The organism is uncultured Thermosynechococcus sp., assembly GCF_937958135.1.
GTDB lineage: Bacteria > Cyanobacteriota > Cyanobacteriia > Thermosynechococcales > Thermosynechococcaceae > Thermosynechococcus.
The window spans coordinates 1-87463 of record NZ_CALGOG010000014.1 but is presented as its reverse complement, the minus strand read 5'-3'; the positions used below and the strand labels follow the sequence as shown (position 1 = coordinate 87463).

Below are 87463 nucleotides of genomic sequence, written 5' to 3'. Positions count from 1 at the left end.
CAAGCGGGACGGGAGGAAGGATTGCAGCAAGGGTTACAGGAAGGATTACAGCAAGGATTACAACGAGGGTTGCAGCAAGGAGAAGCAGCGGTTGTCCTGCGGCAGTTGAGGCGGCGGTTTGGCAGTCTGCCCAATGAGCTTGAAGAGCGCATCCGCCAACTCTCTCCTGAACGAATTGAAGCGTTGGCAGAAGCCCTCCTGGACTTCACTGACTTAGGAGAACTGGTTTCATGGCTAGGGCGCTCCTCCTAGCCCATGCGTCGTGATTCCCTCTTTTATCAACTCTTTGCCCAGTTGCCCCAAACCTTCTTTGACCTGCTGGGCGTGGAGAGTGCTGAGGGCTACCGCTTTGACTCGATTGAACTCAAGGAAACCACCTTTCGCATTGATGGCGTCTTTGTCCCCCCTGACCCCGCAGGGGTGGTGTATTTCTGCGAAGTCCAGTTTCAGCGGGACAACACCTTCTATGAGCGCTTCTTTGCGGAGATTTTTCTGTATCTACGCCTGAAGCGCGATACGTTTTCTGACTGGCAGGCGGTGGTGATTTACCCTGACCCACAGACGGAGCAAAAAGAGATTACCCCTTATGTTCCTCTCATCCAAAGCGATCGCCTACGGCGGGTGTATCTGAATGAGCTGCCCTCCCCAGAGGAGCTGCCGCTGAGTCTAGGGCTGATGAAGCTGATGACGCTCTCCAGAGCAGAAATGCCAAAAGCCGCGAGATTCCTTGCGCACAGCACGCAGGAAAAGACTGTTCAGAAGCGGGAGGTGATAATAGAGTTAATCACGCGGATAATGCTGTATCGGTTCACCGAGCTAAATCGCGAGGAGGTGCTGCACATGCTGGGGCTGACGACGGAGGAACTGAAGCGGACACGGTTTTATCAGGAAGTCTATGCAGAAGGGCGACAGGAAGGATTACAAGAGGGAGAAGCAGTAGTTGTTCTGCGTCTGCTAAAGCGGCGGTTTGGGGAGATGCCCCCTGCACTGGAAGAGCGCATTCGGCAGCTATCTGTGGCTCAAATTGAAGCCCTTGCAGAAGCTCTCCTTGACTTCACTGACTTGGGAGAACTAGCAGCTTGGCTTGAGCAGTTTCTCTAGCCTATGTAGTGGAGCTTATATTTCTACCAGCACTGAATTTGAGTCAGAGAGGGAGGTGGCATTCTCGCCTACTCCCAGGAACTTTTGCCTTGGCAGCACCCCAAGTCATTTCTGCCTGTAGGTTTCGGTTTAAGCAGCAACATCTTGCCCCTTCCCTACATTTACCAATTGGGCAACTTCAGGACTTACAGGTGCAGTTGTGCCTTGCCCAGCAGGTCTTATATCTACCCCGATATGCAGAAGTCTTTTCTGGCGGGCAATAGTGCTATACTATACTTGACTATAAAAAAATTATATTATCCATATCACATCCGCCGCTAACGAGCAAATGACCCTGCGCGTCTATTTGTAGGATGTGGGGCGGTGTTGCTGAAGAAAATAAGAGACAGGCAGTTGTGGTGAAACACATCCCTAGTTTGTATGCAGTGACCCGGTGCGTGGCAGGCTCCGCCGTACCGCTGCGCGGGCGCAAGCTAACAGACCGGGGAGGATGTCAAGCGCCTTGCTGCCCCTAACATGAGGGGTAAAAGTTGTTGTGGTTTTAACACTCTATTTCTTGCGCCACGGGCAAACTAGCTTTAGTCGCGCCAATGCCTACTGTGGAGAACTGGATCCACCCTTGACGGAGGCCGGTCTAGCGATGGCCGAGGCCTTTGCTGATCACTATGCCCAGTTACCGTGGCAAGCAGTCTTTGTCAGCCCAATGTTGCGAACTCGAACCACGGCACAACCTCTGTGCGATCGCGTGGGTCTGCAGATGCAGATCCGCGACGGTCTGCGGGAAATTTACTATGGACAGTGGGAAGGCCTCTCGCCCGAAGAGGTGAATACCAAGTTCCATGATGACTATGTGCGCTGGCTTGCTGATCCGGGCTGGAATGCCCCCACGGGAGGTGAACGGGGGATTGATATTTACCGTCGTAGTAATGCCGTGCTCTTGGAAATTGAACAGGAGTATCCCGACGGCAATATCTTGATCGTCTCCCACAAGGCCACAATTCGGATGATGCTTTGTGGTCTTCTCGGCATTGATGTGGGACGATTTCGCGATCGCATTGCTGCCCCAGTAGCCAGTGTCAGTATTGTCGAATACACCTCCCGTGGGCCATTGCTCCTTGCCCTTGCGGAGCGATCGCACCTGAGTTTAGAGTTGCGACACTTGCCGGGGACTTAGCCTATACCGTCATAATGTCTTTTTCTTTTTCGGCAAAGAGAGCCTCAATTTTGCCGATGTATTTGTCGGTGAGTTTTTGCACCTTCTCCTGCAAATCCTTGACTTCGTCTTCAGTGAGTTCTCCCGCTTTTCCCGCCTTTTTGATGTGATCAATGGCATCGCGGCGGATGTTGCGAATGGCAACTTTGCCCCCTTCGGCAATTTTGGCGGCGGTTTTCACCAGTTCTTTGCGTCGCTCTGTGGTCAAGGGTGGAATATTGAGGCGGACGCAAGAACCGTCATTGTTGGGCGTCAGTCCTAAGTCAGAGAGTTGAATTGCTTTTTCAATGCTTGCCAACGTCGAGCGATCGTAGGGCTGAATTAAGATGGTCGCTGCGTCGGGCGTAGAGATATTGGCCAAGGAGCGCAGCGGGGTTTCTGTACCGTAGTAGTCCACCATCACCCGATCTAGCAAAGCCGCGTTGGCGCGACCCGTACGAATACTGTTAAAGTCATGCTGGGTGGCTTCAACCGATTTTTGCATCCGCTCTTCGACATCAGCTAATTTCACAGGACCCTCCAACCATCGTACCAATGGGTTCCCCAGTCAAGGCGCGGTAGATGTTACCGGCGGTTTCTAAACTAAACACAATGATGGGGATATCATTATCTTTACACAGGGCGATCGCGGTACTGTCCATCACGGCCAAGTTATGGGTGAGGGCATGGGTGTAGGTGAGACTGCGGTAGCGGCGCGCATTAGGATGTTTGTGGGGATCAGCGTCATAGACCCCATCTACTTTAGTGGCTTTGAAGATCACTTCGGCGTCAATTTCAGCAGCGCGCAATGCAGCCGTGGTGTCGGTGGTGAAAAAGGGGTTCCCAGATCCCCCGCCAAAGATAACAACGCGACCTTTTTCTAGATGACGAATAGCACGGCGACGAATATAGGGTTCGGCCACCTCCTGCATGGCGATCGCTGTCTGTACTCGTGTGGGAACATTTATTTGTTCGAGGGCATCTTGCAGAGTCATTGCATTCATGACGGTGGCAATCATACCGATGTAGTCTGCGGTCGCCCGGTCCATACCGGCAGCCGCCCCTTTCACCCCACGAAAGATATTGCCACCCCCCACAACAATAGCGATTTGCACTCCCGCTTCCACCACTTGGGCAATCTCACTGGCAAAGGATTGCACCACTTTCGGATCAATACCATAGTTCAGGTTGCCCATGAGGGCTTCACCGCTCAATTTGAGCAACACGCGGCGATATTTAGGACTCATTGCGAGGATTCTTGCACTCCAATACGCTCCCCATCAACGATAGCAGGTTAAACGCGCCCGGTTGGACTCGAACCAACGACCAATCGCTTAGAAGGCGAGTGCTCTATTCCGCTGAGCTACGGGCGCATTTTTGAATATTTTCCCATAGGGCATAAGCTGAAAGTAAGATCTCCAGAGTAAGGAGAATCGACATGGAATTAACTTCTTTTCCTTCACGTTTACTCCTAGTCTGTGCTGACAACCACTTGTCGCAACGTATGGGCCAAGACCTACAGGCAGCGGGGTATGATCCCGTGATTGCGACAACAGATAAGGAATGTCGTTTGGCTTGTGCAGAATGGCAGCCTGCCCTAATCATCATGGATCGCCACTTGGGGCGTCTCAACAGCACGGAGTTATGCCAGCAGTTGCGCCAACAGGGGATAAGTTTGCCGATTCTACTGATGCTCGAGAGCGATCGCCTAGAGGATCGGGTCGCGGTGTTGGAGTCGGGTGCGGATGACTACCTACTGCTGCCCTATGATCCCAAGACCTTTTTGCAAATGATTCAGCTGTATCTGAAGCCGCCGGCCACCCAAAACGAGGTGTTGCAATTTGATAATTTGACCCTCAATCTATTGACGCGGCGAGCGGAGCGCAATGGACGTACAATCGACCTGACGATGAAGGAGTATGAACTACTGAAATTTCTCATGGAGCACCCCCGCGAAGTCCTCAGCCGTGAGCAAATTTTGGAAAATGTCTGGGGCTATGACTTTTTGGGAGAATCTAACGTCATTGAAGTGTATATTCGCTATCTGCGGCTAAAGATTGAACCCGATGGCGAAAAACGGTTGATTCACACAGTGCGAGGAGTAGGGTATGTTCTCCGCGAAGCCTAAATTACGCTGGCTAGTGCTGGGATTGATCACCTTGGGGGTACTGCTGGGCTGTCAAAGTCTTAGCCGAGGAGATCTAGCAGCCCCCCCTCAAGTCGTTCGCGGCATTCCCCAATATCTGCCCATCACGGCCAAGGCGCGCATTCACAACACATGGATTCAGTTGGAAGTGGCGCGCACGCCAGCACAGCAGCAGTTGGGCTTGATGTTTCGCTCTCATTTGCCAAAGAATCGAGGCATGCTCTTCCCAATGTCTCCCCCACAGGTGGCCAGCTTCTGGATGAAGAACTGCCTCATTCCCCTCGACTTGATTTTTCTCAGGGACGGGAAAGTGGTGGCGATCGCCCCTGAAGCCCCACCCTGCCCAACACTTCCTTGCCCTACCTATGAGTCCGGCGTTCCAGTGGATGCCGTTTTAGAACTCGTGGGTGGCCGTGCTGCCGAACTGGGACTAAACGTGGGAGATACAGTAAAGATCGTTGAGCTTTAACCAAAGGATTTGGTTACCTCCATGAGGGCTTTCGCTTAGAAGTCGCAAATCAATCCCATCAATCTTCCTTTGGCTTGAGGATTCATATCTCAAGTAATGATCAAGACCCGCTTGCACCGCCGGCGAAAGTCAGCAGCTATGTTGACGATGACAGTCGTATGTTGACGATGACAGTCGTTTTTCCTGCATCACCCTTGTGGTGATCAAGGGTAATGAGTTTCACACCGTAGAACGGGAAGTGTCAATTCTTGCCTGTCGAGGGCGTTAGTGAGGTGATGGTGGCGCGATCGCCAGTACCCGCAGGGTTTGCAGCGCCAAAGGTCAACTCACCCTCGACTAAATCCACCAAAATTGTATCTCCAGGGGCAAAGACCTCTTCCAGAAGTTTCACGGCAAGCGGATTCTCTAATTCCCGTTGAATGGCGCGCTTGAGAGGACGGGCACCATAGACTGGATCAAAGCCCACCGTCACCAAATAATCTAGGGCTGCTGGCGTAAGGTGCAGGCGAATTTTTTGATCTGCAAGAAGTTTTTCCACTCGTCGCAGTTGAATTTGGGCAATCTGTGCCAATTCGGCCCGCCCTAACCCATGGAACAGAATGACATCATCAATGCGGTTGAGGAACTCCGGGCGAAAATACTTTTGGGCACTCTGGAGTACCCGTTGGCGCATTTCCTCATAGCGGCTGTCATCACCGGCCAACTCTAAAATATGCTCGCTGCCCAAGTTGCTGGTCATGATGATTACCGTGTTGCGGAAGTCCACCGTGCGCCCTTGGGAATCCGTGATCCGTCCATCATCGAGTACCTGCAAGAGCACATTAAAGACTTCGGGGTGGGCTTTTTCCACCTCATCAAAAAGAACCACCGCATAGGGACGACGGCGAATCGCCTCCGTCAGTTGCCCGCCACTATCAAAGCCCACATAGCCCGGTGGGGCGCCAATCATGCGGGAGATGGCATGCTTTTCCATGTACTCGGACATGTCAAGGCGCACGAGGGCATTTTCATCGTCAAAGAGAGCTTCGGCAAGGGCACGAGCCAGTTCGGTTTTGCCGACGCCGGTAGGTCCCATAAAGAGAAAGGAACCAATGGGACGGGCAGGATCTTTCATGCCGGCTCGCGCTCGGCGGATGGCTGCGGCTACGGCGGCCACGGCCTCTGTTTGACCAATCACCCGCTGGTGTAGAACCTGTTCGAGTTGCAGGAGTTTTTGCCGCTCTGAGGCCATTAGTTTTTGCAGGGGAATGCCTGTCCACTTGGCAACAATTTCGGCAATGTCAGCTTCGGTAACTTGATCCCGCAAAAAGGTGCCCCCTTCAGCCTGCAATTCCAGTAACTTGGCCTCGGTGCTCTCCAGTTCCCGTTGCAAGGTTTCGAGGCGACCGTATTTGAGTTGCGCAGCTTTGTTGAGGTTGTAGTCGCGCTCTGCTTGCTCGATTTGCAGCTTTACTTGGTCTTCCTCCTCCTTGAGGCTGTTGATGCGCTCAAGAAGTTCTTTTTCTGCTTGCCAGCGGGCTTGCATGGCCTGTTGGCGCGGTTGCAGTTGGGCAATTTCTGCTTCGATGCGCTGCAGGCGATCGCGCAGCGTTTGTTCGCGGGTGGCTTGCAATGGAGCTTGACTCAGGGGAAGGCTTTCCTCCTGTTGCAGGGAGAGTTTTTCCATCTCCAGTTGCCGCAGGCGCCGCTCAAGGGCTTCTAGCTCAGCGGGTTTAGTAGTGATTTCCATTTTCAGTTTGGCCGCCGCTTCATCCACTAGGTCAATGGCCTTGTCGGGCAAAAAGCGATCGCTAATGTAGCGATCGGAGAGCACTGCCGCCGCCACTAGGGCCGAATCCGTGATTTTCACATTGTGGTGAATTTCGTAGCGATCCTTTAGCCCTCGCAAAATCGAGATCGTATCTTCAACGCTGGGCTGGCCAACGTACACCGGCTGAAAGCGACGCTCAAGGGCGGCATCCTTCTCTATGTATTTGCGGTACTCGTCTAGGGTAGTGGCACCAATACAGCGCAGTTCTCCCCGCGCCAGCATTGGCTTCAGAAGGTTGCTGGCATCCATGGTAGAGTTTTGATTGGCGCCGGCGCCGACTACCGTATGCAGTTCATCAATAAAAAGCACAATTTGGCCGTCGGAGTGAGTGACTTCCTGAAGAACTGCCTTGAGGCGATCCTCAAAGTCACCGCGGAATTTTGCGCCAGCAACAAGACTGCCGAGGTCTAGGGAAATGAGCCGCCGGTTTTTCAGCGATTCCGGCACATCCCCATTGATAATCCGCTGTGCCAGCCCTTCGGCAATGGCAGTTTTACCCACCCCCGGTTCACCAATGAGGACGGGGTTATTTTTGGTACGGCGCGAGAGGACTTGAATGACACGGCGAATCTCTTCATCGCGGCCAATGACGGGATCTAATTTGCCTTGGCGAGCTGCTTCCGTGAGATCGCGGCCATACTTTTCTAGGGCAGCATACTTGTTTTCTGGGTTTTGATCGACTACGCGCTGGCTGCCGCGAATGGCCTTAACAGCAGCAGCTAACCGGGCGCGATCGCAATTCAAGGTGCGGAAAAGACGTTGGCCGATCCGGCGATCGCCCACAAAGGCAAGCAAAAGATGCTCAACGGAAATGTACTGATCTCCCTGCTCTTGGCGCAGACGATTGGCCTCATCGAGGAGGGCATCCAAACTGCGGCCACAGTACAGTTCACTCCCTGCGGGAACGCGGGGCTGTTGCTTGGCAAAGTCCAGCAGCCGCCTTAAGACCCAGTCGGTGTCAATCTCTGCCCGTTCCAAGATGAGCTGCCCCAGTCCCTCTTCTTGCAGGAGGGCAATCATCACGTGCTCTGTTTCCAGATATTGGCTGCGATATTCCCGTGCTACATCTTGGGACTTAACAATCGCTTCCCAAGCCTTATCAGTAAACTTTGTTGGATCCGTTGGTTGCATGGCGGTAATTGCGGGCAGTAGCTTACTGACTGTGACTGCATTATGCCACTTTCAGTTTATTAAAGAGCCAGCCTTCACACCCACAGGATAATTCACAGAGGCCCTAGATTCAGGAATTGACGCAAAAGATTAGCTAATTTTTTCTTGTTGTTATAGCCGCTGCTATAGTAGTTCCGCAGGGGAACTTTCTCGCCAGAGGTTAGGTGAACTACAATGCGATGGGTATTGCCATCGGAATCCTTATGACTTTCAATCGCAATATCCCTAATCTCGCGCAAGAGCAATTCCTTCTGAGTTCGGCGGAAAAAATTTGCATGCTGAATCGTGAAGGTGCCTCTCCGTTTATCCAAATCCAAGTTTAAGACCGATGCAAGAGAAATGGCAGCCATCCCTGGCAAAAAGTGTACTCCTGCAAATATCCCAATCAGCCAGCGATCGTCCAAGCGGGCAGAGAGTTGCGTTTGGTTGGGATTAGCGCGGAACTGGTTAATTTGCTCCACGATTGCCGCGCGATTGCCTACATCTGAGGAAGCATTGCCCAACCTAATTGACTGACCTGCCACTTCAAGAACGACCCGATACATGCGATCGCCATCACTGTCAATGTAGTTCTCCAACTTCGCCTGGTACAGCAAAGTGAGGGGAATTTTTACCCGCTCTTGACTCACAAGGGACGTGTGGGTAATGATGCACTCATAGGGGACAGTTTGGCGTTGGCAGTGAATCTCCCCAACTTGCAAGAAGCCGAGCATCAATATAGGTATAAAACTGAAAAATCCGCCCACAAACCAAGTCAACCAAGGGCGTTCCCGCACGCGCAAGCGATACGATGTTTGCTCCAGTACTTTCATTCCTGTTGCCCTCCCTCAGGACGCAAAAACGCTGCCACACTGGCTGCTAACTGCTGAAAATTAGGTTCGATGCGTTGACCGAGATACTCCTCCACAGCGCGGGCAATCTTGCCGGCCAAGAATGAGTGTACCCCCGACATCCGTTTTGGATCAATGCGCAGATGACCTCGGCTAATGATAATCGTTGAATCCCCCACAGCAATGAATTGATTTTCCCCTTGACAGTCAATGGCTTCAGTAAAGGCATGGGGGGCAATGCGCCAGCGGGTGAGATAGTGGCGATCGCTCCAATGGGTGTAGTCTGTCCACGAAAGCATTGCTTCACTCAGGAGTGCCCGTGCCGCTGCGGGAATTTCACCTCCGCCATGCCAGACCAAGACCATCTCCAGAGCCTGGGGAGACTCCTTGCGCGCTTGCACTTCAATTGCGCGCACATTGGGCATCCGGTTCACTAGTTCTGGCAGGCGATCGCGATAGGTGCGATAGACGTGCTCGCGGGGAAAAGGCAACTGTACTTGGGAGAAAATTTCCACTATCCTATTCCCACCGTGGACACTGCCGTGCAATCACTACCACGTAATCCCCCACTTGCAACTTGTAGTCCATTGGTGGATTAACATACGTCTGGCGACGCCCCTCAATGCGACGTTCCACAGCAACTAGAAGGGCATCGTACTGCTCCTTGAGGTATCTTTGCGCATCCCAAAAGGTTTTGCCGGCCAGCACAGCGCACAAAGGAAGCCGATAAAATTGGTTCCCCACCTGTACCGTCAGGAGTTCGGCGAAGACACCCATGGCCCCTTTATTGCGTACTGCATTGCTAATGAGGTGACCCGCCATTTCATCGGCCACCACTACATCCTCCACCCCTGCCGCCTGAAGTTGGACATTGTTGTTGCGATCCAACAGCTGCGCACAGGTGTAAATCGTCGGATTGAGTTTTTCGATGGTCAAGGCGGCAAGGACAGTGCGGGCATCGCGGTCTTGGTCACTGCGGGGCTGGCTAGTATCCGCCAAGAGAATGGCGCGGGAAGCGTGGTAAATTTGCACCTTCTCCAAAACATCAATGCGGGTGTAGTCTCCGGAATAAAAGTAAAGGCGGTTTTGATCCACCGCCCGTAACTCATTCACAGGTAACTGCTCGAGTTCGGCAACAATGACAATCGGTGCATAGCGGGTTTGCGAATCTGTTTGCAGCTCCTGGAGTACAAGAGGAGCACTGCGGTTCCAACCGCACAGAATAATGTGGTTGCGCAACTCATCCAGGTCAAAGTTCTTAACACTCATGGCCGACTGCAATCGCTGCACCATGAAGGCAGACACTACCCCTGTAAAGACCGCAAACAAGGTCAAACCCGCCAAAACGACCACAAGGGTAATGATCCGCCCGCCATGGGTTTGGGGATAAGCCCCAATGGGTTCGGCAGACACTAAGGAAAAGAAGCTGTACCACAGGGCATCCCCAAGGGTCTGAATGTCTGGGTTGGAGGTTCCTTCGATAATATAGAAAGCTAGCCCCCCAAAGAGCATGATCAACACAATGATTAACAGTGCTGAAATCTGGGCACCATAAAGAACAGCAATGCGGGGGGCAACATAGTGCAGGTTGCGATTAATCAAAACAGAGGCACGGGGCAGACGCAGCAACGGCAGCAAACGAAACAAAGGCCACCGGGGCGGCATCGGTAAAATGGCGATTAAATCCAGCCAGTAGTGGCGGAAAAATCGTTGCTTTTTGCGGGCGATCGCAAACCGCAGCAGCAGCTCAGCCGCAAAGCACAAGCGCAGGGGGACTTCCGCCAGCACTACTAGGAGGTGGGGATGAGACGGCTGCCCCGTCAAAAAATCAGCCACCACCAGTATTGTCCAAGTCAAAATTAGGACAACTAACCCCATCTCCACAGCCGGCGAGTGGAGAAAAAGATCAAGCTGCTGCTGTAGCCGACGACGCCCCATAACCCTTCTTGGCGGAGAACAGAAAAAATATAAAGCCTAAGGAGTGGGGGCGATCGCCGGTTACCGAGAAGCGAGTACAGAACCTAGGTGGGAATCAGTTCTCCTGGCCGCAGTTTTGCCCACCGTCCCTGCTCCTCCACAAAGCTCTTACACCCAACCACATCCCACTCCATTAGGATTTCTTCCCCTTGAGTGCGGATGTTGATGTTGATTGTAGGCTCAGTGGGATCAAAGTCTGGCGTGGGGGTCAGATGGGGCTGCTGGTGCTGTTCCTCAACGGCATAGTATGTGGTGCAGCGATCCACAAGGGCACAGTTTACGCAAATACACATGGCGGACTCTCCCAATGCCACATGCTCCTACTCTAGCGCATCCCCTAGGGGCGCCAAGGAAACTGCTGAAAGTTGGGGGGGCGTTTTTCTAAAAAGGCTTGCTTACCCTCAGCACTCTCTTGGGTGAGGTAGTAGAGAAGGGTGGCGTTTCCCGCTAATTCCTGAAGACCCGCTTGGCCGTCACAGTCGGCGTTAAAGGCTGCCTTCAAGCAGCGAATGGCCAAAGGACTGTGGTTGAGGATTTCCCGCGCCCAGCGGATACCCTCTGCTTCTAGTTCCTCAACGGGAACCACCGTATTGACCAAGCCCATCGCCAGGGCTTCTTGGGCGCTATATTGCCGACAGAGAAACCAAATTTCCCGTGCTTTTTTCTGCCCCACAACGCGGGCAAGATAACTAGCCCCAAACCCCGCATCAAAACTGCCCACCCGTGGCCCTGTTTGCCCAAAAACGGCATTCTCAGCCGCAATGGTGAGGTCACAGACCAAGTGCAGCACATGACCCCCGCCGATGGCATAGCCGGCCACCAGGGCAATCACCACCTTCGGTAGGGAGCGAATTTGCCGCTGTAAGTCCAGCACATTTAGCCGTGCCACCCCCTGATCATCTAGATAGCCCGCCTCACCGCGCACACTCTGGTCACCGCCGGCACAAAAGGCATACTTGCCATCGCTGTGGGGACCGGCACCGGTGAGCAAAACGACGCCGATTGTGGGATCGTTGCGGGCGTCCTCAAAGGCTTGACTCATCTCCACAATAGTTTGGGGGCGGAAGGCATTGCGCTTGTGGGGACGATTGATGGTAATTTTGGCAATGCCCGTTGTTTTGTGATAGAGGATGTCGTTGAAGTTGTGAACTTGGTGCCACTGGACGCTGTCCATAGAGTCAATAGAGGGTGGAGAATGAGATGGCTTTTTATTGTATCGCGAGCGTTCCTGTCCTACACCGCAAGCAGACGGCGATCGCCCCTTGAGCTGCGGAGTGTCGAACCTAAGCTGCGCTCCTTTGATACTGCGCCGGTACAAACCTCACTGCCCAAGGCCGTTTCCCCACCTTTGAGATTGTGTTCCCTTAGCGCAGGTAAATCCATGTTCATCAATTGCCTAGAACAGCAGGGGCGCGATCGCCAAAAGCTTCCACTAAAAAAAACAGACCCAAGTCACAGCGAAATGCTGTATTTTCTTTCCTCGTAGATTCTTGATAGCGATGCAACAAGAGCCGCAGTACTGGCGGGGGGGTGCGCCAACCTGTGAGCCGGTTATCGCAGGTATCATAAAACTTTAGGCGCATGGGCATGGTAGTAAATGAGCAGTGATTTTCTCGCAGGACTCAATCCCGCGCAGCGGCAGGCGGTGGAGCACTATTCTGGCCCGCTGCTAGTTGTAGCAGGGGCCGGTTCCGGCAAGACACGGACACTGACCCACCGAATTGCTCACCTAATTCGCCATCATCAGGTGGCACCAGAAAACATTTTGGCGGTGACGTTTACGAATAAGGCCGCCGGCGAAATGAAGGAGCGGCTTGCAGTCCTTCTTGGTCAAGAGATAGCAAAGCAGCTCTATCAACGGGACTGGCTGGATCTCTCTCCCCTCGAACAACAGCGGGTGCGATCGCGGGTTTATCAAACGTACACAAAACCCCTTTGGATGGGTACCTTCCACAGCCTATGCGCTCGGCTCCTGCGCTTAGAAATTGAGGCCTATGAACATCCCCAAGGGTATCGCTGGACGCGGCACTTTACGATTTTTGATGAGTCGGATGTGCAAAGCCTCATTAAAGAGATTGCCACAGAGGAACTCAATCTCGACGAACGCAGGCATGATCCGCGCAGTCTTCGCTACAGAATTAGCCATGCCAAAAACCGAGGACTCAGTCCCGATCAATTGGAGCAGGAACAGCGATCGCCCACTGACCGTATAGCCGCAGAGGTTTATCGCCGTTACGAGGCGGCCCTTGCCAAGAATAACGCCCTTGACTTTGATGATTTGATTTTGCGAACAGTACATCTATTTCGACAGCACCCCGAACGCCTGGCACACTGGCATCGGCAGTTCCAGCACATTCTAGTGGATGAATATCAAGATACCAACCGCACCCAATACGATCTCCTGCGGTTGCTGGCAACCAATGGCATGCCACCCCAGCAATTTCAGGATTGGCGCGATCGCTCCATCTTTGTGGTGGGGGATGTGGATCAGTCCATTTATTCATTCCGCTGTGCTGATTTCACCATCTTGATGGACTTCCAGAAAGATTTTGGCGATCGCCTACCCGATAACAATCATCGCACCCTGATCAAGCTAGAGGAAAACTATCGCTCCGCTGCCAACATCTTGCAGGCCGCCAACTATCTTATTGAGCACAACACAGAACGGATTCCCAAGGTGCTGCGTCCCACCAAGGGGGAAGGTGCTCCCATTCACTGTGAGCGTTGCGCCACTGAGACCGAGGAAGCCTATTTCGTTGCCCAAAAGATCAAAGCCTTGGGCAGCCAATCCCTTGAACCCCAGTGGGGACGGTTTGCAATTCTCTATCGCACCAATGCCCAATCTCGCCCCTTTGAGGAGGCCTTAGTTCGCGCCAATATTCCCTACACCGTGGTCGGCGGCCTCAAGTTCTATGAGCGCAAGGAAGTCAAGGATATTCTCGCCTATCTACGGCTGTTGCAAAATCCCTACGACACCGTGAGTCTGCGGCGCATCATCAATGTCCCCCGCCGTGGCATTGGCAAAACCAGCTTGGAGCGCCTCAGTGAGGCTGCCCAAACCCTCGGCATTTCCCTGTGGGACTTGATTGCCGATACCGAGTCCATGACGCCCTTGGCCGGGCGAGCCAGTCGTGCCGTGCAGCAGTTTGTTGCCTGTATAACCCACCTGCGATCGCTTGTGGACGATATTGGCCTGCCCGAATTGGTGAAAACCGTGATTGAAGAGACAGGCTACCGCCGCGAACTAGAAAACGAGGGCACCGCTGAAAGCCTAGAGCGGCTGCAAAACCTCATGGAATTGGTCAATGCTGCCCAGCAATTTAGTGAAGAAAACGAGGGGGCAAGCCTCAGTGATTTTCTCAACAGTTCTGCCCTTGCCTCGGATTTGGAGCCATTGCAAGGGGAAGAGGGCGTCGTTTCCCTGATGACATTGCATGCCGCCAAAGGGCTAGAATTTCCCGTTGTCTTTTTAGTCGGCATGGAGCAGGGACTCTTTCCCAGCTTCCGCAGCCTTAACGACCCCATGGCGCTAGAAGAAGAACGCCGCCTGTGCTACGTCGGTATTACCCGTGCCCAAGAACAACTGTTTCTCACCTTTGCCGAAAGTCGTCGCCTCTACGGCAGAAGTGAAGATACGATTCCTTCGCAATTTTTAGCGGAGCTACCCGCCGAACTCCTGACGGGCAATGGGCAGCAATACCGCAAAAGAACCTCCCTCAAGAAAACATCCCCCTTGCGCTTGAACCAGTCCACTGCCTCTCCTTGGCGGGTGGGCGATCGCATTCTCCATCCTACCTATGGCGAAGGGGAAATTACCCATGTTTTTGATACTGGTCCAAAGCTCTCCTTGGCCATTCGTTTCCCGCGACGCGGGCAAAAAGTAGTCGATCCTCAGATGACCCCCCTTGAACGGCTGTAAATCGCGCCAGTCCGGCGGGGATTGAGACAGGGCTGATTATAGAATGCATCTATTTGGGCACAATTCACGCTTTTGAAGCATCATAATCAGCACGAACGGATAGGGATTTCCCCTGAGCAGCATTATTGCAGCAGCCCTACTTGCTCCAGCACTGAGAGCAAACACCGATACGATTCCCCTTCAAGTCCTTGTAAGAGTGGCTCAGCAAGTACGACCCGCAGAAAGTATCTTCTCCGCCGACAGGGGCGAGGGGCTATTTTGCATCAGGGGTCGTTCGGGGTATCAATTGGATGGTCAGCCCTTTGTGCTCACGTTCAGAGGCAAGATGAAATGTTGACAGAACTCCGTTAAGCCCAAGATAATAAAAGATCGCTGAACAAAGCAGATTAAAAGCGGAACTGGCGGAATTGGTAGACGCGCTAGATTCAGGTTCTAGTGTCCGCAAGGACTTCGGGGTTCAAGTCCCCGGTTCCGCATCCTAGCCAGTCTTCAAAGTGCGTTACGATAGAAGCATTGGCTTCTATGCGCTGTCATTATGGCTTTTTCGTCCATTGCTGTTCGCGAACTCCCCATTTTTCCCCTACCCGATGTCGTACTCTTTCCGGGACGACCGCTGCCACTCCATATTTTTGAATTTCGCTACCGCATCATGATGAATACGATTCTCGAGAGCGATCGCCGGTTTGGCATCGTGATGTGGGATCCCCAAACCGGGCGGCCGGCCAAAGTCGGCTGTTGTGCGGAAGTGCGTCGCTACGAACGGCTTCCCGATGACCGCATGCTCATTGATTCCCTCGGTCAGCAGCGGTTTCGCATCCTTGACTACGTGCGCGAAAAACCCTACCGCGTTGGACTGGTGGAGTGGATTGAGGATGAACCCACGAGCCTTGATCTGCGCCCCTTAGCCGAGGAAGTGCGACAACTTCTTGAGGATGTGGTGCGCCTCTCGGCAAAACTGACGGAGCAACCCATGGAACTCCCCCCGGATGTGCCCACAACTGCCCTTGAACTGTCCTACTGGATTGCCAGTAATTTTCGCGGTGTCGCTCAGGAGCAGCAACGCCTCTTAGAGCTACAATCCACCTACGATCGCCTATTGCGGGAGGCAGAAATTTTAACGACTACCCGCAATCACTTGGCAGCCCGCACCGTCCTCAAGGAAACCTTCAAATAAGCCGCGTCCTCTGCGGTAGAATATGATACGCTAGAAATCTTGGTTACTTTGCCTCACATTGCCTTGCAGGGGAGAAAACCCATGAGCCGCGTTTGTCAACTGACCGGAAAAAAAGCCAATAACGCCTACGCGATTTCCCACTCCCACCGCCGCACTAAACGACTGCAGGAAGTCAATTTGCAATGGAAACGGGTGTGGTGGCCAGAGGGCAAACGTTGGGTACGACTGCGCCTCTCTGCCAAAGCCATTAAAACCCTTGAGCGCAAAGGCTTGAGTGCATTTGCCAAAGAGGCCGGCCTGGATCTCAATAAGCTCTAGGGGATTAGATAGCCTCAAAGAGCAATTCGGCCATAGCGAGCACTGATGTTCTGCTGGCCGGTTTGTTGCCGAATTTGCCAAGCCCACAACTGATCTCCAAGGGAAAAGTGCCACCACTCGTTGGGATGGCGCTGAAATCCTGCACTGCTCATTGCTTGATAGAGAATCTGGCGGCGCCGGGCAAAGCAGGCAGCGTTGGTCTGCTTAGGATGGCGATCGTAAAAATCGGGAAAAGAGCGCTCAGAAATCTCATCAATGGCTCCTCCCATGTCCAAGGGACAACCCTCTGCATCGGCAAGGGTGAGATCAACGGCAGCTCCTGTGCTGTGGGGGGGTGGTTTTTGTGGATCTAAGCTGGGAACAGCCCAAAACTGATAAACCTGTTGCCAAATCTGATTGGCGATCGCCGGCTCCAGTTGTTGAGGATCGTGTCCCCCTTCCCGACAGAGGGTCGCAAAGGTATGCGCTACCATAAACTGCTGCACCGCAATGGGGCGGTAGGCATCAAAAATTGCCAGTTGCCAACCGTAAGGCTTTAGGAATGCTTGGGCACGTTCAAGGGCAGCAATCACACCTGCTCGCAAGTAAAAAGGTGAAGCGGTGCCATAGGGGGCACCCAGGCTTTGATAGGGATGGGGTTCCAGCCGCAGAAACGTAGGAGGAATAGGCGCTAGGGGTTCTCCACACTCTTCAATGGGAATGCTTGTATAGGGCTTATCCCCCATTGGCCCTAGGACTTGGCTTCGCGATCAAGGGCAAGTTCCACTTGCTTAAATTCCTGTTCGAGGCGAGCTTTGAGCTTCTCAGGCAGAGGACGATTGGGGTAGGAGCTGTAGTGCCCCGCAAGGGAATTGAGGGCAGTTTGCATCGTCATAAAAGAAGAGAGCGATCGCAGGGACTCATCGCGACGATAGAGAGCAAAGAAATCATTAAGCTTTTTGCGAGCCTCTGCTTGAGCCGCCTTTTTGTTGGGGTCGTCATCGGGTAGGGCGATCGCTTGCCGCAGGCTACTAATCAGGGCAAGGGTATCTTCACGGAAATTTCCTGTTAGCCCGGTGGGCACATTGGCACAACTCGTCAGAAGTAGTGACACACTCAGAAAAAGTGCACAAACCATCGCCCAGAATCGTTTCATATCAAACCCCAAAACAAAATTAGGTTTTAAGACAGCCACGAGGCTGATCTTAGCAAGAATTGGCTATCGTAACCTAGTTCTGTCCCTGCGAAAAGGGCTGTATTTGGGGCATGATGATCTCAGTCATCACCAATGCTCAGATGATCAAGGGGTACGGGAACGCGGCTGGCAATGACAATCTACTTTTATCGCGTCAAGGATGCCTACGGCAGTTTTTCCAATTTCTCTCCCCACGGGTTTACCCTCGAGGGCTATTATTGGCCAACAGCGGAGCACTACTACCAAGCCCACAAATTCTTTGGCACCGCCCATGAGGCCTTTGGTCATGTCATTCGCATGGCGCCAACCCCTGAAGCGGCTGCTCAACTCGGTCGCAGTGGTCGCTACCCCGTTCATCCCCAGTGGGAGCAACTGAAACAGCGGGTCATGTGGCGTGCCCTTGTTGCCAAATTTACCACCCATCCCGATCTCCAAGAATTGCTCCTGTCAACAGGCGATGAAGAATTGGTGGAGGATTCCCCTGTAGATAGCTATTGGGGCTGTGGAAGCGATCGCCAAGGCTCGAATTATCTAGGACGACTGCTGATGCAGCTGCGGCACTGTCTGCGCCAAGGGGCAGATCTCCACGCCTTTACCCCTCTGCAAGATTGCCCATTGGGCTAGATGCCATGACTTTTGCCCACCACCCAGTGGCGGCGGAAAAACCGAGCAAGGCTGGATTCCCGCAGTTGCAAACAAATGGGGCGACCGTGGGGGCAAGTGTGGGGTTGACGGCAGCGATACCACTCCTCCACCAGGGTTTGCATTTCTGCAAGGGTGAGGGGCGTACCGTTACGAATGGCACTGCGACAGGCAACGGCCACCTTGGCAGCGGTTAAATCCGTCACTTGGCTGAGTTCAATGAGAGCGGCTGCCACATCGGGGCGATCGCGCAGCAGAGCAGGAACACTGCGCACGGCCCACACCTGCACCCCAAAGGGGGCGATCGCCAGTCCCCACTCCTGTAGGCGTTGCCCTTGGGCGTCGGTCAGGGACTCCAGCAGAACCGGCTTGTCCAGCTCCACCACCTGCCAGTCGGCTTCAATTTGTTCGTAGAGCACCCGCTCATGGGCAATGTGCTGCTCGATTAACCAAATCTCCTCAGGCTGCTCAACAATGATGTAAGTATTGTGTAACTGGCCAATCACCTTAAGGGGAGGTAAGCTGGGTTGCGATAGGTTTGGCTTCTGCGATAACAGCGTTCGATAGCGAGCGGCAGGTTCAGCCGCCCTTAACACTTGATAGCTGCCGGCATAACTCAGAGGGGTTGCTGGACGAGCCAGGAGTTGGCCAATGCGTTCCACCAACAGCGATTGCCATTGCTCTGGTTCCCGTAGATAGATCCTGCGCTTTTGCGGTTCTGCTGACCAGTCAATTGCCGCTGGGGGCAAACGCAGATGGGCAATGCAGAGGGGAAAGCGCTGCCGCGGTAACCCGCGCCCAAAGGCTTCCAGAATCACCTCCTGCCACGAGGGATCGCTGTGCAGCTCTACCCACCGCCCATTGACTGCTACCCCTAACCAATCGGGGCGGGGACGATGGTGACGATCCGGCGGTGCCAAGACCAATTCGATCTGGGCATCGCTGATTTGGCGTAAATCTTGGGGATAGAGTTGCGGGATTAGCTGCAGGAGGCGATCGCCCAAAGATGCCACCTTCGGCCAGTGACACCACAGTTTGCCATCCTTGAGGAGATGCCAAGCCACCTGCGGGAAACAGAGGGCAATTTCCTGAAGGCGTCGCTGGAGCTGTTTTGGGTTGACCCCCTGCTGGCGTTGCGGCCAGTCCTGAAAAATTTGCTCAGCAATAACGCGCGTCCCCACTGCCATGCCCAGAGGCCGTTGGCTGGACACTTCACCATGGGCATCATACCTAACCTGCCAGCCCGTCTCTGCCTCGCGATGCCGACTGCAAATGGTCAGCTGCGCCATTTGGGCTAAACTGTGCAGGGCTTGACCGCGAAAGCCGAGGGTGGTGATGTCGGCTAATTCCCCCGTGGCGGGTAACTTGCTGCTGGTGTAGGGGAGGGCCACTTGGCTTAAATCGGCTGGGCGAATCCCTTCGCCATTGTCAGTAACTTCCAAGCGCCAAGCCGCAGTGTTCCAATGAACATGAATACGACTTGCTCCGGCATCGAGGGCATTTTCCACCAATTCCTGGGCAATCGTTGCTAAGGAGTCAAGGGTTTCAGCGGCAGCGATCGCCCGCTGCATTTCTATGGGCAAGGGGACTACCGTCAAGCCATCGCTCATGAGAGCCATTCTTGGGCAAGGTCAAAAATTTGGTGTGCCAGAATTAACTTCGGTACCTTGGCCAAGGAGCGCGATCGCCCCCGACGATCCAGCACTACAGCGGCATTCTCAACAGTACCAAAGCCACAATCCCCTTGATCCACCGCATTCGCCACGATCAAATCCAAGCCCTTACGTTCTAGCTTTTCGCGGGCAGGGGTGACAATCTCTCCGGTTTGAGCGGCAAAACCAATCAGACGTTGGTGAGGCCGGCGCATTTGAGCCGCCATTTGCAAAATATCGGGCACCGGGCATAGGGGTAAGGCCGTAGGCAGCTCAGATTTGGGGAGCTTTGCCGACCACTGTTGTGCCGGGCGGACATCACCAACGGCGGCAGCCATGACCAGCCAATCCGCCTCTGGCCAAGCTTTCTTGACGGCCTGCAGCATACTTTCACTGTCAATTGCCTCAATGGCTGTGATCTGGGGAGGAATGGGATCGGCGATCGCCCCATGAATCAATGTCACCCTTGCGCCGCGATGAAGGGCTGCCCTTGCCAGCGCAATCCCCATTTTTCCCGTTGCCGGATTGCCGATGAAGCGCACCGCATCCCAATACTCACGGGTGCCGCCGGCCGTAATCAGCAGATGCTTCCCGGCTAGATCCCGCCTGCCCTGGGTATAGGCCAAAGAGTCCAGATAGGCAATGATCTCCGCCGGCTCGGCCATCCGCCCCACCCCCACGGTATCACAGGCCAAGCGGCCATAGAGGGGAGGCAGACAGTGGTAGCGCGACTGCTGTTGTAGTTGCTGCCAATGGGCCTGTACCGTCGGTTGCTCCCACATGGTGGTATTCATCGCCGGGGCAACTAGAATCGGCATTCTTGAGGCCAACACCGTACTCGTGAGAAGCGTGTCCGCCAGTCCTAGGGCCAGTTTTGCCAGCGTGTTTGCCGTTAGCGGAGCAATCAGCAGTAGGGTTGCCCATTCCCCCAGGTCAATATGGAGAGGACGGGGGGCTTGGGAATGCCAAAAGTCCTGATCGGTATAGACCGAACGGCGGCAGAGGGTAGAAATCGTCAAAGGGGTAATAAACTGCGCTGCTGTCTTGGAAAGAATTGCTGCAACTTCCCACCCCGCTTTCACTTGGTGGGAAATGACCTCACAGATTTTATAGGCGGCAATGCCACCCCCCACCCCCACCAGGAGACGGGGCACACCTGTAGGACTAGGACTCGTCAAAGGCCTCTAAATCCAATAGATACAGGTAAGGTTCTGCCAGTTCAGGCCGCTGGAAGGCGATCGCCCGCAGCAGGTGCCAATCCTCCAAAGCGGCAAAGGGGGTGTCATAATCATCTTCCTCCAGTCGCCGTGCCAAGGCTGCCACATCCTGTGGCGTGAGGTGGTTGATATACTCTGGTGAATAGTGGCGTGTAACCGCCATACCCCCTCCTTAGGCTTGACCCAGCTTTTTCTTTTCCTATTCCTCTATTGTAGCCAGCGCACCCCCCTCTTTTGCACCTTGCCATGACCGGCGCTAAACAACAGGCTTCCGCTGCCCCTTAAGAGCTTGCGGGTGACTGAGCCTTGAGGTACTCACCTATTTTTTTGTCAATTTTCATAATATGGCTAACAAGCCAGTTGGCAAGGCTTTCATGGAGGCGAGTAGGGAGAGACTCATCGTCGGGCGATTGGCGATAGGCACTTTGAAAGTCTTTCAGAAGCGTCAAAAACTGGCGATGGGCTTGACAGTTGGTCTCGGCCAAGGGGCATTGCGCTTGGTGAGCACAGCTTTCTTCCTTTTCAAAGTGCCATTCGGCGTAGTACTTCAGGAAGGCAAGCAGTCGCTGAATTGCCCCTCGCCCCTCGCCGCGATTAATGGCACCGGCGAGATCGTTGACCGCCTCCACCAGTTCGCGGTGGTGAGCATCGATCATGGCCACACCGGTCTTCAATTCATCCGTCCATTCAAAGTAGGTAAGCGCCATGTCTCTCTCCTAGACACAATGCTGACTTTAACAGGCAACTGCGGCCTTGGCCTTCTCTGCTGTTACAGCGCTGACGTACTCGCCAATTTGCTTATCCACAACTGCAATGTGGTTAAGCATCCAGTCTACCAAGTGCCTGTGAAAGGTTACTGCTAAAGCTTCCAGTGCCTCTGGACTCCCTTGGCCCGTCAGTGCTGCTGCCCGTGCAGCTTTATATTCCTGCTCAAACTTGGCAATCAGCTGACGAAAAGCCTCATGCTCTCGAAGATTGCGTTCAGCAATCGGACATTGATATTTGGCAGCCAGCTCCTCTTCATAGCGAAAGTGCCAATCGGCATAGGAAAGCAGACAGGCAAAGAGCCTTTTCATTGTCGCCGCTCCCTCTCCCTGCTGAACGGCCTCTCCTAGCTCATTGACCATGGTCAGCAGTTCCTTGTGCTGGTTGTCAAGGCCGGCATGGCTCGTTTTCAACTTTTCTGTCCATTCAATACGCGTCACTTCCGTCATGGTCAACCTCCTTTCATGCCATTGGCTGAGCTTTAAGTTTCAAGAATGACAGCACGCCCGTGAGAAATGATTGACTAAGGGAGCCGCTGCTCTCGTCTGAGGAGCGGGGCGGCGGTGTTGGTGAGGAAGGTGTGGGTTCGGTACCGATATTGATGATCTCCTCCACAAGACCGGCCACCATCAGCCGAAGACAGATTTTTTGCACCTCTAGAACGGGTAAATCGAGGGCTTGGGCAATTCCCTCTAGGGTGACGGTTTTGTCCACATATTCCCAGACCCGCCATTCCACGGGGTTTAGGCGGCAGGGAGGTTGCCCTTCACTCAAACTAATCATTGTTGAATCGGGCAAGGGCAACTTGTCCATCAGAGGCGTCCAATCTCGCAGGAGCCGCAAACCCGCTAAGGCCACATCTCGCGGCGATGCGCTCAAGCCTGTCATTTCCGCCAACGGCAAGGGGTGATTGGCATCAAACTTGAACCATCCTTCAGCGAGACTAAACAACTCTGGAATCGGTGTGAGCACTTGCTGCTTAAAGAGCAACTGCAACTGTTGGCTATCCAAGGCGCCTTGGGTTTTCAGCAGCAGACCAAGGGGCTGGTTGAGGGGATACAGCTTTAAGAGCCGCTGAATCGTTGTCACATGCATGAACCCGCGTTGCTCAATGAGCTGTTGTAGGCCTTGATGATCCAGTTCGTAGGTGGCTGCCACAATCTGACCTAAGCGAAAGAAGATGTAGTGGTGCCGGCGTGGGGAAACAGAGAGGGTCTCTGTTTCAACGGGTTTGATTGAAAGACACCCTGTTTTTTGCCCCTGTTCTAGAAAGCGGAAGATTTCCCCTAGGGAAAATTCAGATAAATACCCGGTGATTTTCATTTAGCTTTCCCCCTTCCTATGAAGTATGAATTTCAGTCCCTGCCCCCTTGAAAATCAACTAGTGCTTAACCGCATCCCAGTTCAGTTGTTCTGCTTGGTGTTTGGCATAGGTTTCAATGAGCCTCATCATGGCCGCGGCAACAGAACCTTGGTCAAGGGCATTCACCTGTACCATGGGTGGGCGATTGTGGGGGCTGAGATAGCCCAGGGCGATCGCAATATCCTCCGGCGGCCAAGCATTTGGGTTATCGGCATGACTCAGCCCAATCACCATCGGAATCTTGGCACGGTGGCGCATAAAGGCCAGAATGCGACGGGCGGCTCGAAAGTCTTGGGGACGGTGGGAACTGACCAAGAGAATAAAGGCATGAGCCTTGCGAATCAAAATTTCCCACATGAAATCAAACCGTTCTTGCCCCGGCGTGCCGTAGAGGTGCAAAGCTATATTGGGACCAAATTGCAGTCGGCCAAAATCCATTGCCACTGTGGTTTTCTCTTTCCAACTCCCCACCTCATCCGTAGCTTTACGATCCGTATCCACCGGTTCAATTTCGCTAATGGTGCGAATAAATGTAGATTTCCCCGCCCCCACTGGCCCGGTAATGACAATCCGCATGATTTCCATGGCACTACTTTCCTCCTTTGGCAAGGACAGGGACGGTTAAACACCCACTGATTGCAATCCCCCTGTTAACTGCGGTTGCAGTTCAGCAATGACATTCTTAATTTCCAGGTTGATAATGCCCTGTTTGGCGGCTGCATCTGCCAATACCAGCAATACTGCCTCCTCAGTACAGCTAGTAAGAATGCCATAGCCACTCGTCCCCTCCACAAGAATCCGCTCAATTTGACCCCGACTCAGTTCTCGACCAATCCGTTCACCTAAGGACAGCATCGCTGCTGACATCGCCGCCACTCGCTCATCATCCATTCCTGCCGGCAGCGCTGCCGCCAAGGTCAAGCCATCGGGGGAAACCAGTGCCGCCCCTTGCACATTGCTGACATCGGCAACAAATTTTTGCAATGTTGCTTGTAGTTTTGCTGCGTTAATTGCCATAAAGCACCTCTGCTAGAAAATTAGCTCAATAAATGTTGGTAAGGCCTCCTGTTGCTGACGCCCTCTATTCCACCTCTTCCGCTATTTCAAGATCTCAGCAATAGTCAGACCCTACCTATCTCAATGGTAGGTTGCCCCCAATGAATCCGAGGGTTGCGTGGCAAACAGTTTAAGCAAACTTAACAAAATATCTAAAATGTTAACAGGTGCTGTTATTATTCTTATGGTGAAACGAAATCTTTTTCCCACTCATTCAGTAAAATGATTGAGTAATGTGCGCTTGGGAAGCCGGAGTATGGGAAGCAGCCGCTGGCAATGGGCAGTTAGACCAAGAATGGCTACGCTAGGCGGAATCTTGCTTATGAGCGCCGTTTTTGTGCCTATTGCTGGCACCCTAGCCCAAGGAATCAGCTCTGAAGTGGCTAGTATTGCTGAGTTAGTTCGTGCTCGAAACTATGCTCGCCAGGCCGCAGAACGAGTCAATGGGGGGCTAACTCGCTATCGCGCTGACGCCTCGATGCACGGACCTGTGCGCCAAGCACCCTACGTCCGTAACGCAGATGGCTCCTATACGTTTCGTATTTTAGGCTACAGGGTCAAGAACGGAGTTCCGCAGCCGCTGCCCAGCATTGAAACAGTGGTTACCGTGGCGCCTGACGGACGCACCACTGTTAACTACAATGGGGTGATTCGCAACTAGAGGCTCAACTCCCTTGGGAGAGACATTAGTTCACCAAGCCATCGCCTTTGGCTAAGAACTCTTTGAGGAACCAGCGATGTTTTTGGTGAGTTTGCACTAGGCGGGTGTAGAGATCGGCGGTACCAATATCACCGGCCTCAGTGGCGATTTCGGCATCTTGGTGCATCTCGGTAATGATCAGCTCATGGTTAGCGATCGCCTCCTCGATCATTTGCTTAACCGTGAGTTGGTCACTGGAGGGGGTGACCGTTGCCACCTTTAGGTAGTCTGCTGGATTTACCACGGGTTGGCCATCGAGCATCAGGCTACGCTCGGCCAGTTCATCAATCATGGCAAAAACCTCTGACCCCTGTTCTTCAAAAAGCAGGTGTAAATCCCGAAACAAAGGGCCATAGGTCAACCAATGGTACTTTTTGTAGTTCAAATACATGACCACTGCATTGGCCTGTTCCCGTTTCAGCGTGGTCAGCACTTGCTCTTTCAGGGTTGTTGTTGCACTCATGGCGGTCTCCTTTGACAGTCATTGCACTGTCCTATCTTACTCAATCATACTCATAACGAGTACGTTTTAGCAACCCGCAGGGGGACTGCTGCCATTCTATTGGCATTAAGATGAAAGTAGTTCCTTGCTGCTCAACAGCGTTAGGATAAGCGGCATACTAATCAACTCAATTTAGTGTTTTCTTTAGCTGCTCCTATGGATGCTTCGGCCAACCACCCCGGTACCTACGTTCCCCACCTACAATCGCCGACTCGCTCTGATGAACAGCAGCGGGGGTTCATGCGTCCCAGTGAGCTAATTCTAGCGGCACCAACCCCCCGCTTGTTATTACATTCAATTTACATGCAACGTTCTATTGTGTTGGAGCAGTTACCGGTTTGGCAAATTGGTCGAAGTAAAGATTGTGATGTTGTCCTGCCCGATCGCTGGTGTTCGCGGCATCACGTTCGCATTGAACGTCAAGCGGATCATCGCTACCTCTTGACCGATCTCGGCAGCATGAATGGCACGTTTATTGGCAATCATCGCCTCTGTGAACCCTATCTCCTCAAACATGGGGATTGTATTGCTATTGGGGAGTCAGAACTGGAATACATTGACCTGCGGGATGTACCGAGTCCTCACCCCTACACGAACCCCTCCCCTGAGAGCAAGGGTCAAGTCACGGTACTGATGACCCACTCTTCGCGTACCCAAGGGGAAATGTGGCGGGAAGTATTGAACTCCCAAGGGATTTCGACGATTTGGGCAACTTCCCACTTTGAGTTAGAAAAAATCATTGCCCATGTGGAATCCCTCAACTGCAAAATCAGCCTACTGCTCTTGGATTTGGGGATGCCAAAAACCAATCCCTATGAGTTTTGTCGCCAGTATCGCCAGCACTATCCAGGAATAAATGTCATTCTCCTCAGTGGCATGCGCACCCGTGTCCACGAATCGGAGTGTAAGTGGGCGGTCAGTCAAGGGGCAATAGCACTCTTTGCGGGTTTACCCCGCGAAAATATGTTCTCCGAACTCACGAGCATTACAGAGCGATTACAAACGATCGCCCAAGCCATCGGGTGGCCCTATCTCAATTCTGAAACGCTCACCAGTACCCTCCTGAAACTACAAGACGCAGTGGACATGGAGATGTCAGGGACTGTCCTCTAGAACGGCTGCACGGAGGGGTAAGCAGTGCTACAGTCAGTGAGAGGAGTGTTTTCAGCAGATGGCGAACATTGGTTGTTACAGCGTCACAAATTAGTGCATTCGATAAATCCCTAGGGCGGCTGGAGTGGCCGCGTCTGTGTCAGCAGTTGGCAACGTTTGCTTCCACAAAGCGGGGAATGCGTCAGCTGCAGTCGGGCGAAATTTTGGCTGGCACTCCGGCAGCCAGTCAAGTGCTGTTGGCGCAGACCGCGGAAGTCATTGCCTTGGAGACGGTGCACCAAGTGCGCTTAGATTTCAGCCAAGTGACGGATCTTGAACCTGCTCTTGAGCGGTTGGATCATCGGGGCTGCTTGCAGGGCAGCGAACTCCTAGCGATCGCCCACCTGTTGAGTGCTGGGCGACAACAGCGGCGGCAAATTGAGGAACACGGGCAACTGCAGGAACTGCAACGACTAGTGGCCGGCGTCCGCACCTACCCGGAGGTCGCCCAGGAGATCTACCGCTGTATTACGGATCAAGGGCAAGTGAGCGATCGCGCCAGTCCCGAATTGGCGCAGATCCGCCAACAGCAACGGCAGTGCCGCGCCCAGATCCAGCAGCACCTGCAGCAGATTTTGCAGCAGCGCACCAGTGCCATTCAGGAGGCAGTGGTTACCCAACGGCGCGATCGCTATGTGTTGGCAGTCAAAGCCACCCACAAAGACCAAATTCCCGGCATTGTCCACGATCTTTCCGCCAGTGGTGCCACCCTCTACATTGAGCCTCAGGAAACCGTTGAGCTGCAAAACCGCCTGCAACAGCTTGTCCATCAGGAAGCCGAGGCCGAGCGTGCCATCTGCCAAGCCCTCTCGGATCAATTGGCCACCATCAGTGACGATCTGTGGTATCTGCTCGATGTACTGACAAGCCTCGATATGGCAGTTGCCCGTGCCCGCTACAGTCTCTGGTTGCAGGGCAATCCACCCCAGTTTGTCAGCGAGACACGGCTGCACTTGAAAGCCCTGCGCCATCCCCTCTTGGTCTGGCAAGAGCAGCATGAACAGGGGCAGAGGGTGGTGCCAATTGATCTTGAATTGCAGCCCCCCACAAAGGTGGTCACGATTACCGGCCCCAATACCGGCGGGAAAACAGCGACGCTGAAAACACTGGGATTGGCAGCCCTCATGGCCAGGGCGGGGCTGTATGTGCCGGCGGCTGCCCCCGCAGAGTTGCCTTGGTTTACGGGCATTTGGGCAGACATTGGCGATGAGCAGTCCCTCACCCAAAACCTGTCCACCTTTTCCAGTCATATCTGCAATATCCGCGATATTTTGGCAGAGCTAGAGGTCACAGGGGGCAAGACTCTGGTGCTGCTGGATGAAATTGGCGCGGGCACAGACCCCAGCGAAGGAACGGCACTGGCGATCGCCCTGTTGCGCTATCTGGCAGATCACGCCAGTCTTACGTTTGCCACCACCCACTATGGCGAACTCAAGGCCCTCAAGTATCAGGACAGCCGCTTTGAAAATGCCGCCGTGGAGTTTGACGAGCAGACCCTAGCCCCCACCTACCGGCTGCTGTGGGGCATTCCGGGCCAATCCAATGCCCTGGCGATCGCCCAGCGGTTGGGGCTGTACCCCAGCATTATTGAAGAGGCCAAGGCCTGTCTCAGTAGCGAGAGCAACAGTGTCAATGAGATGATTCTGGGACTGGTGAGCCAACGCCAAGCTCAGGAGGCCAAAACCACAGCGGCGGCAGCGCTGCTGCGCGACACGGAAGCCCTCTACCAAGAAATTGCCGGCCAAGCCCAGCAACTGCGCCAGCGGCAACAGCAACTGCGCCAGCAACAGGAGGAGCAAGTGCGCACTGCCCTCCATGAGGCTCAACGGGAAATTGCCAAAGTGATTGCCCGACTGCAACGGGCGAACAGTCCCGAACAGGTTCAAGCCGCCCAAGCGGCGCTGCATCAAATTGAGAAAACTTATTTACCGCCACCCCCGCCCGTTGGCTTTATTCCCCAGCCGGGCGATCGCGTGCGCCTGCCCCAATGGCAACAGGTGGGCGAGGTTCTCAGTGTCAGCCGGCAGGGGGATCTGGTTATCCAAGTGGGGAACGTGAAATTTACAGTGCCGCCCCATGCTGTTGAATCCCTGCAGGGAGAACCGGTGCACCTGCCCTCTAAACCAAGTCAGCAGAAGCCTTGCCCCGATTCCTCGCCGCGGCCGGCAACCCCGCAAGTGCCGGCCATTCGCACTGAAAGCCGTACCCTCGACCTGCGGGGCAAGCGCACCCACGAGGCAGAACCCCTCCTAGAGGAATTTCTCAACCGCCAAGAGGGAACCGTCTGGATTATCCATGGCCATGGCAGTGGTGCCCTCCGCCGCTTTGTGCATCAATTTTTAGATCAGCACCCCAGCGTTCAGAACTATACCCTTGCCCCTCCCGAAGAGGGGGGTCGGGGAGTAACCATTGTGCAGTTATAGGGAATCAGCAAATGCAACCGCGGATTAAAGACATTCTCCATCGAGGTCAAGTGGGCGATCGCGTGACCGTCCGAGGCTGGGTGCGCACCAAACGCGAACTCAAGGAATGTACCTTTGTGAACCTCAACGATGGCTCAACCCTCGCCGGGCTACAGGTGGTTATTCCCAATACCCTCGCAGAGGCCACGCCAGCCGTCAAAGAGCTAACCACAGGGGCTGCCGCAGAATTCAGCGGCGAACTGGTGCCCTCCCCCGGCAAGGGGCAAGCCCTAGAACTCCATGCCCAACGGATTCACCTTTGGGGGGCTGCCGACCCAGAAACCTATCCGCTGCAAAAGAAACGCCACAGCTTTGAATTTCTGCGCACAATTGCCCATTTGCGACCGCGAACCAATACCCTCGGCGCTGTGATGCGCGTGCGCAATGCCTGTGCCATGGCCATTCACCAATTTTTTCAAGAGCGGGGCTTCCTCTGGGTGCACACGCCGATCATTACTGCCAGTGACTGCGAAGGGGCAGGGGAACTCTTTACGGTGACCACCTTAGACTTGAGCCAACCACCGGCAACCCCCCAAGGGACAATTGACTTTAGTCAAGACTTTTTTGGCCGCCGCGCCTACCTCACCGTCAGTGGCCAACTGGAAGCAGAAATTATGGCCACCGCTTTCACCAATGTCTATACCTTTGGTCCCACATTCCGCGCGGAAAACTCGAATACCTCGCGCCACTTGGCGGAGTTTTGGATGGTGGAGCCGGAGATGGCCTTTTGTGATTTAGCGGGGGATATGGAGCTGGCGGAAGCCTTTTTGCAGTTTGTCTTTCGCTCTGTGCTCGACCACTGCGCGGAGGACTTGGCCTTCTTTCAGGAGCGCATTGACAATAGCGTCATGGCCACCGCCGAGCAGATGGCCAGCCAATCCTTTGCCCGTTTAAGTTACACAGAGGCCATCCAAATCCTTGAAAGGAGTGGCCGTCCCTTTGAGTTTCCGGTGGCCTGGGGTCTGGACTTGCAGTCAGAGCATGAGCGCTACTTAGCGGAGGAATACTGCCGGCGCCCCGTGATTGTCTATGACTATCCGGCTGAACTCAAGGCCTTCTATATGCGCCTTAATGAGGATGGCAAAACCGTTGCGGCCATGGACGTCCTAGCGCCCAAAATTGGGGAGATTATCGGCGGCTCACAGCGGGAGGAGCGGCTGGAAGTGTTGCAGCAGCGGCTGGCCAGCCAAGGGCTAGACCCTGCCCCCTACTGGTGGTACTTGGATTTGCGTCGCTATGGCAGTGTGCCCCATGCCGGCTTTGGCTTGGGTTTTGAGCGCCTAGTGCAGTTTATGACGGGCATGGACAATATCCGAGATGTCATTCCCTTTCCGCGGACGCCGGGCAATGCCGAGTTTTAACTGAGGCGGTGGGGTTCGCCAAAAAGGATAATCGAGGTCTGCAATTGCTGAATCACTTGAGTCGTAATGTCACTCACCGTCAGCCCGCCGGCAGTACCTCGCCGAATTGAGCGCATTAACACCAAGTCGCATGCTTGGGCTTCTTGGAGGATTGCAGCGGCAATGTTGTTACTGGCAACGGTTTTAATGTCAACGCCGCCAACTCCGCCAGTCTCCCGTAAAATCTCTCGCAAGTCCTCTTCAAACTGGGCAATTTGTTCAGAGGGGGTGTTGGTTAAAACCACGTGGAGCAGCACAACTCTTGCTTGACTGGCGGTGGCAAGGGCTTGGGCAAAACTGACAATCCGCAGTGTACTGGGGGTGAGGTCGCGGGTGGGCACCAAAATCGAGCCAATGTGTTCTGGGGCATCCAAGAGGCGGGTAATCGCCACCGGACAGGGACTAGACCAGAGCACCTGCTCAATGAGGTTGCCAAAGAGCCGTGCTCGCAAACTACTGGTTTCTGACCAGCCTAGGACAATTAAACTGGCGTTTTGTTCACGGCTAAAGCGACTAATTCCAAAGGCAACATCGTCATCAATGCGAATGGCAGCAGTGGCTTCAACGCCGTAGGGGACTGCCAATTCCACGGCGCGGCGCACAAGTTTGCGACTGCGATCGAGGGCGGCATCGAGCTGGGGGTCATCCATGTGCACTTGGCCACGGACAATCGCCACCGCCACCACCCGTCCCGCTTCATGGCGAGCCAGCAGGGCGGCCAATTCCACCAGCGATCGCTGGGTTTGGGGATTCTGAACCGGCACGACAACGGTGAAGGGATAGGGCTGGGGGTCTTCACTGCTATCCCACCAAGGGGTCAGTTCTTCGATCGCCTCCTGTTCGGGCTGGGGAATTGGAATGCGCGTGGCCGTTTGCGCGGTGATCATTGGCCCTAGAATCGAGGTCACCACCATGAGCACCAGGACACTGTTGAGAATGTCCTGAGTGAGAATCCCCTCCTGAAACCCCACTAAAGTAGCCGCTAGGGTGGCTGCCACTTGGGGCAAAGAGAGCGACCACATGGTGAGCATTTCCATGGCGGTGTAGCGATACCACAGGGCAGAAAGCCAGGCGGCAATGAACTTGCTGCCTATGAGACCCACCACAATCGCCACCGTAATGCCAATGGAGGACAGTGTCTTGACAAAAGCAGGAATATCAATCAACAGGCCCATATCCACAAAAAAACAGGGGATAAAGAGCACCCCCCCGATAAATTCCACCTTTTCCTTGACGGGACTATCGCCTAAAACGTCATTGACCGCTAAACCGGCTAAAAAAGCTCCAACAATCTGCTCAACGCCGATCAGTTGTGCACTAACGGAAGCAACAAACAATGTCAAGAGAATAAACAGAAACTGGTTTCCTTGGTCATCGCGCGATCGCTGGAAAAATTCCTTGCCGGCACGGTCAAAGCCCCAGAGTACCAAAAAGCAGTAGAGACTCAGCGTCACCAGTTGATTAATGAGCGTCAGCGCCGTAAATTCTCCCCTGTTGATGCCCACACAGATGGCCAAGACCACAAGGGCGGCTGTATCGGTAAAAATCGTTGCCCCAATCGTAACGGTGACCGCTTCATTTTGGACAACCCCTAGGCGCCGCACAATTGGATAGGCAAGCAGCGTGTGGGAGGCCAACAGCGACCCAATCAGCAGCGACCCATTCCAACCAAAGCCAAACCAGCGGCCAATGATAATGCCAGTTAAAATGGGCACGATGAAGGTGCAAAAGCCGAAGACTAGCGAGCGATGCCGCGTTTTGCGAAACTGACTCAAGTCAATCTCCAGTCCGGCCACAAACATTAAATAAACCTTGCCAATGCCGGAGAGCAGTTTGATGGTTTCGCTCTCATGGTCAAGAAACTGTAATCCATTTGGGCCGAGGATCACACCGGCAAGCAGCAGCCCCACCAGCCCCGGCAGGCGCAATCGCTCAAAGGCCGGGGGAACCAGCAGGATTACGGCCAACAGAACCGTAAAAACAAAAATGGGGTTCGCTCCATCCATGGCCGCGATCGCTCTTCCCTCAGGGTAGGCTAGGCTTGCGGGGCTTCAAAGTAGCGGCCAATGGTTTCCACATCCTTATCGCCCCGTCCTGAACAGTTAATGACAATGCGCGGCTGTCCTGTTAGTTGGGGGCAAAGGGTTTCCAGATAGGCCAGGGCATGGGCAGTCTCCAGGGCTGGCAAAATCCCCTCCAACTGGGCAAGGCGCACACAGGCCGCCACAGCCTCGGCATCGGTGACACTGTAGTATTCTGCCCGCCCAATGTCCTTGAGATAGCTGTGCTCTGGCCCGACCCCCGGATAGTCTAAGCCGGCACTAATGGAGTGGGCCTCCACCACCTGCCCCTCTTCATCCTGCAGCAAGTAGCTCATGGCGCCGTGGAGCACCCCCACTTCTCCCTTGGTGAGGGTGGCGGCATGGTGACCTGTGTCTAGCCCTTGGCCAGCCGCTTCAACCCCAATCAAGCGCACGTGGGGTTCTTCGACAAATTCATGAAAGAGTCCCATGGCATTGGAGCCACCGCCAACGCAGGCCAGCAGAATATCGGGCAGCCCGCCCCATTTCTCAAGGCACTGCCGCCGTGTTTCTGCCCCAATGACCGCCTGAAAGTCCCGCACAATCATGGGGTAGGGATGGGGACCGGCCACCGACCCCAAAATGTAGTGGGTTGTCTCCACATTGGTCACCCAGTCGCGAATGGCTTCGGAGGTGGCATCCTTGAGGGTTCCTGTACCTGCGCTGACAGGTCTTACCTCTGCCCCCAGGAGGCGCATCCGCAGCACGTTGAGGCGCTGCCGCTCCATGTCCTGCACCCCCATGTAGATGACGCATTGCAAACCCAAGCGGGCACAGACTGTTGCGGTGGCGACTCCATGCTGGCCGGCGCCGGTTTCGGCGATAACGCGCCGTTTGCCCATGCGTTGAGCCAGGAGGGCTTGACCGAGGGCGTTGTTAATTTTGTGGGCACCGGTGTGATTGAGGTCTTCCCGTTTGAGATAAATGTGCGGCTGGGCATGGGCATGGGCATAGTGGGCGCTGAGGCGTTCGGCAAAGTAAAGGGGACTAGGACGACCCACGTAGTCTTGCAGGAGTTGCTGCAATTCGGCTTGAAAGGCAGGGTCTTGGCGGTAGTGGGCAAAGGCCTCCTCTAATTCACTGAGGGCAGGCATGAGGGTTTCGGGTACGTACTTGCCCCCAAAGCGACCAAAGTAACCACGGGAATCGGGGCGAGCAGCGGCACTGAGGGCACGGGAGGAGGCAACAGTCACAGGCAACTTCCTTTCTTGCTCAAGGGGTCTTTATGCGATTGTGCCACGTTACGGGCGGCAACGGGGGGCAGTCCCCAAGGGATTTAGCCACTCTACTAGGCACGCCTCCAGAACCTGCATTTCCGGAAAGAGGCTTTGCTGGAGCCACTGGCCAACGGCATCGAGGGGTGAAAACTCTGGGCCGACTTGCCACCTGAGTCCTTGGCTGAGGGGGGTGAGGTGATTGCCGGGCAGTTTCAAGGCGGTGACCATATCGCCAAATTTTGCCCTGAGGAGACGGCGCAGGCGGGGGGTTTGATCAATGTCGTCCTCTTGGAAGCGGATGAGCAGGTTGCGGCGCACAGGATAGCGCTGCTGGATGAGTGCTTCGGTTTCGGCGGGGGTGGGGCTAAACTCGACGCCTACGGGGGGCAGGTTGTCTAAGCCAGGAATGGACTGGGCAGCGGCGTAGTTGTTGAACGCCAAGAAAATGTTGCCGGCGCGATCGCCATCGTAAAGGCTATTGATGAGCAAATGGAGCTTGCAGCCCATACTGTGGCCAAGGCCGTAAATGGGCAGCGCCGGTGGATAGCCGCCACGGTGCACTAGCCAATCGAGGGCATAGTCCAGTTTGTTGAGCACCTCAAGGGCGATCGCCCCATGGTCAAAAGTATTCACAAAGGGGGTGGCAATGATGCCATAGCCCGCTTCTGCCAAGTACTCCAACAGGCGCCGATAGGTCACTTGCGGTGCTGCTGCCACAAAGGCGCCGCCCAAAAAGTGGATCCACCCCAGCGGGCGCTGGGGCAAGCACAGCCAGTTGCCGCGGATCTCTTGCCACTCCAACAATCCAGTCCCTCCAAAAATGCCCAACTGCTAGTAATCTAGCGAATACGGGAAATGCAATGGTACAAGACACGGGATGATCGCAACAGTTGTCGGAATTGGTGCAGCAGCCTTCGGAACCCTCGCTGCTCTGGTCGCCGCGGGTTTGGAATGGCGGTATCGCCGCCGGCCGGCGCATCCCCTAGAGATCATTCGTGCCAGTTGGAATCTCGAAATCTATGAACCAACCCACTATCGGTTTGTGGGGCTACTGGGGCTGAGTAATCCCCACCGTGGAATTGAGGTCATGGTGCCGGAGCTGCGGGCAGAGGTGGTGCTATTGTCCGATGGCAGTGTGGAGACGATTGAAACTAAGGTGCAGGTCATACCGCGCCATCCAGAGCCAGAGTTTCCTCCCCGTGCCGATGGCTATTGGTTTGCCTACATCGTCAAGTCCACAAAGCAAACGAATGTTGAAATCTGTGTGGATTTGCAGGGGATTGGGGTGAGCCAAGTCAAGGCGGCTTGGGTCAAGATTCACTACGTTGCCTATGGCCCCCACGGTCGTTTTGCTAAAACCCACCATGAGTTTATTCCCCTTAAGTTTCCTGCGCGGGGAGAAGTGGGCGTGTGGCGCCAAGCGGAAGGGTGTCAAGTACTGCCCATTCGCACCCATTTGCTCACGCCTTTGGATATCCCCCTGGAGGTGCTGAATCGCTACGTTATGCCCCATGCTCAGGCGGGCGATATTGTGGCCATTGGGGAAACGCCCCTTGCCATTATTCAAGGCCGCCTTAAGGATCCGGCTCAGCTTCGCCCCGGCTGGGTAGCCACACGGGTATGTCAGTTCTTTCTGCCCACCTCCAGTTTGGCCACGGCCTGTGGTATGCAAGCCCTTGTAGAGGAAGTGGGAGCGCTGCGGGTGCTCTTGGCCTTTGTGGGGGGGGCGATCGCCAAAGTCTTTGGCCACAAGGGGGGCTTTTATCAACTGGCCGGTGAACAAGCCCGCCTCATTGATGACGTGACAGGTACCCTCCCTCCCTACGATCAATTCATTGTCATGGGACCGGTCAACCCCCAAGCCATCGCAGAGGACCTTGCCGCCAAAACAGGTTTGGGCATTGCCATTGTGGATGTCAATGACTTAGGCGCAGTTAAAGTTCTTGCCGCCAGCCCAGGGGTCTCGCCTCAACTCCTCACCGCTGCCCTTAAGAAAAATCCCGCCGGCAACGCCGATGAGCAAACCCCCATTGTGCTCATCCGTCCCTAAACCGTTCTTTCGTTTCCTTTCCGTTGAGGTTTCCATTCATTCGGCTGGGAAAGGGTTCCAGCAGTGCACCCGTCTGAAACGTGCTCTAGAAGCACAAGAGCACAGGTCATCTGCAAGCATCTAGGGGAAATGATTTTCGTAAAAATTTTAGATCGGGGACAGCAAGAGTGGCAAAAACCTCTCCAGAAGCCCGTTTTGGGAACTTGCAATCACCTCTAAATCTGCTAAGAATTCAGCCACACCTTGCGGCAACTGGGTTTGATAAAATCTCGATGCCGAGAGAATATTTTACTCCGAAGGTGCCTTGAACGCTTACAGCCGAGTGGCTAGGGCAAAGACGCCAAAGGCAATTAGCAGCACGCCGCTTAGAGTTGGGATCCAACTTGACCACTGCCGCAGTGCCAGCAGCTTTGGCAATGCCCCACTGAATGCTCCCACCAAGATCAAGGGCACCACATAGCCGCTGGTGTAGGCCAAAAGCAGCCCTGCCCCCACCCCTAGCTTTTGGGTTTTGGCCACCCAGGCCAGCAGGGTTGCCAGGACGGGGGTACTACAGGGGGCTGCCACCAAGCCAAAGGTTGCCCCTAGGGTATAGGCCTGCAGAGCGGCAGGAACGCGATCGGGCAACTCTTCCAGGAAGCGGCTGCGGGGCAAGGTCAGCGGTAGGGCATTGAGCAGGTTCAATCCCATGAGAATCGCCACCACACTGACAAAGAGGGTCAATCCCCATCCCACTTGGCCATAGATGCGACCGGCAACGGCAGCTACCATCCCCAACACCGTCAGGGTGGTTGCCAGCCCCAACGCAAACCAGAGGGATTGACGAATTACAGAGCCATTGTGTTTTGTGGCATAGCCGGCAATGTAGCCAACTGTGATCGGCAGCATTGAGAGGGTGCAGGGGGTAAGGCTGGTGAGGAGTCCTGCAAGAAAGACAATCCCTATACTGATTGGCGTGAGGTGACTCAGTTGACCGGCCACCCATCGGTTGGCCCACTGTTCCAGTTGGTAGAGGCTAAGGCTGAGGTTGAGCATGATCTTAGGGGTTAAAGGACACCGCAGGACCCGCGGTCACAATCACAAGGTGGTCGGGATCAATCAGCTCTTGGAGCGTCTGATTGACCTCTTCTAGGGTCACTGCCTGCAGGCGATCGCCAAACTTTTGTAACTCCTCTGGGGGTAAGTCCACACTGGCATTGCTCAACAGCGTCCGCGCCAGCACATCCACATTGGCTAACTCCACAAGGTAAGTATTGCTGAGGCTGCGCTTGGCGGCTTCCAGTTCCGTTGCGGTCAGTCCTTGGCGGCGCGCCTCCCGCAGAAGCTCTAAGGTTGCTTGAATGGCCTTGGGGGTGTCCTCAGGTGCCGTTTGCAGTTGGATGATAAAAGGCCCTGCCTGCCGACCGGCAGTAAAGAAACTGTGGATGCCGTAGGTCAGTCCCTGGCGATCGCGAATCTCCGTGCCCAAGCGACTGGCCAGCGTATCTCCCCCCAAGATGTGGTTCATGAGCATTGCGGCGTAAAAGCGGGGATCTCGCCGATCAATTCCCGGCGTCCCCAAATAGGTAATCGCTTGGCTTTTGCCGGGGATGACGGCGTTCTTAAACAGGGGGCGTGGGGGAAGGGAGGGGGCAGGAAAGGTGAGGGAGAGGGGATCGCCTTGGGGTTGCCAGGCGCCAAAGATGTCCTTGAGGCGCGATCGCACCGCTGCGGGGTCAAAATCTCCCACCAGTGTCAAAATCGTGTGCTCAGGAGTATAGGCCGCGCGGTAAAAATCCACCACATCTTGGCGGCGAATGGCCTGGACGGATTCAGGAGTCGCAAAGGGATGGAGGGGATGGTGGGCAGGATAGAGGGTTTCTTGGAGGACTCGGCGTCCCCAGCGCACCGGATCGTCCGCCTCCAGACTCAGGGCAGTGAGATGGCGCTGTTGGCTGAGTTTGAATTCCGATTCTGGAAAGGTGGCCTCCTGAAGCACTTCCCCCAGGATTTCCAAGAGGGTGGGTAGCTCACTGGCCAAGGCATAGCCCTCAATGTCCACCCCGTCGCGGAAGGCGGTAAATTCTAGGCTAATGCCGCGGTCTTCAAGGGTTTGTGCCAAAGCAAGCGCGGTTTTCCTGCCGGTGCCGTTGAGGAGATTGGCTGCCGTCAGGTGAGCCACCCCTGGCCGAGTCAGCAGGTCATAGGCAGTGCCAGCCTCAATGCGTCCCGCCAGGGTCACCGTCGGTGTACTGCGATCCACCAGTAAGAGCACCCGCAGGCCGTTTTTCAGGGTGAACGTTTCCACCGCATTGTTTTTGACCTCAGGCGCAGTCTGCCCACTGGCTTGGGGTAAATAGGCCGCAATGGTTTGGGGATCCACCGGCTCACCGACCAAATGAGGCGCCGTGGTTTGGGCAGCAGGACGGCCTGGGAGTTCACCCTCCACCACTTCACTGGGAATAAATTCGCCCACTATCCAGCGATCGCGCCCAAAGTAGGTTTGCACCACCCGTTGCACATCCGCAGCAGTGACCTGTTCAACGGCGGCAAGGTGGCGATCGCTAAAGCGATAATCCCCGGTGAGGGTTTCATCGTTAGCCAGTTGACTGGCTTGCGCATCAATATCGCGATTGCGCAACACAAAGTTGGCCTTAAGCTGCTGTTTTGCCCGTTGCAATTCGGCGGGGGTGAGGGGTTGCTGAGCAAGGCGCTCAAGAATCTTGCCGACGGTCTGCTCAATGGTCTCAAGGGATTGCTGCGGGGCAGCGATCGCCCCCACTTCAAACCAGCCCCCCACCTGTAAGGCTGCTCCATAGGAGTAGGCGGAACTGGCTTGTCCCGTCTCCACAAGCTCCTGATACAGATACGAGCTGCGCCCGCCACTGAGGAGCATATCGAGCACATCCAAGGCCGCTTGATCGGGATGGGTTATCCCCGGAATCGGTACCAGCAGTTGCCATAGCGGGGCACTCCCCGGTTCTGTGAGGCGAATGCGCTGCGATTGACCCGCCACCGGGGGCAGCAACGGGGGAGACTTCAGGGGGGCAGTTGGCCGTGGAATTTGCCCAAAGGTTTTCTTGACCAGTTCCAGCGCCCTTGGGGCACGCACATCCCCCGCAATTACCAGAACTGCATTATCGGGGCGGTAGTACCGCTGGTAAAAAGCTTTCACCGCCGGCAGTGTAAATTGCTCCACCTCCGTTGCTGTACCCCCCACCGGCAACCCATAGGGATGATGGGGATACAGCGCCGCCATTAGGGCGCGATTGAGACGATATTCGGGACTGTTCTCATAGCCCTGCAGCTCCGAGATTACCACCCGCTTTTCACTCTCAAGGGCAGCGGCGTTCATCAGGAGATTCTGCAGGCGATCGGCCTCAAGAACAAGCAGAGCTTCCAGTTGATCGGCGCGCACCGTGTGGTGGTAAGCCGTCATATCGTAGCTGGTAAAGGCATTGGAAGAACTGCCTAGGGCATAAAATAACCGGCCAAACTGGATGGGGCGGCTTTTGGTGCCCTTAAACATCAAATGCTCCAGTTGGTGGGCAATGCCGTTTTCCCCCTTGGGTTCATGGCGGGAGCCGACGCGATACCAGACCTGTAAACTCACGACTGGCGCTGTGGCAATCTCCTTAATTAGAACCGTGAGACCATTGTCTAAAACGGTTTTGGTGACACCACCGCCTAGGGCTTCTAGCGGGTTCAGGGGAAAAATCACAGCCAAACTCGTACTCAGGAGTATCCAGCCAATGAACAAGAAAATTTTAACGAATTTTGGAGCTATCCCTAGCGTCACTATTTAGTCTCTTAGTCTCTAATTTCTCCTGTTCACTCATTGGCCTTCTCCCCTGAGCCTTCCCTTTCTATTCTGATTTTGAACGAATTTTGACAGCACCCCTAGGGCACAAAGCGTAGGAATTTTTTCTTACCCACTTGCAGCACTTGGTTGACATAGGGTTCTGGGGCAGTGAGGGTAAAGTCCACATCGGTAATTTTTTCGCCGTTAAGCCGTACCCCTCCCCCTTGGATTTGCCGCCGCGCTTCGCTACTACTGGGGCAGAGTTTGGTGTGACTGAGGATGTAGGTCAGCTTCACTGGAAATTGAAACACTCCTAGGGAATACTCTGGAATTGACCCTGCTTGGCTGGTTTGCCCTTGGGTGACGATCGCCGCCAGTTCTGCTTGCGTCTGTAGGGCAAGCTCGCGTCCGTGGTATTGACTGACAACTTCTAGAGCGAGCAGTTTCTGGCGATCGCGGGGATTGCTGGGCAAACTGTCTAAAGGCAAGTCTGTGAGCAACTCAAGGTACTGATTGACCAACGCATCGGGGATCTTCTCTAACTTGGAGTACATACTGGCTGCCGACTCCGTGAGCGCCACATAGTTGCCCAAGGACTTGGACATTTTCTGAATCCCGTCTGTCCCCACAAGGATCGGCATGAGCAGACCAAATTGCCGCGTCGGCAAGCCAAAGTGGCGCTGTAAATCGCGACCCACGGCAATATTAAACTTCTGATCGGTTCCCCCCAGTTCCACATCCGCTGCCACTGCCACCGAATCGTAACCCTGCATCAGGGGGTAAAGAAACTCATGGAGAAAAATCGGTGCTTCCTTAGCGTAGCGTTCGGCAAACCCCTCCTTGGCCAGCATTTGACCCACCGTCATGGTTCCCAAAAGCTCCAGCACTTGCCGCAGGTTCAACTTTGCCAACCACTCTGAGTTGTAGCGAATTTCTAAGCGGCCGGGCGTCTCAAAATCTAAGATGGGCTTCACCTGGTCAAGATAGGTTTGTACATTGGCGGCCACCTCCTCAGGGGTCAGTTGCTTGCGCACCTCAGATTTTCCCGTGGGGTCACCAATTTGAGCTGTAAAGTCGCCAATAATCAGCACTGCACAGTGACCGGCATCCTGAAACTGCCGTAGCTTGCGCAGGACAATGCTATGGCCAAGGTGGATTTCCCTGCCTGTGGGATCAATGCCAAACTTAATCCGCAATGGGCGCTGGGTTTGCCGCAGATAGACCCAGAGGTTTTCCTCGGGTTTGGTGGAATCGGGCACATGGGGAAATGTTTCGACAACACCGCGCTGCAGCCGCGCAATGGTGGCCTCAAGGTTTGGGGACATGGCAATTGTTGGGCTAAGACATGATTGTGGTCTAGGATGGCTATGATAGCAATCAATCGCGATCGCGCGGCCATTTTGGCATCCTAATACTTTTATCCAGATAAAAATCATATACAAAGCAAAAATCATTGGCCTTGAGGAAGCAACCGTCGTGTCCACCACTACCCTTGGCAAACACCTCTCCCAAACTCGCCCCCAAGACGAAAACTTTTGGCGTGGGGTACTGCGGATTGCCAATCGCACTTTTTTAGTGGGGATGACCTTAAGCTGTGCTGCTATCGGGGGTGGTCTGCTGGGCTTGGCCCTGAGCTTTCGCAATCTGCCGGACGTGCGATCGCTGCGCGGCTATATCCCCAGTGAAACAACGCACATTTACGATGCCAAGGGCACATTGCTCGTGAGCCTGCACGATGAGGAAAACCGCGAAGTTGTCCCCTTGGCGGAAATTTCGCCCAATCTGAAACTGGCTGTGATGGCGATCGAAGACAGTAGCTTCTACCAGCATCGCGGTATTAATCCCATTGGCATTTCCCGTGCCTTCATCGTCAATCTCACCTCAGGGCGTACCATTCAGGGTGGCTCTACCCTAACCATGCAATTGGTGAAAAATCTCTTTTTGTCCCAAGACCGCTCCATTAGCCGCAAAGTTGCCGAAGCGGTGCTGGCGATGCGCCTTGAGCAGATCTTCAGCAAAGACGAGATTTTGGAGATGTACCTCAATCAAGTCTATTGGGGACACAACACCTACGGCGTGCAAACGGCCGCCCAAAGCTACTTCAAAAAAAATGCTGCCGACCTTAGCCTTGCCGAAGCAGCAATGATGGCGGGAATTATTCAAGCGCCGGAGGCCTACAGTCCCTTTGTGGATTTTCAGTTGGCCAAAGAACGACAGAAATTGGTACTAGATCGGATGGTAGAGTTGGGTTGGATTACCCCCCAAGAGGCTGCCGCTGCTGCCCAAGAGCCAATCCAGCTGGGGGAGATTACCTCCTTCCAACGCAGTCGCAGCCCGTGGATTACCGATGCCGTTTTGCAGGAGTTGACCCGCCAATTTGGCCGTGAAGCGGTCATGCGGGGGGGGATGCGGGTACAAAGCAGCCTTGACCTAAAATTGCAAAAAATAGCCGAGGACACCATCCAGCGCGGCTATGAAAGCTTGCAAGCCAGTGGTGTGCGGGCAGATCAGTTGGCCTTGGCAGCTGTGGATCCCCGAACTCACTATGTCAAAGCCCTTGTCGGCGGTGTGGATTACAACCGCAGTCAGTTTAATCGCGCCACCCAAGCCATGCGTCAGCCGGGGTCTGCCTTTAAGCCCTTTGTTTTCTACGCCGCCTATGCCAGCGGCAAATATACCCCCGATTCAGGAATTAGTGACTCCCCGGTGCGTTACCGCGATGGCGATGGCTGGTATGTGCCGCGCAATTACGATGGTTCGTTTATGGGCGGGATGTCGATGCGCATGGCTTTGGCTCTGTCCCGCAATATTCCCGCCATTGTCCTCGGCCAAGAGGTGGGCATTGAGCGCGTAATTGAAGTTTGCCGTACCCTTGGCATTACCAGTCCAATGTTGCCGGTGGTGTCCCTGCCTTTGGGAGCTGTGGATCTCACTCCTTTAGAAATGGCAGCGGCCTATGCCACGTTTGCCAATAACGGCTGGCAATCCCCCACCACAACCATTATTCAAGTTACCGATAACGATGGTCATTTGCTCTTGGATCACACACCGCGCCCGAAACTCGTACTTGACCCTTGGGCAGCGGCAGCCGTGAACGATACACTGCGGAGTGTGATCACCAGTGGCACAGGAACAGCAGCCAATCTTGGCCGCCCCGCCGCAGGAAAAACCGGCACAACTTCCTCTGAGCGAGATATTTGGTTTGTGGGTTATGTCCCGCAGTTGGCGGCGGCCGTTTGGGCAGGAAATGACAACTATGCCCCCTTAGGTCAAGGGGCAACGGGGGGTGGCTTTATGGCACCCATTTGGCGGGAGTTCATGACTCAGGCGCTCAAGGATGTGCCCGTTGAGGACTTTGTGCCCATGTCGAAATTCCCGCGACCGAAGCCGCAACGCCAAGCCAATTAAATCTTCCGCGCCACTCCTCATCCGTCTAAGGGGTGAGGTAGCCCATGGAGGAGCTTGAATTCAGCCGGGGAGTACGCCGTTGGCGACCTCTGGGTTGTGGTTGGGCATTGCAACCAATTTGCAGAAAACTCAGTAGGATTGTTGTAACCATTCTCAATAAGCTGCGATTGTTGCAAATGACACCTGTTGTCGGCTATCATGCAAGCCAATAGCAGCAGATTAAGCGAATCTCCTATGCCACCTTACACAGCAGCAGCCTTAAAGGCAGAACTTAACGAAAAAGGTTGGCGGTTGACACCACAGCGGGAAACGATTCTTAAGATTTTCCAGAATCTACCCAAGGGCAACCACCTCAGCGCTGAAGACCTCCACCATGAGCTGCGCAAGCAGGGACATTCCATTAGTTTATCTACCGTTTATCGCACTGTGAAGTTGATGTCCCGGATGGGCATTCTGCGGGAGTTAGAACTTGCTGAGGGGCACAAGCACTATGAACTAAATACGATGTCGCCGCACCACCATCACCACATGGTGTGTGTTCAATGCAACCTCACAATAGAGTTCGATAATGATACGGTGTTCAAACAGGCTCTCAAGCAAACGGAGAAGTATGGCTTGCAGTTAATTGATTGTCAATTGACGATCTATACCATTTGTCCAGAGGCGCTGCGGCGGGGCTACCCTGGACTCCCGGAAAACTGGGTCTGTAATAAAGCAATTGCTCAGGGGGCAGACCTCCCCTCCCGCGATAAATGAGACTGGAGGCGCTGGCGATCGCCCTTGTGGGAATAGCAGGTTTGAGGCCCCAAAGCCTAGGGGTGGAGTTTCCCGATGGTCGGGTGGCTTTTGACCACCCCCCTGCTTTTGTTGCAGCGAATACCCACTCTCCCCCAGTGGGGCTTACCCATACCACCTACAATTTTATTGTGCAAATACCGACTACTGCAGGCGAACCCCTTGCCCCTCTGGATATTCAGCAGCTTTCTAGCATAGAGACGATTTACTTTTTGCCCCAACGCACCCGTGCCTTTGTTGGGGAACGCTCCCGCCGGCCGATTCCCTTGGGGGAGGTGAAATTTGATGGCACCTCAGCCCGCCTAAGCGTGACATTTGATCCCCCTGTCTCAGCGGGGTCGTACCTGCGGCTTGAGGTTGCGCCTCTACGCAATCCCTACTGGGATGGGACGTATCTTTTTGCCGTGACAGCCTTTCCGCGGGGAGGCGATCGCGCCCTGGGTCAAAATCTCGGCACGGGTCGGCTGCAGTTCTACCGCAATTCTCATTTTTTCTAAGGTGACGGCACTGGCAGCCTTACCGCCCCCCCTCCAGCCGGGCGATCGCCTAGCCGTTGCGTTTCCCAGTGGCGCCCTCAGAGAGCCAGAGCGCTTTTGGCAGGGAGTGGCTTGTTGGCGCGCCCAGGGCTATGAGGTTGTTGTGGACGAGGCTGCCTTTGCGGCCTGGGGCTACCTAGCTGGTTCCGATCAACAGCGGCGCGATCGCCTGTGGCGCTTATTGCAAGATGATTCTATTAAAGGCATCCTCTGCGGGCGGGGCGGGTTTGGTGCCACTCGGCTTCTGGAACGGTGGCAGTGGCCTATGGGATCACCGAAATGGTTGATTGGCTTTTCGGATATTACGGCTCTCCTGTGGAGCTATGCTGCTCAGGGGGTGGCAGGGGTTCATGGCCCTGTACTGACGACGCTTGCCGAGGAACCCCTTTGGAGTCAGCAGCGCCTTTTTGATCTTGTGCAGGGTAAACCCTTAGAGCCGCTATTCGGAAGGGGCTGGGGAGGCGGTACGGTTCAAGGTCGCCTGTTAGTAGGGAATTTAACGGTTGCCACTCACCTACTGGCGACACCCGATTGTCCACCGCTTGAGAATGTAATCTTGGCCTTAGAGGATGTGGGTGAAGCCCCCTATCGCATTGACCGCATGCTGACGCAGTGGCGGCGTAGTGGTGCGTTGAATCAGGTTAAGGGAATTGCCCTTGGCCGTTTTAGTGGCTGTGAAGACCCAACTACCCAACCCAATTTTCGCGTGGTTGAGGTTTTGGGCGATCGGCTGGGGGACTTAGGAATTCCCATTGTGAGTGACTTGCCCTTTGGCCATGCAGGAGTCAATGCCGCCTTACCGGTGGGGGTGGCCACTGAGCTAGATGGCGATCGCGGATCTTTACACGTACTGCTATGAGAACCAATCAAAACCCGATCTTCAAGTCGCCGCGATTGGTAAAAACTAATCCCATTCATAAGCAGAAGCCGATCTCGCGCCAACAGTGAAATGAAAATCTGGGTGATAAGATATGGGGGATTCCATCAAGGTGCGGAAAGAGTTATGGATTTGGTGACACTGGCTGGACAGCTCAATGCAGGCACCATTTTGCCGGAAACCCTCGTGATCATAACGCTACTTGTTGTCCTCCTAGCGGATTTGATTCAGGGACGGCAGGCGGATCGCTGGACTCCCTACTTAGCCATTGTGGGTTTAGGGGGGGCGATCGCCACAATGATTCCCCTCTGGACACAGTCCGACACCGTCAGTTTCTTCGGCAGTTTTATTAGCGATCGCCTCAGCCTGTTTTTCCGCGGACTGATTGCCCTTTCCGCCTTGGGCACCATTCTCATGTCCATTCGCTATGTGGAACAAACCGGCAGCTCCCTTGGCGAATTTATGACCATCCTACTGACGGCCACGGTGGGTGGCATGTTTATTGCCGGTGCCCAAGAACTGGTGTTTATCTTTGTAGCCCTAGAAACTCTGAGTATTGCCTCCTATCTCCTCGCCGGCTACACCAAGCGAGACAGTCGCTCCAACGAAGCTGCCTTAAAATATCTCCTAATTGGGGCCGCCAGTTCTGCCATTTTTCTCTACGGCTCATCCCTGTTGTACGGTCTTTCCGGTGGATACACCCAGTTGCCGGCAATTGCCCAAGCCCTGTCCGCGGAATCCCTCGGTTTGGTGGTCGCCTTGGTCTTTGTTATTGCCGGGATTAGTTTCAAAATTTCTGCTGTCCCCTTTCACCAATGGACGCCCGATGTCTATGAAGGCGCCCCTACACCCGTGGTGGCTTTTCTTTCCGTAGGCTCCAAGGCTGCCGGTTTTGCCCTTGCCATTCGCTTTTTAACCTTGGCTTTCCCCAGTGTGACCGATCAATGGCAACTTATCTTTACAGTGCTGGCAATTCTCAGCATGATTCTCGGCAATGTGGTTGCCCTTGCCCAAACCAGCATGAAACGGATGCTGGCCTACTCTTCCATTGGTCAAGCCGGGTTTGTGATGATTGGTTTTGTGGTTGGCACTGAGGCAGGTTACGCCAGTATGCTCTTTTATCTGCTGGTGTACCTCTTCATGAACCTAGGTGCCTTTACCTGTGTCATTCTCTTCTCCCTGCGCACGGGCACCGATCAAATTAGTGAGTATGCGGGTCTCTATCAAAAAGATCCCCTCCTCACCCTTGGTCTGAGTCTATGTCTGCTTTCTCTGGGGGGGATTCCGCCCTTGGCCGGCTTCTTTGGCAAGATCTATCTCTTCTGGGCGGGCTGGCAAGCGGGAGCCTATGGTCTAGTGCTATTGGGTCTTTTGACGAGCGTCATCTCTATTTACTACTACATCCGCGTCGTCAAAATGATGGTGGTCAAGGAACCCCACGAAATGTCGCTAGCAGTGCAAAACTACCCAGAGGTGTCTTGGTCGAGTTTTGGCATGCGTCCTTTGCAGGTGGGTTTGGTGGTGACGGTCATTGCCACTTCCTTAGCGGGTATCTTGGCCAATCCCCTCTTTAACTTGGTGAATACGGCCGTGCTGGATGTGCCCCAACTGGCCAATCAACCGACAGTGACGACGGTGGCCTACCAGTCCCTTCCCCCCGCGGGCGAATCTTAAGGATGATTTCACGACGATCTCCGCTCTATCCTCCTAGAATCGAGGGGAAGTTATGCTCGGACAAATCACAGTGGTGGAATTGGCGCAGCGCCTAGCCACGGAGGCGGAGACCTTGCAACTCATTGATGTGCGAGAACCAGAGGAATGGGCGATCGCCCACCTGCCTCACTTCACCCTTTTGCCCTTGAGTGCGTTTCCCCAATGGTCACCCCAAATTTGTCAGCTCTTTGATCCAGGTCGGGAAACCTTGGTCCTCTGCCACCACGGTGTGCGCTCGGCACAAATGGGTCACTGGCTGATTCAGCAGGGATTCCGCGATGTGAAGAACATTGTCGGTGGCATTGATGCCTATGCTGCGGCAGTGGATCCAACCCTACCCCGTTACTAGTTGATTGCCTTGGGAGAGTTCTCATGACCTTGAAAGTCGGCATTAATGGCTTTGGCCGCATTGGCCGCTTGGTGCTGCGGGCGGGTCTCGCCTACGACAATATCGAGTTTGTCGGCATTAACGATCTGGTGCCGGCGGATAACTTGGCCTATCTCTTCAAGTATGATTCCACCCACGGCATCTATCCGGGTACCGTCAAAGCCACAGCGGAGGGCATTGAAGTGGATGGCAAGTTTATTCCCTGTACGGCCATTCGCAATCCCGCCGAACTGCCTTGGGGGTCGGTTGGTGCCGACTACGTGGTTGAGTCCACGGGGTTATTTACTGGCTATGAGGGCGCAGCTCAGCATTTACAAGCGGGTGCTAAACGCGTGGTAATTTCAGCCCCCACCAAGGATGCCGATAAGGTGAAAACGATTGTCGTTGGGGTCAATGAGGCAGCCTTTGATCCAGCGGTGGATGTGATTGTCTCTAATGCCAGTTGCACCACGAATTGCTTGGCACCGGTGGCTAAGGTTTTACATCAGACGTTTGGGTTAGCCGAGGGTCTAATGACAACGGTGCACTCGGTCACAGCAACCCAACCCACCGTGGACGGCCCCAGTAAGAAGGATTGGCGTGGCGGCCGGGGAGCGGGTCAAAATATTATCCCGGCTTCTACGGGAGCTGCTAAGGCAGTAACACTGGTCTTGCCAGAACTGAAGGGCAAACTGACAGGGATGGCCTTTCGCGTCCCCACCCCTGATGTCTCGGTGGTGGATTTAACATTCAAAACGGAGAAGGCAACCAGCTATGCCGAAATTTGCGCTGCCATGAAGGCGGCCGCCGAGGGGGAACTCAAGGGTATTTTGGGCTATACCGAAGAGGCAGTGGTCTCCAGTGATTTTATTGGCGATGGCCGCTCCAGTATCTTCGATGCCACGGCGGGGATTGAACTCAACCCCCACTTCTTCAAGGTGGTTGCTTGGTATGACAATGAGTGGGGGTACTCCTGCCGGGTGGTGGATCTACTGAAAATAATGGCTGCTAAAGAGGGACTGCTCTAGCGCCCTAAGTCGTGGAGATGGTGGATAACGTCGCAGCAGTGCTGGGTCACCGCCTCTAGGAGGGCGCGATCGCCCGTAGGCGGTGGCGGAATGGGCGCGCCAATGCGGACGGTAATGGGAGCTGGGCGGGGGAAAGGGCTGTTTTTGAGAATCTCCTGCGTTCCCCAGAGGCAGACGGGCAACAGCGGCGCTTGGGCTTTGGCCGCAATCAGTGCTGCCCCCAGTTTCGGGTCATGGATGCGACCATCGGGGGTGCGTGTGCCCTCAAGAAAAACCCCCACCGCCCATCCCTGCTCTAGGGCGTTGAGGGCAGCCTGCAGGGCGCGGCGATCGCCGGCTCCCCGCTTTACGGGATAGGCACCGTACCAAGTAATCAAGGTGCGAAAAATAGGAATCTGGAACAATTCCTCCTTGGCCATCCAAGCCACAGGGCGGCGCACACAGTTGGAGATCAAGGGAGGATCAAAGTAGCTGGCGTGATTGGCCACCACCACCAAGGGACCCCGCAGCGGTACGTGATCGGCACCATAAATGCGCCCGCGGAAATAGGTGTGCAGCAGTGGACTCACCACCGACCATTTGAAGAGATGATAGAGGAGGAGGCTAATCAGCGGCTCGCGATCGCGACTCACCCAAGGCTCTCCAAACTGGCAATTGTGGCAACGCTAGTAACCGCAATCTCTGGGGTGGTGCGTTTAACCAACCCCGCCAGGACATTGCCGGGGCCAATTTCTAAGGCTTGGCTCACCCCCGCCGCCGCAAGGGCATGACAGGTTTCTACCCAGCGCACAGCACCGGTCATCTGGGATTGTAACCGTGCCTTGATCACCGCTGCATCCCTGGTGGGTTGGGGGTCAACATTGTTCAAGACGGGAAAGATTGCCTCTTGGAATGTACACTCATCCAGTAGGGTGGCAAACGTGGCCGCAGCCTCCGCCATAAAGGGGGAATGAAATGCCCCACTCACATTCAGGGGCACCGCTCGTTTCACGTTAATTTTCCCTAGCAGAGCGTCCACCGCTTGCGGCAGCCCCGAAATCACCACCTGCTCCGGATGGTTATCATTGGCGAGAACGACATGGGGGGTGCTAGCGATCGCCCCTTGTAACTGCTCGCGGTCAAACCCCAGCAAGGCCACCATCTTGCCCCCCCCGGCGGCATCCATTAGTTCGGCTCGCCGCTGCACCAACTTCAGCCCCGTTTCAAAATCAAAGACCTCCGCGGCATAGAGGGCAGCGTATTCTCCAAGACTGTGACCCGCCACAAAATCCGCTTTTGCCCCCCGCTCTTTGAGGGCATCCACCAACAGGCTCTCCAGCACAAACAAACTCGGCTGGGTGTAAAGGGTTTGATGCAAATTGCCGATGCGGCCTGCACAGCAGTCTGGAACCGACCACCCCAGGATTGCCGCTGCCTCTTCGCACCGCTTCTTGGCTGGGGGATAGGCCGTCAGCAAATCCGCCATCATCTCTGGATGTTGCGACCCTTGGCCGGGAAATAACCATGCTGTCTTCGTCATCGGCAGTGCTCAACTCGAACCGCAATCTACTTTACCCGATTTGGCATGTCCGTTATACTGGAAAATTGTCGAGAAAAAGCTGCCCCTTCTATCTCCATAGGCTGACATGATTAAACTGCGTCTTAAGCGCTACGGCAAAAAACGGAACGCCACCTACCGAATTGTGGCCATGAATAATAGCGATCGCCGCGATGGGCGTGCCCTTGAGGAATTGGGCTTCTACGATCCGATCCGGGATGAAGTGCGCCTCAACGAAGAGGCGATTAAGCGGCGTTTGGCGCAGGGCGCACAGCCCACAGATACCGTGCGGCGGCTCTTTGTCAAAGCTAATCTTCTCCCCGAAACTGCCAAAAAATAGGCAATGACCGAGTCGGCTGCTCCCAACTACGCTGCCCTCATTCGTTTCCTGCTTGAGCCGTTTATGGAGGCTCCAGAAACTCTGAGGCTGCATGCAGAGTTTTCCCCTGCCAATTCTCGCATTTGGGTACGCCTTGCCTTTGCCGGTGAAGACAAGGGGCGGGTCTATGGCCGTGGCGGTCGTAATCTCCATGCCGTTCGAGCAGTTCTCCAGGCTGCCGCTCAAGCTGCCGGTCAGCAGGTTTACCTAGATGTTTACGACGATGCCAAAAGTACGCCTAAAATAGATCATCAAGGGGGCGATCGCCCGCGGCGATCCCGTCGTCGTTCCTATCCATCATCAAGGAGGCAAAGTTAGCGCGTGACTGAAGTGCGTTTAGGTGAAAACGAATCCATTGAGTCCGCCCTACGGCGATTCAAGAAAAAAATCCAAAAGGCGGGCATTCTTTCGGAAGTCAAACGGCGTGAACGTTACGAAAAACCCAGCCTACGCCGTAAGCGCAAACAGGAGGCCGCCCGCAAGCGCAACCGCTAAGTTTGAGGTATGACCACGAGGGAAAGCCTCACGATTGATCTTCATAGCCCGGAGAGCGCGATCGCCCTTGTCGGTGAGCAAGAAGCCAATTTACGCATCTTTGCCGCTCAAACAGGGGCGACCCTCGTGTTAAGGGGGCGCGATCTGTGCATCACGGGCACCCCTGCACAAATCCAACTCTGCCAACAACTCATTCAAGACCTCGGTACCCTCTGGCGTGAGGGACGGCCAGTGTCGGGGGTAGATATTCTCACCGTCCGCCAGGCCTACGATACCCAACAGCGGGAAGCCCTCCAAGAGCTGCAACAGGATATTCTGGCTCGCACCCGTCGCGGTGATATTATTCGCGCCAAAACCTTTCGCCAGCGCCAGTATGTGCAAGCGATTCGCAGTCATACGCTGACCTTTGGCATTGGGCCGGCGGGAACCGGCAAAACATTCTTGGCCACCGTCTTGGCGGTTCAGGCGTTGCTCGCGGGTACCTATGAGCGGTTAATCTTGACGCGGCCTGCAGTGGAAGCAGGGGAGCGACTGGGCTTTTTGCCGGGGGATCTGCAGCAAAAAATTGATCCCTATTTGCGCCCTCTCTACGATGCCCTTTACGAACTGGTGGAGCCGGAGAAAATTAGTAACCTGATGCAGCGAGGGGTGATTGAAGTGGCGCCCTTGGCCTACATGCGGGGGCGTACCCTGAATAATGCCTTTGTCATTCTTGATGAGGCACAGAACACCACCCCTGCCCAAATGAAAATGGTATTGACCCGCATTGGTTTTAACTCCTGCTTGGTGGTGACCGGAGACCTGACGCAAACGGATTTACCAGACCATCAAACCTCCGGCCTCAGTGTGGCCACAAAAGTTCTCAAGGACGTAGAAGGGGTTGCCTTTTGCTATTTAACCAAGGGGGATGTGATTCGCCATCCCCTTGTGGAGCGGATTATTGATGCCTACGATCGCCATGAGCAGGCCTTGCTCACGAAGCCAAAAGAGCGCGCATCTGGGCGTAGCGATCGCTCAACCAAGGCCAATTAACCACCTGCCACCAAGCCTCTAGGTATTGATCGCGGCGGTTGCGATACGTTAGGTAGTAGGCATGTTCCCACAGATCATTGCCCAAGATGGGCAGTTGCCCCTGCATCAGCGGAGAATCTTGGTTCAGCGTGGTGGTAATTTCTAGATTCCCTTGGGGCGTGAGCACAAGCCAGACCCAGCCACTGCCGAAGTGCCGCAGACCCGCCTCCTGAAACTGAGTTTGAAACTCCGAGAAAGAACCAAATGTGGCCGCAATTGCTGTGGCCAAGTCCCCGGTGGGTTCACCGCCACCCTGCGGCGCCATACTTTGCCAAAAGAGGGAATGGTTGGCATGGCCACCCCCATGGTTGCGTACGGCTTGTTGGATGGCAGTGGGTAGTTGGCGAATGCGGCGTAGGAGGTCTTCAATAGCTAGCCCGTGCCATTGGCGGTAGGGTGTCAGGACCTTGTTCAGTGTCTTCACATAGGCCGCATGGTGTTTATCGTGGTGCAGGTGCATCGTCTCCGCATCAATGACCGGCTCCAGGGCGTCGTAGGCATAGGGCAAGGGGGGCAGCCCATAAATTTCTAACGGCTCACCTTGAGCCACGGCGGGACGCGATCGCAACCAGAGGGTAGCAGCACTGCCGACAAGGAGGCCGAGGGTTTGACGACGGGTTAGGGGCATAATGAGTACGTGAGATGTTCCCGCTAATAGTTTAAGCCCCTCAGAATTATCTTTGGCACAGCAGCAGTTGTTGGGCTTGACGGGGGGGTAGTCCCTCCAGGAGCGATCGCAAATCATTCCCTTGGAAACCTTGGGTCAAAAGCTGCAAGCTGTATCGTCTCAGATGACGGCGGCGAGGATGGCTCTTTGACAGTGTGGTCACTCATTACAAAGCCTTTATTAGCCCTATCTTCAAATTGAATTGGTATAGGTATTAGCACTTAGCCAGGTGATGGTTTCCCGCAGCCATGCCTCTGGATCACTACTGTTGGCGAGAGTACCCATTTGACCGACGGCGGTGAGGGCAGCTTCAATTTCGCGATCGCTATAGCCCAGAGCCAAAAGAGTCAACTCCAGTTCTTCACGCAGCGCTGCGGTGGGCACGCCAGCGGGAGCGGTTGTTAACCCTGTTTCCTCTCGCCAAGCACTCAATGCAGCTTTGAGTTCAAGGGCAATCCGTTCAGCGGTTTTATTGCCCACCCCTGGCGCGCGGCTTAGACGACGGGCATTACCACTCACGATTGCCTGCACTAGTTCCGGCAGAGGCAGGGTATCCAGCAACGATAGCGCCATCTGCGGCCCAACCCCATTGACACGGATTAAACGCCCAAAGAGATCCCGCTCCGCTGCCGAGGCAAAGCCATAGAGGAGCATCTGGTCTTCACGGACACTGAGATGGGTAAAAATCTGCACCACCTCAGCACTTGGTGGGTATTGCCGCAAAAGATGGGAGGTGACTAGCAAGCGATACCCCACCCCATTTACCTCTAGGATGAGGGCAGAGCGATGACCACCCTCGGATTGATGGGCAACAACAGTTCCTTTGAGGTAGGCAAACACAGTCGGTTTCTGCTCGCGGATTCTTGGCAATAGAGTAGCCAAGCCGATGATGAGATTCGAACTCATGACCGCTCGATTACGAATCGAGTGCTCTACCGCTGAGCTACATCGGCATTCAAGGCATTACTTATGCTAGCACGATCGCCCCGAGAACGGGCAGGGCAGTGGAAAAATTTTTGCGATTGCGCGCTTGTGTCCATCTGCCCCAAGGGTTACAATAGACGATTGTGTTAATTAACGAGTTAAGAAAATCACTTGGCAAACGTCGTCGTTGTTGGTGCCCAGTGGGGCGATGAAGGTAAGGGCAAAATCACCGATCTCCTGAGCAAGTCTGCCGATGTGGTAGTTCGCTATCAGGGCGGTGTTAACGCAGGTCACACGATTGTCGTCAAGGACCAAACCCTGAAATTGCACCTGATTCCGTCGGGGATTCTCTACCCCGATACCCAGTGCATCATTGGGGCGGGAACAGTGGTAGATCCCAAGGTACTCCTTGAGGAACTGGAGCAACTGGAACAGTTGGGGGTGAGCACGGAGAATCTGCTGATTGCAGAAACCGCCCATGTGACGATGCCCTACCACCGCCAGTTGGATATTGCCGCTGAGGAGCGGCGGGGCGCCCACCGCATTGGTACGACGGGACGGGGAATTGGCCCCACCTATGCCGATAAATCGGAGCGCGTGGGCATCCGTATGCTGGATTTGCTGGATGCAGAGCAGTTGGCTGCCAAGCTGGAGTGGGCGATCGCCCAAAAGAATTTGATCCTCGAAAAACTTTATGGACTTGCTCCCCTCGAACCCCAGCCGATCATTGAAGAATACTGTGCCTACGGTGAGCGCCTGCGATCGCACATCGTGGATGGTTCCCTCGTGCTCGATGATGCCATCCGTCGGCGGCGCAACATTCTCTTTGAAGGTGCCCAAGGTACCCTCTTAGACCTCGATCACGGCACCTATCCCTACGTCACCTCCTCAAACCCTGTGGCCGGGGGTGCCTGTGTCGGAGCCGGCATTGGGCCGACGATGATTGACCGCGTCATTGGTGTGGCCAAAGCCTATACCACTCGGGTTGGCGAAGGGCCTTTTCCAACAGAACTCTTGGATGAGGTGGGCGAACTCTTGGGCAATCGCGGTGCTGAATTTGGCACCACGACTGGGCGACGCCGTCGCTGTGGCTGGTTTGATGCAGTAATCGGCCGCTACGCTGTGCGCATCAATGGTCTGGATTGCTTGGCCATTACAAAGCTGGATGTTTTGGATGAATTGCCAGAAATCAAGGTGTGCGTTGCCTACGATATTGACGGTGAGCGGTGCGAACACTTTCCCAGCAATGCCCTCAAGTTTGCCCGCTGTCGTCCCATCTATGAAACCCTGCCGGGGTGGCAGCAATCCACCCGTCATTGCCGCTCCCTCGATGATCTGCCCAAGGCGGCATTGAACTATCTGAAGTTTTTGGCTGAAATTATGTCTGTTCCCATTGCAATTGTCTCCTTGGGAGCAGAGCGCAGCCAAACCATCATTGTTGAGGATCCGATTCACGGCCCCAAACGGGCACTCCTCAAAGATGATGGCACCCAAGTCCATCCCGTTTTATCTTAGTAATCCTAGTTGGAGTTGCAGCAATGTCTCGTTCCTTAACCATCGAGGGGCAACTACGCCCTGCCAATGCTAAGCCCAATGCCCTGCGGCGTGAGGGCAAAACCCCTGCTGTCCTCTATGGCCCTGCCATTGCATCCTCCGTTGCCTTGGTGGTGGATAGCCATGCCGCCGAACTTTTGGTGCGGGATGCTCGTCCTCAGAAAACCCCCATTCAGCTTTCCGTGCCCGAGCTGCCGTGGCAGGGAACAGTGGTGCTTCAGGAGGTGCAAACCCACCCCGCCAGGGATACCCTCTACCACCTCTCCTTTTTAGCCAAAGCTGAAAACTAGTCTCTGAGGGGGAATTTGCTATAGTGGGGATATGTTAAGTGATTGTTAACAATGCCAGCCACGCTACTTCGTTCTGCGGATTTTGCCCATCTTAACTATTCCCCCCAAGGCGATCGCTTTGATGGCTCTTGGGAATCTCTCCTAGCCACTCTCTTGGGACTGGGACGGGCGGCTGGCGCTGATTTTGTTGAGATTTTCTTAGAGCGCAACCACTACCTCAGTACCCTTGTGGAGGACGATCGCCTCACGAGTGTCTCGCCTCGCCTGAGTTTAGGGGCAGGGATTCGCGTTTTTCGGGGTACCAGCGATTGCTATGTGAGCACCAATGACCTGAGCTTCCAAGGGCTGCGGGCGGCTCTCGAGAAAGCCCTTGGCCTAATGGGCTTGCTCTTACCCAGTCCCCAAGCCTATGTGCCTGAAGTTCACCTTGAACCACTGCGGGACTATGCCCAAGGCCGCAAGGAAGGCTGGCTGGCCACCTGTAGTTCGATTGCTGAAGTGGCAGATATTCTCCTGGCGGGGAGCGATCGCCTGCGCCAGAAAACTCAGCATCTGCAATCCCGTCGTCTCAGTTATTTTCGCGATTGGCAAGAGGTGATGGTGGCCGCCAGCGATGGCACGTTTGGGCGCGATATTCGCCTCACCCAGTCGGCAGTGGCCTCGGTTCTCTGTGCCGACGGGGAACACCGCGCCTCCATTGGTGAGCGCCATGGCGATACCAGTAACCCCGACTTTTTGCGCCAGTGGGACTACACTGCCTTGACTGACACTGTTGCTGAAGCAGCCGGCAAAATGCTCTATGCCGACTACGTGGAATCGGGTACCTATCCCGTAATCATGGCCAACCAATTTGGCGGTGTGATCTTCCATGAAGCCTGTGGTCACCTCTTGGAAACCACCCAAATTGAGCGGGGCACCACCCCCTTTGCCGACAAAAAAGGGGAAAAAATTGCCCATGAAAACTTGACGGCCTGGGATGAGGGCATGACCCCCGGCGCCTTTGGCAGCATTGACATGGACGATGAGGGGATGCCGGCACAGCGCACATTGCTGATTGAAAATGGCGTCCTCAAGAATTTCTTGAGCGATCGCGCCGGTTCGATGCGTACAGGGCACCCGCGCACGGGCAGTGGCCGCCGCCAAAGTTATAGCTATGCGGCCGCTTCGCGGATGCGCAATACCTATATTGCTCCCGGCGAGTACACAGTTGAGGACTTAATTGCTTCTGTGGATCGCGGCATTTACTGCAAACGCATGGGAGGTGGCAGCGTCGGCGCCACAGGTCAATTTAACTTTGCCGTTGAGGAGGCCTACTGGATTGAAAATGGCCAACTCAAACACCCCCTCAAAGGAGCCACACTGATTGGCGAAGCCAAAGAAATTCTGCAGCGAATTTCTATGTCTGCTAACGATCTCGCCCTTGCCCCCGGCTTCTGTGGCTCGATTAGTGGTAGCATTTACGTCACTGTCGGTCAGCCCCATATCAAAGTGGACGCTATTACCGTGGGTGGCCGCTAAACTGATTACCTGCGGTTATGGGTTTGAGTAGAAATACCTAAAGATTTTATATGTGAATTTTTGTGACTTTGGCTACATTATCATAGAAAAAGAAGGGAAGGAAAGGCAGTGCAGCTTTTTAATCGCCCTCACCGCCTGGTGGGTGCCTTAACTTCTCTTCGGAGACAAAACATTGGACTGAATGACCAGTGCTTACTGGTCTTTTTTTTGCTTTTTTAAGCCGCCCTCGCCTAGGCGGCGGCTGGAGTTTTCACTTGAGCAAGAAGTTCCTGGAGTTCTTCACCCTCAATTACTTCTTTCTCTAGGAGTTTTTGGGCGATCGCTTCGAGAAGGTCACGGTTTTCCTTGAGAATGCTGAGCGCCTGCTGGTGGGCTGACTCGACAATTTCCTTGACCTCGCGATCAATGGCTTGAGCGGTTTCTTCACTCACTGCCCGCAACATCATGCCATTGGTCGTTAAAAAGCTGGACTGTTTTTGCTCAAAGGCAAGGGGACCCAGGACTTTGCTCATACCGTAACTGCGCACCATCCGCTCCGCCAAATCCGTTGCCCGTTGCAGATCATTGGCTGCCCCAGTGGTGATGGTGCCAAAGACAATCTCCTCTGCCGATCGCCCCCCCAGCAATGTGGCAATTTGAGCACGCAACTCCTGCTCATCAAGAAGGAAGCGATCCTCTGTTGGCAACTGCAACGTATAACCAAGGGCGGCCATGCCACGGGGCACAATCGAGATTTTCTCCACACGACCGCTCCCCGGCAGGGCACAGCCAACAAGGGCATGCCCCACTTCGTGGTAGGCGACAATTTTCTTCTCCTTCTCGTTGAGGACGCGGCTTTTCTTCTCAAGACCGGCCACAATGCGTTCAATTGCTTCGGCAAAGTCCTGTTGGGTCACCACTTCCCGTTGATTGCGAGCCGCGAGTAGGGCGGCCTCATTGACCAAGTTGGCCAAATCTGCGCCGGCAAACCCCGGTGTACGGGCGGCGATCGCGTGCAGATCCACTTCAGGGGCTAGTTTTACCTTTTTGGCATGGATTTTCAAAATTGCCTCCCGCCCACTCAAATCGGGGCGATCCACCAACACTTGGCGGTCAAACCGTCCAGGTCGCAGTAGGGCTGGATCAAGGGTTTCCGGTCGGTTGGTTGCTGCTAAAACAATGACCGTTGCCCCTGTGGCATCAAAGCCATCCATTTCCGTCAGCAGTTGGTTCAGAGTTTGTTCCCGCTCATCATTTCCGCCATAGAAGCCAGCGCTGGAACGCGATTTACCAATGGCATCCAACTCATCAATAAAGACAATACAGGGGGCTTGCTTTTTCGCCTGCTCAAAGAGATCCCGCACACGGGCAGACCCTACACCCACAAATAGCTCCACAAATTCCGATCCGGAAATTGAGAAAAAGGGCACATTGGCTTCGCCGGCAACCGCTTTAGCCAGTAGGGTTTTCCCTGTTCCCGGTGGCCCGACGAGCAGCACGCCTTTGGGAATGCGAGCACCAATTTGAATATAACGCTGGGGATTTTTTAGGAAATCAACAATCTCGACGAGTTCAGCCTTGGCTTCCTCAACCCCGGCGACATCGTCGAAGCGAATTCCTGTGTTTGCACCTTCAACGTAAACCTTGGCACGGCTTTTACTGATGGAGAGAACGCCCTGTGGCCCGCCCGCTTGGCGACTGGCAAAGAATTGAAAGATTAACACAAACACAATCGGGGGAATTACCCAGCCGAGGATGTTCGACACCCAACTATTGCGGGGTGGGGGTGCCGCTGCAAATTCCACTCCCTGAGCTTCCAGTCGCTTGGGTAGCTCTAAGTCAAAGATGGGGGTGGTGGCCAACACTTGGGCAGGGCGATCGCCTTTGGGTTTGAGTTGGTAAAGAATCTCGTCTTGACTGATATAGACGCGGTTCACCTCCCCTTCTTCCACTTGGTGGATAAACACACTATAGGGAACTTGAGGTGGGCGCGGTGAGAACAACTGCGGGAAGAACAGATTCAGTAGAAGATTCAGTAGAAGAAAGCCTACCCCCAGCAATAGTAAAAAATTACCAATTTGACGGCTCCGCGGTGCTTGCGGTGAGTCTTTAATGGCCATAACAAACGCTCCCCAGCGGGTACTTACTGTCCATAGTGACACTTGGGAGGAATGGAGGGCAAGGGTCAGAACTTTAAGATTAATTCACCTCCGCCGTTGGCGAGTTGAGCAAGGCCCAGTAACCTCGGAAAGATGGTTAAGCTTTTGCTATACTAGAGTATTGTCCTTTGATCTAACCTTTTTGCATCGTAGCATGGTTGACCTAAGTAGCCTCAGACGCGATTTTTCCCTCTTGCGCGATCGCCTGGGTCATGCCCAGGACTATCTTTGACCCGGCTGCATTGAGGGCAAAAATTCATGACCTTGAGCACACGGCGGCTCAACCCGACTTCTGGAATCATCCGGCAACCGCCCAAGCTACGCTACAGCAGCTCACTGAAACTAAGGACACCCTCAGCCAACTCCAGGATTGGCAAAAAAAACTTGAGCACGTGGAAACTGCTCTGGAGCTTCTTGAATTAGAAGCAGATCAATCTTTGCTAGCAGAAGCCACAACCCTGCTGAAAGACCTAGGAACCCAGTTGAGCCGCTGGGAACTGGAGCAGCTCCTGAAGGGACCCTACGACAAAAATAACGCCATCCTAACAATCAATGCCGGCGCCGGCGGCACTGACGCTCAAGACTGGGCAGAAATGTTACTGCGCATGTACACCCGCTGGGCAGAACGTCACGGTTACCAAACCCATCTGGCGGAACTGTCGGAAGGAGAGGAAGCGGGTATAAAGTCGGCCACCCTAGAGATTCGCGGCCGCTATGCCTACGGTTATCTGCGCTCGGAAAAGGGCACCCACCGCCTGGTGCGCATTTCTCCCTTTAATGCCAATGGTAAGCGGCAGACGAGTTTTGCCGGCGTGGATGTGATGCCAGAGCTAGATCAATCCGTTACAGTGGAAATTCCCGAGAGCGATTTGGAGATTACCACCTCCCGCAGTGGCGGCAAGGGCGGCCAAAACGTCAACAAGGTGGAAACGGCAGTGCGCATTGTCCACAAGCCAACAGGCTTAGCCGTCCGCTGCACCCAAGAGCGATCGCAACTGCAAAACAAGGAAAAAGCCCTTGCCATTCTCAAAGCAAAGCTATTGGTGATTGCCCAAGAGCAAAAAGCAAAGGAAATTGCCGATATTCGTGGCGATGCCGTTGAGGCGGCTTGGGGGAACCAAATTCGTAACTATGTCTTCCATCCCTACCAACTGGTGAAAGACCTACGCACCGACGTGGAAACTACAGCCGTTCAGGACGTGATGGACGGTGACCTCGATCCTTTTATCCAGGCCTATCTCCGTCAACAAACAGAGGAGTCCCGCTAAATAAAAAACCTCCCCCTAAAGGGTTGGGGAGGTCTTGACAAAATTTCAGCCAATGAAAGAGAACCTAAATCTCCACCACACCCCCTGCAGCCTGCAGGCGAGCACGGGCACGGCGAAAGGCTTGGGTGGCTTGAATTTTGGCTTGTTTGGATTCTCCCTGTTCAGCTTTGGCAAGGGCAGCCTGGGCTTCAGCAAATTCGGCCTTGGCTTTTTCTAGGTCAATTTTGTCGCCGCGCTCAGCCCCGTTGACAAGGATGGTCACTTCGTTGTTTTCCACCTCCGCAAAGCCCCCCATGAGGGCGATCGCCACCCATTCGCGGTTCTGGCGCACCCGCATGACACCTATTTCTAAGGCAGTTAAGAGGGGGGCATGATTGGAAAGAATGCCCAACTGCCCCGTCGTACTGGGCAAAATGACTTCTTCGGCGGGGGCATCCCAAACAGTTTTATCGGGCGCAATTACCCGAACAGTCATCACCATAACGCTTCCTTTGCCACTCAATCGGAATCTCAGGGTGGGTTGCCCCACCCTCTATTACTTCTGCAAAACCTAGGCTTTCAGTTTTTCAGCTTTGGCTTTTGCTTCTTCGATATTGCCCACCATGTAGAAGGCTTGCTCTGGCAGATCATCCAGCTCACCGCTGAGGATCATCTGGAAGCCTTTGATGGTTTCTGGAAGGGGGACATACTTCCCAGGGGCACCGGTAAAGACCTCCGCCACAAAGAAGGGCTGCGACAGGAAACGCTCAATTTTCCGTGCCCGTGCCACCGTGAGGCGGTCTTCTTCAGAGAGTTCATCAAGACCCAAAATGGCGATAATGTCTTGCAGCTCTTTGTAGCGCTGTAGTGTAGCTTGGACGGCGCGTGCTGTTTGATAGTGTTCTTCACCGACAATGTCTGGCTGCAGCATATTGGAAGTGGAGCCAAGGGGATCCACCGCAGGGTAAATCCCTTTAGCAGCCAGACTGCGGGAGAGCACGGTGGTACCATCCAAGTGAGCAAAGGTGGTTGCCGGCGCAGGGTCAGTTAAGTCGTCCGCAGGCACATAAACCGCTTGAATTGAGGTAATCGAACCTTCGGTGGTCGAGGTAATCCGCTCCTGCAGTGCCCCCACATCTGTACCAAGGGTAGGCTGGTATCCCACCGCAGAGGGCATCCGACCCAACAGTGCCGACACCTCTGAACCTGCCTGGACAAAGCGGAAGATGTTATCAATAAACAGCAGAACATCCTGCTTGTTGACATCGCGGAAGTATTCGGCCATTGTCAACCCCGACAGACCTACGCGCATCCGGGCACCGGGGGGTTCGTTCATTTGACCGTACACAAGGGCAATTTTTGATTTGCTGGGATCGTCTTTATTGATGACACCCGATTCAATCATCTCGTTATAGAGGTCATTGCCTTCGCGGGTACGCTCACCCACCCCGGCAAACACTGAGACACCGCCGTGTTGGGTGGCAATGTTGTTGATAAGCTCCATCATGATCACGGTCTTGCCCACACCGGCACCACCAAAGAGGCCGATTTTACCGCCACGGCGATAGGGGGTGAGTAGGTCAATCACCTTGATGCCCGTTTCAAACACCGAGGGCTTAGTTTCCAATTGCGTAAAGCTGGGGGCAGGACGGTGAATAGGCAGGGTTTCAGTGGCATTGACGGCACCTTTTTCGTCCACGGGTTCACCCAGCACATTGAAGATGCGGCCAAGGGTAGCCGTCCCGACGGGCACGCTGATGGGGGCACCGGTGTCAACAACTTCCATTCCCCGCACTAAGCCATCGGTGCTGCTCATGGCAACGGCACGGACGCGGTTATCGCCTAGCAGTTGTTGCACTTCGCAGGTAACTGCCACGTCTAGGCCGGCCTCGTTTTTGCCTTGAATCCGCAGGGCGTTGTAAATGGCGGGCATTTTGCCGCTGGGAAATTCAATGTCAACGACAGGGCCAATGACCTGAGTAATAAAGCCTACATTGGTTCGTTCTGCTGATATGACCATGGACGTTTGCCTACTGTCTAGGTAAATTCATTTGCGTTTTTTAGAGGGCGATCGCTCGCCAAGGGGCACAACGATCGCGATTGAAAGTGGAATGCAGCGCTTGGTGCAAGCGCACCACAATACAACGTACCACTAATGCGGCCTTTTTCTATCGGATTCGGTCGGATCCAAGTTTGGAGTCTCATTGACCCAGCGCAGTTGCTGCGAAAAAGGCGGCAGGGCAGAAATTAGCCAACGACTTCAATTTCGTCCTCAAAAAACCAAGTGCTGGAGCGGTCGTCAAAGGTGACAATAACGCCAACCCCACTGCCATCGGTCATCTTAAAACCGGTAATTTGACCCACTTGGCCGAGTTTTTGAATGATGTCTTGGGCGACGCGATCGCGAATTCGACAGACGCGCACTTTTTGCCCCACGTCCATAGCAACTCCCAAACTTTGTATAATCCTTGAAAATCCTACCAAGAAACCGTCACATTCACACGGGTTTACACTATGGGTCGTCTGCGGGTTGGGCTACTGTTTGGGGGACGCTCACGGGAGCATGAGGTTTCAGTGGCCTCGGCAGCAGCGATCGCCCAAGCCTTTGCCGAAGGCGACAATCGCGATCGCTATGAAGTGGTGCCCATCTATATTCAAAAAGATGGTTACTGGCGCTTGACAGACCGCGTTGGCATCCCCGCTGAGCCAGCACCAGAGGCGTCCCTCTGGCAATTTCCTACGGTTGCTGAAACCATTGACGTTTGGTTCCCAATGCTCCACGGCCCCAACGGTGAGGATGGCACCATTCAAGGCCTGCTGCAATTGATGCAACGCCCCTATGTGGGTTCAGGGGTGGCCGCCTCGGCCATTGGTATGGACAAAATTCTGATGAAAACGGTCTTTGGCGCGGTGGGCTTACCCCAGGTGCGCTACGTAGCCCTTCAGCGCAGTGACCTCTGGTCGGATCCCTGTCGTTACCACCATTTGTGCGATCGCATTGAAACCGAACTGGGCTATCCCTGCTTTGTGAAACCCGCCAACCTTGGTTCCTCAGTGGGCATTACCAAGGCAAAAAATCGCCAACAACTCACAACTGCCCTCGAGGCCGCTGCTGAATTGGATCGCCGCATTATTGTTGAAGCAGGTGTAGTTGCCCGTGAGCTAGAATGCGCTGTGCTCGGCAATGACAAACCCCAAGCCTCGGTGGTGGGGGAAATTACCTACAACAGTGAGTTTTACGACTACGAAACGAAATATACCGAGGGTCGCGCCCAACTCCATATCCCTGCGGACATTCCCCCCGCAGTGAGTGAGCAGATCCGCACCCTGTCCCTACAGGCTTTTCAAGCCCTTGATGCCGCCGGCCTTGCCCGCTTTGATTTCTTCTATCTCCCAAGCACAGGGGAAGTGTTGATGAACGAAGTGAATACCCTGCCGGGGTTTACAGCCCTGAGTATGTACCCGCAACTGTGGGCGGCCAGTGGCGTGCCTTTTCCAGAGTTAGTTCATCGCTTGGTGCAGTTGGCGCTAGAACGGCACGGCTAGGGACTTCCCCCTTATGTGAAGAACAATAAAGGCAGCGAATCAAGGTCTTGACTTATTCCACTAAATAACTCTATAGCCATATAAGACTATATGGCTAGGCATGTTATGAAACAATCCTTGCGGAGCAAGTCCAGTCAATGGGCAACAATTTGGCTATTTTTTCTTGATTGCGATTGGGGGTCTTTGGTAGCCGTGGCTCGGCTACCTCATGCTGGGTATTCCCGTGCTGGCCTATTTTCGTAGCCGCTACTGGTGTAGTAACCTCTGCCCTCGGGGCGCCTTCTTTGACTTATCACTTTAGTCCCCACCGTCCCTATCCCAAACTCTTCAAAAAACAGCGTTTCCGCTGGGCTGTCTTTCGCTTGACCATTTTTGCCATTCGCATGACCTTGGCATGGGGCAATTGGATGGCGGTGGGGGGTCTCTTTGTGAATCTGTGTGTCGTCACATCCATTGTGGCAATTCTCTTAGGGGTGATCTTTAATCAGCGGGCCTGGTGTGCCATTTGCCCCATGGGAACTCTCCAAGAATCACTGGGCAAGCTCGGCAGTGGGCGAACGAAAGCCAAAAAGCCAGTGCTAAAGCCACAAAATTATTGCTGCCTGTGGAGTAAGCAGGCGATCGCTAGCATTCACTAGAATTAAGGTATCCACCGAAGACAGCAACCAACGTGAGTAAACTGCAGGAGTGGGGATTCAGTAAAGACTGGTGGCGCAACCAACGGGGAGAATTTTGGGTCATTGGCCAAGCGGTGCTCAGTATTGGCTTTATTCTCTTGCCGGTGGTACGAGTGGTGAGCTTGCCCTTGTCGGTGCGCCTAGGACTGACCCTTGGCTTGGGGCTGATTGGCCTTGGCCTGGGGATTGCTGGCCTGTTTCACCTAGGGAATAACTTGACGCCCCTCCCCCATCCTAAGGAAGACAGTCAATTAGTGACCACGGGGGTTTATGGGTGGGTGCGCCATCCGATCTATAGCAGTGTCATCTTTTTGGCCTTGGCTTATACGGCTTGGCAAATGAGCCTTTCCCACGGGCTGGGGGCGATCGCCCTCTTCATTTTCTTTGACTGCAAGGCGGCTCAAGAGGAGCAGTGGCTAGCGGCTAAGTTTGAGGACTACGCCAGTTATCGGCAGGCGGTGAAAAAACTGATTCCCTTCCTTTACTGATTGCCGTTCTTTTGCTGGTTTGGCTGGAACACAACTTGCCGCAGACTGGATACAGGGTAGCTACCGTCCCCTTATCGAAGCTCTCATGGATGTTGTCCTTTGCCATCAAATTGCCGATTTTGATACCCTAGGGGCAGCCGTAGGTCTGACGCGTCTGTATCCGGGTACCAAAATTGTCCTGACGGGGGGGACGCACCCCAAGGTGGGGGAGTTTTTGGCCTATCACCGCGATGAGTATCCCCTCATTGAAGCAAGAGCCGTTGACCCTAGCCAATTGCGGCAAATTTGGGTAGTGGATACGCAGTGGCGCCGCCAGTTGGGGCAAGCCGCAGGATGGCTAGACCAGCCCCACGTCCGAATTGGTCTATACGATCACCATTTAGAGGTAACAGGGGACATTGTGCCGCAGCAGCAATGGTTAGAACCCGTTGGCGCCACCAGTACGATTCTCTGTGAACAGTTGCAGGCTAAAAAAATTACCCTTTCCCCGACAGAAGCAACGGTGCTGGCGTTGGGCATTCATGCCGATACGGGTTCTTTGACCTTTGAGCAAACCACAGTGCGGGATGTGCAGGCCCTGGCTTGGCTGTTGAACCAAGGGGCAAATCAGCGGGCGATCGCCACCTATTCCGAGGCTGGCTTGAGTGCAGAGCTGCAACCCTATCTGCGGCAGGCGTGGGCGAATCTCCAGCAAGTAGTTCATCACGGCTACCGACTGGGCTGGGTACTGCTGCACACAGCGGACTATCTCCCTGGACTCTCACGGTTAGTCAGCCAATTGGCGGATCTCAGTGAGTGCGATGCCCTGCTCCTTGGGCATCAGTATCGGCAACATCATCTTGCGATTATTGCCCGCAGCCGCATTCCTAGGGTCAATGTTGCCCATTTGCTGACTCCCCTGGGGGGGGGTGGCCATGCCCAAGCTGCCGCAGTAACCGTTACCACAGACCATCCAGAGGCGCTGCTCGAAAAGCTGTTTGAGACCCTCAAAGAACAAATTCCCCGTCCGCCAACCGCAGCAGAACTCATGTCCTCGCCTGTGCGCACTGTCCGCCCAGAGACCTCCATTGCCGATGCCCACCGCATCTTGCTGCGCTATGGCCATTCCGGGCTGTCGGTGGTGAGTGCAGAAGGGGAACTTCAAGGGATCATTTCACGGCGGGATTTAGATGTGGCGCTGCACCATGGGTTTGCCCATGCGCCGGTCAAAGGCTATATGAAAGCACCGGTGCGCACGGTTTCGCCCACGACACCGTTACCGGAGATTCAAGCCCTGATGGTGCAGTACGATATTGGGCGGTTACCCGTGGTGAATGATCAGGGTGACCTTGTGGGGATTGTTACCCGTACCGATGTGTTGCGCCATCTCTATGCCCTTAGCCGCGAAACGGAAACCGTGTGCCCTTTGCCAGCCTTAAATCTTTACGAAGCTTTACAGGAACGGCTGCCGGAGGCACTGTGGGCACTGCTACAACGGGCGGCGGCGATCGCCAAGGAACAGGGCTGGCAACTTTACCTTGTGGGAGGCGCCGTGCGGGATCTGCTGCTGGCGATCGCCCAGGGGAATTGCCCCTTACCCACACGGGAGTTTGATTTAGTTGTAGATGGGGTGCAACAGGAGGAGGCGGCCGGGGTGCATTTGGCGCAAGCGCTCCATGACCTCTACCCCGAGACGGATTTACAGATCTACGGTCAGTTTCAAACCGCTGCGCTCCACTGGCCGAAGACGTCGGCCCTGGCAGGGTTTGCCGTAGATATTGCCACTGCCCGCAGTGAGTTTTATCCCTATCCGGCAGCGCATCCGGAAGTGGCAGCCAGTTCGATTCGCCAAGATCTCTACCGCCGCGACTTTACCATCAATGCCCTGGCCATGCGCCTTACCCCACCGCGCCACGGCGAGATTCTGGATTTCTTTGGGGGGCAGGAGGATTTGCAGCGGCGGTTGATTCGGGTGCTTCACCCCAACAGTTTTATTGAAGACCCGACACGGATTTTTCGGGCGGTGCGTTTTGCGGTGCGCCTTGGCTTTGACCTAGAGCCGCAAACCCGCCAGTACATCGAATATGCCCTGACAAGCGGTGTTTTTGCCGGCCGCGATCGCCATTTAGGCGCGCCCCGAGGGGGCGATCGCTCCACCTCAAAACGGCCTTCCCTCCAGAGTCGGCTGCGCAATGAACTGCGCTATATTCTGGAACTCCCCCTTGCCCCTGGCGAACACTTTGGCGGTGAGCGTGCCTTAACAATGCTGGCGGAGTTGGGTGCCCTCGAGTGTTTAGATCGCCAAGTCACCTTTGATGCAGCAGCTAAAGAACGCCTAAAATTGGTTTGGGAGTGGTGGCCAGAGGTTCCTGAGCGGCGGGAGTGGCAAAGCTTTCCCCTGTGGGAGCTAGAACTCTTGGCACTGATTGTGACGGTTCCCACCGCAGGGGCGATCGCCCGTCAACTGCAACTGGGGGAGCAGATCTGGGAGTGGCTCGACACTTTTCCTAACTTTCAAGAGACATGGCAGACATTGCGGCAGAGCCAGCAACCCCGCAGTTGCTACTGCAACTTTTTAGAACATCAGCCCCTCCCTCTAATTGTGCTGTTGGCAGCGGTGCAGCAGGCAAAGGGGAGTGAAGCAGCGTTGTCGGATGTGACCCTCTTGCGGGAATATCTCTGGCAGTGGCGGTTGCAAAAGCCCCCCTTGAATGGCCACGACCTGCAGCAGTTGGGCTATGCCCGTGGGCCGCAATTACGGCAGATTCTCCTTGCCCTGCGCTCAGCGATGCTCGATGGCCTTGTCAGCGATCGCCCCAGTGCCATTGCCTATGTTGAAGCCCATTTTCCGAGGTCATGAATTGGTTTCAACCGGTTATTGGTCAGCCAACCGCCGTACAACTGTTAACCCATGCCCTTGAGCGCCAGCGCCTAGCACCCGCCTACCTTTTTGTGGGTCCTGAAGGCGTCGGCCGTGCCCTCACTGCCCGCTGCTTCCTCCACGCCATTCTCGAAGAGGACAGTGACCTTAGCAACCACCCCGATGTCCTCTGGCTAGAACCCACCTACAGTGTGCAAGGGACGCTCTACACCCGTCGCCAACTGCTTGCGGCAAATAAGGAGATTCCCCGCAGCCCGCCTCAACTGCGCTTGGAGCAAATTCGCCAACTCAGCCGTCACCTCAGCCAACCGCCTATGCGCGCCCCGCGATCGCTGGTGGTTTTAACCCAAGCCGAAACCATGAATGAAGCCGCTGGCAATGCCCTGCTGAAAACCCTTGAGGAACCGGGGCGTGCCACGCTAATTCTCATTGCCCCCAGTCCATCGGCTTTATTGAATACAATTGTTTCCCGCTGTCAGCACATTCCCTTCTATCCCCTTAATCGTCAGGATATGGAACAGGTACTGGCACAGGTGGCTCCCCCTGAGTTTTGGCATCAAGTCACTCCCGCCCTGCTGGCTTTGGGAGCAGGGTCGCCGGGGGCAATTCTGCAAGCCTGGCAAACATGGCAAGAAATTCCTGAGGCGTTTCGCCACCTTGGTGAACAACTGACTGCCCCCCTACCTCTACAAACTGCTTTGGAATTGGCACGGGACATCAGCCAGTCCCTAGATGTGGAACGGCAGCTGTGGCTTCTGAGTCTAATGCAGCAGCAACTGTGGCAAGGGGGAGAGTTTCCCCGGTGTGTTTCAATGCTTCAGGAATTGGAGCGTGCCCGCCAGTATTTGCAGCAGTACGTTCAGCCTCGCCTTGTTTGGGAGGTATTACTAATGCAGTGGGGGAGAGTGTGATAGGCTATCAGCAGCAGTTGGAAAAATGACAGGGTCAATCATGGTAAAGCACCAATGGCTGGGAGCCATCGCGATCGCGGTGCTCCTAGGGGGATGCCGGTCGGCCATGGGTCGCTTAGAATCACCGGCAGTTGCCCGTCCAGACCGTGAAGGGGTCAACGCCGATGTGGCTGTGGCACGGTTGGCGCCCTTGGAAGCGGGGGCAACTCTGACGGGTACCACACGCCCCTATCGTGAAGTGATGCTGCGTTCTCAAGTAGAAGGTCAAGTGATTCGCCTTGGGGTCGATGTGGGCGATCGCGTGCAATTGGGGCAATTGCTGGCGGAGGTGGATCCGGTTGTCCTCAAAAACGCGGTTTTTCAAGCAGAGGCTGAACTTGCCGCCCGCCGCAGTGAAGTGATTCAAGCCCAAGCCGCCGTCAACCGTGCCCGTACCGCCGTCGAAGAAGCCCGTCTTACCCTCCAGCAAGCAGAAAGCGATGCCCGCCGCCTTGAAACCCTAGGGCGGGAGGGTGCCGTCTCAGCGCAAGCAGTGGAACAAGCCCGCACAACGGCCCAAAGGGCACGGCAGGTACTGCGCTCCCGCGAAGCAGAAGTGGTGACCGTTCAACAGGGGGTGGCCGTTGCCCAGGGACGGGTGCAAGCCCAAATAGCCCTTGTTCAACAGGCACGGGCACGCCTAAATCAAGCCCTTGTGCGATCGCCCCTGAATGGGGTGGTGCTGGAGCGACTCACCGAAGTGGGCAACCTGCTGCAGCCGGGGGGAGAGATCCTGCGCCTTGGGGATATTCGTCAACTTAAGGTGGTGGTGGAGGTCTCAGAACGGGAACTGGCCAGATTAGCCCCCGCTCAAGGGGCAACCATCACCTTTGATGCCGTTCCCAATCGCACCTACCAAGGTCGGATTACCCGCATTTCACCCGCTGCTGCCGCTGCTCGCCTGATTCCTGTGGAAGTGGGGATTGACAATGCCGATGAACGCTTAGGCAGCGGTTTGCTGGCACGGGTAACTTTCCAAAGAGCCGATGCACCACGCTTGATAATTCCTCAGTCGGCTCTCAGTGGCTTTGAAGAAGGGCGGCTGTCCTCACGCCAGGGCAGTGTTTTTGTGGTGGTGGGCGATCGCGTGCAAGAACGGCCGGTTACTCTCGGCCAACGGCGCGGGGACAAGGTGGAGGTTCTCGGGGGGTTGAACCCCGGCGAGCGCTATGTCGTGCGCGCCAGTCGCCCCCTGCGGGACGGCGATAAAATTCGCCCCAGTATCCTCTCGGAGGGTTAATTGCAGGTTTATTGGCGCACGATCGCCGCTGTTTCATAGGGCTGCCACGAGTGCAATGCCCGCAGCTGGGGGGTTTTCTTCTGCTGGTGAGCTTCCATGCGGACAAGGACATCGTCGAGAATATCCACTGCCAATCCCACATAGGGACCTTTGTTGAGCATGACGCATTCCGCTCGCTCAGCCATGGCCGCATCGGTAATTTCCGCCCGCGAGGGCACGCCTTTTTTCACCAAGTTTTCAAGGACTTGGGTGGCCCACACCACCGGCACATGGGCAGCTTCACACAGCCAGAGGATTTCCTCCTGCATTTCCGCCAAACGTTGGTAGCCGATTTCAACGGCGAGATCCCCCCGCGCAATCATGACCCCAAAGGGTTGCTGCCCCGCTGCTTGGATGATCATTTCTGGCAGTGCCCGAATGGCTTTCGGAGTCTCAATTTTGGCAATGATGCCCATCTGGTCGGCGCGATCGCCACAGTAGTTTTCCAACGCCCGTTGCAGTAGCGCAATGTCCTCAGCAGACTGAACGTAGGAGTAGCCAATGATGTCGGCATGGCGGCAAGCAAAGGCCAGATGCGCGCGATCGCTTTCCGTTAGAGGACACAGGCGCAAATCACTGTCGGGGAAGTTCAAGCCCTTGGCCACTTTGAGGCGTTGCCCCTCCTTGCAGTGGGTAACCGTGAGTTCAACCCCTTGCTCATCTTTGTGAATGATTTGGCCGCCAATGTGGCCATCGTCAATCCAGACCCGCTGTCCCACCGCCAACTGGGGCAAAATTTCCGGCAAGGAGCAGGTAAATTGCGGGATTTCTGTGGCTTCAAGGCAAATTTGCCTCGTCAAGCGCAGGCGATCGCCCCGATGGAGACGCACCATTTCAGGGGCAATTTCCGCAATGCGCGGTTTGGGACCGCCTAGATCCATGAGAATCTTACAGGGTTGACCCGTTAGCTGACTGGCCGCTCGCAGGTGGCCAATCATTGCCTCCCAAGTGGCGGGGTCATCGTGGGCACAGTTGATGCGCGCACAGTTCATCCCCTTGCGCAGGAGTGTAATACTCCATTGCGGATCCGTGGCCGCCTGCGTGGGGAGGGTCACCATAATGCGCACATGGCGTTTGCCGCGAATGGGACCAAAGAGTTCCTCGGTCTGGCGGCGCAGTTGGCGATCGCCCGCAAAAAAAGCCTCTAGAGGGGGGCGAGGGGGCAATGCCTCATGGGTATGGCAAAGGGCGCCTAGGGTGTTAATCACCGCATCCAAATTGGGTAACACCCGTGACTCAATGCGTCCCAAGGAGGATAGTCCCCAGGGCATCAACGCCATTTGAATTGCCCGCAGATCCCGCCAGCGCAAGGCTAAATAGTAGGCAAGATTGCGGGCACTAAGTATAAATTCGGATCGCTTAATTTTTGAGTACCACTGTTGAAAACGGGCTTCCCCCTCTTTAGTAATTTCCTGCCGCAGTTCTAATAGGCTATGGAGCAAGGCAAGAGGTGAAATTGGTACCGTCGGTGCCTCCAGCAACATGACCGCCTCCTGGATAGTTTTTAAGGGATTTCATGACTGGGTTAGGCTCATTGCCCAGCAAGATTTCATAAGGGTTTACAGGAATTTTAATGATTGTTGAAAACCCTGGATTGGTGGCTTAACAATACTCCTCACCGAAAAATCTAAATAAACACTTCTTTACATTAACGAGCTGCAATCGAGCTGAAATGAGTAGTTGTGTAGGAACCCTCGTGTTTTCTGACGCTACTCTATCTATTTTCCAGTATATCTACCGACTTCTTTAGGAGAATCTTAATTTTCTCTGAAGCTAAAGGATTAAGAGTTACTACAAGCGTTGCAAACAGATTTCTCAGTTCTGTTATGTTCTCAATAGAGATGTTGATTGTCTTGCCCTGACCAGTGCCCCTATGGATCGTTATCCCTCGTTACAGTTAGTCAAATACTCCTATGAGTCCGCAGTGGCCTGGTGCCAAGAGCACGGCTGGACAGATCTTTTTATTGAGCAGTACCAGTATTGGGCATTTCCACCGGGGGGAGTGATGCCCTTGCCTTTGCCTGCTGAGGGGCTGCAATTCATCGAACTGCCGGTTGCCCTATCAGCACAGCAACGCCGCCTGCAGATGTTGGCTCTGGCGATCGCTTTGATGACCACAGGCTTGAGTGGCTGGCTTCAGTCTTTGTTTCCACTTGTCGTTGGCTTTAGCTGCTGTACCCTTTTGATGGCGGCACAGGAACCCTAAGGAGAATTCCTGATACACTAAAAAGCCGGCCTGCATACTAGCGCATCCCTTTGATTCATTCATCTTTAGCAGTAGAACCGCCACCTGTTTTGGCAAGCGGGACTCAACTTCACAGTCCCGGTTACTCCTTTAGCTACGAAGTGGTGGGCCCCTGTTGTCGCCTTTTTGATCGCGAGCAGTTGCCGTGGCCCTGTTGTCGCATTGCGTGGCGCAGCAAAGAACCCAGTTGGCGGCGCATTGGCCGGCGGCTTGTCCTCGATAACGCCACAAAACGGCATCCCAGCTATTGGGTACGCCACATTGAAACGGGCGCCATGATGGTAATCACCCTCTATTGGGTGGAGTTAAGCCCTAGCGATCGCCGGTGGTGGTACGGTAAGGGCTAAACTTATTGGGAAGAAATTGCAAAAGCTGACTTGTGGTTTTAGAATATTTGTCAGCTTGAAATTAGGAGAAATTCTCAACTATGCAGAAAGTAAGTCGCCGTGTTTTCCTGGGCATGGGCGCTGCAGCGACCGCCTATGTTGCCCATTCCCTCTGGAATCAAGACGCCGAATCCAGCTATGCTCAGCAGAGACAAACAGGGGAGGTCATCAATGTCTATTCGGCGCGACACTACGACACCGACAAAGCCCTCTACAGCGGCTTTACCCAGCAGACGGGCATCCGGGTGAACATTATTGAAGCGGAAGCGGATGCTCTAATTGAACGGATTCGCAGTGAAGGCAGCCGAACTCCTGCTGATGTGTTAATTACAGTGGATGCAGGTCGGCTGTGGCGCGCCCAAGAGGCAGGAATTTTACAGCCCATTCAGTCCAGGGTTCTCAACAGCGTTGTGCCGGCCAACCTACGGGAGCCGCAAGGACATTGGTTCGGCCTTTCGCGGCGAGTACGGGTTCTCATTTACGATAAAGCCAAAGTGAATCCCGACCAACTCTCCAGCTATGAGGATCTCGCTAATCCCAAGTGGCGGCGGCAGATTCTGACTCGCAGTTCCAGCAATATCTATAATCAATCCCTGACAGGGTCATTGTTGGCGATTCACGGGGCCAAGAAAACGGAAGAATGGGCGCGGGGGCTGGTGCAGAACTTTGCCCGACCGCCGGAGGGAAATGATACCGCACAAATTCGCGCTTGTGCCGCAGGAGTGGGCACTGTCGCAATTGCAAATCACTATTATTTAGCACGCTTAATTGCCTCAGATAAAGCAGAAGACCGGGCAGTTGCTGAGAAAGTGGGCTTATTTTTCCCCAATCAGCGCGATCGCGGTGCCCACGTGAATATCTGTGGTGCCGGTGTGGTGGCGGGGGCCCCCAATCGTCAGGCAGCCATCCGCTTTTTGGAGTACCTCGTCAGTCCCAAGGCTCAGGAAATGTTCGCCATGGCCAACTTTGAGTATCCCGTGCGCTCAGGGGTACCCTTGCATCCGATTGTGCAGCGGTTTGGCAACTTCCGGGGACAGAATGTCAATGCAGCGGTTTTTGGCCGCAATAATGCCGAGGCCCTGCGGATTATGGATCGGGCTGGGTGGCGCTAAGGCTCTAAAATGAGCGATCGCCGCCGTTGCTCCTGCCTGTGTCCTGTCAAGTTATTGCCTACACAATTCTTGTTGGTGCTGCTCTCCTTGACTTTGGCCTTGGCGATCCGTGGGGCTGGCCGCATCCAGTGCGCTGGATGGGAGCGTATATTCAAACCCTCAGCAACACATTCAACTATGGCCAAGGCTGGCCCTTCTGGGGACAACGGTTGGGGGGGGCAGTCCTTGCACTCAGTTTAATCACGGGGTCTGCCCTCATTAGCTGGGGATTGGTCACCTTGGGAATGAGAATCTCGCCCCTTTTGGGCTGGGGAATTGCGGTGGTGGGCACTGCCAGTGGCTTTGCCGGTCGCAGTTTGCGGGATGCAGCAACGGAGGTACTTGAACCTTTGGCTGCTGGCAATCTTGAGGGGGCACGCCAGTCCTTGGCTAAATATGTGGGACGTGAGACTGCTCAGCTAGAGGCGCCGGAGATTCTGCGGGCGGTTCTGGAAACCGTGAGTGAAAATGCCACCGATGGCATGATGGCGCCGCTTTTTTATGGGGCGATCGCCACCCTTATGAGTCCTCAACTCACGCCTCTGCCCCTTGTCATGGCCTATAAAGCCGCCAGTACACTGGATTCCATGATTGGTTACCGCGAGCCGCCCTATACTCATTGGGGCTGGTTTGCTGCCAAAACCGAGGATGTTCTCACCTGGTTGCCCTGTCGGTTGTTAGTTTTTCTGGTTGCCCTCTGTTCCGGGCAGTGGCAGCGGGTATGGCAGTGGTGTTGTCGGGATGCCCCCAAAGATCCCAGTCCCAATTCCGGCTGGAGTGAGTGTGCCTATGCGGCTGCTTTGGGCATCCGTTTGGGGGGCACAAATACTTATCGCGGCACGGTGAAAGTGAAACCCTTTTTGGGAGAACCGCTGCAACCGATTGATCAAACCACCGTGAGGACTGCCCTTCATTTGAGTCGTTGCGTATATTTAATCACTCTCATGATCACAGGGGGGCTGGCTTTGGTGATGAGCGTCCTCTATTGCCGGTGAGAACCACTACAGGAGTCCTTAGTCAGCTCCTCTACGATAAGAGTATTCAGCCCATAGGGGCTAGAGAAAACTGTTCTCTCCACTCACACCAAGGACACCTAAATGCTAAATCAAAAAGGTTTACTCCTCGCTGTTGCTCTCAACCCCACTGTGGGTCGTGCTGTACCTGTAGCTTCCACCCCGATCGGGCAATTACAATCCCCAAGTAATGTACGGGTGCGCCCTACGATTATCGGTAAGGTCAATAAATCTCCTTCCATCTCCTGCGATGAGATTGTAATTAATGCCACACTGCATCCCCCCGGCGGCTTTCCAATGGGTGGTGCTACCGCTACTCTGTCCTCTGCTGGTAATAAGGGTTGTAGTTATAAAATTACCGTTCCCCCTGAGCTACTGGGTAAGAAAGTTTACCTCTGGGGAACCTTCAAAAATCCTTCGCCCCTGTTGTCAATTCAATCCGTGGGATGGCAAAGTCCAATCTCTTTACCTCAGCAGTTAGGAATTTCCCAGAGTTATGACTTTGTAGCTAAGGAAACAGTCATTCATTAAGTCTTAATAAAAGAATTCTGAGAGCGTCACTAGAACTGAGTGGTTTCTAGCCAGTCGAAGATGCGGTCAAGCTGTTCGAGGCTGACCAAGCCATACTGCCAGAGAACAACGGGTAACAAGTTCACCTGCTTATCGCAGTGCTTGAGGCCAAAGTCAATGGCAGCGGTGGGCAGTGCCATCTCCCGCTGCAGGAAGTCAATGAGTCGTGTCCAACGTGGCGTTTTCATAATTCCTAATATCTACCACCCCTTACCCTATATCCTAGGGATTAATCTGAGAAAATGCAACATTTCGTTACAAAGCCACAGAAAACGAAATAATCAGCCTGCTATTCGGTATCCTACCCGGCATTTTGGGGGACACTCTTCCAAAAGACTTCCCCCGCCCGAGGGAACTTAGAGAGCGGATTGCTGAATTATTCGTCGTGGGAAAAACACGCTAAGTAAAGATACTCAACCATCGCTCGCTATACTAAACTCTGATGATTGTTGTTCAAGCTCAGCCCAGAGAGAACAGCAGCCTACTCAGTTGTTTTGCGGATGTGTTCATGACCCAAGCCACCGTTGCCAAACCCCCCATTGCCTGGCCTACGGCGACCTTTATTATTTTTGTTCACCTCGGTGCCCTCCTTGCTTTTTTACCCGGTATGTTTAGCTGGAAAGCAGTCCTGCTGGCGCTTGTGCTTCACTGGCTGACTGCGGGGATTGGGATTACCCTTGGCTGGCACCGTCTTGTCAGTCATCGCAGCTTCCAAGTGCCCAAATGGTTAGAGTATTTCTTGGTTTTTTGTGGCACGCTCTCAATGCAAGGGGGGCCGATTTGGTGGGTTGGACTGCACCGCCATCACCATCTCTACTCAGATCAACCGAATGATCACCACGATTCCCGTAAGGGCTTTTGGTGGAGTCATATTGAATGGATGTTTCGTGAGGTGCCGGCGGAGGCTGAGATTCCCCGTTTCACCAAAGATATTGCTGATGATCCTGTCTATCAGTTTCTTGACAAGTACTTTCTGCCGATTCAGGTGGTCTTGGCCATTGTCCTTTACCTCTGGGGCGGCTGGCCATTCGTGATTTGGGGCATTTTTGTGCGCCTTGTAACGGTCTATCACACCACTTGGCTGGTCAACAGTGCCACCCATACCTTTGGCTATCGCACGTTTGAAACCACGGATCACTCAACCAATTGCTGGTGGGTAGCTCTGTTAACCTTTGGGGAGGGTTGGCACAATAACCACCATGCCCATCAGTACTCCGCACGCCATGGCTTGCAGTGGTGGGAATTGGATCTAACGTGGCTCACGATTCGCTTTTTGCAAGTGCTGGGCTTGGCCACAAAGGTGCGTTTGGTGGATGCACCGGCAGCCTCTTCCCAAGACTAGAGGGCAATGCGGGTTCTCATTCTCGGTTGCGGTTATACGGGAACGTGGTTGGCGCGATCGCTCCAAGCCCAAGGCATTGATGTGGTCATCACCAATCGTCGGGGAGAGGCGCCACCAGAACTCAGCACTGTTCCCTGTTTTCCCTTTGCATGGGAGCAGCAGGGGGAGCAAGTTCCCTTAGCCCCGATCGCCCTTGAGGGAGTCACTCACATCCTCCACAGTATTCCTCCGGATCGCCAAGGGGAGGATGCGGTTGTGCTGGCACTGTTGCCCCAGTTAGAGCAACTCAATCTGCACTGGTTTGGTTATCTTTCGACCACAGGGGTCTATGGCGATCGCCAAGGGGGTTGGGTGGATGAAACCACGCCGGTCAATCCCCAAAATTTGCGCTCACAACACCGCGTCAGAATTGAGCAAACCCTTCTCAACTCGAATCTGCCCACCCATATCTTTCGACTTCCCGGCATCTATGGCCCCGGCGAAGGGCGCAATCCCCTCGCTCGTATTCTCAAGGGCGATGTCCAACTCATTGACAAACCGGGGCACTACTTTTGCCGAATTCATGTGGCGGATATTGTCCAAACCCTCCAGCGATCGCTGGTTCAACCCACGCCCGGCGAAATTTACAACCTCAGTGATGATCAGCCTTCAGAGTCGCTTCCTGTTTTCCTTGAGGCCTATCGTCTTTTGGGTCGCCCCGCCCCGCCAGCTATCCCCTTAGAGGCCGCCAACTTAAGTCCCATGGCTCAGTCTTTCTGGCGCGAATCCCGCCGCGTGCGCAATGAGAAAATCAAGAAAGTTTTAGGGGTTAAGCTCCACTATCCTTCGTACCGCGAGGGGTTAATGGCGATCGCCCGCGAATTAGGTCTTTGAGGTGACTTGCTAGCCCCTTTTAGGGATGGGTACCTTGAATAGCTAGGGGTTCGGTCGCCGTCGCTGGAGAAACTCCGGAATGTCCAGCTTGGGCTTGGCTTCAACCTCTGGTGGTGGCACAGGTGTCTCAGGAGGGGGAGGTGCTGTTGTTAAGGGGCGATTCGTCAGGGGCGTTGTTTTGGCTGTGGCACGGGTGCGGTTTATGGGTTCCCCACTAAATCCGGTAGCAATCACCGTAACTTGAACTTCCCCCTGCATTTGGGGATCAATGACGGCACCGAAGATGATATTGGCGTTGGCATCGGCCACATTATAAATGACCTCTGCAGCAGCATTAACCTCATGGAGGGTGAGATCTGTGCCTCCCGTAATGTTAAAGACCACACCCTTGGCACCCTCGATAGACCCCTCCAGTAGGGGTGAAGAAATTGCACTGACAGCGGCTTCAGTGGCGCGTGACTTGCCAGAGGCAATGCCAATGCCCATCATGGCAGAACCAGCATCGGCCATCACAGAACGAATATCGGCGAAATCCACATTAATCAGCCCTGGCAAGTTAATAATATCGGAAATCCCCTGCACCCCTTGGCGCAGCACATCATCGGCAACGCGAAATGCATCCTGAACCGAGGTTTGCTCGGAAATAACTGAAAGGATGCGGTCATTGGGAATCACAATTAGGGTGTCCACCCGACTTTGGAGGGCTTCAATCCCTTCATCGGCTTGACTGGCGCGCCGCCGCCCCTCAAACGTAAAGGGGCGGGTAACAACGGCAACAGTTAGGGCGCCCTGTTCCTTGGCCACTTCCGCCACAATTGGCGCAGCGCCGGTGCCGGTACCTCCCCCCATGCCACAGGTAATGAAGATCAAATCGGCGTCTTTGAGCGCCGCAGCAAGATCCTCACGGGATTCTTCAGCCGCTTTTTGACCAATCGCAGGATTGCCACCGGCTCCTAAACCACGGGTGAGTTTTTGGCCAATTTGTAGGCAGCGATGGGCTTGGGATTGGGCAAGCGCTTGGGCATCGGTATTCACACACCAGAACTCAACACCGGCGACGTTACTGGCAATCATGCGGTTTACTGCATTGCCGCCGGCACCACCGACACCGATCACTTTGATGCGCGCTGCTGAAGTTTCCACCAAGCTGTCATAACTCCTTAACACATCGGTTGGTGCGCCATGACCATCGTCGTCAGATGCAATGCCTACCTCTCTCTGAACAAAGGAGGTGGAGGCTTCAGAGGGAACCCGTTCTGTAGGCCACAGTTGATCTGACTCCATAACGCAACTGTCTTCACCCATGTATGGGGCAACTATATCATGAACTCTAGCAAAGGCATCGGCAATACCCCACAAAGATAATTCATGAACCTAACTTAGAGGAGAGCGGGCTTTGGCCAAGAGACCATGCTTCGGCGCAAAAATCATCACCAGCAAAAAAATCACTGTTTGTAGGACAACAATACAGCCACCAGTTGACGCATCTAGATAGTAACTAATATAGGTTCCCAGTAAACTGCCGAGGCCGCCCACCCCAAGGGCGATGAGCACCATCACGCCAAAGCGATCGCTCAGCAAGTAGGCGGTTGCCCCCGGTGTAATTAGCATCCCTACGACAAGAATGATACCTACGGTTTGTAGGGCAGCCACAGTGGTTAGGGACAGCAGAGCCAAAAGGAGATAGTATAGCAGCGTCGTATTCAGGCCAATGGTGCGGGCGTGGGTGGGGTCAAAGCAAAAGAGGATGAAATCCCGATGCCGCAGGACAATCGTGATCAGTGTGACGAGGCTTACAATCACGGTTTGCCAGAGGTCGCGATCGCTAATCCCCAAAACATTTCCGAAGAGGATATGCATGAGGTCAACGCTGCTGGCAGTTTTCGAGAGCAACACCAGCCCCAAGGCAAAAAAGCCTGTGAAGACTAGACCGATGACTGTATCCTCTTTAACTCGCGTTTGCTGCTGAATAAATCCAATAAGGGTAACTGCCATCAGACCGAAGAGAAAAGCACCTAGGGCAAAAGGCAGTCCCAGCCAGTAGGCCAAAACTACGCCGGGGAGTACCGCATGGGATACCGCATCTCCCATCAAGGCCCAGCCCTTCAGGGTTAAAAAACAAGACAATACGGCACACACACAGCCCACAAGGGTACTTACCCCCAGCGCCTTGACCATAAATGCGTGTTGCAGTGGCTCCAGTAGCCAAGTGATCATCATTTGTCCCCTAGGCCTGAAAAGTATGATAAGGTGCTGCCAGTACACTCGGAGGGCAGTTCTCGTGGATGGCATTCTGTGGCTGAACCCTTGGTGGACGGGGGTGTTGGTGAATACCTTCCTTGGGGCGATCGCCCTCTTGGTGCGGCAAAAATTACTTACCCTAGCAGGACTCTTCCATGCGTGGCTCTTGGGGGTGCTGATTTGGGGCACATTGGGCTGGCAGGGCTATCTCATTGTCATGGTCTATTTCTTGGTCGGTTCAGCCGTCACCCGCCTCGGCATGGCAGAAAAAGAGGCCGCAGGCATTGCCGAAAAACGCTCAGGGGCACGGGGACCGGAGAACGTCTGGGGGTCAGCCTTCACAGGCACCGTCTGTGCACTCCTTGTTCTGTTGTTTCCCCAATGGCGGGAGTTATTTTGGGTGGGGTTTGTGGCTAGTTTTAGCACTAAGCTCTCGGACACCTGTGCCAGTGAGGTGGGCAAAGCCTATGGCCAACGCACCTTTCTCATCACTACCCTAAAGCCCGTGCCGCGAGGGACAGAGGGCGCCGTCAGTCTTGAGGGAACCTTGGCGGGGATTGGCGGTGCAGCGGTTATTGCTGTGCTAGGCTGGGGTGTGGGCTTGATGGGGGCGATCGCCATCCCCATTTGTATCCTTGCTGCTTTTCTAGCCAATCTTGTGGAGAGTCTAGTGGGAGCAACCCTTCAAGAACGCTATCCTTGGTTAAGCAATGAGGTCGTGAACATCATCAACACAACTGTGGGGGCGTTGGGAGCGATGGGAGTCGTTTTTGCAGGTTCGTAAGCAGATTACTGACACTTGGGGGTTTAACTCTCACTTTTGTGATTTAACCCATTTCTCTAGACTTATCAAATTTTGTCAAATATGAGCAAAATTCTAGATTGGCTTGACTCATTGCTAATTCATGACTCATATCAGCGAACAGTTCGTCGCTGGTTTCGAGATAAAGGCGATAGTACTCTACGGCTTGATTATCCACTTAATGCAGATAGCATCGTCCTAGATGTGGGGGGATACAAAGGAGATTTTTCCGCTCTCATTCATGAAAAATTTAATTGTCGAATCTTCATTTTTGAACCGGTTCCAACCTTCTACTGTATTTGTCAGAAACGGTTTGCCAGTAACCCAAAGATTATTACCTTGAATTATGGATTATCTGATACTAGTAAAACTTCTCAAATTTACATCTCTGAAGATGCATCAAGTTTTTATAAAAGAACTCCAAAGACATTAGGAGAAGTAGAAGTGGCTGAACTACGGGACTGCCCTGCTGTTTTTAAGGATCTTGCTATTGAAAACGTAGATTTAATGAAAATCAATATTGAAGGAGGAGAGTATGATTTATTGCAAAAGCTCATTGACTCCACTCTCATAGAGAAGATAAGATACCTTCAAATTCAGTTTCATAACTTTGTTGAAAACTCGAAGGAGAAGCGCCAAAACTTACGCTCTCAGTTAGCAAAAACTCACGTCGAGATGTGGAATTATGAATTTGTTTGGGAAAGTTGGCGCTTAAAAAGTATTTAAGTTTGGATCTAAAAATAAAAATATGACAAAGCGAGAATTAACTGGTCTTTTTGTCTATCCTGATATTCCGACAGCACAGTTTTTTGATCCGAATGCGTCTCCAGATGGATTGACACAACCTTGGGTTGCTCTGCGGGAGAGGTTTCGTGTTCAAGGCGTTGAACTAGTTGGCCTCGACGAAGGGTGTGACGAGCCGGATTTTGAACTCCATTTGAATGTCCAGTTTCCACACTCCGATGCTCCAAAATTTGTAATTCTTACTGAACATCCATTGATCCATCCAGCCAATGGGCAGAAATGCTTATTGCAGCGCTATCAAACTGTCTTCACTTGGAACCCCGACATAACCATCAAACAGGCTCAGCGAATTCAATTACCTCACCCATTAAAGGTAACAGGTGGTGTAGATGGTTATGGAGAGCGGTCTCAGCTAGTGGTTTTAATTAACAGCAACAAGGCTCTAGCTTGGTGGGCACCCCATCGAGATCTGTACCGCGAGCGAGTTAGAGCGATTCGCTGGTTTGAGCGCTATGCACCACAGGACTTTGCCCTGTATGGTTATGGTTGGGATCGATCAGCCCGACAGCCGGTGGTTGGGGGGATCATTCACGCCCTAGAAAAACGGCGGTTCCGCCGACCATCCCCTCCGTTTCCATCTTGGCGGGGCGTTGCACCTACAAAAGCTGAAGTGTTGAGGCAGTCCCGCTTCTCCATTGTTTACGAAAACGCCATTTTTCGCGGTTATGTCACAGAGAAAATCTTTGATGCCTTTTGTGCCGGCAACGTGCCGATCTATTGGGGGGCACCAGACATTACCGAGTACATTCCTAAGGCCTGTTTTATTGACCGCAGAGATTTTTCTTCCTACAAATCTTTATACAACTTTCTTAAAACAATGTCAGAAGAAACCTATAGAGGCTACCAGCAGGGGATTTGGGATTTTTTGCACTCTCCTCAAGCAGAACGGTTTTCCATTGCTTACTTTGTGGAGACCATCGTTTGCAGCATTTTGGCTCAAGTCAGCGCTATTCATAAATAGTCAACAGTCGAAATAATGATCATCGTCAATCTGATAGGCGGCTTAGGCAACCAAATGTTTCAGTATGCTGTGGCAAGGTCGCTGGCAATCCGCAAGAAAGTCCCTCTGTATCTGGATATTTCCCCCTACAGAACCTATAAAAAGCATCAGGGATTTGAGCTAAAGCGCATTTTCAACTGTGCTGGCGAAATTGCTACTGCTGCCCACATTCGATCGGTGTTGGGGTGGTGTGCCCTGCCAGGGATGGGAGGACTTGCCCAACAGCAGTCTGCCATCCGCCGTTTTCTATGTCCGCAACTGATTGTTGAACCCCATTTTCATTACTGGCCCAAAATTTGGGAGATTCCCGACAAAGCCTATCTTGTTGGTTACTGGCAGTCAGAAAAATACTTTCAGGAAATTGCTGCCACTCTGCGCCAAGACTTTACTTTTTGCCAGCCCCTTTCTGAGGTAAATCAAGATTGGCTCCAAAGAATCAAAGCCTGCAATGCCGTAAGCATCCACATCCGCCGTGGTGACTACGCTTCAGAAAAAGTAACGCGGAACGTGCATGGCCTGTTACCCTTGACCTATTACCACAGGGCAATTAGATACTTGACAGAGCAACTGGAGGAGCCAACCTTTTTTATCTTCTCCGATGAAATTACTTGGGCAAAGGAACACCTCCGCCTTCCGGCTTCTCACTACTTTGTGGAGCACAATTGTGGCGGTGAAAGTTATAATGACCTGCGACTTATGAGTGCTTGCAAACACCATATCATTGCCAACAGTACCTTTAGCTGGTGGGGGGCTTGGCTATGCTCTTCTCCCAGCAAGATAGTCATTGCTCCTCAGCAGTGGTTTGCCATCAAAGGCAAAAACACTGAGGATTTGATTCCCAACAATTGGTTAAGGATGTAGTCTAATGGCTCCCACAGTCTCGGTAATCTTGCCAGTTTATAATCAAGCTCGGTACATCGGAGCAGCTGTTCAGTCAATTCTTCAGCAAACCTACCAAGATTTTGAACTCTTGATTCTGGATGATGGTTCAACGGATGGCTCTGCCGAGGTGATTGCCGCTCATATTCAAGGCAACCCCAAGGTGGCGTTTCTGAGTCGTGACCACCAAGGGCTGGTGCCGACACTCCACGAACTTCTTGCCCAAGCAAAAGGAGACTATGTTGCCCGCATGGACGGGGATGACATTGCCCACCCTGAACGTCTAGAGAAACAATTAAAGTGGATTCACCAATATCAATTGGATATTTGTGGAACATTTCTTACCCTCACCGGACAGGGGCGAGGACTGTGGCGCTATCCAATTTCCCATGAAGGTTGCGAGGTGGAGCTGCTATTTGGTGTCCCTTTTGGTCATCCTTCTGTGGTTGCTAAAAAAGAAATACTCAACTCCCTGCAGTATCTTCAAGGTTTTCTTTGTGAAGACTACGACCTATGGCAGCGAGCGTGGGCAGTAGGCGGAAAGATGGGTAATGTTCCAGAACCTCTCCTGATGTATCGGATTCATCACAGACAGAGATCGCGATCTGATCGCAGAATTATGATTTACCAATCCAGTTGCATTCGACATCGTCATTGGGAAGCTTTACTGCAGAAAAAGCTAGGCTGGTCGGCAGAGCAGGCAAGAGTGACCAATGCTCACCCTTGGACATGGTGGCGTGCTGCTCAGTTGCTAAGGCAGGCCTATCAAGATTCTGAAGCCAGAAAGCGTTTAGGAACAGCGGGGCTGTTTCGCTGGTGTGCTCATGAACTGGAGCTTGCTCTAACACGGCTTGGATCACCTTTGGCAAAAGGCGTTTCCCGATGTTTCTAAGTGTGATTATTCCAACCTACAATCGGTTACCCATTCTCCAGAAGTGTGTTAAGGCAATTACAGAACAGACTTGGACAGAGGATATTGGCCTGAGGGGCTATGAGGTGATTGTCGTGGACGATGGCTCGACGGATGGCACACTGGCATGGCTTCAGGTAACTACTGCCTCACTGCCCCATTTGAAATACCTGCAACAGGAGCACTGCGGTCCAGCAGCGGCGCGCAATTTAGGTCTGCAACATGCACAAGGGGAATGGATTATTTTTATTGATAGTGACTTGGTGGTCACTGCAGGCTTTATTGAGGCACATCTGCGACGGCTGCTTGAGGAAAAGAAACGTTTGGGCATTGCCGATCTGCTGGCTGTTCCTGCTTTTTCCTATGGTCGCGTGATTAATACCTGTAATTTTGAAGAACCAACTTCAGAGCCATATAAGATCACTGATTTTTCAGCGGCTTATTTTGCGACAGGGAATGTAGCGATCGCCCGCCATTGGCTAGAAGAGGCAGGTTTGTTCGACACTCAGTTTCAACTTTACGGCTGGGAAGACTTGGAACTAGGGGTTCGCCTAAAGCAATTGGGGTTGCGACTACTCAAATGCCCTAAGGCCGTCGGCTACCACTGGCATCCCCCCTTTACTCTCGATCAGGTTCCGGCGCTAATTCAAAAAGAAATCGAAAGGGGAAAAATGGCCGTTTTATTCTACAAAAAACATCCCACTTGGGAAGTCAGGCTCATGATTCAAATGACCCCCTTTCACTATTTCCTCTGGGCAGTTTTATCCCTATGGGGAATCCTCAATGAAAAAACAATGGCTCCCCTTCTTCAATGGCTTATCCGCAATAATCGCCCCCGAGCTGCCCTTGAAGTGGCTCGCATCTTTTTGAATTGGTATAATGTGCAGGCAGTTTATTCAGCCTATCGAGAGCAAGTACTTGGGCACCACTGAACCTGTGTGCAGAGATGCTAACCCTCTCCCCTGAGCTAAAAGCCCGCGTGGCACCCCCTTTACAGATTGGGTCTCTCACCCTGCACAGTCGGGTGTTTCAGTCTCCTTTAGCGGGGGTAACTGACTTGGTGTTTCGGCGCCTGGTGCGCCGCTATGCCCCGCACTCAATGATGTACACAGAGATGGTCAGTGCTTCCGGGTTGCACTATCTGAAAACACTGCCCCGGATTATGGAAGTGGATGCTAATGAGCACCCCATTAGTATTCAGCTCTTTGACTGCCGGCCAGATTTTTTGGCAGAGGCAGCCCTCAAGGCCGTGGCCGAAGGTGCCGATACCGTGGACATTAACATGGGATGTCCTGTGAATAAAATTACCAAGAACGGCGGCGGTTCCTCCCTGCTGCGGGATGTGAAACTAGCAGCCACGATTGTGCGCACCGTCTCAGAAGCTGTACCAGTACCGGTTACTGTGAAAACGCGGATTGGCTGGAGCGACGAGGAGATTAATATTCTCGATTTTGCCAAAGCAATGGAAGACGCTGGCGCAGCCATGATTACGGTTCATGGGCGCACTCGTGCCCAAGGCTTTAACGGCCCCGCCCGCTGGGAGTGGATTGCACGAGTGAAAGAGTGCGTCAGGATTCCCGTGATTGCCAACGGTGATATTTTCTCCGTAGAGGCGGCGGTGCGCTGCTTGGAGCAAACGGGGGCGGATGGAGTGATGTGCTCGCGGGGAACAATGGGCTATCCTTTCTTGGTGGGGGAAATTGATCACTTTTTGAAAACCGGGGAACTGCGGCCTGCGCCAACGGTGGTGGAGCGTCTGCAATGTGCGCGGGATCATCTTATTGCCCTTTGGGAATACAAGGGGGAACGGGGCATTCGGCAGGCGCGTAAACATCTGACGTGGTACGCCAAGGGCTTTGCGGATGCCGCAGAACTGCGGAGTGAACTCTGTCGGATTGAAACTCTAGAAGCGGGTTTAGCCTTACTCGATGCAGCAATTGAGCGCTTGCAGAGATCTGCAGAAAGGGAGGCGATCGCCGCCTAAACTAACCTAAACTCGTGAGAAAAAATTTTGATTTTTGTAAAGACTTCATAAAAACTTTCTAGAAATCAGCCTCCAGGACTCAGGGGGTATAATGAAAATGAAGGTGTAGGTGTAAGCACCGCAAAAAAGCTGAGGGGGCTGAGCCTACAAGAATATAGCTGAGTGTGGCTTATGAGCCAAGCTTTCTAGGTGTAAGTTTTTCATCCGTTTACAGTTTTGCAGTTAGTAGGTTCTTGCGAGTTAGAAATCGCGATCGCGAGAAGGAAAAGGCGATCGCTAAACAGTGCTGCATGCTTAATTGAGGAATACGCTTATGAACTGTACACGTTACACAGAACTGCCCGAAGTGGCATGGGAAGGATTTATAGGGGGCGATTGGGTTAAACGCATTGATGTGCGCGACTTTATTCAACGCAACTATACCCCCTACACCGGGGATGGCTCTTTCCTCGTAGGGGCGAGCGATCGCACCCAGCAACTCTGGGCAAAAGTGCGCGACCTGATGGCACAGGAGCGAGAAAAAGGTGTCTTGGATGCCGATACCAGCGTCCCCTCTTCGATTACAGCCCACGCACCGGGCTACATCGATCGCGAATTAGAGCAAATCGTTGGTCTGCAAACCGATAAGCCCCTGAAACGAGCCATCATGCCCTTTGGTGGCATTCGCGTGGTGGAAACCGCCCTCAAGGCCTATGGCTATGAGTTAGATCCGCGCACGAAGGAAATCTTCACCAAATATCGTAAAACCCACAACGATGGGGTCTTTGATGCCTATACTCCCGAAATGCGCCGCTGCCGTAAATCGGGGATCATTACAGGCCTGCCGGATGCCTATGGTCGGGGTCGGATTATTGGCGACTATCGCCGCGTCGCTCTTTATGGGGTGGATCGCCTAATTGCCGACAAACAGGCTCAGCAGGCCTCCCTAGAAGTGGATGTCATGGACGAAGAAACCATCCGCCTGCGGGAAGAACTTTCTGAGCAAATCAAAGCCCTCAAGGAACTCAAGGAAATGGCCGCCAGCTATGGCTTTGATATTTCGCGGCCTGCGGCCAATGGCAAAGAGGCGGTACAGTGGCTCTACTTTGGCTACCTGGCTGCTGTCAAAGAACAAAATGGCGCCGCCATGTCCCTGGGGCGGGTTTCAACGTTCCTTGACATCTACTTTGAACGGGATTTGCGCCGTGGCACTGCCACAGAAGCCGACATCCAAGAGTGGATTGACCACTTTGTGATGAAACTGCGGATGGTACGCTTCCTGCGCACGCCGGAGTACAATGAACTCTTCTCTGGCGATCCCACCTGGGTCACGGAATCCATTGCGGGAATGGGGCTGGACGGTCGCCCGTTGGTGACGAAAACCAGTTTTCGCATCCTCAATACCCTCTACACCCTAGGTCCTGCTCCTGAACCCAACTTGACGGTGCTGTGGTCGGAAAACTTGCCGGAGGCCTTCAAACGCTTCTGTGCCCAAGTTTCGATTGACACCAGCTCCATCCAGTACGAAAACGATGACTTGATGCGTCCTTACTGGGGCGATGACTATGCGATCGCCTGCTGCGTGTCAGCAATGCGGGTCGGCAAACAGATGCAGTTCTT

Annotated in this window: 91 protein-coding genes and 3 tRNA genes; 52 read left to right on the top strand and 42 right to left on the bottom strand. The window is 54.1% G+C overall.

Going from position 1 to position 87463, the window contains the following annotated elements; translation table 11 throughout:
• From Q0711_RS01885 to Q0711_RS01875, 3 genes are all read left to right on the top strand, one after another.
• On the top strand, positions 1-252 hold a 252-nt coding region (locus tag Q0711_RS01885), incomplete at its 5' end, for a DUF4351 domain-containing protein (RefSeq protein WP_299041428.1).
• Between the two features lie 3 nt (positions 253-255).
• Positions 256-1101, top strand: a complete 846-nt coding sequence (locus tag Q0711_RS01880; protein WP_299041426.1) for an Rpn family recombination-promoting nuclease/putative transposase — start codon at positions 256-258, stop codon at positions 1099-1101.
• Positions 1102-1636: 535 nt separating this feature from the next.
• A complete protein-coding gene (locus tag Q0711_RS01875) occupies positions 1637-2275 on the top strand; it encodes a histidine phosphatase family protein (protein ID WP_299041424.1) in 639 nt (212 codons plus the stop codon).
• A gap of 1 nt (position 2276) precedes the next feature.
• Here Q0711_RS01875 and frr read toward each other — a convergent pair whose 3' ends face one another.
• The 3 genes from frr to Q0711_RS01860 all read right to left on the bottom strand — a co-directional run bounded on the left by frr (position 2277) and on the right by Q0711_RS01860 (position 3666).
• Positions 2277-2825 (bottom strand): ribosome recycling factor, encoded by a 549-nt coding sequence (gene frr, locus Q0711_RS01870; protein WP_298976085.1) that lies wholly within the window; start codon positions 2823-2825, stop codon positions 2277-2279.
• Entirely contained in the window at positions 2812-3540 is a 729-nt protein-coding gene (gene pyrH, locus Q0711_RS01865) for a UMP kinase (RefSeq protein ID WP_298976087.1), read from the bottom strand. The genes frr and pyrH overlap by 14 nt, the downstream gene beginning before the upstream one ends.
• A gap of 52 nt (positions 3541-3592) precedes the next feature.
• A tRNA-Arg gene (locus Q0711_RS01860) sits at positions 3593-3666 on the bottom strand.
• Positions 3667-3731: 65 nt separating this feature from the next.
• Here Q0711_RS01860 and nblR point away from each other — a divergent pair.
• On the top strand, positions 3732-4421 hold the full coding sequence (nblR, locus tag Q0711_RS01855) for a response regulator transcription factor NblR (RefSeq protein ID WP_299041422.1): 690 nt from the start codon (positions 3732-3734) through the stop codon (positions 4419-4421).
• Entirely contained in the window at positions 4402-4908 is a 507-nt protein-coding gene (locus Q0711_RS01850) for a DUF192 domain-containing protein (RefSeq protein WP_298976091.1), read from the top strand. The genes nblR and Q0711_RS01850 overlap by 20 nt, the downstream gene beginning before the upstream one ends.
• A 241-nt stretch (positions 4909-5149) precedes the next feature.
• On the opposite strand, the gene clpB is transcribed toward Q0711_RS01850, so the two are convergent.
• The 8 genes from clpB to Q0711_RS01810 form a co-directional block, all read right to left on the bottom strand.
• The gene (gene clpB, locus Q0711_RS01845) at positions 5150-7849 is read right to left on the bottom strand and encodes an ATP-dependent chaperone ClpB (RefSeq protein WP_299041420.1); all 2700 of its coding nucleotides are present in this window, start codon (positions 7847-7849) and stop codon (positions 5150-5152) included.
• Between the two features lie 92 nt (positions 7850-7941).
• Complete coding sequence (locus tag Q0711_RS01840) at positions 7942-8700, bottom strand: hypothetical protein (protein ID WP_299041417.1); 759 nt, start codon at positions 8698-8700, stop codon at positions 7942-7944.
• A complete protein-coding gene (locus Q0711_RS01835; RefSeq protein WP_298616323.1) occupies positions 8697-9233 on the bottom strand; it encodes a hypothetical protein in 537 nt (178 codons plus the stop codon). The genes Q0711_RS01840 and Q0711_RS01835 overlap by 4 nt, the downstream gene beginning before the upstream one ends.
• Positions 9234-9237: 4 nt before the next feature.
• On the bottom strand, positions 9238-10656 hold the full coding sequence (locus Q0711_RS01830; protein ID WP_298616326.1) for an ion transporter: 1419 nt from the start codon (positions 10654-10656) through the stop codon (positions 9238-9240).
• A gap of 83 nt (positions 10657-10739) precedes the next feature.
• Positions 10740-10988, bottom strand: a complete 249-nt coding sequence (locus tag Q0711_RS01825) for a Ycf34 family protein (RefSeq protein WP_298616328.1) — start codon at positions 10986-10988, stop codon at positions 10740-10742.
• A gap of 44 nt (positions 10989-11032) precedes the next feature.
• Entirely contained in the window at positions 11033-11869 is an 837-nt protein-coding gene (menB, locus tag Q0711_RS01820; protein ID WP_298616331.1) for a 1,4-dihydroxy-2-naphthoyl-CoA synthase, read from the bottom strand.
• A 59-nt stretch (positions 11870-11928) separates the two neighbouring features.
• Positions 11929-12078, bottom strand: a complete 150-nt coding sequence (locus tag Q0711_RS01815; protein WP_298616334.1) for a hypothetical protein — start codon at positions 12076-12078, stop codon at positions 11929-11931.
• Positions 12079-12083: 5 nt separating this feature from the next.
• Positions 12084-12284, bottom strand: a complete 201-nt coding sequence (locus tag Q0711_RS01810; protein WP_298616337.1) for a hypothetical protein — start codon at positions 12282-12284, stop codon at positions 12084-12086.
• Between the two features lie 8 nt (positions 12285-12292).
• Here Q0711_RS01810 and pcrA point away from each other — a divergent pair, with 8 nt between their 5' ends.
• From pcrA to rpmB, 4 genes are all read left to right on the top strand, one after another.
• Positions 12293-14614: a DNA helicase PcrA gene (gene pcrA, locus Q0711_RS01805; protein WP_299041413.1), complete on the top strand. Its 2322-nt coding sequence runs from the start codon at positions 12293-12295 to the stop codon at positions 14612-14614.
• A gap of 392 nt (positions 14615-15006) precedes the next feature.
• Positions 15007-15090 (top strand) — tRNA-Leu (locus Q0711_RS01800).
• 59 nt (positions 15091-15149) lie between these two features.
• Positions 15150-15788: an LON peptidase substrate-binding domain-containing protein gene (locus tag Q0711_RS01795; RefSeq protein WP_298616341.1), complete on the top strand. Its 639-nt coding sequence runs from the start codon at positions 15150-15152 to the stop codon at positions 15786-15788.
• Positions 15789-15869: 81 nt separating this feature from the next.
• A complete protein-coding gene (gene rpmB / locus Q0711_RS01790; protein ID WP_298616344.1) occupies positions 15870-16106 on the top strand; it encodes a 50S ribosomal protein L28 in 237 nt (78 codons plus the stop codon).
• 14 nt (positions 16107-16120) lie between these two features.
• Here the strand turns inward: rpmB and Q0711_RS01785 are convergent, their stop codons facing one another.
• The gene (locus tag Q0711_RS01785; protein ID WP_298616346.1) at positions 16121-16831 is read right to left on the bottom strand and encodes a M15 family metallopeptidase; all 711 of its coding nucleotides are present in this window, start codon (positions 16829-16831) and stop codon (positions 16121-16123) included.
• 5 nt (positions 16832-16836) lie between these two features.
• A complete protein-coding gene (gene psb27 / locus Q0711_RS01780; RefSeq protein WP_298616348.1) occupies positions 16837-17241 on the bottom strand; it encodes a photosystem II protein Psb27 in 405 nt (134 codons plus the stop codon).
• 171 nt (positions 17242-17412) lie between these two features.
• On the opposite strand from psb27, the gene Q0711_RS01775 reads away from it, so the two are divergent.
• Positions 17413-17904, top strand: coding sequence for an NADAR family protein (locus Q0711_RS01775; RefSeq protein ID WP_298616350.1), 492 nt, complete (start codon positions 17413-17415; stop codon positions 17902-17904).
• Here Q0711_RS01775 and mutL read toward each other — a convergent pair.
• From mutL to Q0711_RS01735, 8 genes are all read right to left on the bottom strand, one after another.
• The gene (gene mutL / locus Q0711_RS01770; RefSeq protein WP_298617989.1) at positions 17901-19532 is read right to left on the bottom strand and encodes a DNA mismatch repair endonuclease MutL; all 1632 of its coding nucleotides are present in this window, start codon (positions 19530-19532) and stop codon (positions 17901-17903) included. The genes Q0711_RS01775 and mutL overlap by 4 nt on opposite strands.
• Entirely contained in the window at positions 19529-20752 is a 1224-nt protein-coding gene (gene coaBC / locus Q0711_RS01765) for a bifunctional phosphopantothenoylcysteine decarboxylase/phosphopantothenate--cysteine ligase CoaBC (protein ID WP_298617991.1), read from the bottom strand. Before coaBC ends, mutL begins: the two co-directional genes overlap by 4 nt.
• Positions 20739-20954: a DUF2555 domain-containing protein gene (locus tag Q0711_RS01760; protein ID WP_298616359.1), complete on the bottom strand. Its 216-nt coding sequence runs from the start codon at positions 20952-20954 to the stop codon at positions 20739-20741. The genes coaBC and Q0711_RS01760 overlap by 14 nt, the downstream gene beginning before the upstream one ends.
• 118 nt (positions 20955-21072) lie before the next feature.
• The gene (locus Q0711_RS01755; protein ID WP_298617994.1) at positions 21073-21498 is read right to left on the bottom strand and encodes a hemerythrin family protein; all 426 of its coding nucleotides are present in this window, start codon (positions 21496-21498) and stop codon (positions 21073-21075) included.
• A 27-nt stretch (positions 21499-21525) separates the two neighbouring features.
• Positions 21526-22005 (bottom strand): hemerythrin family protein, encoded by a 480-nt coding sequence (locus Q0711_RS01750; protein ID WP_298616365.1) that lies wholly within the window; start codon positions 22003-22005, stop codon positions 21526-21528.
• A 13-nt stretch (positions 22006-22018) separates the two neighbouring features.
• Positions 22019-22879: a DUF4388 domain-containing protein gene (locus tag Q0711_RS01745; protein WP_298616367.1), complete on the bottom strand. Its 861-nt coding sequence runs from the start codon at positions 22877-22879 to the stop codon at positions 22019-22021.
• Positions 22880-22937: 58 nt separating this feature from the next.
• Positions 22938-23504, bottom strand: coding sequence for an ATP/GTP-binding protein (locus Q0711_RS01740; protein WP_298616368.1), 567 nt, complete (start codon positions 23502-23504; stop codon positions 22938-22940).
• Between the two features lie 36 nt (positions 23505-23540).
• Positions 23541-23936 (bottom strand): roadblock/LC7 domain-containing protein, encoded by a 396-nt coding sequence (locus Q0711_RS01735; protein WP_298616369.1) that lies wholly within the window; start codon positions 23934-23936, stop codon positions 23541-23543.
• Between the two features lie 361 nt (positions 23937-24297).
• Between Q0711_RS01735 and Q0711_RS01730 the strand changes: the two genes are divergently transcribed.
• A complete protein-coding gene (locus Q0711_RS01730) occupies positions 24298-24636 on the top strand; it encodes a hypothetical protein (RefSeq protein WP_298616371.1) in 339 nt (112 codons plus the stop codon).
• 25 nt (positions 24637-24661) lie between these two features.
• On the opposite strand, the gene Q0711_RS01725 is transcribed toward Q0711_RS01730, so the two are convergent.
• The gene (locus Q0711_RS01725) at positions 24662-25138 is read right to left on the bottom strand and encodes a DNA starvation/stationary phase protection protein (protein ID WP_298616374.1); all 477 of its coding nucleotides are present in this window, start codon (positions 25136-25138) and stop codon (positions 24662-24664) included.
• A 195-nt stretch (positions 25139-25333) separates the two neighbouring features.
• On the opposite strand from Q0711_RS01725, the gene Q0711_RS01720 reads away from it, so the two are divergent.
• The 3 genes from Q0711_RS01720 to asnS all read left to right on the top strand — a co-directional run bounded on the left by Q0711_RS01720 (position 25334) and on the right by asnS (position 30152).
• Entirely contained in the window at positions 25334-26290 is a 957-nt protein-coding gene (locus tag Q0711_RS01720; protein ID WP_299041408.1) for an FHA domain-containing protein, read from the top strand.
• 68 nt (positions 26291-26358) lie between these two features.
• Positions 26359-28752: an endonuclease MutS2 gene (locus Q0711_RS01715; protein ID WP_298616378.1), complete on the top strand. Its 2394-nt coding sequence runs from the start codon at positions 26359-26361 to the stop codon at positions 28750-28752.
• Between the two features lie 11 nt (positions 28753-28763).
• A complete protein-coding gene (asnS, locus tag Q0711_RS01710; protein ID WP_298976783.1) occupies positions 28764-30152 on the top strand; it encodes an asparagine--tRNA ligase in 1389 nt (462 codons plus the stop codon).
• On the opposite strand, the gene Q0711_RS01705 is transcribed toward asnS, so the two are convergent.
• Genes Q0711_RS01705 through Q0711_RS01695 form a run of 3 tightly spaced genes read right to left on the bottom strand, consistent with a single transcriptional unit; the run spans position 30149 to position 34290 of the window.
• On the bottom strand, positions 30149-32197 hold the full coding sequence (locus Q0711_RS01705; RefSeq protein ID WP_298617222.1) for a cation:proton antiporter: 2049 nt from the start codon (positions 32195-32197) through the stop codon (positions 30149-30151). The genes asnS and Q0711_RS01705 overlap by 4 nt on opposite strands.
• A gap of 29 nt (positions 32198-32226) precedes the next feature.
• Positions 32227-33465, bottom strand: coding sequence for a tryptophan synthase subunit beta (gene trpB, locus Q0711_RS01700; RefSeq protein WP_298612192.1), 1239 nt, complete (start codon positions 33463-33465; stop codon positions 32227-32229).
• Between the two features lie 48 nt (positions 33466-33513).
• Positions 33514-34290, bottom strand: a complete 777-nt coding sequence (locus Q0711_RS01695) for a DUF1350 family protein (RefSeq protein WP_298612194.1) — start codon at positions 34288-34290, stop codon at positions 33514-33516.
• A gap of 76 nt (positions 34291-34366) precedes the next feature.
• On the opposite strand from Q0711_RS01695, the gene Q0711_RS01690 reads away from it, so the two are divergent.
• Entirely contained in the window at positions 34367-35539 is a 1173-nt protein-coding gene (locus tag Q0711_RS01690) for a F420-0:Gamma-glutamyl ligase (protein WP_298612197.1), read from the top strand.
• Between the two features lie 312 nt (positions 35540-35851).
• Here the strand turns inward: Q0711_RS01690 and Q0711_RS01685 are convergent, their stop codons facing one another.
• The 3 genes from Q0711_RS01685 to tyrS all read right to left on the bottom strand — a co-directional run bounded on the left by Q0711_RS01685 (position 35852) and on the right by tyrS (position 40645).
• Positions 35852-36574 carry a cytochrome c biogenesis protein CcdA gene (locus tag Q0711_RS01685; protein WP_298612200.1) on the bottom strand — a complete coding sequence of 241 codons (723 nt, stop codon included), beginning with the start codon at positions 36572-36574 and terminating at the stop codon, positions 35852-35854.
• 4 nt (positions 36575-36578) lie between these two features.
• On the bottom strand, positions 36579-39239 hold the full coding sequence (locus Q0711_RS01680; RefSeq protein WP_298617223.1) for a pitrilysin family protein: 2661 nt from the start codon (positions 39237-39239) through the stop codon (positions 36579-36581).
• A gap of 179 nt (positions 39240-39418) precedes the next feature.
• Positions 39419-40645 carry a tyrosine--tRNA ligase gene (tyrS, locus tag Q0711_RS01675; RefSeq protein WP_298612205.1) on the bottom strand — a complete coding sequence of 409 codons (1227 nt, stop codon included), beginning with the start codon at positions 40643-40645 and terminating at the stop codon, positions 39419-39421.
• A 256-nt stretch (positions 40646-40901) separates the two neighbouring features.
• Between tyrS and Q0711_RS01670 the strand changes: the two genes are divergently transcribed.
• The 7 genes from Q0711_RS01670 (at position 40902) to gap (ending at position 48044) form a co-directional block, all read left to right on the top strand.
• Positions 40902-42728 (top strand): penicillin-binding protein 1A, encoded by a 1827-nt coding sequence (locus Q0711_RS01670; RefSeq protein WP_366142711.1) that lies wholly within the window; start codon positions 40902-40904, stop codon positions 42726-42728.
• Between the two features lie 234 nt (positions 42729-42962).
• Positions 42963-43484: a transcriptional repressor gene (locus Q0711_RS01665; protein WP_298612211.1), complete on the top strand. Its 522-nt coding sequence runs from the start codon at positions 42963-42965 to the stop codon at positions 43482-43484.
• Entirely contained in the window at positions 43481-44020 is a 540-nt protein-coding gene (locus Q0711_RS01660) for a DUF2808 domain-containing protein (RefSeq protein WP_298612214.1), read from the top strand. Before Q0711_RS01665 ends, Q0711_RS01660 begins: the two co-directional genes overlap by 4 nt.
• Before the next feature lies 1 nt (position 44021).
• Positions 44022-44918 (top strand): LD-carboxypeptidase, encoded by an 897-nt coding sequence (locus Q0711_RS01655; protein WP_298612217.1) that lies wholly within the window; start codon positions 44022-44024, stop codon positions 44916-44918.
• Positions 44919-45062: 144 nt separating this feature from the next.
• Positions 45063-46610, top strand: a complete 1548-nt coding sequence (locus Q0711_RS01650) for an NAD(P)H-quinone oxidoreductase subunit N (RefSeq protein ID WP_298612220.1) — start codon at positions 45063-45065, stop codon at positions 46608-46610.
• A gap of 52 nt (positions 46611-46662) precedes the next feature.
• Positions 46663-46998: a rhodanese-like domain-containing protein gene (locus Q0711_RS01645; protein WP_298617226.1), complete on the top strand. Its 336-nt coding sequence runs from the start codon at positions 46663-46665 to the stop codon at positions 46996-46998.
• Between the two features lie 23 nt (positions 46999-47021).
• Complete coding sequence (gap, locus tag Q0711_RS01640; protein WP_298612229.1) at positions 47022-48044, top strand: type I glyceraldehyde-3-phosphate dehydrogenase; 1023 nt, start codon at positions 47022-47024, stop codon at positions 48042-48044.
• On the opposite strand, the gene Q0711_RS01635 is transcribed toward gap, so the two are convergent.
• Both Q0711_RS01635 and fabD read right to left on the bottom strand, forming a co-directional pair.
• Positions 48041-48676, bottom strand: coding sequence for a lysophospholipid acyltransferase family protein (locus Q0711_RS01635; RefSeq protein WP_298612232.1), 636 nt, complete (start codon positions 48674-48676; stop codon positions 48041-48043). The two genes, gap and Q0711_RS01635, sit on opposite strands and share 4 nt — an antisense overlap.
• On the bottom strand, positions 48673-49563 hold the full coding sequence (fabD, locus tag Q0711_RS01630; protein ID WP_298612235.1) for an ACP S-malonyltransferase: 891 nt from the start codon (positions 49561-49563) through the stop codon (positions 48673-48675). The genes Q0711_RS01635 and fabD overlap by 4 nt, the downstream gene beginning before the upstream one ends.
• Before the next feature lie 106 nt (positions 49564-49669).
• Between fabD and rpsP the strand changes: the two genes are divergently transcribed.
• The 4 genes from rpsP to Q0711_RS01610 are packed head-to-tail and all read left to right on the top strand — an operon-like array spanning position 49670 to position 51487.
• Positions 49670-49921, top strand: coding sequence for a 30S ribosomal protein S16 (gene rpsP / locus Q0711_RS01625; RefSeq protein ID WP_298612238.1), 252 nt, complete (start codon positions 49670-49672; stop codon positions 49919-49921).
• A 3-nt stretch (positions 49922-49924) separates the two neighbouring features.
• The gene (locus Q0711_RS01620; protein WP_298612241.1) at positions 49925-50278 is read left to right on the top strand and encodes a KH domain-containing protein; all 354 of its coding nucleotides are present in this window, start codon (positions 49925-49927) and stop codon (positions 50276-50278) included.
• Positions 50279-50281: 3 nt separating this feature from the next.
• Positions 50282-50455 carry a 30S ribosomal protein S21 gene (gene rpsU, locus Q0711_RS01615; RefSeq protein WP_298612244.1) on the top strand — a complete coding sequence of 58 codons (174 nt, stop codon included), beginning with the start codon at positions 50282-50284 and terminating at the stop codon, positions 50453-50455.
• A gap of 9 nt (positions 50456-50464) precedes the next feature.
• The gene (locus tag Q0711_RS01610) at positions 50465-51487 is read left to right on the top strand and encodes a PhoH family protein (RefSeq protein ID WP_298617229.1); all 1023 of its coding nucleotides are present in this window, start codon (positions 50465-50467) and stop codon (positions 51485-51487) included.
• Here the strand turns inward: Q0711_RS01610 and Q0711_RS01605 are convergent.
• The 4 genes from Q0711_RS01605 to Q0711_RS01590 form a co-directional block, all read right to left on the bottom strand.
• Positions 51429-52154, bottom strand: a complete 726-nt coding sequence (locus tag Q0711_RS01605; protein ID WP_298617231.1) for a superoxide dismutase — start codon at positions 52152-52154, stop codon at positions 51429-51431. The genes Q0711_RS01610 and Q0711_RS01605 overlap by 59 nt on opposite strands.
• A gap of 46 nt (positions 52155-52200) precedes the next feature.
• Positions 52201-52356 (bottom strand): hypothetical protein, encoded by a 156-nt coding sequence (locus Q0711_RS01600; protein WP_298612255.1) that lies wholly within the window; start codon positions 52354-52356, stop codon positions 52201-52203.
• A gap of 29 nt (positions 52357-52385) precedes the next feature.
• On the bottom strand, positions 52386-53033 hold the full coding sequence (gene ruvA, locus Q0711_RS01595; RefSeq protein ID WP_366142498.1) for a Holliday junction branch migration protein RuvA: 648 nt from the start codon (positions 53031-53033) through the stop codon (positions 52386-52388).
• A gap of 41 nt (positions 53034-53074) precedes the next feature.
• A tRNA-Thr gene (locus tag Q0711_RS01590) sits at positions 53075-53146 on the bottom strand.
• 142 nt (positions 53147-53288) lie between these two features.
• Here Q0711_RS01590 and Q0711_RS01585 point away from each other — a divergent pair.
• From Q0711_RS01585 to Q0711_RS01575, 3 genes are read left to right on the top strand one after another with little or no spacing between them, the layout of a single operon-like run.
• The gene (locus Q0711_RS01585) at positions 53289-54632 is read left to right on the top strand and encodes an adenylosuccinate synthase (RefSeq protein WP_298612261.1); all 1344 of its coding nucleotides are present in this window, start codon (positions 53289-53291) and stop codon (positions 54630-54632) included.
• 23 nt (positions 54633-54655) lie between these two features.
• Positions 54656-54961, top strand: coding sequence for a 50S ribosomal protein L25 (gene rplY, locus Q0711_RS01580; RefSeq protein ID WP_298612264.1), 306 nt, complete (start codon positions 54656-54658; stop codon positions 54959-54961).
• Between the two features lie 51 nt (positions 54962-55012).
• Complete coding sequence (locus Q0711_RS01575; protein ID WP_298612267.1) at positions 55013-56479, top strand: TldD/PmbA family protein; 1467 nt, start codon at positions 55013-55015, stop codon at positions 56477-56479.
• A gap of 230 nt (positions 56480-56709) precedes the next feature.
• On the opposite strand, the gene ftsH4 is transcribed toward Q0711_RS01575, so the two are convergent.
• On the bottom strand, positions 56710-58578 hold the full coding sequence (ftsH4, locus tag Q0711_RS01570) for an ATP-dependent zinc metalloprotease FtsH4 (RefSeq protein ID WP_299041400.1): 1869 nt from the start codon (positions 58576-58578) through the stop codon (positions 56710-56712).
• Positions 58579-58771: 193 nt separating this feature from the next.
• Between ftsH4 and prfB the strand changes: the two genes are divergently transcribed.
• A protein-coding gene (gene prfB / locus Q0711_RS01565) for a peptide chain release factor 2 (RefSeq protein WP_298612273.1) occupies positions 58772-59885 on the top strand; the annotation gives its coding sequence in 2 pieces (ribosomal slippage) (positions 58772-58846 and positions 58848-59885; 1113 coding nt in all).
• A gap of 64 nt (positions 59886-59949) precedes the next feature.
• On the opposite strand, the gene atpC is transcribed toward prfB, so the two are convergent.
• From atpC to Q0711_RS01550, 3 genes are all read right to left on the bottom strand, one after another.
• Positions 59950-60366, bottom strand: coding sequence for an ATP synthase F1 subunit epsilon (gene atpC, locus Q0711_RS01560; protein WP_298612276.1), 417 nt, complete (start codon positions 60364-60366; stop codon positions 59950-59952).
• A 69-nt stretch (positions 60367-60435) separates the two neighbouring features.
• On the bottom strand, positions 60436-61884 hold the full coding sequence (gene atpD, locus Q0711_RS01555) for a F0F1 ATP synthase subunit beta (protein ID WP_298612279.1): 1449 nt from the start codon (positions 61882-61884) through the stop codon (positions 60436-60438).
• 227 nt (positions 61885-62111) lie between these two features.
• Entirely contained in the window at positions 62112-62306 is a 195-nt protein-coding gene (locus Q0711_RS01550) for a DUF2862 domain-containing protein (protein WP_149817325.1), read from the bottom strand.
• Between the two features lie 72 nt (positions 62307-62378).
• Here Q0711_RS01550 and Q0711_RS01545 point away from each other — a divergent pair, with 72 nt between their 5' ends.
• From Q0711_RS01545 to Q0711_RS01520, 7 genes are all read left to right on the top strand, one after another.
• Positions 62379-63410, top strand: a complete 1032-nt coding sequence (locus Q0711_RS01545; protein ID WP_298612283.1) for a D-alanine--D-alanine ligase family protein — start codon at positions 62379-62381, stop codon at positions 63408-63410.
• A gap of 208 nt (positions 63411-63618) precedes the next feature.
• Positions 63619-63711, top strand: coding sequence for a 4Fe-4S binding protein (locus tag Q0711_RS11620; protein ID WP_366142496.1), 93 nt, complete (start codon positions 63619-63621; stop codon positions 63709-63711).
• Complete coding sequence (locus Q0711_RS01540; RefSeq protein ID WP_298612286.1) at positions 63695-64048, top strand: 4Fe-4S binding protein; 354 nt, start codon at positions 63695-63697, stop codon at positions 64046-64048. The genes Q0711_RS11620 and Q0711_RS01540 overlap by 17 nt, the downstream gene beginning before the upstream one ends.
• Before the next feature lie 32 nt (positions 64049-64080).
• Positions 64081-64575, top strand: a complete 495-nt coding sequence (locus Q0711_RS01535; protein WP_299041397.1) for an isoprenylcysteine carboxylmethyltransferase family protein — start codon at positions 64081-64083, stop codon at positions 64573-64575.
• Between the two features lie 85 nt (positions 64576-64660).
• Positions 64661-67414 carry a CBS domain-containing protein gene (locus tag Q0711_RS01530; protein ID WP_366519077.1) on the top strand — a complete coding sequence of 918 codons (2754 nt, stop codon included), beginning with the start codon at positions 64661-64663 and terminating at the stop codon, positions 67412-67414.
• On the top strand, positions 67411-68346 hold the full coding sequence (locus tag Q0711_RS01525) for a DNA polymerase III subunit delta' (RefSeq protein WP_298612295.1): 936 nt from the start codon (positions 67411-67413) through the stop codon (positions 68344-68346). The genes Q0711_RS01530 and Q0711_RS01525 overlap by 4 nt, the downstream gene beginning before the upstream one ends.
• A 40-nt stretch (positions 68347-68386) precedes the next feature.
• Positions 68387-69625 carry an efflux RND transporter periplasmic adaptor subunit gene (locus Q0711_RS01520; protein ID WP_298612298.1) on the top strand — a complete coding sequence of 413 codons (1239 nt, stop codon included), beginning with the start codon at positions 68387-68389 and terminating at the stop codon, positions 69623-69625.
• A gap of 8 nt (positions 69626-69633) precedes the next feature.
• Here Q0711_RS01520 and Q0711_RS01515 read toward each other — a convergent pair whose 3' ends face one another.
• The gene (locus Q0711_RS01515; RefSeq protein WP_299041394.1) at positions 69634-71148 is read right to left on the bottom strand and encodes a pyruvate kinase; all 1515 of its coding nucleotides are present in this window, start codon (positions 71146-71148) and stop codon (positions 69634-69636) included.
• Positions 71149-71537: 389 nt separating this feature from the next.
• Here Q0711_RS01515 and Q0711_RS01510 point away from each other — a divergent pair, with 389 nt between their 5' ends.
• The 5 genes from Q0711_RS01510 to Q0711_RS01490 all read left to right on the top strand — a co-directional run bounded on the left by Q0711_RS01510 (position 71538) and on the right by Q0711_RS01490 (position 74990).
• Entirely contained in the window at positions 71538-71870 is a 333-nt protein-coding gene (locus tag Q0711_RS01510) for a hypothetical protein (RefSeq protein WP_298612304.1), read from the top strand.
• 89 nt (positions 71871-71959) lie between these two features.
• Positions 71960-72256, top strand: a complete 297-nt coding sequence (locus Q0711_RS01505; protein WP_298612307.1) for a hypothetical protein — start codon at positions 71960-71962, stop codon at positions 72254-72256.
• Between the two features lie 80 nt (positions 72257-72336).
• Entirely contained in the window at positions 72337-73407 is a 1071-nt protein-coding gene (locus Q0711_RS01500; RefSeq protein WP_298617359.1) for a Fe(3+) ABC transporter substrate-binding protein, read from the top strand.
• 38 nt (positions 73408-73445) lie between these two features.
• A complete protein-coding gene (cbiB, locus tag Q0711_RS01495) occupies positions 73446-74441 on the top strand; it encodes an adenosylcobinamide-phosphate synthase CbiB (protein WP_298614869.1) in 996 nt (331 codons plus the stop codon).
• A 102-nt stretch (positions 74442-74543) separates the two neighbouring features.
• Complete coding sequence (locus tag Q0711_RS01490; RefSeq protein WP_298617361.1) at positions 74544-74990, top strand: hypothetical protein; 447 nt, start codon at positions 74544-74546, stop codon at positions 74988-74990.
• A gap of 29 nt (positions 74991-75019) precedes the next feature.
• Here Q0711_RS01490 and Q0711_RS01485 read toward each other — a convergent pair whose 3' ends face one another.
• Complete coding sequence (locus Q0711_RS01485; protein ID WP_298614864.1) at positions 75020-75217, bottom strand: DUF2949 domain-containing protein; 198 nt, start codon at positions 75215-75217, stop codon at positions 75020-75022.
• A 320-nt stretch (positions 75218-75537) separates the two neighbouring features.
• On the opposite strand from Q0711_RS01485, the gene Q0711_RS01480 reads away from it, so the two are divergent.
• Both Q0711_RS01480 and Q0711_RS01475 read left to right on the top strand, forming a co-directional pair.
• Positions 75538-76371: a fatty acid desaturase gene (locus tag Q0711_RS01480; RefSeq protein WP_298614872.1), complete on the top strand. Its 834-nt coding sequence runs from the start codon at positions 75538-75540 to the stop codon at positions 76369-76371.
• 6 nt (positions 76372-76377) lie between these two features.
• Positions 76378-77244: an SDR family oxidoreductase gene (locus Q0711_RS01475; RefSeq protein ID WP_299041389.1), complete on the top strand. Its 867-nt coding sequence runs from the start codon at positions 76378-76380 to the stop codon at positions 77242-77244.
• 42 nt (positions 77245-77286) lie between these two features.
• Here the strand turns inward: Q0711_RS01475 and ftsZ are convergent, their stop codons facing one another.
• Together ftsZ and Q0711_RS01465 are read right to left on the bottom strand one after the other, a co-directional pair.
• A complete protein-coding gene (gene ftsZ / locus Q0711_RS01470) occupies positions 77287-78528 on the bottom strand; it encodes a cell division protein FtsZ (RefSeq protein ID WP_298614860.1) in 1242 nt (413 codons plus the stop codon).
• Between the two features lie 90 nt (positions 78529-78618).
• On the bottom strand, positions 78619-79464 hold the full coding sequence (locus tag Q0711_RS01465) for a metal ABC transporter permease (RefSeq protein ID WP_298614858.1): 846 nt from the start codon (positions 79462-79464) through the stop codon (positions 78619-78621).
• A gap of 22 nt (positions 79465-79486) precedes the next feature.
• On the opposite strand from Q0711_RS01465, the gene Q0711_RS01460 reads away from it, so the two are divergent.
• From Q0711_RS01460 to Q0711_RS01425, 8 genes are all read left to right on the top strand, one after another.
• Positions 79487-80269 carry a TIGR00297 family protein gene (locus Q0711_RS01460; RefSeq protein WP_366142497.1) on the top strand — a complete coding sequence of 261 codons (783 nt, stop codon included), beginning with the start codon at positions 79487-79489 and terminating at the stop codon, positions 80267-80269.
• Between the two features lie 81 nt (positions 80270-80350).
• Complete coding sequence (locus tag Q0711_RS01455; protein WP_299041387.1) at positions 80351-81013, top strand: FkbM family methyltransferase; 663 nt, start codon at positions 80351-80353, stop codon at positions 81011-81013.
• 22 nt (positions 81014-81035) lie between these two features.
• Positions 81036-82052, top strand: a complete 1017-nt coding sequence (locus Q0711_RS01450; RefSeq protein ID WP_299041384.1) for a glycosyltransferase family 10 — start codon at positions 81036-81038, stop codon at positions 82050-82052.
• Between the two features lie 54 nt (positions 82053-82106).
• Complete coding sequence (locus Q0711_RS01445; RefSeq protein WP_298614849.1) at positions 82107-82952, top strand: alpha-1,2-fucosyltransferase; 846 nt, start codon at positions 82107-82109, stop codon at positions 82950-82952.
• A gap of 4 nt (positions 82953-82956) precedes the next feature.
• Positions 82957-83862, top strand: a complete 906-nt coding sequence (locus tag Q0711_RS01440) for a glycosyltransferase family 2 protein (RefSeq protein ID WP_299041381.1) — start codon at positions 82957-82959, stop codon at positions 83860-83862.
• A complete protein-coding gene (locus Q0711_RS01435) occupies positions 83853-84812 on the top strand; it encodes a glycosyltransferase family 2 protein (RefSeq protein WP_298614843.1) in 960 nt (319 codons plus the stop codon). The genes Q0711_RS01440 and Q0711_RS01435 overlap by 10 nt, the downstream gene beginning before the upstream one ends.
• Before the next feature lie 14 nt (positions 84813-84826).
• Positions 84827-85864, top strand: a complete 1038-nt coding sequence (dusB, locus tag Q0711_RS01430; RefSeq protein ID WP_298614840.1) for a tRNA dihydrouridine synthase DusB — start codon at positions 84827-84829, stop codon at positions 85862-85864.
• Positions 85865-86177: 313 nt separating this feature from the next.
• Positions 86178-87463 (top strand): pyruvate formate lyase family protein (locus Q0711_RS01425; RefSeq protein ID WP_299041379.1); only part of this gene is annotated, 1286 nt, incomplete at its 3' end.

Coding starts and splice junctions, on each gene's coding strand:
- Q0711_RS01880 (WP_299041426.1), top strand. CDS start 256: ATGCGTCGTGATTCCCTCTTTTATCAACTCTTTGCCCAGTTGCCCCAA.
- pyrH (WP_298976087.1), bottom strand. CDS start 3,540: ATGAGTCCTAAATATCGCCGCGTGTTGCTCAAATTGAGCGGTGAAGCC.
- nblR (WP_299041422.1), top strand. CDS start 3,732: ATGGAATTAACTTCTTTTCCTTCACGTTTACTCCTAGTCTGTGCTGAC.
- Q0711_RS01850 (WP_298976091.1), top strand. CDS start 4,402: ATGTTCTCCGCGAAGCCTAAATTACGCTGGCTAGTGCTGGGATTGATC.
- clpB (WP_299041420.1), bottom strand. CDS start 7,849: ATGCAACCAACGGATCCAACAAAGTTTACTGATAAGGCTTGGGAAGCG.
- Q0711_RS01840 (WP_299041417.1), bottom strand. CDS start 8,700: ATGAAAGTACTGGAGCAAACATCGTATCGCTTGCGCGTGCGGGAACGC.
- Q0711_RS01830 (WP_298616326.1), bottom strand. CDS start 10,656: ATGGGGCGTCGTCGGCTACAGCAGCAGCTTGATCTTTTTCTCCACTCG.
- Q0711_RS01825 (WP_298616328.1), bottom strand. CDS start 10,988: ATGTGTATTTGCGTAAACTGTGCCCTTGTGGATCGCTGCACCACATAC.
- menB (WP_298616331.1), bottom strand. CDS start 11,869: ATGGACAGCGTCCAGTGGCACCAAGTTCACAACTTCAACGACATCCTC.
- Q0711_RS01815 (WP_298616334.1), bottom strand. CDS start 12,078: ATGGATTTACCTGCGCTAAGGGAACACAATCTCAAAGGTGGGGAAACG.
- Q0711_RS01810 (WP_298616337.1), bottom strand. CDS start 12,284: ATGCCCATGCGCCTAAAGTTTTATGATACCTGCGATAACCGGCTCACA.
- pcrA (WP_299041413.1), top strand. CDS start 12,293: ATGAGCAGTGATTTTCTCGCAGGACTCAATCCCGCGCAGCGGCAGGCG.
- Q0711_RS01795 (WP_298616341.1), top strand. CDS start 15,150: ATGGCTTTTTCGTCCATTGCTGTTCGCGAACTCCCCATTTTTCCCCTA.
- rpmB (WP_298616344.1), top strand. CDS start 15,870: ATGAGCCGCGTTTGTCAACTGACCGGAAAAAAAGCCAATAACGCCTAC.
- Q0711_RS01785 (WP_298616346.1), bottom strand. CDS start 16,831: ATGGGGGATAAGCCCTATACAAGCATTCCCATTGAAGAGTGTGGAGAA.
- psb27 (WP_298616348.1), bottom strand. CDS start 17,241: ATGAAACGATTCTGGGCGATGGTTTGTGCACTTTTTCTGAGTGTGTCA.
- Q0711_RS01775 (WP_298616350.1), top strand. CDS start 17,413: ATGACAATCTACTTTTATCGCGTCAAGGATGCCTACGGCAGTTTTTCC.
- mutL (WP_298617989.1), bottom strand. CDS start 19,532: ATGAGCGATGGCTTGACGGTAGTCCCCTTGCCCATAGAAATGCAGCGG.
- Q0711_RS01760 (WP_298616359.1), bottom strand. CDS start 20,954: ATGGCGGTTACACGCCACTATTCACCAGAGTATATCAACCACCTCACG.
- Q0711_RS01755 (WP_298617994.1), bottom strand. CDS start 21,498: ATGGCGCTTACCTACTTTGAATGGACGGATGAATTGAAGACCGGTGTG.
- Q0711_RS01750 (WP_298616365.1), bottom strand. CDS start 22,005: ATGACGGAAGTGACGCGTATTGAATGGACAGAAAAGTTGAAAACGAGC.
- Q0711_RS01745 (WP_298616367.1), bottom strand. CDS start 22,879: ATGAAAATCACCGGGTATTTATCTGAATTTTCCCTAGGGGAAATCTTC.
- Q0711_RS01740 (WP_298616368.1), bottom strand. CDS start 23,504: ATGGAAATCATGCGGATTGTCATTACCGGGCCAGTGGGGGCGGGGAAA.
- Q0711_RS01735 (WP_298616369.1), bottom strand. CDS start 23,936: ATGGCAATTAACGCAGCAAAACTACAAGCAACATTGCAAAAATTTGTT.
- Q0711_RS01730 (WP_298616371.1), top strand. CDS start 24,298: ATGAGCGCCGTTTTTGTGCCTATTGCTGGCACCCTAGCCCAAGGAATC.
- Q0711_RS01725 (WP_298616374.1), bottom strand. CDS start 25,138: ATGAGTGCAACAACAACCCTGAAAGAGCAAGTGCTGACCACGCTGAAA.
- Q0711_RS01720 (WP_299041408.1), top strand. CDS start 25,334: ATGGATGCTTCGGCCAACCACCCCGGTACCTACGTTCCCCACCTACAA.
- asnS (WP_298976783.1), top strand. CDS start 28,764: ATGCAACCGCGGATTAAAGACATTCTCCATCGAGGTCAAGTGGGCGAT.
- Q0711_RS01705 (WP_298617222.1), bottom strand. CDS start 32,197: ATGGATGGAGCGAACCCCATTTTTGTTTTTACGGTTCTGTTGGCCGTA.
- Q0711_RS01690 (WP_298612197.1), top strand. CDS start 34,367: ATGATCGCAACAGTTGTCGGAATTGGTGCAGCAGCCTTCGGAACCCTC.
- Q0711_RS01685 (WP_298612200.1), bottom strand. CDS start 36,574: ATGCTCAACCTCAGCCTTAGCCTCTACCAACTGGAACAGTGGGCCAAC.
- tyrS (WP_298612205.1), bottom strand. CDS start 40,645: ATGTCCCCAAACCTTGAGGCCACCATTGCGCGGCTGCAGCGCGGTGTT.
- Q0711_RS01670 (WP_366142711.1), top strand. CDS start 40,902: ATGACCTTAAGCTGTGCTGCTATCGGGGGTGGTCTGCTGGGCTTGGCC.
- Q0711_RS01665 (WP_298612211.1), top strand. CDS start 42,963: ATGCCACCTTACACAGCAGCAGCCTTAAAGGCAGAACTTAACGAAAAA.
- Q0711_RS01660 (WP_298612214.1), top strand. CDS start 43,481: ATGAGACTGGAGGCGCTGGCGATCGCCCTTGTGGGAATAGCAGGTTTG.
- Q0711_RS01650 (WP_298612220.1), top strand. CDS start 45,063: ATGGATTTGGTGACACTGGCTGGACAGCTCAATGCAGGCACCATTTTG.
- Q0711_RS01645 (WP_298617226.1), top strand. CDS start 46,663: ATGCTCGGACAAATCACAGTGGTGGAATTGGCGCAGCGCCTAGCCACG.
- gap (WP_298612229.1), top strand. CDS start 47,022: ATGACCTTGAAAGTCGGCATTAATGGCTTTGGCCGCATTGGCCGCTTG.
- fabD (WP_298612235.1), bottom strand. CDS start 49,563: ATGACGAAGACAGCATGGTTATTTCCCGGCCAAGGGTCGCAACATCCA.
- rpsP (WP_298612238.1), top strand. CDS start 49,670: ATGATTAAACTGCGTCTTAAGCGCTACGGCAAAAAACGGAACGCCACC.
- Q0711_RS01620 (WP_298612241.1), top strand. CDS start 49,925: ATGACCGAGTCGGCTGCTCCCAACTACGCTGCCCTCATTCGTTTCCTG.
- Q0711_RS01610 (WP_298617229.1), top strand. CDS start 50,465: ATGACCACGAGGGAAAGCCTCACGATTGATCTTCATAGCCCGGAGAGC.
- Q0711_RS01605 (WP_298617231.1), bottom strand. CDS start 52,154: ATGCCCCTAACCCGTCGTCAAACCCTCGGCCTCCTTGTCGGCAGTGCT.
- rplY (WP_298612264.1), top strand. CDS start 54,656: ATGTCTCGTTCCTTAACCATCGAGGGGCAACTACGCCCTGCCAATGCT.
- Q0711_RS01575 (WP_298612267.1), top strand. CDS start 55,013: ATGCCAGCCACGCTACTTCGTTCTGCGGATTTTGCCCATCTTAACTAT.
- ftsH4 (WP_299041400.1), bottom strand. CDS start 58,578: ATGGCCATTAAAGACTCACCGCAAGCACCGCGGAGCCGTCAAATTGGT.
- atpC (WP_298612276.1), bottom strand. CDS start 60,366: ATGGTGATGACTGTTCGGGTAATTGCGCCCGATAAAACTGTTTGGGAT.
- atpD (WP_298612279.1), bottom strand. CDS start 61,884: ATGGTCATATCAGCAGAACGAACCAATGTAGGCTTTATTACTCAGGTC.
- Q0711_RS01550 (WP_149817325.1), bottom strand. CDS start 62,306: ATGGACGTGGGGCAAAAAGTGCGCGTCTGTCGAATTCGCGATCGCGTC.
- Q0711_RS01545 (WP_298612283.1), top strand. CDS start 62,379: ATGGGTCGTCTGCGGGTTGGGCTACTGTTTGGGGGACGCTCACGGGAG.
- Q0711_RS11620 (WP_366142496.1), top strand. CDS start 63,619: ATGCTGGGTATTCCCGTGCTGGCCTATTTTCGTAGCCGCTACTGGTGT.
- Q0711_RS01530 (WP_366519077.1), top strand. CDS start 64,661: ATGGATGTTGTCCTTTGCCATCAAATTGCCGATTTTGATACCCTAGGG.
- Q0711_RS01525 (WP_298612295.1), top strand. CDS start 67,411: ATGAATTGGTTTCAACCGGTTATTGGTCAGCCAACCGCCGTACAACTG.
- Q0711_RS01520 (WP_298612298.1), top strand. CDS start 68,387: ATGGTAAAGCACCAATGGCTGGGAGCCATCGCGATCGCGGTGCTCCTA.
- Q0711_RS01515 (WP_299041394.1), bottom strand. CDS start 71,148: ATGTTGCTGGAGGCACCGACGGTACCAATTTCACCTCTTGCCTTGCTC.
- Q0711_RS01510 (WP_298612304.1), top strand. CDS start 71,538: ATGGATCGTTATCCCTCGTTACAGTTAGTCAAATACTCCTATGAGTCC.
- Q0711_RS01500 (WP_298617359.1), top strand. CDS start 72,337: ATGCAGAAAGTAAGTCGCCGTGTTTTCCTGGGCATGGGCGCTGCAGCG.
- Q0711_RS01490 (WP_298617361.1), top strand. CDS start 74,544: ATGCTAAATCAAAAAGGTTTACTCCTCGCTGTTGCTCTCAACCCCACT.
- Q0711_RS01485 (WP_298614864.1), bottom strand. CDS start 75,217: ATGAAAACGCCACGTTGGACACGACTCATTGACTTCCTGCAGCGGGAG.
- Q0711_RS01480 (WP_298614872.1), top strand. CDS start 75,538: ATGACCCAAGCCACCGTTGCCAAACCCCCCATTGCCTGGCCTACGGCG.
- Q0711_RS01475 (WP_299041389.1), top strand. CDS start 76,378: ATGCGGGTTCTCATTCTCGGTTGCGGTTATACGGGAACGTGGTTGGCG.
- ftsZ (WP_298614860.1), bottom strand. CDS start 78,528: ATGGAGTCAGATCAACTGTGGCCTACAGAACGGGTTCCCTCTGAAGCC.
- Q0711_RS01465 (WP_298614858.1), bottom strand. CDS start 79,464: ATGATGATCACTTGGCTACTGGAGCCACTGCAACACGCATTTATGGTC.
- Q0711_RS01460 (WP_366142497.1), top strand. CDS start 79,487: ATGATAAGGTGCTGCCAGTACACTCGGAGGGCAGTTCTCGTGGATGGC.
- Q0711_RS01455 (WP_299041387.1), top strand. CDS start 80,351: ATGAGCAAAATTCTAGATTGGCTTGACTCATTGCTAATTCATGACTCA.
- Q0711_RS01450 (WP_299041384.1), top strand. CDS start 81,036: ATGACAAAGCGAGAATTAACTGGTCTTTTTGTCTATCCTGATATTCCG.
- Q0711_RS01445 (WP_298614849.1), top strand. CDS start 82,107: ATGTTTCAGTATGCTGTGGCAAGGTCGCTGGCAATCCGCAAGAAAGTC.
- Q0711_RS01440 (WP_299041381.1), top strand. CDS start 82,957: ATGGCTCCCACAGTCTCGGTAATCTTGCCAGTTTATAATCAAGCTCGG.
- Q0711_RS01435 (WP_298614843.1), top strand. CDS start 83,853: ATGTTTCTAAGTGTGATTATTCCAACCTACAATCGGTTACCCATTCTC.
- dusB (WP_298614840.1), top strand. CDS start 84,827: ATGCTAACCCTCTCCCCTGAGCTAAAAGCCCGCGTGGCACCCCCTTTA.